This window comes from Vibrio sp. YT-17 (assembly GCF_033337375.1).
GTDB classification, from domain to species: domain Bacteria; phylum Pseudomonadota; class Gammaproteobacteria; order Enterobacterales; family Vibrionaceae; genus Vibrio; species Vibrio alginolyticus.
On record NZ_JAWOQP010000004.1, the window covers coordinates 57,672 to 173,014 of the forward strand.

Here is a 115,343-nt window from a genome sequence, read left to right on the forward strand (position 1 = left end):
TTGACCATTTGAAACGCTGTCTGGAAGAATGTAACGATCGAAAGCGAAAGTTAAGCTCCAGCTGTTTAGGTCTTGGTCGCTCAAGTTATGAAAGGTGAGGCCAAAGCGGCAGTTTTGTTTCTGCTCAGAAAGGACCACGAGATCAACACGATATTCCATATCTACTCCTACGCCGCACTGAGCGAGTAAAGGTTATGTTCTGGTTTGCCAGCAAACATAATTGCGCCTTCAATCGCGTCAAACTGTGGCTCAACAATCCATTGCTGAACTGGTGGTGAGAGCCAACGTAAAATGCGTTCAGCAATGCTACCCATTAAACAAATACGTGTTGCGCCGCGCTTGTTTAATGCCACGAGAAACATTTCTATATCCGCTGCGGTTTGCTTCAGTATTTCAATGGCCAGTGCATCGCCTTGTTCCGCATGTTGGAAAATAGCCGGAGAAAACTGCCCATAATCACGAGGAAGCGCCTGTTTTGACCACGCCACCACGTTGTCGACCTCATTTTCGAAATGCGTCATAAAGTGTTGTGCTAGGGGCGTTTTTTCTCTGATGCCATCTTCAGCTAACAAAACTTGCTGAACTAGGCGTAGCCCCATCACTGCGCCGCCACCTTGATCCGAAATAGGGAACTCACGACCACCGACAACGTGTTGCTCCAATCCTTTAAGGTAGATGCCACAAGAACCGGTTCCCGCAATCATGATTGCGCCATCTTCGCCATTGTGCGCACCAACGCACGCACCGTAAGCATCGGTATTCAGAGTTATACTGGCAAATGGATGAGGAAGAGACATGAAGGCTTGCCAAGATGCTTTGTGCTCTGCGCCAGCAAGGGCTAAGCCGACGTGCATCGACGCGAAATCTTGTTGTGTTAGACCGCCTTGCTCGGTAGCCGAAGTGATGGATTCAAGAATCGAAGCCATTGCTATTTCAGCACCTAGCATGATGTTGGCACTGCCGCTTTTGGCCTCGCCAAGAAAATTACCTTGTGAATCTTTAATCCTGGCTCGACATGACGTGCCGCCACCATCGATACCGACAAAATACATTCCCATGATTATTCTTCCTTCATATTTTTAGAGGTCGCCAACTGAGAAACATGCTGAGCTTGACTCATTATCGCGAGTAAGTACCAAGCGCCATGCGGGATCCATTGTTCGCCCCAGCGCCAGTTTTGTAACACGTCTTCTTTTTGTGCTGGTGGGTTAAATGCAATGTCTTCCTCGTCTTCAAAGCCGCCAGTGATTCCGTTACACACGCCACCTTTTGCGTTGAAGAAACCATATTGAGGGAGGTAATCAGGGTTGTTACGACCATGGCCATCTAGCATGCACATGTCGTATGGGTTTAAGCCTACAACCCAGTTCAATGCATCTTGAGCAAACACAGAAAGTTGTTGCTGTACTTCTTGCGACGCTATATGCGGTTGAGCAAGGTACGCCATGGTCGCGAGTGAGCCCAGTCGAGCATTCTCGCCTTGCCACCAATAGCCGGATTCATTGTTGTGTGCGACAAAAAATGCCTCGCGTTTTGACTCATTTACGCCTTTAACATATTGGCGAGGGTAACCGAATGGGTTGATCACTTTATTCGATATTGTGATCTCAAACTCACACGCTAGGTTGACGATACGTTTTACCGATTCCGCTCGTGCTGAGTCGTCTTCAATTGATAGATATTCGCATAGGGCAATAACTGGTAGACCAGCTTCGGCTGCGTGAAAATATGGACGGCTGCCGTCTTGGTTTGCTGACCAAAAGTGTTGAATCTGCTCGTCGCTCATTTGGCGTGCAACTAAACGTTGCGCCCACAAACGGCTCTCTTCCAAGTAGCGAGTTTCTTTGGTTGCTTTAAACAGTTCTACACAAGCCAGTAGCGCACAGTATTCGTCGATAATGTTTTCTTCCCCATCATTGAGGTACTGCGTATTGTGCTCTTTTAAGTGCCAGTAACCATTTTCGGCAGCGTTGCGGTATTTTTGTTGATCGTATTCACCGTGAACACTTAAACGCGACGCTGCCGCTAGCGCTGCAATGGCGACACCGCCACCTTGTCGAAAGCCTGCTTGATAGTCGTCAAATTTGTGACCAAGTTGAGTTTCGTACGCGCAAATCTCGCGTTGCGCAGTATCTTTGCTCCACTTGTCAAAGACCGTCATGTAGAAAAAGCCTTTTTCGTTTTGCATACGCACAAGAAAGTCTGCACCGAACAGGGCTTCTTCAATCAGACGTGTACGTGTGAAAGCTGCAATGTCTTCGCTTCCTTCAAGCAATGAAACCCCTTTTAGGATGTTCCAAACCACCATTGGGGTTTGTTGAGGATTCAAATAATTCGCGTATGAAAGGTGACTTAAATACTTGCTAACGTCTCCTGATGCGTCGTACCAGCCGCCGTGTACATCAACCTTTTTATTGGAGTTTAGTACTGGAAGTTGTCGATCTTGTTTATCGAAGATCCCGCCGCAACGTTGCGATTTGAAGTAGTGGATCACATCTGACAAAGTTTGATCCAACAGAATGTGTTCGCCAACGATGAAAGAGGAAGAGCGCGTATCTTCTACTTGCAAGAAATAGTCACCTGACGTTGTGAAAGAGGAAAAGTCGATGAGGTAGAAATAGCCCTGATGCCAGTTCGCCACTTTACCTTGTTCTTCAACCGCAAAAGTTGCCACGGTTTGCTCGCTAGTGGCACAAATCAATTGAGCAGTGTAAGAAGACAAGTGTGGTTGTTCGGTCTGGATAATGGCTTTCTTTGGGCCCAGACGTTCATAACCAATGTGGTTAGTCAGTAGCAGCATTCAATGTCTCCGGGAAACGATAAAAACAGGAATGGGTCAGGCTGAACCTGACCCTCGTTATGTTTAATCTTCAAATAAGTAACAGCGGACAAAGTGGTTGTCGGACAGTTGAGTGACGCCCGGTAGTCGTTCGCGACATTTGTCGGTAGCGTGTACACAACGTCCAGCAAATGGACAGCCGACAGATTCTGGTGTCCAAAGTGGGATTTCCCCTTTGTTGCCTTTCAGTTTCTCGTGAATAGACTTCGATGGATCTGGAACCGCAGATACCAACAGTTGCGTATATGGGTGTTGAGGATCGTGAATGATTTCTTCAGTATCGCCCCATTCAACCATGTGACCTACGTACATGACCGCGAGATCTTCAGCAATGTAACGCGCTGTTGCGATGTCGTGAGTGATGTAAAGCAGAGACATTTGTTTCTCGAACTTCATCTCTTCCATCAAGTTCAGAACACCGGCACGGATTGATACATCGAGCATCGATGTTGGCTCATCCGCCAATACCACTTCAGCACCAACTGCGATGTTACGAGCTAGGTTTACACGTTGACGCTGACCGCCAGATAGCTGGTGCGGGAACTTTTGCGCCGTTTCTTTTGGTGGAATAAGACCAACTTGTTCAAGTAGGTCGTACACACGCTCTTCCAGTTCTTTCTTGTTGCCCGGTGCTACTTTCTTATGAATCAGCAGCGGGCGCGCAATATGGTGGAAGATATTGTGCGTTGGGTTTAGCGAGCCAAACGGGTCTTGCCACACCATTTGTACACCTTCACGGTAGGTCATTAAATCGTGACGAGAGGTGATGTCTTGGATATCACGACCTTTGTATTCAATGATGCCATCGGTTGGTGCGTACATTTTTGCAATCATTTTTGCAGTAGTAGACTTACCTGAACCAGATTCACCTACCACTGACAAGCCGCGGCTCTTGTACATTTTGAAAGAGACGTCGTTGATTGCGCGCATCTTAGATTGTTTGATTGAGTTACTGTTTAAAGGGAAGTCCTTAACGACATTTTTACCCTCAATCAGCAGTTCGCCGAATTGTTTGCTCATAATTCTCTCCAGTGTAATTTTTGTTCTTAGCTAGCGTTTTTTTGTTGTTAAACCTTAGCTTGAGCAATGGTGTCGCCGTACAAATGGCAATTTGAGAGGCGACCTGGTTCAATTTGACGTAATTGGGTTGGTACACGTGTACATGCTTCATGTACGCGATCGCAACGAGCTTGGAAGCGGCAGCCCCGTGGTACTTCTAGCAAGTTCAACGGGTTACCTGGAATACCAGTCAATTTGGTCTTTGGTCCAGTTAGTGGAGGGAAAGAGCTACCCAAACCTTTGGTGTAAGGGTGGTAAGGACTTTCCAGAATTTGCTTAGAAGGCGCGACTTCAATCAACTCACCTGAGTACATGATGCCGATACGATCCGAGAACTCGACCATCAATGACAAGTCATGTGTGATGAACAGAATTGAGAAACCAAACTCTTCTTTAAGCGCGTAAATTTTTTGTAGAATTTCACGTTGAACCACTACATCCAATGCGGTAGTCGGTTCGTCCATGATGATCATTTTTGGGTTCAGAGCCAAAGCGATTGCGATTACTAGACGTTGACGCATACCACCAGAGAACTGGTGCGGGTAATCACTCAATCGGCTAGGGTGGATATCAACGATTTCCAGCAGACCTTCAGCGCGTGTTTTTGCTTGAGCGCGAGTCATATTGGTATGACGCATGATGACGTCACAGAACTGCTCTTCCATGGTTAGAACAGGGTTCAAAGCGTTCATCGCACTCTGGAATACCATCGACATTTCACTCCAGCGGAACGCTTGCATGCGATCATCGCTGTACTGAAGGATATCTTCACCGTTGAAGATCACCTCACCACCTGTGATAAACGCTGGTGGCTTATGAAGGCGCATTAGTGAGAAGGCAACAGTGGACTTACCACAGCCAGATTCACCAGCCAGACCGAATACTTCACCGGGTGCAATGTCGAAGCTCACGTTGTTACAGGCGCGGACATCGCCCGCGTCTGTGATGTAGTCTACGCATAGGTTACGGATGGAAATTAGTGGTGCAGTCATGATTATTTATCTCCGCTCCATAGTGCATTTTGTGGTGCCAGTTCAGGCTCACGCTCTTTCTTGTCTTTTGCTGCTAGTTTTTTCCAGCGTTTCATGCCTTTGTGAGAACGAAGTTGAGGGTTCGCAATTTCGTCAACGGCAAAGTTCAACAGAGCAAGACCAGTAACCAGTAATGTTAGGGCAATACAAGGTGCTAGTACTTCCCACCATGCGCCAATCAGCATGGCTGATGAGGTTTGCACGTTGTAAAGCATGATGCCCCAACTGATCGTGTTGGCATCACCCAAACCTAGGAACGAAATGACCGCTTCAGTGTTGATCGCCAGCATTACTGAGCCAATGAAGCTCGCACCGACAATTGGGATAAGGTTTGGTAAAATCTCAACAAAGATGATGCGGAATGAAGACTCTCCCAATACTTCGGCGGCTTTAACGAACTCTTTCTCGCGTAGTGCCATAGTTTGAGAGCGGACAACACGTGCACCCCATGCCCAAGAAGTACCAGCGATAATCAAGGCAATAGTGAGTGGGCCTGCTTCACCGATAAAGGCCGCCAACACGAATAGCAATGGATACTGCGGAATTACTAACATGATGTTCATCGCGGCACTCAATACGTCATCCACTTTGCCGCCGAAGTAACCTGCCGATATACCAATGACTGTTGCTAAGAAGCACACGATGATGCCAGCGCCAAAGCCTACACCCAGTGATACTCGTGCACCGTAAGCCACTTGCGACCAGATATCGCGACCCATTCGGCTAGTACCTAATACGTGGTCGGCCTTTTTAGACATAATCAGTGTACGACGATCGTCTGCTAGGTTTTTAGCAACCCAACCATCAGGGTTGTTTTGTGCCTGTTTTACAACAAAGCTTGGGTATTCGTGTGGGTTACCGGTTCGCTTGTCTGGCGCATGCTTTGTAAGTAAAGGAGCGGCAATCGCAACGAACACGAACAGCGTAACAATGCCAAGACCAATGCGAGCAAATGCGTTACCTAAAATAAGTTTGAATAGTTCTTTCATGATTATTTGCCTCCCGTACGTAGGCGAGGGTCTAGAATCATGTACAGCATGTCAGCCATTAAGTTGAAGCACAGCATGAACATCGTCATGATAATTAACTGACCTTGAAGTACTTGGTAGTCACGAGCGTGAATTGCGTTCAATAGAACAGTACCTAGGCCTGGGTAGTTGAAAATCATCTCGATGATTAATTGACCACCGATGGCCATACCTAAAGACATAGACAGTGCGGTAACACTTGGAAGTAGTGCGTTACGTGCGGCGTAATTAAAGACGACGCGGTTTTCACTCAGCCCTTTACCTTTAGCCATCGTGATATAGTCTTCGGCGAGAAGGTTGATCATGTTGTTACGCATGTTAACTAGGAAGCCACCAATTTGAACGATGGTTGCACAGAATAGAGGTAGTACAGCGTGGTAACCCACGTTCTTGATGAACTCCCAGCTTGTCCAATCAGGAATAGTACCTGGCGTGTAAGCATAGCCAGATGGGAACCATTTCAGGCCAATCGCAAAGGTAAACAGTGCTAACATTGCGATAACCATTTGTGGAATCGCTTGAATGATCAATGTGCCAGGCGTTACGAATGCATCGTACTTACTACCGCGCTTCCAGGCGGCAAAAATACCAAGGACAGAAGCGATGGAGAAAGAAAGTACAACCGCAGTACCAGCTAGAAATAGTGACCAGCCAAATGCACTACCTAGTAAAGAATTAACTGAAAGAGGGTAGAACTGGATTGATGTACCTAGCTCCCAACTTAGAATGTTTTTAATGTACGAGAAGTACTGAATGTAAATTGGCCCATCAACGAAACCGAGCAGTTCTTTCATTGCTGCGATTCGTTCTGGAGTCACCTGTACTGAAGCATTAGCAAACATCATGGTAACTGGGTCACCAGGCATTGCTCGCGGAATAATAAAGTTTAACGTCGCTGCAACTAAGAGCGCGACAAGATAGAACGACAAACGTCTTAAAAAATAACCCATAACTCACACCTTACTCACCCAGATTTTTTCCCTGTTTCTGGTTTCAGGTCGCTCCTAGCGAAATTTAGAGCGAAAAATCCCCTGACGACGAGCGCCACATATTGGTTTCGTTAACAAGGGATTTTTATAGGCGGCACACGGGATGCATGCCGCTTGAAATGAACTTCTACTTATTTAACTGGTTTTAGGTCCAGTACGTGAAGTAGACGCTCTGGGATACCTGCCCAAATGTTTGGACGGCCCTTAGGGTTTTCTTCGTTCCACCAACCAGTGAAGCGAGTTGTGTTGTATTGGTACATGTACGCGCCAGATAGCACAGGAATAGTTACTTGGTCCTGAGCAATGATCTTCTGAATGCCATGAGCGATCTCTAGCTGTTCTTGCTTATCTGCTGTCTTGTAGAAGCTGTTAAGAAGACCGTCTAGCTTATCGTTCTTGTAGAAGTGCATTGCAAAGCGAGGCATGCCGTCACCAGCTTGTAGCTTCGAGTTGTAGCCACTATCCCAGTACAAGTGTGGATCTGCACCGTGGAAGTAGTTGGTGTAAGCAACGTCGTAAGTACCTTCTAGCATAGCTTGGTTGTATACCGAGAAGTCCGGTGTACGAGCACGAGCTTTAATGCCCACTTCTGCTAGTTGCTCAACGGCTAGTTGTACCGTGTTGTTGAAGTCAGTCCAACCGTTTGGTGATTGAATTAGAAGCTCGAAAGACTTGCCAGATGGTGTATCCACAAAGCCATCTTTGTTTACATCTTTGAAGCCAGCTTTAGCTAGAAGCTTTTTCGCACCTTCCGCGTTGTATGTGTTGTAGCCTTTGTACTTGTTGTGCGTCTCTTCATCAGACCAAGCTTCGAATGCGTAGCCAAGGCCAGATGCGAAGTCGTTCACTGTACCGCCGCCGTAGAAAGCGATATCAATGATAGTTTGACGGTCTAGCGCCATAGAGAACGCACGACGGAAGTCAACGTTAGTTAGTGCTTCGTTTTTCGCAGCGTCTGGGTTTTTGAAGTTCACTACAAATGCTTGAGTACCCGCTGGTGGGTACCAGTAGTGGTGATTCGGACTTGCTGCAGCGTACGTACGGTCGATGTCTGGTACGAATGAAGACGTCCAGTCCATTTCGCCGTTAACGATTTTGCCCAAGAATTGGTCGTTGTTCGCGATTTGTGGCACACGCAGACAATCTACATCTAGGTTGTCAGCATCCCAATAATTCGGGTTCTCACACTGGATATATAGCTGCGGTGTGAAAGTGTCGATTTCAGTAAATGGACCACTGCCTACTGGATTTTCGTTTGTGAATGTTGCTGGATCTTTTACTTTGCTCCATACGTGCTTAGGTACGACTGGTACTTTCGCAATTTCGTAAGGAACGTTTGAGTTTGCTTCGCTTAGACGGAATTTAACTTGGTAGTCGTTAACTTTTTCTACGCCAGTCACCCAAGAGTTGATACCAGATTGGTCTAGCTCTGGCTTCTCTTTAACTAGGTTGAAAGAATAAACAACATCATCAGCGGTAAACGCTTTGCCATCAGACCATTTTACGCCCTTACGGATATCGAAGGTTACGCTCATCAGGTCATCAGCCATGGTAAAGTTTTCTGCTAGACGAAATACAGGCGTGTTACCGTGCATTTCGTTAAAAACAACGAGCGGCTCGTAAATAAAGTCGGTTGTTGTGTGCAGGTTAGTTGCACCCAAGAAAGGGTTAAAGTTACGAACGAAAGTTGTAAACTCTTTAGGGTGGATAGTCAGTTCACTGCGTTCAGCCGCAGTAGCTACCGATGCAAAACCTGTAGTAGCCGTTGCAATAATTGCTGTTGCTAGTGCTGTTTTTTTAATATTGGCAAGCATAGCTGTTCCTTACTATTTGCTTTCATTTCACTAAATGGAATTGAATGTCATCAATTGATAAACACTCTCTAAGACCTACCTCTTGTACATGCCTTACTCATTACAACATTGAGTTTCGCCAAGAGTGGCCTGTAGGCCTTAGGCAGGAGTAAGAAAACACCTTATCCATAAAATAATCAAACTTGATTCCCGTTAAAAACGTTAAAATCTCTGAGCTCTCCGTTATAAACGTTATTTTGGCTAATTTTAACCAGCATTGGGCCAAAAAATAAACGTTGATATGCGTCGCAGTTTATATCCTTGTTAATAATAAGTGTTGGTGATTACTAACCTGCTGGTCCTTTTTAAATATACGTTTCCTGCTTGTTTTCTAGGTTCGGAGATCTCGCTCACATGCAGAAATGGTGTTAATTAATCAGCTAAAAATTAATCTGCCGTTCTGTTGTGATTAAGTTCGCAATCTCTATCAATAGTTCGTCAAAATCCGCTTGTTATCTGAAAAATGGCCTTTTTTATCGACAGTTTTCTTCCGTTTGTTGTCCTTTTTTTATTGTATGAATGAAGTTTTTTCGGTTGCTCGAACTTACCTAGTTAAGACAAGTTAAATGGATAAGGTCGTACGTTTTGAAGACCAACAATAGATAGCGTTGTCTAACCGAATGTTCGTTATTGGAAATATGTTAATGGGGTAGGAAGAGGCGGTCTCTTTTATCTCAAGGAAGGGAATACTCGAATAACAAAAAAGCCCAGCATGCACGCTGGGCTAGTTTTTTTGATAAATATTAGCTGGTCAATAGTCGCTGTAGTTTATCTCGTTGTGCTTCTATGTATGCTCTCTCGGGGCTCTGTTCTTTGCAGTGTTCGAGAATGAACTCTATCGAGCTTAGCACCGTTCTCCAACGTGGTGTTTTGGGTAATGTTTCTATACGCATGTATTTATCTAAGGTGCGTGTTTGTAAAGTACTTCGGTCTAGATAAACGCGCCACAAGCCACTTTGCTCTGCAAATGCGAATTTACTTTCACCCGTTACAGATTCCCAATACTCTAAAGCATGTGTCATTGCGTCGACTAGAACTTCCCGCATAAGTTCTTGCTTGTCCTTTTTATTACCGAGTGCTTTGTCTGCAAGGCGCGTAAATTCTCCGCCAAGCTCTTTTAGCTTTTGCAATTGGTCTTTGTCACCATCAAATGCATAACTTGAAAGCACTTCTACGGCGGTTTCTAGATTATGTATGCGAGCGGCACTGGCTCCACCGCCGACATTAAAGATGTACATGATATCTAACCCTGAACCTTCAGGGAGCTTAAGAATGTCTGCTTCGATGTTCTGACGAATATCTTCAATATAGATATCAATCTTGCCACAGTAATGAGGTTGTTTGACGGTTAGATATTTAGGGGCAATCAGCTCATCAGCAGATGAGCGCTTTAGCTGTTCTAAGCTGCGCTTGAATAGCTTACAAGCAGCTTCGTTAGCAAAGCGAATACGCTTGTCTTCACGTAGACAGATGATAGCTTCAGGAGCCGATTCTAGCTGTTCCAACAAACGACCTTGAGTCTCAAGTAAGCTTGCTTCAACGACTGCTCGCTGTCTAAGTTCAGACTCTAGCACTTTGTTTTCCATATGGCGCATTTCTGCTTTACTTGCCGTTAAATGCGCTTGGATACGTGCCGCCAACTCTTGTTTATTAAATGGTTTCGATAAATAGTCGTTGGCTCCTGCTTCAAAACCTCTTACACGATCTTCTGTTTGACTGAGTGCGGTGAGCATAATGATTGGCAACTCGGCATGATCATAGGTTTCACGTAGTTCACTACAAACTTGGTAGCCGCTCATGCCTGGCATCATGATATCCAATAACAGAAGTTCCGGCTTCTCTTGCTCGACGAGCGCTAACGTTTCTGGCCCATCGGAGACGGTACGCACACGATAGCCCTCTAAACGTAAAAAGCTTTCAAGCACGCGTAAGTTTACTGGTTCATCGTCAGCAACATACAGTAACGGGCCGTCTGGGTTCTCTGGAAGTGATAAGTCTTCGCTGTTCTCTACATTAACTTCAGGAATTTGGAAGTGCCCGTGCGCAGCTAGAGTCTGGGTTGCTTGGATTTCTTCTTCACTGGCGAGCGGTAAAGTGAAACTGAAGGTAGTTCCGACCATTGGTTGGCTACTGACGTATAACGAGCCTCCCATTAATTCGATCAATTGCCGGCTAATGGAGAGCCCAAGCCCTGCACCTTGACGATAACGGCTCGCGTCTTGCCCTGCTTGGATAAGTGGTTCAAAAATATGCTCAAGTTGTTCTGCGGGAATTCCTTGTCCAGTATCCACGACTTGTACGCGTACATGATCATCTACCACATTAGCGGAGATAACAATTTTACCTTCTGAGGTGTATTTAATCGCATTGCCAATCAGGTTATATAGCACTTGTTCAAGGCGTTGCGGGTCAGCTGATACTGCTTTTAAATCCGCTGGGACTTGGTTGATGATGCGGATGGTTTTACTTCCGAGTAAATGGCTAGAAAGCTCTAAAACCAATCGTGTTGCACTGCCCAAACTCACTGCTGATTTCTGGATATCCATGCTTCCATAACGCATTTTATGATAATCCAACAAGTCATCGACTAGATTAGCGAGACGCTGACCACTTTTAATGATGATATCAAGCTGATATTTCTGGCTAGCGGGGATCGTACCATTGGCGCCGGACGCTAAGGTTTCAGCAATCCCGACCATGCCGTGTAACGGTGTACGAAGTTCATGAGAAGTCGTGGCTAAGAATTCATCTTTTAATTTATCGGCCAATTGCAGTTCTTCATTCTGTTTTTGAATGATCTGTATGTTGCTTTCTAGTTCTTCATTTTGCTTCTTAATGGTTTGAATCTTCTCTCGAATAGAGCGTTGCATTCGTTCAAAGCTTAACGCAAGCCGACCAATTTCATCTTTACGAACCGTATTAAAAGACGTGTCATCAAGATCCCCTGCAGAGACCTTTTCGGCAACCCAAGTCAATTTCAGCAACGGAGAAGTGATAAAGTTTGATAAATAGTGAGAAGCGATCACCACAAGGATAATGGCGATCAACATAGCGATAACGAATAGTTTTTCGAGTTGATGGATACGAGCGAAAGCTTCGTTTTCTGGTAACTGTACGACGAGCGCCCAAATCACACCACGAGTTTCAATCGGTGCATAAGCCGCGATGATTTCTTCACCTAAGCCGTTCGTGTAAGTGCCGACACCAAACGCACCAGAGAGTGCTTTATCGATCACTTCTAAACTGTTCTTAATGTCGTCTTGTTTCGTGTTAATTGTGCGAGGTTGGTGATCATTTCCAACCAGCAGGGTGTTAATGGATGACTCTCGATTAGCGTCTGCGGCTAACTTAGTGATGCCATTATTTGGCAAGCGGAACATGGCATAGCTGTGTAGATAACCTTGCTGAACAATTGGTGCACCTAGCCAAGCGACTGATTTCCCCCCTTCCAGCTCGAAGTCAGACACAATCACAGGAGTGTAGTCTTCGTTTACTTTTCGACGTTCAGTCACATCATCGGCGAGACGCTTGAAAGTTTTGCCAAGTGCCGAGTCTTTGTAGGGGCCTGATAACAAGTTCGTTCCGTAGTTATCGTCTTTGTTGATCGAGTAGGTGACGTTACCATTGATGTCGACCAGCAAAATGTCATTAAAATCAGAGCGCTTGAGGAGCTCCAAGTAGGCCCAATGATAGCGTTTATGCAAAAGCCGGTAACGTTCACTTCCTACATAGTTGGATGACTCGGGTAACGTTGAGGTTTTGATTTGGTCTCCGCTGCCCTTGATGTAGCGCTGTTGGGCGTTTTTACGAGACTCTTCAATATCATTGCCTAAACGACTAAAAGCATTGACGAGACCGTAGAATCGGCCACCACTGGCGTAAGCCAACTCTGAGCGCACAAAGCCCATGACTTCGGTTTCTCGTGCCTCAAAGTAGTCGATGATTTGCTGCTGTTTTGTATCTCGAACAGACAGTAAGTGCGAGGTGCTTTGTTCTTGCAGATCTTTACTGTGGGACTGCAAGAAAAAGATCGCAGTAATGGTAAGAGGTGTGATACTGAGCACCAGAAATGCGGTCATCAGTGTACTCTGAAGGCGCTTAAATTTCTGTTTTTTGTAGAATTTAAACATGGATAAGATTACAACTCATAATGGGCAGTTCTAAAACATACTTCGCTGCCGAGGTTCTCGTTAAAAACGGATAAGATGTTCAACTAGATAGAATTAACAAAATTAACGAGTTTTTTTTCTTTGACAAGAAAGTTAGTTGTAAAGCGTGCAGGGTGACGCAGTTTTTCTTATGAGTGTTGAATTTATGAGAAAAAATCGCGCAGGTTTGTGCCTGCGCGGGGGAAGTTATGATTTTTTCGCGTAGTAGATAGAAAATTTATTGGTCTTATTTAGCGTCTCGCAATTATTAAACGCCCGCTCGATAATTGGTGGGTATTTTAAGAAGCTATTCGCGACAATCACCATTTCACCGTCTTTGGTTAGATATTGTGGTGCCTGGCCCAACAAGGTTTCCGCTGCGTTGTAATTTGTGTCTAAACCACTGTGGAATGGCGGGTTGCTGACGATAAAGCGGTAGTCTTTTGCGGTATCCGAGTATATATCTGATGCAAATACGCGTCCGGATAAACCATTCGCTTCTAATGTGGCTTGGCTAGAAGTGATCGCATAAGCATTAATGTCACACATCTCAATCGCGATCTCTGGATTCGCTTTCGCCATAAACGCACCGAGCACACCTGCACCACAACCAAAGTCGAGCACTTTGCCCGACAGCTTAGGTAAGGTTTCAAGCAGCAATCGGCTACCTAAGTCGAACTCGCCATGGCTGAATACGCCAGGTAGGCTCTTAACCGCTAGCGACTGCTCACCGAGTGTAACAGTGTAAGACTTAAACCAATCTGCTTGGTTGAAAGGTTTTGGTTCATTGAGGCAATTACCCCAGTAAAATGAGCAGCGACGAGCAGAGTCGTACTTGTTCACAGGGCCGTATTCTTGGAACATCTTCTCGATGCTCTTGATGCCGGAGCGGTTTTCACCAACGATGACGATTTCGGTGTTAATGCCCAGTTTCGCCATCAACATCGCCAGCAAGTATTCTGCTTCGGCTTTTGCTTTTGGCCAGTATAAAAGGACCATGTCTGCTTTTGTTTCAACATCAAACACAGAGCCAAAATGACTTTTCACTTTGTCAGAGGTTTGAATTTGGCGGTAGTAGCTATAGTTGGAAGTAAACACTTCAACAGACTCACAATGAGCTACTAACTCAAGAGGAAATAGGTCTTCAACTTCACCAGCGACTAAAACGTGTTTTCCGTTGAAGTATTCAAGTTGGCGCTGAGCTATTTGGCTAGGAGCGATATAAGCAGACATAAATTTGGTTCATCAGAAATAATTTGGGGCAGATTTTCGCACAATCTGCCCCAAGCTTGAAGTGATTAAGCGGTGACTAGCTGTTGTCTTGTTGGTTAAGGAAGTCTTTGAATTCTTCCTCGTAGATATTAAACAGTACCATGGTCACGGCAAAAATAAGTGGGCCGTAGATAAGACCAATCAAACCAAACAGATGCAGACCACCCAGTAATGAGAAGAAAATCATAAGGGTATTCATGCCAGCGCTGCCTTGCATTAGCAACGGGCGCAATAGGTTATCTATAGAGCCAACGACAACTACACTCCACACCGTCAAAAAGATAGCCCAAGTCATATCGCCTGTTAAGAACAAGTACGCTGCTGCAGGAATCCAGATTAGCGCGGTTCCTACCACTGGAATGAATGATGCAAAGCCCATCATCGTTCCCCAAAATAGCCCAGGGAAGCCGGCGAGCCACATACCGATGCCGCCAGCCAAACCTTGAGCAATCGCCGTCATGAATGAGCCCATTACGGCTGATTTAGAAACTTGCTCTATCTCTGTCAATATTCGGTCTTCTTGGCTACGTGAAAGTGGCAGAATATGACGAATCGCAGAGATAATTTTGTCGTGGTCACGAAGCAGAAAAAACAACACAAACAGCATTAGGAAGAAGTTCATTAGGAAGTTGGTTGCGTCTCCTAAAATCTTTGCGCTAATAGCAACTAAGTTAGAGCCAAACGATGTGGCAAATTGCCCAATTTTCTCAGCGATGGCTTTGGGCTCGATTTTATCAAAAGGTAAGTACTCATTAACAATCGCTAAGCCTTTGATAACGAAAGGATGTTGGAATATATCTTGGATACCACCATTGGTAACCCAATTATATGTATTTTGTGAGAAAACAGAGCCTTGCTGAACAATGGCGGCAAACACAAATAAAAGCGGGATAACAATAATAAACGTCAAAACGACACATGACAGCAGTGCCGCCATATTGGGGTGCTTGGGAATTTTCTGCTCAAACCATTCGTGTATCGGAAACATGAGCAAAGAAATGATAAAAGCCATCACAATTGAGTTGATATATGGCTCAACCAATAAGTAGCAAGCAAAAGCAGCGGCGAGTAAAGCAACCATTAGTACTCGGTGACTCGACGTTATTTTTACATTATTTGGCATGGTATTAGTCCAACTTACAGGTGACGTTTACGGTTTATGCCTTCAATGATGGCGTGTAACCTTTATTACTTTGCACTCTTAACTCTTTCAAGCTTATGACAATGCCGAATTAGAGCAGGGCGATGTACCTTGCTATAATGACTACAAATCAGTCGGTTATCAATCAAGAGATGAGCTATGGGTTGTTGCAACGGTGATAAAAAGTGTCAAACCGAGAAAAAAGCTAAGCGAATACCGTGGTTTGGCATTGTCGTTGGGGTATTAGCGATATTGGTTATTTTGAATTGGCAATAAAAAAGGACCGTTACGGTCCTTTTCTAAATGCGTTATCGCCGTTTTTAGCGATTACTTCGCTTCTTCTGCAAGAACAGCAAAACAGCGGTCAGCAGCTTCTAGTGTGGCATCAATCTCTTTTGAACCATGAGCGAGTGAAGTAAAGCTCGCTTCAAACGCAGATGGCGCAAGGTAGACACCGTGTTTTAGCATTAAGTGGAAGAAACGCTTGAAGCGTTCTATATCGCACTTCGTTACGTCTTCGTAGCAAGTTACTTTTTCTTGGTCAGTGAAGAAGAAGCCGAACATACCGCCCACTTGGTTAACAACTAGCGGAATACCGTGTTTTTCTGCTAGAGACTTAAAACCTTCAGCAAGTTGTTTCGTTTTAGAAGCTAGGCGCTTTTCGTTGCCTTCTTCTTTTAGAAGGTTCAAACATGCGTAGCCTGCTGCCATTGCGACAGGGTTACCGGAAAGGGTACCAGCTTGGTAAACTGGGCCTGTAGGTGCAACGTATTGCATCACTTCTTTACGGCCACCGAAAGCACCTACTGGCATACCGCCACCAATCACTTTACCCAGTGTCGTTAGGTCGGGTTTGATGTTGTAGTGTGCTTGCGCGCCGCCTAGAGCAACACGGAAGCCTGTCATTACTTCATCAAAAATTAGTAGCGCGCCTTCTTGATCACAGATGTCACGTAGCCCTTCGTGGAAGCCTTCCACTGGTGGAATACAGTTCATGTTGCCTGCTACTGGCTCAACGATGATACAAGCAATTTCGCCTTTGTTAGCAGCAAATAGCTCGCGTACAGAATCTAGGTCGTTGAATGTTGCTGTTAGCGTGTGCTTAGCAAAATCTGCAGGAACGCCAGGAGAGCTTGGTTGGCCTAGAGTTAGTGCACCAGAACCTGCTTTTACTAGCAAGCTGTCAGCATGGCCGTGGTAACAACCTTCAAATTTCATGATCTTGTCGCGACCGGTGAAGCCACGTGCAAGGCGAATCGCGCTCATCGTAGCTTCAGTACCAGAACTTACCATGCGGATTTGCTCCATTGATGGAACAAGCTCAGAAACTAATTCTGCCATCGCGATTTCAAGTTCTGTTGGCGCACCGAAGCTAAGACCGCGTTGCGCTGCATCAATTACTGCTTCGCGGATAACTGCGTGGTTGTGGCCAAGAATCATTGGACCCCAAGAGCCAACGTAATCAATATACGCTTTACCATCGGCATCAAAAATCAGTGGACCGTCTGCTCGTTCGATAAATAGCGGAGAACCGCCAACGCCGTTGAATGCACGAACTGGTGAATTGACACCGCCAGGGATGGTTTGCTGAGCTTTTTGATACAGCTCTGATGATTTGGTCATGGGGTTATCCTCTTTTGATTGCTCGGACCAAGTGGAGCGCATTGTACCTAGCTATAATCAAGTTAGAAACGTTTTGCTTAATTTATGTGTTGTTTCGCAGTGTAATCTTATATATCCGCATCTGTTATAAAGAATCGGCGGCGAATACTTGAACGAGTTTGTCAGGTATTGGATAATCGTCTTAATTAGCACAAATTTGACGTCTTGCTTCAGGCTTGACGCATTACACGAGTGAGAGAGGTCTTCGTGAGCGAAGTAAACGTACCATTATCTTTTTCTGACGCAGCAGCATCTCGCGTTAAAGCATTGATTGCTGAAGAAGAAAACCCAGCATTGAAACTGCGCGTATACATTACTGGCGGCGGCTGCAGCGGCTTCCAATACGGCTTTACTTTTGATGAAAATGTAAACGAAGGCGATACGACAATCGTAAACAGTGGTGTAACACTGGTTGTAGACCCTATGAGTCTGCAATATCTCGTAGGCGGTATTGTTGACTACACAGAAGGGTTGGAAGGAGCGCGCTTCTTCGTAAATAACCCCAATGCAACGACAACATGTGGTTGTGGTGCATCGTTCAGTGTGTAATTAACACCTAACAGGCAGCTAATGGCTGCCTGTGCTTTATGTAGAAGGATGTCACGTAAAGCGCACGCTCGCAGATATGCAGAGAAATAATAAAAAGGACTTTATATGTCTGGACTTTCTTTTGGACGCCGAATTGTCGAGCGCCCTTGGCTAGTATCTCTTATCCTCGTCTTACTTCTTATTGCATGGCTAACCATCGGCCAACTCAAAGCACAAGATGATCATCCTAACTCTTCAACATCCACGAACACGACACCACTTGCAAAGGTGATGTTTGATACTTTTCTTGCCGAACCTACCAGTAAAACCATTGAATTGTATGGACGAACAGCGCCCAATCGTCAAGCGCGTCTTGGCGCCGAAGTTGCCGGTAAAATAGTCAGTCTTAACATAAAGAAAGGCCAAGCGGTCAAACAGGGACAAGTGATCGCAAACATCGATAAGCGCGACCTTGGCATTCAACTTAAACGGGCCCAGGCGATGCTGTTGGTTAAAGAAAAAGAGTTTAATGCAGCTAAATCGCTAAAAAGTCGAGGACTGCAAGGTGAGGTTGCGTTTGCGACAGCGCAAGCAGCGTTGGTAGATGCACGTGCGAATTTGAGTAACGTGCAAACGGCTTTAAGAAATACTGAGGTTAAAGCGCCATTTGATGGCATCGTAGATCACCACTTTGTTGAGTTAGGTGATTTTGTCGGGATTGGCGATCCTATTGCGACGGTCATTGATTTGGATACTTTAGTGATTGAAGCCGATGTCAGTGAACGGCATATACAATACCTTAAGGAAGGCCTAGAAGCCGACGTAAGAACCATTAACCAACAGCATCATCAAGGTCGTGTACGCTACATTGGACGTGTTTCTTCTGCTTCTACTAATACGTTTCCAATTGAAATCGAAATTGATAATCAAGACGCAAGAATTCCTGCTGGTATGAGCGCAGAAGTACAGCTGCCTTTGAGTGAAGTGTTGGCAGTAAAGATTACGGCTGCCATGTTAGCACTCGATGAAGAAGGTAACTTAGGTGTCAAGACACTGCGTAATGAGCATGTTGAGTTTGTTCCAATTCAACTCGTTAAGGCCGAGGATGATGGTGTGTGGCTCTCTGGGTTAGGAGAGCGTGTAGACATTATCGTGCTGGGACAAGGTTTTGTGCGAGATGGTGATCAAGTACTGGCCAATAAAGTTGATGACGTAGTTATTGAAGCGGCTAATGAGCAGTAAGGAGCACCTATGTACACTCTGATTGATGCTGCGTTATCTCGCGCTCGCACTATGCTGACATTGTTGGTGATGATATTAATTGCAGGTGTCATTACTTACGTCACAATCCCCAAGGAATCGAGCCCTGATATTACCATTCCGATCATTTATGTTTCTGTTGGACATCAAGGCATTTCTCCTGTCGATGCCGAGCGTTTATTGGTTCGTCCAATAGAGCAAGAGCTGCGCTCTATTGAAGGCGTAAAAGAGATGACCTCTGTGGCATCAGAAGGTCATGCTTCGGTGACGCTGGAGTTTAGTGTCGGAGTGGATCTTGATAAAGCGATGGCAGATGTGCGTGATGCGGTTGATCTTGCAAAGCCAAAATTACCAGAGGACAGTGATGAGCCGACGGTAAACGAAGTCACGTTTGCATCTGAAGAGCCTGTTTTGACTGTTGTTCTATATGGCACCGTACCAGAGCGGACCATTGTACAGATTGCCAGAACGCTACGTGATCGTTTGGAGAGTTTCCGTCAGGTTCTTGAAGTTGAAATCGCAGGGGATCGCGAAGACATCGTGGAGATAGTTGTCGATCCGCTATTGATGGAAAGCTACGGTCTCGATCAAGCGGACATCTATAATTTAATTGCCTTGAATAACCGAGTTGTGGCTGCGGGGTTTGTCGATACTGGGTATGGACGCTTTTCGGTAAAAGTCCCATCGGTTTTTGATTCACTGAAAGATGTGCTTGAACTACCGATCAAGGTGAATGGCAAAGAGGTGATCACTTTTGGCGATGTGGCGACAGTACGACGTGCATTTCGCGATCCTGAAAGTTTTGCTCGTTTAGATGGCGAATCTGCCATCGTTTTGGACGTAAAAAAACGGGCAGGGGAAAACATCATTGAAACGGTTGAGCTGGTAAAAGAAGTACTGGCTCTGGGACAGAAGCGCGCCGAGTGGCCCGACAATTTGCAAGTTAAATATACTTGGGATCAATCCGACGATGTCAAATTGATGCTCAGTGATCTACAAAACAATATCTTATCCGCAATTATCCTCGTAGTTATCGTCATTATTGCCATATTGGGGGTTAGGACCGCGCTTCTCGTGGGGATTTCTATTCCAGGATCGTTCTTGACTGGGTTGTTGGTGTTATCGGTATTTGGGCTGACGGTCAATATCGTCGTACTGTTTGCTTTAATTATGGCGGTAGGCATGTTGGTGGATGGTGCCATTGTGGTGACAGAGTTTGCAGATCGGCGCATGCAAGAAGGAACGCCACGTAAAGAAGCCTATCGAGATGCAGCAAAGCGAATGGCCTGGCCTATTACCGCATCCACAGCAACCACATTGGCTGCGTTTGCTCCGTTACTTTTCTGGCCAGACATCACTGGTGAGTTCATGAAGTACTTACCACTTACTTTAATTGCTACCTTGGCCGCTTCGCTGATGATGGCTTTATTGTTCGTTCCTGTCATCGGTGGGATCATTGGCAAGCCTCAAGTAGTCAATCAGAAAGCTCAGCGAGAAATGGTGGAGCTGCATAACGGCAACTTTGAAAAAGCGACTGGCATTACCAAGCTTTATTACCAGACTCTGTCGGTAGCGATTCGTCATCCATGGAAAGTCTTACTCAGCGCGATACTGCTAGCGGCAGGTGTCGGCTTCACTTACAACAAAGCTGGCTTGGGTGCAGAGTTTTTCCCTGAGGTGGACCCTGCCTTTTTTACCGTTAAAGTTCGTTCTTATGGTGACCTGTCTATTCACGAAAAAGATGTTGTTATGCGCGAAATCGAGAAGGTGATGCTCGGTCATGACGAGTTTGAAAGTGTCTACACGCGCACAGGATCGAGCGATAATGGGGACGAGATTGGCCAGATTCAAATAACGCCTGTGGATTGGCAGTATCGACGCAAAGTGAAAACCATTATTGAGGAACTAAAAGAGACGACAGACCGCTTTTATGGTGTTGAACTTGAGTATAAATTCCCGGACGCAGGGCCGCCTGTCGAGCATGATCTCGTGATTGAAGTGTCATCACGAAATTTGAGTGTTAGTGCGTTAGATGAAGCAGCCAAAAAAGTACGACATTGGGCTGATGGTAATCCTGCACTGACCAACTTGAGTGATACCACTAATAAGGAAGGGATTGATTGGCAAATTGATATCCAGCGAGATGACGCCTCTCGCTTTGCAGCGGATGCTACTTTAGTCGGGAATACCGTCCAGTTTGTTACGAACGGCTTGAAAATAGGCGATTATTTGCCCGATGATGCGGATGAAGAAGTCGATATTTTGGTGCGCTATCCGCAAGATAAGCGCGACATAGGTCGATTTGATCAGCTGAGAGTGAAAACGGCAGCTGGTCTAGTACCGATTACGAATTTTGCTCAAATCAAACCAGATCATAAGCAAGACACTATTCGTCGGGTCGACGGTCATCGAGTTATCAATATTAAAGCGGATATGGTGGAAGGTTACAATTTGGCGCTTGAGTTACCTAAGATTGCCGCTGGAATGGAACAGCTCGACTTACCAGAAGGCATTGAATATAAGATTCGGGGTCAAAATGAAGAGCAGGAAAACTCATCAGCATTCTTGCAAAATGCTTTTATTGTCGCGCTTGGTGTGATGGCTTTGATTTTAATTACGCAGTTTAATAGCTTTTATCAAGCTTTCTTAATCCTTAGTGCAGTGCTGTTTTCTACCGTTGGTGTCTTCGCTGGGTTACTTATTTTCCAAAAGCCATTTGGCATCATTATGTCGGGAATTGGAGTGATTGCGTTGGCTGGTATCGTGGTAAACAACAATATTGTTTTAATCGATACTTATAATCAGATGCGTAAACGTGGCTTAGAAAAATCTGAGGCTATTTTGCGTACGGGTGTGCAGCGTTTAAGACCCGTTTTACTTACGACGGTGACCACCATATTAGGCTTATTGCCAATGGTGTTAGAAATGAACATCGACTTAGTTAATCAGAAAGTGGAGTTTGGCGCACCAAGCACTCAATGGTGGTCTCAGCTTGCGACCGCTGTCGCGGGTGGTTTGGCGTTTGCGACTTTGCTAACGTTAGTTCTGACACCGTGTTTGCTTATGCTCGGGAGAGAGCATCACTTCGAACAGTAAGCTTTATCGTGATGATATCGACAAAACAAAAAGGGCAGCGAAGCTGCCCTTTTCAATACCTTGCCTTACTTCATTGCTAACAGTTTGCTGTAGCGTTCAAGCTTGTCCATGCTAACTTTCGCGTTTGCCATGAAAGTTTGTCTCGCTTTTCCTGTCAGGGATTTAGATTGTGGCAAATTCACCGTGCGCGGGTTTTTATGGACACCATTCACAAGGAACTCATAGTGCAGGTGAGGGCCAGTTACACGGCCAGTTCCGCCAAGCGTACCGATGGTTTGGCCTTGCTTAACGCGTTGACCAGCTCGTACAGTACGTTTGGTTAAGTGCAGGTACTTGGTAATGTAAGTATTACTATGTTTAATGAAAACGTAGTTACCATTAAATTTGTTGTAAGACGATTTTTGAACGACGCCATCACCAGCTGCCCAAATCGGGGTACCCACCGGTGCCGCATAGTCCGTGCCTCTATGAGGACGAACGCGTCCCGTCACTGGATGTAAGCGGCGTGGGTTGAAATTAGACGAAACTCGACGGAAATCCAACGGCGCGCGTAAGAATGCTTTTTTCATTGCACGCCCATTTTCGTCGTAATACTTGCCACTTTTCTGATCCAATATTGCGGTAAAGGTATCGCCTTGGTTTTTAAAGATCGCAGCAATGATTTTTCCACGGCCGATTACTTCACCTTCTACCACTTCCTCTTGGTAAAGTACTCGGAAGCTGTCGTTTTTACGAATATCTAAAGCAAAGTCGATGTCCCAACCAAATATGCCAGCCAGTTCCATGATTTGGTTACCATTTAATCCAGAAGATATTCCTGCATTCCAAAAGTTTGATTTGATGGTGGCTTCAGCGTAGTTGTACTGGAAGTCGACTTCTTTTTTATCAACTTCAGAAACGTACTTGCCGTCTTTTAATGTGATACGAAAAGTCTCGAACGCGCTTAGTGTTCTTCTTAGCTGCACCAAGTCGCTATTTTCGTCAAAACCAAATTGCAATCGGTCACCAGGTCGAAGCCGAGTTAACTGTTTTTCCACTTCTTTGTCTGATGACACCAGTTCATGTAATAGACGAGCAGAAAGCCCTACGCGACTAAATAAGATGGCAGCACTCTCGCCATTTTTTACCTTGTATGTCTCCCAGCGCAGCACGGCGGGAACCGCAGGCGATGAACTATTTAGTGCACTGAGTTCGAGGGAAACTGGCACAGGATAATGTTGACCAACTTTTAATCGGCTCTGCTGCGGGTCTAGGTCTTGCGGATCAGGTAAAAAGAAGAGCGCGAAGATAATCAGCGCACTAAAAAAACCGATCAATACTTTGTGCAAGAGTGGAAGTCGGACAAAAATCGAATGCATGAGGTACTTGATTGCTAAATTAAACGGAAAAAGTGACAACTACCTAGTCTAACGTGTTTCAAAATGCATCGCTATTCAAGTAATATGTTCAGCTATTATATTTTTGCCAAATCTGTGGGAGTGAACAAGAATGGCGAGCATTGAAGCTGCACTAGCCGAGATTAAGCGCGGTGTTGAAGAGCTGATTCCAGAAGAAGAGCTAATCGCAAAACTAAAAGAAGACCGTCCTCTACGTATTAAATTGGGCGCTGATCCAACAGCACCTGACATTCACCTAGGTCATACGGTTATTTTCAATAAGCTTCGCTTGTTCCAAGAACTAGGTCATGAAGTGACGTTCCTAATCGGTGACTTCACTGCAATGGTTGGTGACCCGACAGGTAAAAACACAACTCGTCCACCGCTAAGTCGCGAAGACGTATTGCGTAACGCTGAAACGTACAAAGAGCAAGTGTTCAAAATTCTCGATCCTGCAAAGACTAAAATTCAGTTTAACTCTGAGTGGCTGTCTGAATTGGGCGCAGAAGGTATGATTCGCCTTGCGGCAAACCAAACCGTTGCTCGTATGCTAGAGCGTGACGACTTTAAAAAGCGTTACGCGGGTGGTCAGCCAATTGCTATTCATGAGTTCATGTACCCACTTCTACAAGGTTGGGACTCAGTAGCAATGGAAACGGATGTTGAATTAGGTGGTACAGACCAGAAGTTCAACCTTCTAATGGGTCGTGAACTGCAAAAGTCTCACGGTCAAAAACCTCAGGTTGTACTGATGATGCCGCTTCTAGTGGGCCTTGATGGCGAGAAGAAGATGTCTAAGTCAGCAAACAACTACATCGGTATCAGCGAAGCGCCAAGCGAAATGTTTGGTAAAATCATGTCTATTTCTGATGACTTAATGTGGAGCTACTACGAGCTGCTCTCTTTCCGTCCTCTGGAAGAGATTGCTCAATTCAAAGCTGATGTAGAAGCGGGCAAAAACCCTCGTGACATCAAAGTATTGCTAGCAAAAGAAATTATTGCTCGTTTCCACAGTGAAGCCGATGCCGATGCAGCAGAGCAAGAATTCGTAAACCGTTTTGCGAAGAACCAAATTCCTGATGAAATGCCAGAGTTTGACTTTGACGCAGGTCGCCCAGTGAGTAATCTGTTGAAAGAAGCAGGTTTATGTCCATCATCGTCAGATGCGATGCGCATGGTTAAGCAGGGCGCTGTGAAGATTGATGGTGAAAAAATTGCGGACAGCAAATTTGCTCCAGAAGCGGGTACTTACGTGTTCCAAGTAGGCAAACGTAAATTTGCTCGTATTACTATTCAGTAATCCATAATGACTGCAAATGAAAGCGTCCGAAGGGCGCTTTTTTTGTATGAAAATTTAGCAAAAACGGCAAAGTAAAACTTCCATACCTGATGAACTTTGCTACTATACTTGCGCTGCCAATAATGGCAGCGCTATCGGAGATTTACATGAACAATACCGACCATCCTCCCAGTCGTTGGGTGAGTAAGATTAAGGGAGCGAAATAACCCGCTTCGGTATTGGCGATCTCCGCCTTACCTAAGTGGTGAGGCATCTTTTCTAATTTTTTTCTCGTTATTTCCTTCATACATTCTGAATAGACAGTGCATTCGCATTGGTTTTCTCTGTGCATCTTATTTGTTGTCTGACTTTTAGCGTGCAAGAGTGGCTTTTCATGCTTTGTCGATGGTCGTTACCAATGCCAATCGGGAGATTCGCCATGACGGTAATGAACAACACTTTTATTGAAACAACACCAAACTTTTCTGAAGTAGAAATTGGTGCAGCTCGCAATGCATTCTTGCAGTACGAGCAAGAGCAACAAGTCCATTTGCTTACGGTTATGCCGATTGATGAGGCTGTAGGTATTTTACAGCATTGCTCTGTCGGCTATGTGAATAGTCTTATTGCTCAACTTGAGCAAGCAGGCCATGACAAACGCGCACGTCATTATGCTCACCAATTAGGTCTGCATATGTCTGAAGTTGATACACCTGATGGTTATTTATCGACTAGTGTTTTGGGGCACGTGAAGCAGCGTATTGGGTGGATCATTGCACTGGCTCTTTTAGGGATAGTGTCAGGCTTGATCATTGCTCAGTATGAGGACACCCTTAGTCAGCTTGTTTTACTTGCAGTGTACATGCCAGTGATTGCAGCTGCTGGTGGTAACACAGGAACACAAGCAGCAACTTTAGTGATTCGTGCTCTTGCTACTGGAGAGTTAAAAAAACGCCAATGGTTAGAAGTTTTGTGGAAAGAGAGCCGAGTCGCTCTATTTATTGCGCTAGCGATCGCTATCGTGATGATTGGACGCATTATGTTATTTAGTGCAGGACAATCAACAGGAGGCTTTGAACTGACCGATATCGCACTGGCAATAGCAGTTGCGCTGTTCATTCAAGTCACCATTTCTACAACATTGGGCGGGCTGTTGCCAATTATTGCACGAGCTTGCAAGTTGGACCCAGCCGTATTGGTGAGTCCAGTTCTTGCGTCTATCGTCGATATTTCAGGAATGTGGATTTACTTTAACGTGGTGAACTATTTCTTAGGTATTGCCTGACTAAAGTTCACAATGTCATTGTAAAAAAGCTGCTCAAAATGTGTAATCGGGGCGATGACAGGTGTGTTGTCGTCCCGTTTTTCTGGGAAGTAGTCTGAAACAAACTGAACAAAAATGGTGTTAGGTTGACCATTTTTATCCAAGCCATATCCAGCCATATTGTAAGTCCCGTAGATAGAGCCACTTTTCGCTATCAGCTGTCCTTTAATTGGAAGTTTTCGCATACTTTGTCGGTACTTTAATGTGCCGGATTCACCTGATTTCGGCATGATGGCAATCAATTTGAGTTCGTTTTCATGCTTCCAAATATAGCGCAGCATTTCAGCCATCTTGGTCGCGGAGATCCGGTTATTTCGCGAAAGTCCTGAGCCGTCTTCTAGGCGCGCATTACGAATATCAATACCAGTGTTGGCGAAAATGATCTGCTTGATCGCTTCTGTACCGTTAGTAAAACTGCCTGGCTGAACGAAAAATTTAGCACCAAGTGTTTTGGTTAATGTGTCGGCAATCAAGTTGTCAGAGTTTTTGAGCATATCTTCAAGAATGTCTGGTAAGGCCTTTGATTGATGCATTGCGATGAGCTTTCGCTGCTTTTCTGGCGCCGTACCGACCCTAATCTTTCCTGATACCCCAATGTTGAGCTCCTTGAGCAAAGTCGCCAACCTTTGACTGGTGTAACGCTCAGGGTCTTGAACCGCAAATTTCAGTGGCAATGGTTTGTCTCTTTCAACCAAGCACCCTGTTAGCTTGTAGTTGTTATCGGGATTTGCAACTAAACCTAAGTCACAATGACGACTTTTCTTAATGGTTTTAGAAACTGTTTCTACGGTACTTGTGACACGAATAGGTTGATGCTCTGGTACGTAGACCCGCGTTCCACCATCTTTTTGTGTATAGATAGAGGCTTGTACACAGTTGTTATTGAGTGTGATGGTCGATGCCGGAGCGCTGTAGCAAACTCCCAAGATATCCCACGGCCAGCCCACCGCACGGTTATAACCAGTGAATGCGCTGTTATCGAGCCATAGGTCACCGTTAATCCGTTTTAAGCCATTTTTCTTAGCTAGAGTGAGAAGTGATTTTAAGTCGTTGGTTTGGAGTGTTGGGTCGCCGACAAAGTAAATCACTGCATCTGAGTTCGACGTTTCCAGCTTGGTTCGAAACCGGAAATTATCACCCAGTTCTAGCTTTGCGGCTAATGCGGTGACGATTTTTAATGTACTCGCTGGTGGGAACAGTTGTTCGGTAGGATGAACACCGTCAAGCTCAGCATTTTCACTGAGTTTTTCCGCAACTAAACTGATGCGGGCGCCTTCAGGCAGCACTTCTTGATGAGGGTACGCTTGTGAAAAAGCAGAAAGTAATGAAGAGAATATGAGCAAGGGCCAACGTAAACGCATAATGATACTTTCTAAGGTGAGTTATGTGATTGAGTATACGCAAGTCCTTTCAATATGCTAGGTAACTAAAGAAATGCTTCAAATGTCTTCATGAATGAGACACGAGAGAAAGGCGCGCTGCTTAAAATTAAGTATAAAAAATGCCCGCTTAAAGCGGGCATTCGATATTCTAGTCAAAGACCGGAATTAGAAGTCGTAACGTAGACCTAGAGCTAGCTCGTCTTCAGCATCGATCTTAGTTGCAACTGTTTTGCTCGTGTCAGTTGAACCAAACTTGTCACCTGCATCAATCAGGTTGAAGTTGTAAGAAATGTAACCACGGAAGTTAGGCTTGAAGTAGTAAGAAGCATCAACAGCGAAGTTGTTTGCAGAAGTTTCGTTGTTAGTTTCTGCATTGTTGTATGATGTTGTAAATACTGTTTGGCCTAGAGTGTAAGCACCCGCTAGCTCGTAACCAGTGTAATCAACTGTGTTACTGTTGTTTGAATCTTCCATTTTCTCGCCGTCAGTGAATACACCAGCGAAGTAAAGATCAGACATTGTGTAAGATGCAGCTAGCATGTACTCGTTAGCTTTGTCTTGATCTGCGTAACCAGCACCTAGCTCAAGACCAGTGTCAGCTAGAGCGTAGATTGCAGATAGAGAGTAACCGTCTTGTTTGTTGTCGTAGTACTCACCAGTGTTTTTGTTTTCCATACGATCAGCGAAGCGGTAGCTTGCTTTTACGCTTAGGTTTTCAAACTGGCCTTTGTAAGCCATCATGTTGTCTGTACGGTCTGATACAGCTAGTTTGTCTGCTGCAGAGTTACCGTGGTAAGCCATGATATCTGTGAAGTCAGTGATAACGCCTAGTGCACCTTCAGTTTTACCGTATGCGAACTCACCGTAAGCACCGCCAAGACCAGCGTAAGCAAGACGAGTTTCTAGATCGCTCTTGTCGTCGCCGTCTACAGTACCGTTTTGAGCAGTCTCAAATTCACCTTCCCAGAAACCAACACCGTATAGGTTGTCATTGATTTCTTGTTTACCAAGGAAGTTTAGACGGATGCGAGATTTGTCTTGAGCGTCGCCATCTTTCATAGATAGACGTGCTTCAGCACGGCCGCCCATTTCTAGAGAAGTACCGTCTTGGTTGTAAAGTTCAGCTGCGTTTACGCCAGTTGCCATAGCTGCTGCAGATACAGAAAGAGCAATTAGAGTCTTTTTCATCTTATTTGTCCTAGTTAGCTGTCCATAATCATTGTTGTATGGGGGAGAGGTGATCTCTCACAAGTTGTTGGTCCAAAATTGGCTAATTGAGCGATATAGTTCGCACTTGTAAGCCATTGATCTAACAACTCGCTGGACATGTTTTACTGCTAAAGTTTCCGTATGAGTTAGTAAAATGATATAAATCCCACTGATGAACACTGTTCAATTGTGCGTTGTTTTTATTTAAATTACTGTTTTTGATTGAAATTATTGGCAATGACATTGGCCTGACATTGATTAGTTTTTATCTTTTTTGAGGTTTTTGGTGTAATGAACAGTGTTGTTTTTCAATAAATTGAGAAGGTGATTCGCCCTAGAACCGCTCTAAAAGTGAGTTATATCATTATGCCGAAAAGGCATAGTCTTGCTGTCTTTCGAATTAAGATGATTTCGTCCGGGAGTTTGTTTACACTAAACGAAATACATCTTTAAGCGCACTACCCAGTCCTATGACAGGGTGGGCTTTTTTTGTCCAAAGACCCATTTGGGCTTGAGGTTATAAAATGGAAAAAGTTCCAATGACACTACGTGGCGAGCAAAAGCTACGTGCAGAACTCGATCGTCTACTTAAACTACGTCCTCAGATCTCAGAGGCAATTGCTGAAGCTCGTGAGCTAGGTGATTTAAAAGAGAATGCTGAATATCACGCCGCTCGTGAAGAGCAGGGCATTTGTGAAGCACAAATCCGTGACATTGAATACAAACTGTCAGTTGCTCAAGTTATTGATGTAACGAAGATGGAGAACACGGGTAAAGTTATTTTTGGTTCAACCGTAACCTTGATTGATATCGACACCGAAGAAGAAAAAACGTACCAAATCGTTGGTGATGACGAAGCCGATATCAAAGCAGGTCGCATTTCAGTGAGCTCACCTATTGCTCGTGGCCTGATTGGTAAGATGGAAGGCGATGAAGTTGCTATTCAAACTCCAGGTGGCGCGAAAGACTTCGAAATTGACCGAGTAGAATATATCTAAGTCGTTTGGAGTAGCATTACTACTCTGATAAAACGCAAAAAGGTCGCCTCAGGCGACCTTTTTTCTTCAGCAACGTAAGTAGAGTTACTTACGAGGGATTTCGATTTTACGCTCTTCAGACTGGCGATATAGCACAAGCACTTTACCAATAGTCTGAACTTTTTCAGCGCCCGTCTCACGTACGATAGCGTCGATGATTAGCTGTTTTGTTTCACGATCTTCCGAAGCAACTTTTACTTTGATAAGTTCGTGATGGTTAAGAGCGATTTCAATTTCTGCTAGCACGGCTTCTGTAAGTCCATTTGCGCCCATTAGCACAACAGGTTTTAAACTGTGAGCTAGGCCTTTAAGGTGCTGCTTTTGTTTGGTGCTTAGGTTCATTACGCGGCCAATTTTCTTTAAAATAAGGGTTGAAAAAAGCTATTTTAACGCCATCTATTGCTGAAGACTATAATTTATTGAGTAATAGGTAGCGCCTATTAAAACAATAGCTCCAATTTGTGCCTTGTTGGGATTAAAATGAGTAAACAAAAACATTCGGCTAGTTCTGGTCGTTGGTTGAAAGAACACTTTGATGATAAATACGCGAATGAAGCCCGAAAAAAAGGCTACCGCTCACGTGCTTATTTCAAGATCGATGAGATTCAAACGAAAGATAAATTGTTAAAGCCTGGAATGACAGTCGTCGACTTGGGGGCTGCGCCGGGCGGATGGTCTCAATATGCTGCTAAGATAGTAGGGGACAGTGGTCAGATCATCGCGTGTGACTTGCTTCCTATGGACCCGATTGCTGGCGTTAGCTTTTTACAAGGCGACTTTCGTGATGATGCGGTATTGGAAGCTTTGCTAGAAAGGATCCAACCTTCCATGGTAGACGTAGTAATGTCTGATATGGCGCCTAACATCGCGGGAAACAATTCTGTTGATCAACCTCGCGCTATGTATTTAGTTGAATTAGCTTTAGATATGTGTCGACAAGTTCTAGCGCCTAATGGTAGCTTTGTCGTAAAGGTTTTCCAAGGGGAAGGCTTCGATCAGTATGTGAAAGAAGTCCGAGACATGTTTAAAGCCGTAAAAATTAGAAAACCAGACTCATCGCGAGCTCGCTCTCGAGAGGTCTTCGTCGTAGCCACTGGTTACAAAGGTTAACCATTTTGCTCTCTTGAGAGCGTGTTAACACTATAGCTACAGTTAATGAACTGTAGTACCCTACCTTTAATTACAATTAGTTATCGAGAGGCTTACACCTTGAGTGACATGGCAAAAAATTTAATTCTGTGGCTTGTTATCGCCGTCGTATTGATGTCGGTATTCCAGAGCTTTGGCCCTGGAGAAAGCAATGGCAGAACCGTGGATTACACCACGTTTGTACAGGAAGTTGGCCAAGGCCAGATTCAAGAAGCAACTTTTAAAGACGGTGAAATTAGCTTTGTTCGTCGTGGCGGCGGTGCCAAAATGGTCACTTACATGCCAGTGTATGACCAAAAGCTTCTAGATGACCTAATTAACCAAAACGTGAAAGTACAAGGCACGCCTCCAGAAGAGCAAAGCTTGCTGGGTACTATCTTCATCTCTTGGTTCCCAATGATCTTACTAATTGGTGTATGGATTTTCTTCATGCGTCAAATGCAAGGCGGCGGTGGTAAAGGCGCCATGTCTTTTGGTAAGAGCAAAGCTCGAATGATGAGCGAAGAACAAATCAAGACAACTTTTGCTGACGTTGCAGGTTGTGACGAAGCAAAAGAAGACGTGAAAGAGCTGGTGGACTACCTACGCGATCCAAGCCGCTTCCAAAAGCTGGGCGGTAAGATTCCAACGGGTGTTCTAATGGTTGGTCCTCCTGGTACGGGTAAAACGCTTCTAGCGAAAGCCATTGCCGGTGAGGCGAAAGTACCATTCTTTACTATCTCTGGTTCTGATTTCGTAGAAATGTTCGTTGGTGTTGGTGCATCTCGTGTGCGTGACATGTTTGAACAAGCAAAGAAAGCTGCACCTTGTATCATCTTTATCGATGAGATCGATGCGGTAGGTCGTCAACGTGGCGCAGGTGTTGGTGGTGGTCATGATGAACGTGAACAAACACTAAACCAAATGCTCGTTGAGATGGATGGTTTCGAAGGTAACGAAGGTATTATCGTTATAGCTGCGACTAACCGTCCGGATGTGCTGGACCCTGCGTTACTGCGTCCTGGTCGTTTTGACCGCCAAGTAGTAGTTGGTCTTCCAGATGTACGTGGCCGTGAACAGATCCTAAAAGTTCACATGCGTAAGGTCCCTCTAGCGGGTGATGTAGAGCCTTCTCTCATCGCACGTGGTACACCAGGCTTCTCTGGTGCTGACCTAGCAAACTTAGTTAACGAAGCAGCCTTGTTTGCTGCGCGAGGTAACAAGCGCAACGTTTCTATGGTTGAGTTTGAACTGGCGAAAGACAAAATCATGATGGGTGCTGAGCGCCGTTCAATGGTGATGTCTGAGGAAGTGAAAGAGTCAACCGCATACCACGAAGCGGGTCACGCGATTGTTGGTCGCTTGGTTCCTGAACACGATCCAGTGTACAAAGTGTCTATCATTCCACGTGGTCGTGCGTTGGGTGTAACAATGTACCTTCCAGAGCAGGACCGCGTGAGTATGTCTCGCCAACACCTAGAATCAATGATTTCTAGCTTGTACGGTGGTCGTTTAGCAGAAGAACTTATCTACGGTGCTGACAAAGTATCAACCGGTGCTTCTAATGATATCGAGCGCGCAACAGATATTGCTCGTAAGATGGTTACTCAATGGGGTTTCTCTGAAAAGCTTGGCCCTCTGCTGTATGCAGAAGATGAAGGCGAAGTGTTCTTAGGACGTAGTGTAACTCAGACTAAACATGTGTCTGACGATACAGCGAAGTTGATTGATGACGAAGTTCGTCAGATCATTGACCGCAACTACGATCGTGCGAAGAAGATTCTTCAAGAGAACATGGATATCATGCATGCGATGAAAGATGCGCTGATGAAGTATGAAACCATTGATGCTCGCCAGATTGATGACTTAATGGAGCGCAAAGCTGAAATTCGTGAGCCTGCGGGCTGGAGTGATAACTCAGCAAGCAAACCAGAAGACAGCGACAAGCCTCAAGCAAAGCAAGAAGTTAAAGAAGAAGCAACGGAGACTGCGAAAGATGCAGAACAGCCTAGCTCTTCTGAAACAACTTCTAACGAAGCGCCTGAAAAGAAAGACTCTGAATAAAGAGTATCGATAATATTAAACCCCGAGTTATCTCGGGGTTTTTGTGTTTATGATGATGATTACAGCAAATAACAAATCTTTGGACCTTTCGCGTCCACATGTCATGGCCATTCTAAATGTGACACCGGATTCCTTTTCGGATGGCGGTAAATACAACTCAATTGAACTTGCTCTTGCTCAAGTTGATAAAATGATAAAGGCTGGTGTAAGTATTGTTGATGTTGGTGGTGAATCAACAAGACCTGGTGCACCGGATGTGTCTTTGGAAGAAGAGCTTAGGCGTGTTGTCCCAGTAATCAAAGCCATTCGTGAAAAATATGATGTATGGATTTCCGTTGACACCAGTAAAGCAGAAGTGATGCGTCAAGCAATTGATGCTGGGGCTGATTTGATCAATGACATCCGCTCGCTGCAAGAGCCAGGTGCTCTGGAAGTCGCAGCAGAAGCAAACCTTCCAATTTGTCTGATGCATATGAAAGGTCAGCCTAGGACCATGCAAGTTGACCCTCATTATGATGATTTAATGGGGGACGTGTCGGCTTTTCTAGAAGAACGTATCGCGGCGTGTGAAGCAGCAGGGATTGATAAATCTCAACTGATTCTCGATCCTGGGTTTGGCTTTGGCAAAACAATCGAGCACAATTATCATATGCTTGCTCATCTTGAAAAGTTTCATGAATTCGGCCTGCCTATTTTGGCTGGCATGTCTCGTAAATCCATGATCTTCAAACTGTTAGACAAGCCAGCGGCAGAGTGTACGAACGCAAGTGTCGTTTGTGCTACGATTGCCGCGATGAAAGGCGCGCAGATCATTCGCGTGCATGACTTTGAAGAGACAATCGAAGCGATGAAAGTTGTTGAGATGACGAAAAACAATATTTAAAAATAATAAAGGAAAGTTTATGTCGAATGAAAGACGTTACTTTGGTACTGACGGTGTGCGCGGTAAAGTAGGACAATACCCAATCACTCCAGACTTCGTACTTAAGCTTGGCTGGGCTGCTGGTCGTGTACTAGCGAAACAAGGCACAAAGAAAGTTATCATAGGTAAAGATACACGTATTTCAGGTTATATGCTTGAATCTGCACTAGAGGCTGGCCTTGCAGCTGCGGGACTTAAAGCAACATTTACTGGTCCCATGCCAACTCCAGCTGTGGCATATTTAACTCAGACTTTCCGTGCCGAGGCTGGTATTGTGATTTCTGCATCACATAACCCATATTACGACAACGGCATTAAATTCTTTTCTTCTGAGGGTACTAAGCTACCTGACGATATCGAATTGGCGATCGAAGCTGAGTTAGATAAAGAAATTGAATGTGTGGAGTCTGCTGAGCTTGGTAAAGCAACCCGCCTAAATGATGCAGCTGGTCGTTACATCGAATTCTGTAAGAGTACTTTCCCATCTGAGTTGAGCCTTGCGAACTTTAAGATCGTAGTAGACTGTGCGCACGGTGCAACGTACCACATCGCTCCAAATGTTTTCAAAGAACTTGGGGCAGAAGTTATCGCTATGGGCGTAGAGCCTAACGGCATCAACATTAATGAAAAAGTGGGCGCAACAGACGTACGAGCTCTTCAACAGCGTGTTGTTGAAGAGCAAGCGCATCTTGGTCTCGCATTTGATGGTGATGGTGACCGCATCATTATGGTCGACCACCTAGGTAACAAAGTTGATGGTGACCAAATTGCTTATATCATCGCTCGTGATGCACTTCGTCGTGGTGAGCTAAAGGGTGGTGTTGTTGGTACACTAATGACTAACTTGGGTATGGAAAATGGTTTAAAGCAGCTAGGCATTCCGTTTGTACGTGCTGCTGTTGGTGACCGTTATGTCATGGAGCAACTGCTAGAAAAAGGTTGGAAAATTGGTGCTGAAAACTCAGGCCATGTGATCTTATTAGATAAAGTCACAACCGGCGATGCGATTGTTGCTGCACTTCAAGTACTTGCTTCTGTAATTGGCAGCGATATGTCTTTATATGAACTATCGCAAGGAATGACATTATATCCTCAGGTTTTAGAAAATGTCCGTTTCTCAGGAGAAAGTAACCCTCTTGAAGCTACAGCTGTATTAAACGCTGTCGCTGAAGTAGAGGCGACACTTGGTGATAAAGGGCGTGTACTGCTGCGTAAGTCTGGCACTGAGCCTTTGATCCGCGTTATGGTGGAAGGCGAAGATGGTGAACTAGTTCAACACTCAGCATTGAAAATCGCTGAGGCTGTTAAAGCAAGTTGTTAATCATTGCGTTAAAGCATGTCTTGAATGAAAAGGGCATCTTTTGCCCTTTTTTTGAGCGCTTAACGCATTGGCATTGATTTTTTACTAATTTTCCCTTGTCAGCGTTACTGGCTTTCGCTAGTATTGCTCCGCCTCCCGTTAGGAGGTCGCTAGCCTTGTTCATAATGATTTATTCTTTTGAACGGCGCTGGCTCAACAATTTGGAACATAGGTGGAAAAAATGTTTTCAGTTCTACTTGTGATTTACCTGTTGGCAGCGCTTGGTGTGATTGGCCTTGTGTTGATTCAACAAGGTAAAGGCGCAGATATGGGAGCCTCGTTCGGTGCTGGTGCTTCAAACACAGTGTTTGGTGCTGGCGGCTCAGGTAATTTCTTAACCCGAACAACTGCTATTTTAGCAACCGTATTCTTTATCGTTAGCTTGTTACTTGGTCGTATGTCTACGCACCAGACTGAATCACAATGGGTAGACCCAACGTTAGGTCAACCAGTTGTTGAACAAGTTAAGGATGCAGCGAGTGAAGTTCCTGCCCCAGCGAGTGAAGTTCCTGCCCCAGCGGGTGATGAAATTCCTCAATAAGCTGTAAGGTTTTGATGCCGAGATGGTGAAATTGGTAGACACGCTAGCATGAGGTGCTAGTGCCTTAGGTGTGAGGGTTCGAGTCCCTCTCTCGGCACCATGTATTTACAAACTTGTAAATCACTTGTTTGCGAGTATAATGCTCAGCAAGTCGGACGCGGGGTGGAGCAGCTTGGTAGCTCGTCGGGCTCATAACCCGAAGGTCGTCGGTTCAAATCCGGCCCCCGCAACCAATCTCTTTCTTTAAAAGGAAATCGTAGATTGGCAAGTTTGCGTAGTGCTAACCACACTACGAGTTAAGAAAAGCAATTGTTGGCTATTCTTAACGTATCAGGGTCCAGCAGCATAAAACCCCGACTATCGGGGTTTTTTGTTATCTGAGCTTTTTGAAATAGCTCAGATACTGCTTGGTTTTTTGATTGGGCTCTGAGCCCTTTTTTTGTTTCTGGAGTGGTTAAATGACTGGTTTAGAAAGACAACTTACTGAAATGCTTGACGCGCCAGTAGCGGCATCAGGTTATGAGTTAGTTGGATTAGAATTCATTCGTGCAGGCGCGCACTCAACGTTACGTATCTACATTGACCATGAAAATGGTATTAACGTAGACGACTGTGCAGAAGTTAGCCACCAAGTTAGTGCAGTTTTAGACGTTGAAGATCCAATTTCTGTTGCTTACAGCCTAGAAGTGTCTTCTCCAGGTTTAGAAAGACCACTTTTTAAAGCAGCACATTACGAGCAATTTATTGGTCACGAGGTCAGCATCGTATTGAAAATGGCTGTAGCAAACCGTCGTAAGTGGAAAGGTATTATCCACGGTGTTGATGGCGAAACAGTGACAATTACTGTAGACGGTCAGCAAGAAGAGTTTGCTCTAAGTAACATTTCCAAAGCTAACCTGATCCCTAAATTTTAGTTCCCTAAAAAAGTTTAAGCTTAGAGGCTAAATACAATGAGTAAAGAAATTTTAGCGGTAGCAGAAGCGGTATCGAACGAAAAAGCGGTACCTCGTGAGCGTATCTTTGAGGCTCTTGAGATTGCTCTAGCAACTTCTACAAAGAAAAAATACGAAATCGAAATCGACGTACGTGTTGCCATTGACCGTAAAACCGGTGAATTTGTAACTTACCGCCGTTGGTTAGTTGTTGATGACGTTGAGAACCCTACAAAAGAGATCTCACTAGAAGCAGCGCAATACGAAGATGATTCAATCGAGCTTGGCGACTACGTAGAAGACGAAATCGAATCAGTAACGTTTGACCGTATTACGACTCAAACTGCTAAGCAAGTTATCGTACAAAAAGTTCGTGAAGCTGAGCGCGCACAAATCGTTGAACAGTTCATCGACAATGAAGGTGATCTAATCACTGGTGTCGTGAAAAAAGTAAACCGTGACACAATCGTGCTTGATCTTGGTAATAACGCTGAAGCGGTAATCCTGCGTGATGACCAACTTCCTCGTGAAAACTTCCGTCCAGGCGACCGCGTACGTGGCCTTCTTTACAAAGTCGCGCCTGAAGCACGTGGTTTCCAATTGTTCATCACTCGTTCTAAGCCAGAAATGTTGGCAGAACTGTTCCGTGTTGAAGTGCCTGAAATCGCAGAAGATATTATCGAGTTGAAAGGCGCAGCACGTGATCCTGGTTCTCGCGCTAAGATCGCTGTCAAAACAAATGACAAACGTATCGACCCTGTAGGTGCGTGTGTTGGTATGCGTGGTGCACGTGTACAAGCTGTTTCTGGCGAACTTGGTGGTGAGCGTATCGATATCGTTCTTTGGGATGATAACCCAGCTCAATTCGTCATCAACGCAATGGCGCCAGCTGATGTTGCTTCTATCATCGTTGATGAGGATGCACACTCAATGGACATCGCAGTTGAAGCTGACAACCTAGCGCAAGCTATTGGTCGTAACGGTCAAAACGTGCGTCTAGCATCTCAACTAACAGGTTGGGAACTGAATGTTATGACAGTTGCTGATCTTCAGAAGAAACACGCTGAAGAATCACAAGCATCTATTGAAAACTTCATGAAGTACCTAGATATTGAAGAAGACTTCGCTCAACTTCTTGTTGAAGAAGGTTTCTCAACGCTAGAAGAAATCGCATACGTGCCAGTTAACGAGCTACTAGAAATCGATGGTTTGAATGAAGAACTAATCGAAGAGCTTCGTGGACGTGCAAAAGATGCACTAACGACGATCGCACTAGCACAAGAAGAGTCTTTTGAAGGTCTAGAACCAGCTGAGGACCTACTTGCACTTGAAGGTCTTGAGCGTGAGATGGCATTTAAATTGGCAGCGAAAGGTGTAGCGACACTGGAAGATCTTGCTGACCAAGGTATTGACGACTTAGAAGGTATCGAAGGCCTGACCGAAGAACGTGCAGGTGAGCTAATTATGGCCGCACGTAACATCTGTTGGTTCGGCGAAGAAGCATAATTTTCGGCAAGGAGGAAGCGGCATGACACAATTAACAGTTAAAGCACTGAGTGATGAGATTGGTACGCCAGTCGACCGCTTGATTGAACAACTTGCTGACGCTGGCATTAAAAAGGCGAGCTCTGACAATGTTACTGATGAAGAGAAGCAGAAGCTTCTCTCTCATTTAAAGAAAGAACACGGTGATAAATCAGGTGATTCAGAGCCGACTCGCCTTACGCTTCAGCGTAAAACTCGTAGTACACTTAGTGTGAACGCGGGTGGTGGTAAGAGTAAGAATGTTCAGGTTGAGGTGCGCAAAAAACGTACATACGTGAAGCGCAGCACAATTGAAGATGAAGCGAAACGTGAAGCTGAAGAAGCAGCACAACGTGAAGCAGAAGAAGCAGCAAAACGTGCAGCAGAAGAAGCTGCAAAACGTGAAGCTGAAGAAGCTGCAAAACGTGAAGCTGAAGAAGCTGCAAAACGTGAAGCGGAAGAAAAAGCGAAACGTGAAGCTGAAGAAAAAGCGAAGCGAGACGTAGATACGAATGCACAACGTAATGCTGAAGAAAAAGCAAAGCGTGATGCTGAAGAGAAAATTAAGCAAGAAGCAGCGCGAAAAGAGGCCGACGAGCTTAAACGTCGTCAGGAAGAAGAAGCTAAGCGTAAGGCTGAAGAGGAAAGTCAGCGCAAGCTTGAAGAAGCTCGCGAATTGGCTGAAAAGAATAAAGAGCGTTGGTCTGCTGCAGAAGAGAAAAAGGGTGATATGGAAGATACAGATTACCATGTAACGACTTCACAATACGCACGTGAAGCCGAAGATGAAGCAGATCGCAAAGTAGAAGGCGGTCGTCGTAAGAAGAAAAAAGCAGCTTCGGGTAAAGACGACCAAGCTCGCGGTGGCCGTAACAACCAACGTGGCGGTAGAGGTCGTAAGGGCAAACTTGCTAAGCCGACTTCAATGCAGCACGGGTTTGATAAGTCAGCAACGGTTGCTAAGCAAGACGTTGTAATTGGCGAAACGATCGTTCTATCAGAACTCGCTAACAAGATGTCGGTTAAAGCGACAGAAGTTATCAAAGTAATGATGAAGATGGGCGCTATGGCGACTATCAACCAAGTGATCGACCAAGAAACAGCACAACTTGTTGCTGAAGAAATGGGCCATAAAGTAGTTCTTCGTAAAGAGAACGAACTGGAAGAAGCGGTACTATCTGACCGTGACACTAACGCGGAAGCAGTTCCACGTGCTCCAGTTGTTACTATCATGGGTCACGTTGACCACGGTAAAACGTCAACACTTGACTACATCCGTCGCACACACGTTGCTTCTGGCGAAGCGGGTGGTATTACTCAGCACATTGGTGCGTACCACGTTGAAACAGACAACGGCATGATCACGTTCCTTGATACTCCTGGACACGCAGCGTTTACTGCAATGCGTGCTCGTGGTGCTCAAGCAACAGATATCGTTGTTCTTGTAGTTGCAGCAGACGATGGCGTAATGCCACAAACAGTAGAAGCGATTCAGCACGCGAAAGCGGCAGGCGTTCCTCTAATTGTTGCTGTGAACAAGATCGATAAAGAAGACGCGAACCCAGATAACGTTAAGAACGAGCTTGCTCAATACGACGTTATTCCTGAAGAGTGGGGCGGTGAGAACATGTTCGTTCACATCTCTGCTAAACAGGGTACAAACATCGATGGTCTTCTAGAAGCAATCCTTCTTCAGTCTGAAGTTCTTGAACTTACAGCTGTAGCTGAGGGCATGGCATCTGGTGTTGTTGTTGAATCTCGCCTAGATAAAGGTCGTGGTCCAGTTGCAACAGTACTTGTTCAATCAGGTACACTAAACAAAGGCGACATCGTTCTTTGTGGTCAAGAATACGGCCGTGTTCGTGCAATGCGTGATGAGCTAGGTAAAGAAATTACTTCGGCTGGCCCATCTATCCCTGTAGAGATCCTAGGTCTTTCAGGTGTACCATCTTCAGGTGATGAAGCAACAGTAGTTCGTGACGAGCGTAAAGCGCGTGAAGTAGCTAACTACCGTGCTGGTAAGTTCCGTGAAGTGAAACTTGCTCGTCAGCAGAAATCTAAACTAGAGAACATGTTCTCTAACATGACTGCTGGTGAAGTTGCTGAACTTAACGTTGTACTTAAAGCAGACGTTCAAGGTTCTGTAGAAGCAATCGCTGACTCACTAGTTAAGCTATCTACTGACGAAGTTAAAGTGAACATCGTTGGTTCTGGTGTAGGTGGTATTACGGAAACTGACGTAGTACTAGCGGAAGCTTCAAATGCAATCATCCTTGGCTTTAACGTTCGTGCAGATGCTTCTGCTCGCCGTGCTGTTGAAGCCGCAGCTGTTGACTTACGTTACTACTCAATCATTTACCAATTGATTGATGAAGTGAAACAAGCAATGGGCGGTATGCTTGCTCCAGAATTCAAGCAAGAGATCATTGGTCTTGCTGAAGTTCGTGACGTGTTTAAGTCACCGAAACTGGGCGCTATCGCTGGTTGTATGGTTACAGAAGGTGTGATCAAGCGTAACAACCCAATCCGTGTACTACGTGATAACGTTGTTATTTACGAAGGTGAACTAGAGTCACTACGTCGTTTCAAAGACGACGTTCAAGAAGTTAAGAATGGCTACGAATGTGGTATCGGCGTTAAGAACTACAATGATGTTCGCGTTGGTGACCAAATCGAAGTCTTCGAAATCGTTGAAATTAAACGTACTCTAGACTAATTGACTAAAATTACTAATATTGTCTTTGAAAGATAAGTAGTAATTGGTTGTTGAATACACCATGGGGGGCTGGCTTTGACCAACCCCCCATTCTTTCTATATAAGAGTAAAGATATGTCAAAAGAATTTAGCCGCACGCAGCGCGTTGCACAGCAGCTGCAAAAAGAACTAGCGATGATCCTTCAACGTGAAGTTCGTGACTCTCGCCTTGGCATGGTGACGATCTCAGACGTAGAAGTCTCTCGTGACCTAGCTTACGCAAAAGTATTTGTGACCTTCCTGTGTGTGGGTGAGCAAACACCTGAATCATGTCTAGCAGCGCTACGTGAGCACGAAGTGCACATTCGCATGATGTTAGGTAAGCGTATTCGTCTACGTTTAACGCCAGAAATCCGCTTCCACTATGACAATACGCTTGTTGAAGGTATGCGTATGTCTAACCTAGTGTCTGAAGTCGTTAGTTCAGACAAACAAAAGCAAAAAGATTCTGGTCGTGAGGACGAAGAATAATGGCTCGTCGTCGTAAAGGTCGTCCAATTAATGGCGTTATACTGTTGGACAAACCAACAGGTATCTCTTCCAATGATGCACTGCAAAAAGTAAAGCGAATCTACTTTGCCGAGAAAGCAGGCCACACTGGAGCCTTGGACCCATTAGCGACAGGCATGCTGCCAATTTGCTTGGGTGAAGCGACAAAATTTTCTCAGTTTCTTCTTGATTCTGATAAACGCTACCGCGTGATCGCAAAGCTGGGTGAACGTACTAATACGTCTGACTCGGATGGTGAAGTTGTAGAGACGCGTCCAGTCGATGTTACGTTAGACAAACTAAAAGCGTGCATCGATCAGTTCCGTGGCGAATCTGATCAAGTGCCTTCCATGTTCTCTGCGTTGAAGTATCAAGGTAAACCCTTGTATGAATACGCTCGTAAAGGCATCGAAGTTCCGCGTGAATCTCGTAAGATCACGGTATATGAGATTGTTCTTCACCGTTTTGAAGGCGATGAAGTAGAGATGGAAGTGCACTGCTCTAAAGGTACCTATATTCGTACTATCGTTGATGATCTGGGCGAAATGTTAGGTTGTGGTGCGCACGTAACTATGCTTCGTCGTACTGGTGTTGCTAAATACCCTTACGAGAATATGGTAACACTTGAGCAACTAAATGAGTTGCTAGAGCAAGCTCACCGCGAGGAACGAGCGCCTCGAGAACTACTGGACCCACTGCTTTTGCCAATGGATACAGCGGTAGAAGACTTACCAGAAGTCAACTTGGTGCCTGAACTGGCGGATATGGTCCAACATGGGCAGCCCGTTCAAGTATTTGGTGCTCCGACAGAGGGCTCACTTCGCCTTACTATGGGTGAAGAACGCTTGTTTATTGGCGTTGGCGAAATGAACGAAGATGGCAAAATCGCTCCTAAGCGATTGGTCGTGTTCCGAGATGACGTTGCATCCAAGTAAATGATTGAAAATACCGACCTGAGTGTCGGTATTTTTATATTGCACGAGATAGGAAATTTCCCTATAATCCGCGCTTCGCGTAGCGGCTGAATCAGAGATTGGCTGCTACAACTTTAAACCTACTCTTATTAGGAGAGAATTATGTCTCTGAATGCAGAAACTAAAGCAGCAATCGTTGCAGAATACGCACAAGGCGAAGGCGACACTGGTTCACCAGAAGTTCAAGTAGCTCTACTTACAGCTTCTATCAACCACCTACAAGGTCACTTCAAAGCGCACAAAGGCGATCACCACAGCCGTCGTGGTCTTCTACGCATGGTTTCTCGTCGTCGTAAGCTTCTAGATTACCTAAAAGGTAAAAACCTAGCTCGCTACCAAGACCTAATCAAACGTCTAGGCCTACGTCGCTAATCAGCGACTGCATAGCAGTTTGTCTAAAAAGGGGCTTTATGCCCCTTTTTTGTTGCCTAAATTTAGCCAAATTAGACTTATGCCGTTATAATACTGGCGGCTAAACCTTGTAAGAGGTTTTCTCAAAAGCTCATAGCATTACAGTCAACCACGTCGACCAAAAGGTCGCGACTATTCAAAAGGAACTTCCGAGTTTCTTTTTACTAGTCGCGATTCGTAATGCCTTGAGTGTCAATTAACACATCTAAGATTTCTTTAAGCACTAAAGGAAGATTAGAAACAAGGAATAACAATGTTCGAAAAACCAGTTGTTAAAACGTTCCAGTACGGTAACCACACAGTTACTTTAGAAACTGGCGTTATTGCACGTCAAGCTACAGCAGCAGTTATGGTCACAATGGATGATACGTCTGTATTCGTATCTGTTGTAGGTAAAAAAGAAGCCGTTGCAGGTCAAGACTTCTTCCCACTAACGGTTAACTACCAAGAGCGTACTTACGCTGCGGGTAAAATCCCAGGCGGCTTCTTCAAACGTGAAGGTCGTCCTTCTGAAGGCGAAACGCTAACAGCTCGTCTAATCGACCGTCCAATCCGTCCGCTATTCCCAGACGCGTTTAAAAACGAAGTTCAGGTTATCGCGACAGTAATGTCTGTAAACCCAGATGTTCAGCCAGATATCGTTACAATGATCGGTACTTCTGCTGCTCTTGCTATCTCTGGCATTCCATTCAACGGCCCTATCGGTGCGGCGCGTGTTGGTCATATCGATGGTCAGCTTGTACTTAACCCTAGCCAAACTGAACTAGAAACTTCTAAGCTTGACCTTGTTGTTGCAGGTACAGAGTCAGCAGTATTGATGGTTGAGTCAGAAGCGGACAACCTAACTGAAGAAGAAATGCTAGCGGCGGTTGTTTATGGTCATGACCAACAACAAGTTGCTATTAAAGCTATCAACGAATTCAAAGCAGAAGTTGCAACTCCTGCTTGGGATTGGGTTGCTCCTGAAGAGAACACAGCGCTTAAAAATAAGATTGCTGATCTAGCAGAAGCTAAACTTGTTGAAGCCTACCAAATTACTGAGAAAATGGCTCGTTACGACCGCATCCATGAGATCGCTGCGGAAGTAAATGAAGTTCTTCTTGCTGAAGATCCTGAAGCAGATACAAAAGAAATCCACACTATCTTCCATGATCTAGAGAAGACAGTAGTACGTAGCCGTATTATTGCAGGTAACCCTCGTATCGATGGCCGTGAAAAAGACATGGTTCGTGCACTAGATGTACGTACTGGTGTTCTTCCTCGTACTCACGGTAGCGCGCTATTCACTCGTGGTGAAACTCAGGCGATCGTTACGGCAACGCTAGGTACTCAGCGTGATGCTCAAATCATCGATGAGCTAACTGGTGAGCGTAAAGATCACTTCCTACTGCACTACAACTTCCCTCCATACTGTGTAGGTGAAACTGGTTTTGTAGGTTCTCCTAAGCGTCGTGAAATCGGCCACGGTAAACTGGCGAAGCGTGGTATTGCTGCAGTAATGCCTTCTGTTGATGAGTTCCCATACACAGTACGTGTTGTATCGGAAATCACTGAATCTAACGGTTCATCTTCAATGGCTTCAGTATGTGGTACTTCTCTTGCGCTTATGGACGCAGGTGTACCAATCAAAGCATCTGTTGCTGGTATTGCAATGGGTCTTGTTAAAGAAGGTGACGATTTCGTTGTACTTTCTGACATCCTTGGCGATGAAGACCACCTAGGTGACATGGACTTTAAAGTAGCAGGTACTAACACTGGTATCACTGCACTTCAAATGGACATCAAGATCGAAGGCATCACTAAAGAAATCATGCAAATTGCGCTTAACCAAGCTCAAGGCGCACGTAAGCACATCCTATCTGTAATGGATGAAGCAATCTCTGGTGCTCGTGAAGACATCTCTGAATTTGCTCCGCGTATTCACACGATGAAGATCAGCGCTGAGAAGATCAAAGACGTTATCGGTAAAGGTGGTGCAGTTATCCGTGCTCTAACTGAAGAGACTGGTACAACTATCGAAATCGAAGACGACGGTACTATCAAGATTGCGGCAACTGAAGGCACTGCTGCGAAAGAAGCTATCCGCCGTATCGAAGAGATCACTGCTGAAGTTGAAGTGGGCCGTATCTACACAGGTAAAGTTGCACGTCTAGCAGACTTCGGTGCATTCGTAACGGTTCTTCCAGGCAAAGATGGTCTTGTACACATTTCTCAAATCGCAGAAAAACGCGTAGAGAAAGTGTCTGACTACCTAGCTGAAGGTCAAGAAGTTCAAGTTAAAGTTCTTGAAATCGACCGCCAAGGCCGTGTACGTCTAAGCATGAAAGAAGCGGTAGAAAAGCCAGCTGAAGAAGCTGCTGCTGAAGCACCAGCTGCTAAAGACGAGTAAGACAAAATGAGACTTTCAGCCTTTTATTAGATTAAGGGCCTGAAAGCATGTTATAAAAGGGGAGCATTTTCGCTCCCCTTTTTTGGTTTGTTTCGATGTATTAACCTCAAACGAGGTTATCGCCTATATTGCATTAAGAGAAATAAATCTTGAGCGGTCCAAACAGGAGTATCAATTAGTGAAATGGTTTCAAACCGCAATTTTATGTGTTGCTATCGCGCTGACCGGTTGTGCAAATACTTCTCAACAATCAGCACAAAAGTGGTTATATCCACCGATGGCGGTGCCACTTCAGCCTAGTGTTCAACAAGAAGTACAAATCGCGCGTCTCTCGCAGTTGCTACAACGTCCCGACCTTAGTGATGAAGTGCGCGCTAAAATGCATTATGAGCGCGGTAGCTACTACGACAGCGTTGGTTTACGTGATCTTGCCCGTTTGGACTTTAACCAGTCTTTGCAGTTGAATCCTGCTCAGCCGGACATCTTCAATCTTTTGGGAGTATACTTTACCCAAGTAGGAGAGTTTGATGCGGCATATGAAGCGTTTGACTCGACCATAGAGTTGGCTCCTGATAATACCTATGCTGAGCGCAACCGTGCGATTGCACTGTATTATGGTGGCCGAATCGATCTCGCTTTAGAAGATATGACCAAGCATTATCAAGAAATGCCAACGGATCCTTTTCGTTCATTATGGCTGTACATCATCGAAGCTGAGCAAAATCCAGAGCAAGCAAAAGCCAATCTTCAACAGCGTTATTTACGAGATCGTAGTGAAGAGTGGGGGTGGGTTCTTGTTGCTATCATGCTGCGAGACGTCTCGGACGAAGACGCGCTTAAAGCAATTATGGATGGAACGAGAGAGAACTATCGCCTAGCTGAACGATTGACGGAAACGTATTTCTACCTTGGAAAGCGTAATCAGCTTGAAGGTGATATCGCAAGTGCCATCTCACTTTATAAGCTCGCGATTTCGTTCAACGTTTACGATTATGTTGAGCATCGCTATTCTTTCTTGGAGTTGGCGCAAATTTACGATCAATTACAGCAAGATAGATTGGCCAAGTTAAAGGCTGCCAAGAAGCTGGAAATTGAATGATTTAGAGCCGCTCGATGAGAGCGGCTTTTTTTATGATTGAACTTGATGAGTGACTCATTTAAAATAGTTAGTCTTGCTAACTAAGTGGTGGTGGCTTTTATGGCATTAGAAGAAAGCTTGATTGATTTAGAGCGTTTTTGCGCCAAAGCTTGGCGTGTCTATGCCAAAGAAGATCCATTATCACATCTAAGCTTTAATGAGTTCGATTATTTACGTGTGATTCAGGTTTACCCTGAGGGTGTGCGAATAACCGATCTTGCAGAAGAGCTGCAAGTGACTAAGCCTTCCGCATCGACAATGGTTGTGCGTTTGGAAAAAAAGGGTTTGGTGAAACGCATCGCATGTAATGAGGATGCTCGTGCTAAGCGTGTGTTGCTTACGGAAGAAGTCGCAGAAAAAATGTCTTTGGAGCAGGTAGTGTACAAAGATATCTCTGACCAAATGATGCAACAATTAAATCAGCAAGAAGCTGAACAGTTACAAGCTTTATTGAATAAAGCATTGAGTAATAAGTCATTTTAAACTGAAGCAAAGGCCTCAGCTGTATGGTTTAGTTTTTGTTGTTTCATCTTTCTTTTATTTAATTTAACCATTTAGTTAGCCTTGCTAATTAAATGGTTAGCTTTGCTAACTACTGGTGACAGTCATGCAAAACTCAATTTATAGACAGTTTTGGAAATATACGATTCCAACCGTCGCAGCAATGCTCGTAAACGGTTTGTATCAAATAGTTGATGGCATTTTTATTGGCCGTTATGTTGGCGCTGACGGATTAGCTGGGATCAATGTTGCGTGGCCTATTATCGGTTCGATCCTCGGTATAGGAATGATGATTGGGGTGGGGACTGGCGCGCTGACTTCTATCAAGCAAGGAGAGAACGATCATGAAGGCGCTAAGCGAATCCTAACGACCGGATTGACGTTGTTAGCGGCATTGATGCCGATCGTTGCTACAATATTGTTCTTGTTTTCGGATGAATTTATTCGCTGGCAAGGTGCGGAAGGGCGAGTGTTTGAACTTGCGCTGCAATATTTGCATATTCTGATTGTCGCGTGCGTATTCACGTTGGGTTCTATCGCAGTTCCGTTTTTATTACGCAATGACGACAGCCCGAACTTAGCAACGATTTTGATGGTCATCGGTGCCGTTATTAACATTGTATTAGACTACGTATTTATTGCTTGGTTGGAGTGGGAGTTAACCGGAGCCGCTATTGCCACTGCACTTGCACAATTAGTGGTCACTGTGCTCGGTATTGGTTACTTCTTTACTTCAAAAGCAACATTACGCCTTCGTATCCGCGACTTCAAAGTTCAGGTTGATGCTGCACCAAAGATTATCATGATAGGTACATCAAGTTTCTTTATGTACGCCTACGGCTCTGTGATGGTGGCACTGCACAACTCGTTATTTGCTCAATACGGAAGTGCAATGTTGATCGGAGCGTACGCCATTTTGGGGTACATCGTGACGGTTTACTATCTGATAGCAGAAGGAATTGCGAATGGTATGCAGCCTTTAGTGAGCTTCAACCACGGTGCACGTAATCAGGAGAACATCAGAAAGTTATTAAAGGTCGCGATGGGGACATCTGTGCTTGGTGGGGTGGCGTTCGTTGTTTTGATGAACCTTTTCCCGTACGAACTGGTTGCGGTGTTTAATAATGCTGACCAACAGTTGATTGATAGCACCGTGATCGGGATTCGTTTACACATGTTTGCGTTGTTCTTAGATGGTTTTTTAGTTGTGGCGGCCGCGTACTATCAATCAGTAAACAAAGGCAGCAAAGCTATGTTTGTAACACTAGGCAACATGCTGGTCCAGTTGCCATTCTTATTCATTATGCCGAAACTTTTCGGCGTGACAGGTATTTGGTTAGCTTTCCCATTGTCTAACATTGCATTGAGTTTGGTCGTGATCAGTATGTTGTGGCGAGATGTGAAAAAGCTGCTTAATGAGAGTTCTGTCGAACCAAGGGTGCAAGCCTGCTAACAAAAGCTAACAGATAAAAGCGAGGCTAGGCCTCGCTTTTATCTTTAAGGATTAAATGGTTTTTACTTCTAAGCCCGCTAGTTGATGCCAATAGCCATTGCATTGGCGGCTTTCGAGCTTTTCAGGATTATCGCCGTATTCGTTTGAGCGAAAACGCTCTAACTCTGAAAAAGTGTCGATACCAAGAGGGCTTAACCGGACCACATCAACCAGCCCTTTCATAGTAGGTAAGTCATTGATGAGGTTGTAGCAATACCCTGACTGTGTTTGAATGCCGTTAAGGTTAAAGACTTCTTGCCCTTCTTGGCTGCTGACCTGGATACCCGTAGGGTATTTGATACAGCAGGTTTCGCAATCGTCTTTCGCTCGGTTTTCAGCTCGGGCTGTGAAACAGCGAGCGGAATACGCTAAAGGCAAATAACCGTGGCTAAATACCTCAACTTCAAACTTGTTACGAATACCAAGCTCGTCACACTGAACTAAAGTATCGTTTAACCATTCGCGAGATAGCTCGACAGGCATGCACCAACGCATCATACCTTGCTTCAAAAATAAGTTGAGCGTGTGTGCGTTATAAGTATTGATTGCAGGGCCAACGACGAAAGGCACTTTATGCTCTGATGCCAATTGAACAGCAGATACGTCATTTGCTTCAATCGCGAAGTCACCGTTGTCGATGTACTTCTTCATTATGTTTACTTCACTCGGAGCTTCTAGTAGTGCCATTGTTGATAGCACCACTTGCTTGCCAGATGCAGACAGCTCTTTTGCGATTTCAAGCCAATGCGAAGGCTTCATTTCTCGACGTTTTGAACATACGGTTTCCCCAAGATAGATGATGTCCGCGGAGCTTGATTTCGCTTGTTCATAAAACGCTTCGATATCTTGTTTTGGCCAGAAGTACAACAGCGGACCAAGCGCGTATTTCATTGAATTATCCATCTTAACCTCTACTGCCATTTGCGGTGATAAGCACCAAGTGTGGTCTGCGTACCTTCAGACACGTTTGCCAATGCGGCATCCCAAGCCGCTTCGACTTGATAAGCTTCTGGGTTTGCTTGGTAACGGTCAATCGCGGCTCGCCATGTTCGAGTGACTTGTTCTACGTAAGCTGGGCTACGTTGGCGACCTTCAATTTTTACAGACGCCACATTTGCAGCAAATAGTTCTGGCAGCATAGAGAGGGTGTTCAAACTGGTTGGTTCTTCCAGTGCGTGGTAGCGTTTTTTCTCGCCTTCGATTTCTGCTTCGAAACGACCTTTACACAAGGTAGGGTAGCCCGCATTTTCACCGGAGCTGTAGCGATCGATCAAAATGTCGTTAAGGCGGGATTCCAGACCATTTTCTGTTTCTTGCCAGCGAACGTACTTAGCTGGAGAGCATGCTCCCACAGTGTTTGGAGACTCGCCTGTCATATATGACGATAGGTAGCAGCGACCTTCAGACATGATGCAAAGGCTACCAAAAGCAAAGACTTCTAACTCGACATCGCTAGTGATGTTGCGTGAAAGCTGTTTGACCTGATGAATCGATAAAACGCGAGGTAATACTACCCGTTTTACGTTGAAGTTTTGTTTGTAAAAATCAATGGCTGCGACGTTGGTCGCTGATGCTTGCACTGAAAGGTGTAGTTCTAGATCGGGATATTTGCGAGCCGCGTACTCCAGCACTGCAATGTCTGCAACAATCAGCGCGTCTACACCCAGTGCCGCTGCATTGTCTACTGCGTTCGTCCAGCGCTCGAAGCCATTGGGATGAGCGAAGGTATTCAACGCGACATGAATTTTTTTATTGCGGTCATGAACGTATTGCACCGCTTTTTCTAACTTTTTGCCGTTAAAGTTGAGGCCAGCAAAGTGACGGGCGTTGGTATCATCTTTGAAACCAATGTAGACGGCATCGGCACCGCAATCAATCGCAGTTTTTAACGCAGGCAGGTTACCCGCGGGACACAAGAGTTCCATATGCTCACAATCATTGAGAATAAAAAGGTGTCCGCATTTTATGAAGAATTATGAATAGCGAAATTGACCTAAGTTAGGTTTAGCTCAATAAAGTCGATATTTACCCCTTGCGAGTAAGGGTATCGGGTCGGGGTTAGTTCTTGTGACGACGATTCTGTACAAACAGCTCTTCAATTTCATGTTTTGGCTGCGGGCGATAAAAATGGAATCCTTGAATCGCATTACATTGAAGGTTAGAGAGCAGGGTCGCTTGCTGGTGGGTTTCCACCCCCTCGGCAACGACAGTTAAGTCGAGCGACTTACCCAGATTAATGATGTTTTCAATCACAGTGACTTGTTTCGGTAGTGTGTCGATATCATTAATAAAAGCGCGGTCGATTTTTAGCTCGTCAATAGGAAAACGCGCTAAGTAGGAAAGAGAAGAGTAGCCGGTACCAAAGTCATCGATAGAGAGAGCGAAGCCAAGCTTTTTAATCGCATTCAACATTTGCAGTGTATGTTCGCTATCACTCATCACGGCACTTTCGGTTAGCTCGAAGGTAATGCAGCTTGGATCAAGCTCGGTAGTGCGAAGCAGCTTTTCCATAAAGTCGATCAGCTGTGGGTTGCCAAATTGCTCGGGAGAGAGGTTGATGGCGACACGGCCTGGCAGTATGCCTTGTTGCTTCCAACGTTTTACCGTATTGAAAACATCACGCATCACGACACGTCCAAGGTGTTCTATTAACCCAGCGCGCTCGGCGACAGGAATGAATGAGCCAGGACTAATGTACCCTTCGACTGGATGCTTCCAACGAACGAGCGCTTCTGCGCCGTTGATACTGAAGTCTCGCGCGTTAACCTTAGGTTGATACCACACTTCCAAACCGTTCTGCTGCAATGCTTTTTGCAGTTCAATTTCAAGCCACAAACGCATACGCGCTTCTTTGTTCATTTGATCGTTAAATTTGATCAGACGATTTCTACCACGATCTTTGGCTTCATACATCGCAGTATCGGCATTTTGTAGTAGGATTCGCGCATCTTGTCCGTCTTCAGGGTATCGAACGCTACCAATTGAACACGCAAGGCGTTTACTGAAGTGGTGCAAGTCGAAAGGTTGGTTGATCAACGAGATAATGCGATCGGACAAAATTTCAGCCATGCGGGTGTTTTCTGGCTCCGGCAGAATGACGCCAAACTCATCGCCACCCAAATGACCAATAATCGCTTGGTTTGGCAGTAACCGTTTAAGACGGGCCGATACCTCTTGAATCACTTTATCGCCAATATGGTGACCAAGTGAGTCATTAATGTTTTTGAAGTTATCGATATCCAAATAGAACACCAGAAGCGGTGTTTGCTTTTTGATCAGCTGTTCCAAACGTTTGGTGAAGCCAAAGCGGTTGTAGAGTTTGGTGAGCGAGTCAATGTGTATGTCTTCATTCGATGCAGAAGACAGGTTTTTGGGCGCATCATCAGCATCTTGGATTAGGATAATTTGAGATTCGCTACCTAATATCGCCGTGGAATCCGCGTGTAGCTGAACTTTCCGTTCAAAGCCGCATCTTGCACTGGTTAAGCAGACAAAAGGTTTGTCAGAAATTAATGTACTCAATCGATGACTAAATACCTTTTTACTGTTTTCATCGATGAATAAACGACTTAGCTCTTCGCCCAACAATTCATGAGGAGAGTTAAGTCCGAGAAGGCGCGCTGATGCGGGGTTCGCAGAGATGACAATATCATCTTCGATAAGCAGTAAGCCGTCTGGTAGCAGTTGTGTTAACTTCGCAAACTTACTTTCGGACTCTTCTAAGGAGCGAACGAGTATCTGCTTTTCTGAAGTATCGACAGCGTGAAAAACAACAAAGCGAATGTCGTTACCTTCAAAAACTGGCGAAAGACTAAAGTGAAGACTGGTTTCAAGGTCGGTTTCATCGAGCGTGATTTCGGCTTCGACATGTGCCCCTTTGAACGCGCGCTGATAGTATGGTGCAAGCTTCTTATAAAACTGTTCACCCAGCACTTGGCAATCGTTTAAGCCGACGATTTCCTCATGACTTAAACCTGCGATATCGCAGTAACGGTCACTTACCATTCGATAATTGTGTTTTTTATCAAGAATGGCAAAGAAGAAAGGGCTATTTGAGGTTAGCGTGGCAAACCAATGTTTTAATTGCTGGGAAGGCATTAGGGTATTACCGATCTCCAATGAGCCAGATTATTCGTCCGTGTATAAAAAGCGACACCCTGATAAGCCTGCGGCGATCTACCACCAAGCCAAAGTGTTACTTGCCATTAAAGGGCTCGCGGTTTTAGCTGTGCAGTCGACAATCACATGGATACGCTCAGATAACTATAACTTTGAAAATACGGTTGTAAAAGTGTTTATCCACCTGTTCGCATCAATAATACACGTAAGTTCAAAAAAAGAAGCGTTAGTGAGCAATAAACCACCAATCTAAAATAAGCACTTTATTGATACATAACAGTAATCTCATCGCCACGATTGCTTAATATAAGCAACCTAATGACAAAGTAACGGATAATGAACGTGTTAAACAAGATTCGCAGTCAACTAGTAAAGAACGCAGCTAATATTTTGCGTTCTCCAGTCCAGTTATTACCACAGCCAATTCAGCAAAAAGCGTTGCTAGAAGGGCTAAAAATGGTGTTTAAAGAAGCCTTGGAAGATGGTGACTTTGAGTTCCTTGAAGACAAGTGGTTAAAAGTTGCGATTAAAGACTTGAACTTAGCATGGTACATCAGCTATCAAGACGAAAAATTGGTGGTAGCTGAAAAACCAGTTCAGGAAGATGTGAGTTTTAGTGGTAATCTAAACGACCTAGTACTGATTGCTGGTCGTAAAGAAGACCCTGACACACTGTTCTTCCAACGTCGCCTTTCAATTGAAGGTGATACTGAGCTTGGCTTAGAAGTGAAAAACTTAATGGACAGTGTCGACTTAGAGCAGTTACCGAAAGCAATGCAAGTCGCTTTGAATCAATTGGCTGATTTTGTTCAGAAAGGAGTTCAAGCGCCTGCACAACCAACCGGAGTAGCGAATGCTTATTCGAACTGAAGCCCCAGCGGACATTCTTACCATTGACCGCTTATTGAAACACGCCTTCCCGACGGAAGCTGAAGCTGAGCTTGTGATGCGTTTGCGCGAAAACAGCAAATTCACGCTTTCCTTAGTCGCGTGTACAGATGAGGGAGAGGTGATAGGCCATGCTTTATTTAGCCCTGTGACCTTAAATGGTGAAGATTTGTCATGGCAAGGGCTAGCGCCATTAGCTGTTCATGAAGATTACCGTCGCCAAGGCATCGCTGCAGAGTTGATCAAAGAAGGTTTTGATTCACTGCGTGATTTTGGCTACCCAGTGTGTGTGGTGTTGGGCGATCCTGATTATTACGCGCGCCAGGGTTTTCAATCATGCGACGAGATGGGCTTTGAATGTGCTTGGGATGTCCCTAAAGGTGCATTTCGAGTCGCAGAGTTGGTCGAAGGTCAATGTGCTGGACGCTCCGGACGCATAGACTATGCGCCAGAGTTCTCTGAACTGTAAATGAAAGAAGCCCACGACTAAGTGGGCTTCTTTCTTATTCACTGAAAACTGAGATAGGGAGGTTAGGATGACTGGTTACTTTTCTTTTTGCCCCAGACCTCTATTTTCGCTTTTTTACTTACCCCTAGCAGGCTAAGTTTTGTGCTTCCCCAGCTACTGTAAGTCATTTCAATCCGTTTTAGCTTGGCTTCTTTTGTACCTGGAAGGCTCCAGGCACGAGTCGACAATCCGCTTGTTAGTACGCCCATAGAGGAAAGCTTTTTCTCACTACCATCTGTCATGACGACTTTTAAACCATTCATGTCTACCGTTCCTTGCACACATTTTAGTTTTATTTTACTGAAGCTTCGGTTTCGGAATAGGCTATTTGGTGTCACGGTATCTGTTTCTGTATGAAAGTTAACGGTTTTCGTTGCAATCAGCTCCCACTCATCGCTGTTATTAGCAAAAACACTCACGCTGGTGGCGGCTACCAGTGTGCAAAGTAGTAGCGTATTTAAGAATTTCATAATGTACCTCATATGTCATACCCAATGTGTGGCCGTTGGCAAAACGCTATGTTCAGGAATATCCAAATCATCTCATTGTGTTCAGGTGTTCCTTGAAGTCCTTTAGGTATAATCGCGATAATTTGATAGGATTGCCCTCGTTCAAATAGGTGACGGAAAATGTCAATTAACGAGAAACAGTATTTACGTGAAATGGGGATCAGCACATGGGAGCTGGTACACCCTGAAAGACTGGAAGGCTATCAATCGCCATTATTGGATTTGCAAAGTTCATGTAAACTCCTATTGGTATCGCCAATATGTCCAGAAAACGAGACGGCATTGATGTTTGAGCGCGTATTAAAAAGCATTAAGCTCACGCTTGATGATGCGCTACACCTAGAGCCTGAGCGCTTATCCATGCTGGGTGAACATCAGCTAGAGTGGGTGTGGTTTGCAGGCTGTGAGGCTGATCAAAGCATCAAGGCAAAGCACCTGACCTCGCCACTATTACAAGATATTGATGGTAATAACGAACAGCGCCGCGCATTGTGGCAACAAATCTGTTCGTACTCTTCTTAACGGAGCTAATGCGTGACAATTGAAATTACGCCGATGCGTGCAGAGCACCTCGACCAAGTTTGGCAAATCGAGCAGCAAGCACATTCTCACCCTTGGGCCGAATCTTTGGTTCGTGACTTATCCAGTCGCGGTGCTTGCCATCATGTGATGCTGGAAGGCTCTCAAGTGGTTGGTTACTTCTATGGACAGAATATTGTTGGAGAAGTGACACTATTAAATATTGCAGTAGCGCCTTCTCAACAGGGCAGAGGGCTAGGGCAAAAATTGCTGGACGCGTTTATTGAATACTGTGAACAAGCCAAAGCAGAGAGTGCTTGGTTAGAAGTGCGTGAAAGTAATCACCCAGCTATCCATATTTATGAGCAAGCAGGTTTTAATGAAGTGGACCGTCGTTACAACTATTACCCAGCTAAATCGGGAAATGGTAAGGAAGACGCCATTATCATGAGTTACTTATTTTTGAGTTAGTTTTAGGCCGTTACTAATTACCTCATCAACACTTATGCTTTAAATGCGTATCCGGATTCGAGGCTTTTGAATATGTAATAATAATTTTTTGAATTTTTACATCTCTTTGTGTGGAGCTGGCTTTCCCTTGTTAGTTGCAGGTAAAGGCTGGTGAGCCGAGTAAATTCAGTTCATGTCTTTCCAGTTTGCTAGCACAGCGATAATAAGCGAGAATACCGCACAATATCGAATAGTAGATATGCTTGCCTATTTTGTGAGCATGAAAGTAATTTAGAAGATTAACTAATGTCAAATCCCCTTTTTTTAGGCGAAGTGTCTAAGCGCAGAACGTTCGCTATTATTTCTCACCCGGATGCGGGTAAAACCACCATTACTGAAAAAGTACTGTTATTCGGAAACGCGATCCAAAAAGCAGGTACGGTTAAAGGTCGTGGTAACGCACAGCACGCAAAATCAGACTGGATGGAAATGGAAAAGGAACGTGGTATCTCGGTTACTACTTCTGTAATGCAGTTCCCTTACAACGATTGTCTGGTAAACCTACTTGATACGCCTGGACACGAAGACTTCTCGGAAGATACTTACCGTACTCTAACGGCAGTTGACTCATGTCTGATGGTTATCGATGCAGCGAAAGGTGTTGAGGACCGTACTCGTAAACTAATGGAAGTTACACGTCTACGTGACACGCCAATCGTAACCTTCATGAACAAACTTGACCGTGACGTTCGTGATCCAATGGAAGTATTGGATGAAGTAGAAAACGAATTGGGCATGATGTGTGCGCCAATCACATGGCCAATCGGCTGTGGTAAAGAGTTTAAAGGTGTTTACCACATTCACCGTGATGAAACGATTTTATACGAATCAGGTCACGGTCATGAGATTCAAGAAGTTCGAATCATCAAAGGTCTCGATAACCCAGAGCTTGATGAAAAAGTTGGTGCAGGCCTTGCGGAAAGTGTTCGAGAAGAGCTTGAGCTTGTCATGGGGGCTTGCCCTGAGTTTGATTTGGAAATGTTCTTAACAGGTGACCTGACGCCAGTTTACTTCGGTACTGCATTAGGTAACTTTGGTGTGGATCATATGCTAGACGGTCTAACTGAATGGGCTCCAGCGCCGAAAACTCGTCAAGCGGTTGAACGTGAAGTTGAAGCGACTGAAGAGAAGTTCTCTGGTTTCGTATTTAAGATCCAAGCGAATATGGACCCAAAACACCGCGACCGTATCGCATTCATGCGTATTGTATCGGGCACTTACACGCAAGGTATGAAGATGAACCACGTTCGTCTTGGCAAGCAAGTGAGTATCTCTGATGCAGTAACCTTTATGGCTGGTGACCGTGCACGTGCAGAACACGCTTACGCCGGTGACATCATTGGTCTACACAACCACGGCACTATTCAGATTGGTGATACCTTTACGCAAGGTGAATCACTGAAGTTCTCTGGTATTCCGAACTTCGCTCCGGAACTATTCCGTCGTATTCGCCTGAAAGATCCATTAAAGCAGAAGCAGCTTCTCAAAGGTTTGGTTCAGCTATCAGAAGAAGGTGCGGTACAGGTATTCCGTCCTCTACAGAACAACGATCTGATCGTTGGTGCCGTTGGTGTACTTCAGTTCGATGTTGTTGTGGCTCGTTTGAAATCTGAGTATAACGTTGAAGCGATTTATGAAGGCATTAACGTTGCAACTGCTCGTTGGGTTGAGTGTGGTGATGCGAAGAAACTGGATGAGTTCCAACGCAAGAATCAAGCGAACTTAGCATTGGATGGTGGTGATAACCTAACGTATATCGCTCCAACAATGGTTAACTTAAACTTGGCGAAAGAGCGTTTCCCTGACGTTGATTTCCGTGCGACGCGTGAGCACTAATTTGCGCGGTTAGGGTAAGCCTTAACGCAAACTAGATTTTAAAACGCCCTTGGCTATAAACTTAGCCAAGGGCGTTTTTATATAAGGATAAGATATGAATTGGTTTAAACGTGGGCTAAAGCGTTACGACAACTGGTGTAAAGAGATGGGGTTAACTCCCGATCAGAAACGCAGTTGTGTCCCATATCGAAAAGACCCAGCCCATCAAACTGAAGAGAAGAGTGAAGCCCAACCATCCTCTGATTTTCTGCCCGCAGATACAGATAAAAAGCGTCAAGATGAAGCTCTTTGATACGCACTGCCACTTTGATTTTGATGTGTTTCAAGATGACTTTGCACATCAACTTGAGCTTGCTCAAACGCAAGGCGTCGCAAGAATTTTGATTCCTTCCGTCGGTCCGCAAAACTGGGCTCGTATTCAAACTTTGGCAGAGCAACATGCCAATTTGTATTATGCGCTCGGCTTTCATCCGTATTTTCTTGAAGATAACGTTGAGCAGCACCTTACAGAGCTAGAAGGCTATCTAAATCAAAAAGGGCAGCAGTGCGTGGCAATAGGAGAGTGTGGTTTAGATTTTGCCATTGATGTTGATCCACAGTTGCAAGAAAAGATACTTGAAGTTCAATTTGAGCTGGCTAGACGCTTCGAACTCCCAGTTATTTTACATAGCCGAAAAGCGCACAATCGCCTCATTCAAATGGTGAAAGCGGCGAATCTCCCTAGAGGTGGTGTGCTACACGCTTTTTCTGGGAGTTATCAGCAAGCCATGGAGTGGGTCAAATTAGGTTTTTTTATCGGTGTAGGAGGAACGATTACCTACCCAAGAGCCAAGAAAACACGCGACGCAATTCAAAAATTACCACTCGAAAACCTAGTAATCGAAACAGACGCACCAGATATGCCTATACTTGGATATCAAGGGGAGTCAAATCACCCAGCCAAACTCATTCACGTCTTTAATGAGCTCGTAGAGTTGCATAACGGCCGAAAGCAATCGATTGCCTCTCAACTGTGGAAAAATAGCAATTTTGCTTTCTCGATATGTGAATAAAATCTAAAGATGTGGTTTGAAATCGAAAACGTTTTCCTGCTTATTGTGAATTAACTCACAAAGCTGGTTGAATCAATCATGAATCTTATAGGAAAGTGTGAGGCTGGCATTACTTTAATTGATTCTGCATGAGTATAATTGCCCCCGCTTTATAGCTCCATTTTGTAACACGCCAATAAATAACTTATAAGGAAGTCATAAACTATGAGCCTGTTTATGAGCCTAATCGGTATGGTAGTGCTTCTTGCGATTGCAGTGGCATTTTCTAACAACCGAAAAGCTATCAACTTTAGAACTGTGGGTGGCGCATTCGCTATCCAATTCGCATTAGGTGCATTTGTTCTGTATGTACCTTGGGGCCGTGATCTACTAAACGGTTTCTCTTCAGGTGTTTCTAACGTTATCAACTACGGTAACGATGGTTCATCATTCCTGTTCGGTGGTCTTGTTTCTGACAAGATGTTCGAAGTATTCGGCGGCGGCGGTTTCATCTTCGCATTCCGTGTTCTTCCTACACTGATCTTCTTCTCTGCACTGATTTCAGTTCTTTACTACATTGGCGTTATGCAATGGGTTATCAAGATTCTTGGTGGCGCACTACAAAAAGCGCTAGGCACTTCTCGTGCGGAATCAATGTCAGCGGCAGCTAACATTTTCGTAGGTCAAACTGAGGCACCTCTAGTTGTTCGCCCATTCGTTCCAAAAATGACTCAATCAGAGCTATTCGCGGTAATGTGTGGTGGTCTAGCTTCTGTTGCTGGTGGTGTACTAGCTGGTTACGCATCTATGGGTGTTCCACTAGAGTACCTAGTTGCGGCATCATTCATGGCAGCACCAGGTGGCCTACTGTTCGCTAAAATCCTTCACCCAGAGACTGACCAGCCTCACGAAAGTATCGAAGAAGCGATGGACGGCGGTGACGACAAACCAGTTAACGTAATCGACGCAGCTGCGGGCGGTGCGGCTTCTGGTCTACAACTTGCGCTTAACGTAGGTGCAATGCTAATCGCATTCGTTGGTCTAATCGCGCTAATCAACGGTATGCTAGGTGGCATCGGTGGTTGGTTCGGCATGCCAGAACTAACACTAGAGCTAATCCTAGGTTACGCGTTCTCTCCACTAGCATTCCTAATCGGTGTTCCATGGGCAGAAGCTGTAACAGCTGGTTCATTCATCGGTCAGAAAATCGTAGTGAACGAATTCGTTGCTTACTTGAACTTCACACCATACCTAGGTGAAAACGCTCAAGTAATCGCGGCAACTGGTGAAGTAATGTCTGAGAAGACAACAGCTATCATCTCATTCGCACTATGTGGTTTCGCGAACCTTTCTTCTATCGCGATTCTACTTGGTGGTCTAGGTAGCCTTGCACCAAACCGTCGTAGTGACATCGCTCGCATGGGTGTTAAAGCAGTTCTTGCAGGTACGTTGTCTAACCTTATGGCAGCGACAATTGCAGGCTTCTGCTTAAGCCTTGCAGCACTATAATTAGAATCGGTTCTTAATATATAGACGCCGTTTTACATCATGCCCTGTAGCAAGAGATTGCTGCGGGGCATTTTTCGTTTTTCGGGCTCCAAAATTTCATCGGGTGTTTGCCTTAGTCGAGGTATTACGCAGTCAATGGAATAGGGGCTAGGAAATTTTGAGATACAAACCGTTTGCGCTCTATTTGGTGCTACAGTTTTGCGGTGAAACTCTATAATGTATTAATCACAGGATAGTGGTTAAGCTTGATTCTTAATCACGTAATGAATATTACATAATCGATGGGCAAATGAATTGCCCTGCAATATCAGATCTAATAGGCGTTTTGCTTTGTGATGTGATATTAAAGACACCGCAATCATAGATTGTTGTGCCATAGGCCAAACTGGTACTGTGCGGTGACAAGGATAGCAATTGGCATATGATAAATTTTCGCTGTATATGCCGAGTCTTCAGGGAACCAAGTCCGTTCATTAATAGACTGTTTAGCCATTTACTCACATTGTCTCGACTTGTTGATTATAGTTAAAGACGTGATGTAAGGCTGAGTAGTGAATTTTTTGAATATTGATCGGAGATAGAAATGAGCGATTTAAAAGCAGCAGCGCTACGTGCACTTAAACTTATGGACCTAACTACGTTGAATGACGATGACACTGATGCAAAAGTGATCTCACTATGTCATGATGCGAAAACAGCAGTAGGCAACACAGCTGCAATTTGTATTTACCCTCGCTTTATTCCTATTGCTAAGAAGACACTTCGTGAGCAAGGTACGCCAGAGGTTCGTATTGCAACAGTAACGAACTTCCCACATGGTAACGACGACATTGAAATCGCAGTTGCTGAAACAAAAGCGGCGGTTGCTTACGGTGCAGACGAAGTTGACGTAGTTTTTCCTTACCGCGCGCTAATGGCGGGTGATGAGAAAGTAGGCTTCGAACTAGTTAAGCAATGTAAAGAAGCTTGTGGTGACATTCTTCTTAAAGTGATCATCGAAACAGGTGAACTAAAAGAAGAAGCACTAATCAAGAAAGCATCTCAAATCTGTATTGAAGCAGGTGCTGACTTCATTAAAACTTCAACTGGTAAAGTGCCAGTAAACGCAACACCAGAATACGCTCGCATGATGCTTGAAGTTATTCGCGACATGGGTGTTGTAGAAACTGTTGGTTTCAAACCAGCAGGTGGTGTGCGCACTGCTGAAGACGCAGCAGCATACCTAGCAATGGCTGACGAAATCCTAGGTGACAACTGGGTTGATGCTCGTCACTACCGTTTTGGTGCGTCTAGCCTGCTAACCAACCTACTAAATACATTAGAAGTATCGGACGACGTCGCTGATCCAACAGCGTACTAATTCCAATAATACGTCTGAACGGTAGCACCTAAACGGGTGCTACCAAACCTCTTCTATCCTACTACAACCATGGCTCAAAAGAGCTTGGGAGGCACTAATGTATTTACCACAAGAAATCATTCGTAAAAAACGTGACGGTGAAGTACTTACCGCAGACGAAATCAACTTCTTTATTCAAGGCGTAGCGAACAACACGGTATCTGAAGGTCAGATTGCGGCGTTTGCTATGACGATTTTCTTTAATGAAATGACCATGGATGAGCGCATCGCCTTAACGTGTGCAATGCGTGATTCGGGCATGGTTATCGACTGGAGCCACATGAACTTCGGTGGTCCAATTGTCGACAAACACTCAACCGGTGGTGTGGGTGACGTAACTTCTTTAATGCTTGGCCCAATGGTGGCAGCGTGTGGCGGTTTCGTACCTATGATCTCTGGCCGCGGTCTTGGTCATACAGGCGGTACGCTGGATAAACTTGAATCTATCCCTGGTTACAACATTACGCCGAGCAACGATGTTTTTGGTCAAGTAACCAAAGACGCTGGTGTGGCGATCATCGGTCAAACTGGTGACCTTGCTCCTGCGGATAAGCGTGTTTACGCGACTCGTGATATTACCGCAACGGTAGACAATATCTCCCTGATTACGGCGTCGATCCTTTCTAAGAAACTGGCGGCGGGTCTGGAATCGCTAGTGATGGACGTAAAAGTGGGTTCAGGTGCATTTATGCCAACTTACGAAGCGTCTGAAGAGCTAGCAAAATCAATCGTTGCGGTAGCAAACGGTGCTGGCACTAAAACTACGGCAATTCTTACGGACATGAACCAAGTATTGGCGTCTTCAGCGGGTAACGCAGTGGAAGTTCGTGAAGCGGTTCGTTTCTTAACGGGTGAATACCGTAATCCTCGTCTACTTGAAGTGACCATGGCTTCATGTGCTGAAATGTTAGTACTTGGCAAGCTTGCTGAGAACACAGAAGACGCACGCGCAAAACTGATGGAAGTGCTGGATAACGGCAAAGCGGCTGAGTGCTTCGGCAAGATGGTTGCCGGTTTAGGCGGCCCTGCGGACTTCGTAGAAAACTACGACAACTACTTAGAAAAAGCAGCAATCATTAAGCCAGTTTACGCAACAGAAACGGGCATTGTCTCTGCAATGGATACACGTTCTATCGGCATGGCTGTGGTTGCTATGGGTGGTGGTCGTCGTGTTGCTACTGATGAAATCGACTACGCAGTTGGTTTCGACGAGTTCATCCGCCTAGGTGAGGTCGCAGACAGTGATAAACCTCTTGCGGTCATCCACGCTCGCACTGAAGAGCAATGGGAAGAAGCGGCAAAAGCACTGCGCAGTGCAATCAAAGTAGGTGGTGAATACACACCAACTCCAGAGGTTTACCGCCAAATTCGTGCAGAAGATATCTAATAGAACAAGTAATTACACAAGGCCTACTCAACCATAATAAAAAGCCGAGTGGGCCTAAGGAACGAGCAATGAAAAGAGCATTTATTTTAGTACTAGACTCATTCGGTATCGGTGCAACTGCCGACGCTAAAGAATTTGGTGATGTAGGTTCAGACACACTAGGTCACATCGCTGACCAATGTGAAAAAGGCTTAGCAGATAACGACAATCGCCAAGGTGCACTTCGCCTTCCAAATCTATCGAAACTTGGTTTGGCAATGGCGCATAAAGAATCGACAGGTCGCTTCGCACCTGGACTAGACGCAGACGCTGAAATCATTGGTGCATACGGTCATGCAGCAGAGCTTTCTTCAGGTAAAGACACGCCGTCTGGTCACTGGGAAATCGCAGGTGTTCCTGTTCTGTTTGACTGGGGTTACTTCACTGACAAAGCAAACAGCTTCCCGAAAGAATTGACTGACCGCATTCTGGAGCGTGCAGGTCTTGACGGTTTCCTAGGTAACTGTCACGCGTCTGGTACTCAAGTTCTTGACGATCTTGGTGAAGAGCACATGAAGACTGGCAAACCAATCTTCTACACGTCTGCTGACTCTGTATTCCAAATCGCATGTCACGAAGAGACTTTCGGTCTAGACCGTCTACTAGAGCTTTGCCAAATCGCACGTGAAGAGCTAGAAGATTACAACATTGGTCGTGTTATCGCGCGGCCATTCGTTGGTGCTGGTAAAGGTCAATTTGAGCGTACAGGTAACCGTCGTGATCTTTCTGTAGAGCCACCATCAGCAACGGTTCTTCAGAAGCTCGTTGATGAGAAGCAAGGCAACGTGGTTTCTATTGGTAAGATTGCTGATATCTACGCAAACTGCGGCATCACTAAGAAAGTGAAAGCGACAGGTATCCCTGCATTGTTCGAAGCAACGCTAGAGCAAATCAAAGAAGCGGGCGACAACACGATCGTATTCACTAACTTTGTAGACTTCGACTCAGCTTACGGTCACCGTCGTGACGTAGCGGGTTACGCAGCGGCACTTGAGTACTTCGATGATCGTATCAACGAAGTGCTAGAGATTATGGAAGAAGACGATGTGCTTATCCTAACGGCAGACCACGGCTGTGACCCAACATGGCCAGGTACTGACCATACTCGTGAGCACATCCCAGTATTGGTTTATGGTCAAAAAGTACCAGCTGGTTCTCTTGGCCGCCGCGAAACATTCGCAGATATCGGTCAAACATTGGCAAGTTACTTCGGTACTTCTCCAATGGATTACGGTAAGAACTTCCTATAATTAGTTAGGTTTTTGAAAACTAGGAGCTTGATAGCTCCTAGTTTTATGTTTGCAGTATGTAAATGCTGCTTGTCGGAAATGAGAATACTCTGGCTTATATCGCCTTAAGCGCGGAGCGCTAGAGAAAGGTTAAGGAAAAGAAAATGGCAACTCCACATATCAATGCTGAAATGGGTGCATTTGCAGACGTCGTACTGATGCCTGGTGATCCACTACGTGCAAAATACATCGCAGAGACTTTCCTTGAAGATGTCGTTCAAGTGTGTGACGTTCGTAATATGTTTGGTTACACAGGTACATACAAAGGCCGTAAGATCTCGGTAATGGGCCACGGTATGGGTATCCCATCATGCTCGATTTACGCGACTGAACTAATCAAAGACTTCGGCGTGAAGAAAATCATCCGTGTTGGCAGCTGTGGCGCAGTGAATGAAGACATCAAAGTGCGTGATGTTGTGATCGGCATGGGTGCATGTACTGACTCTAAAGTGAACCGTATCCGCTTTAAAGGTCATGACTTCGCGGCAATCGCAGACTACAACATGGTTCGTGCGGCAGAAGACGCTGCAAAAGCTCGCGGTATTGACGTTAAAGTTGGTAACCTATTCTCAGCAGAGCTTTTCTACACGCCAGATCCAGAAATGTTCGATGTAATGGACAAGTACGGCATTGTTGGTGTTGAAATGGAAGCGGCTGGTATTTACGGTGTTGCGGCAGAATACGGTGCAAAAGCTCTGACAATCTGTACGGTTTCTGATCATATCAAGACTGGCGAACAGACTACATCTGACGAGCGTCAAACGACATTCAACGACATGATGCTAATCGCACTAGATTCAGTATTGCTTGGTGACGAAGAGTAAGCGACGAAGAGTCATTCTATTTTTCGCTCTCAAGAGCTAAAAAAACAGCCCACACATTGCGGGCTGTTTTTATATGAGTTGTTAGCGCTACCTAGTTACTTGGTTAGCAGCAGGTTTGGCGCTTTTTTACGACGTATCGGTTGTCGACGTAAAATCAAGATGAACAACATACCACAGACAAAGCTCATTAAGACCATCATGTACATATAACGATCGCTCTTGCGATAGTGGTGGTCAGAAATAGCCGTCACCCGGCCCGTCTCAAAGGTCACGCGAACAAAACCGATAAGCGCACCATCTGCAAAAACTGGTTCAACCAACTGCTGGCGACCAATGGAAGCTGTTGCCAAAGGCGTATCCAGGCCAAGAACTTCGCGTACCGATAATGCCTCTTCACTAGACGCTAAACGTACACCCTGTGCATCGTAGATTGTTGCATCAAACACTAAACGGTCTTGTGCTAGCTGGTTTGTTAGCTGAAGTAATCGTTCTTGATCTTTAGTTAAAATCATCTCACTGGCAGAAAGAGACGCCTGTGAAATCAAAACTTTGGTGAGCGTTTCAAGCTGTTGTGCTTGAATTTTCTCATTACCCTTACTGATCACAACACTGTTTTTTATTGTGATAAACAACATCACACACAGTAGGATTAGTGCCAGAATTCTTAGGGCATTCCTTACTGAGAACAAAGATTCACTCATGCTCTTTACTCATCCATTTAAAATAAAACAAAGACTTGCCTTTTTAGTTTGTTGAGGTAACGTTTTAGCAAAGTCATAAGGGATTATATACATGGACGCGTCAAAAAGCTTGCCTATCAGAAAACATACGACACTTTTAAAACGATTACCCGAGACTCGATTTGCCTCCCAATTAGATAAAGCAAAAGCAAACTGGATCGTATTTGCTGAGTACCTTTCGCCAAGTCACTTCGAAGACATTGATTTCTTCACCGGCTTTTACAACCCAATACTAGAAACGTGGAAAGTTGGCCAATATGAAGTAGCCCTGATGGCCGGAGAGTTGACTCCTCAACATGAAACGATCTTACAAAGTCTCAACCTAGATTACGCCTCGCTTAATGAAGTGCCCGATCTATCAACCCAAGGGTTGATTGTATTTGATATGGATTCAACGGCGATCCAGATAGAGTGTATTGATGAAATCGCGAAACTGGCAGGAGTAGGGGATGAGGTCGCTGAAGTCACTGAACGTGCCATGCAAGGTGAGCTGGATTTTGAGCAAAGTTTACGTCAGCGAGTTGGTAAGCTCAAAGGTGCCGATGAATCAATTCTTGAACAAGTTCGTTCCCAGTTACCATTCATGCCGGACTTTGAAGCGCTAATTGCGACGTTGAAAGCCTTGGGCTGGAAAACAGCGATTGCCTCCGGTGGTTTTACTTACTTCTCTGATTACATCAAAGATAAAGTCGACCTAGATTTTGCTCGTTCCAATCAATTAGAAATTATTGACGGCAAACTCACGGGTAACGTACTTGGCGATGTGGTAACGGCGCAGATGAAGTCAGACATTCTAGTGGAATTGGCGGATGAATATGAAATTGAGCAGCACAACACGGTCGCTGTCGGTGATGGCGCTAATGATCTTGTGATGATGTCGGTGGCAGGATTAGGGATTGCGTATCACGCAAAACCAAAAGTGGAAGCTCAAGCGCAATCTGCGATTCGCTTTGCTGGGTTAGGCGGTGTGCTCTGTATTTTATCTGGCGCATTGGTGAAGCAGCAAAAGGTTAGCTGGAAAGCTAAACCTTAACCATCCATTCAAAAACACCGCCAGAAAGGCGGTGTTTTTTTTCAATTTGGTATGACTTTGAATTTACTCGGTTAACTCCAATCTAATTACAACCTCTTCAGTAATGTCTTCAAATTCACTGTAACCAACGAGCGCCGTCAACTCTTTTTCTAACTTGCTTGCTTGATGTACACCAAATTGGGTTAAGTCACTTAAATCTTGTTGCAGTAATGATGTCATCGGATCGAAAATTGGCGCAGTAGAAAGGCGAATCACGTAAAAGTCACCCATCATTCGCGCTTTCTTTATAAATTGAATCCGCTCTTTTACGCTGTTGAACTCTTGATGAAGCTTTGACTCAATGCCTGTAATTTTATTGCCTACTTTTGCGGCGCTTATGTAGATATCCTGATGTCTGGCTTGAGCACCTTCTACACGTTTTATTGGCTCTGCGATTAATGTGCTTGTCCGGCCTTTAAAGATAGGTTCAAGTGACAACAGTTGGTCATGCCCAAGACGGGCAAAAAGCTCAATGTGTTTAGGTAGCGGCAAGTTCACCCCGATAACGGGGGTTTTGATTGAAGATGACGTACTCTTACTGATAAAAATGGGCGTGCTCAGCGTACGCGAGAGCAACATGCAGTGCAGCCTTTCAAGTAGAGCATTACTTGGTAGCGTCTCTTTTTGCGGGATTAGCTTGTCTTGATTGTGCTCGATAATGCTGTTGAAAAAAGCGATTACCTTCATGGTTTGGCTGCTTTCATCAATAACTAGCTGCACGCTACAACCGTCTGGGCTTACACGAATTACTCGGTATGGCACCGACATTAACGGCAATTTTTTATCGTAGAGTTGTAATTCTCGAAAGTTGATTCTTACCTCTTGCCCAGAACGTAACATCGTAGGCTCACTTAGCCTAATTCCGAGTCCTCGTTTGGAAAGGTCAACAGTACAGCCGCCTGTTTTAGTTTGTCCTGAGTACAACTCTAAAGGTGTTTTAAAACGATAACGAGGCTCTTTTCGACGAGACTTTGCATCAAAATAAATGCCCTTTGGATTGCCGATAACTCTTCTCGGATGACGAAACGCGTTTAACGTATTAGCGGGTAAGCGCGGCTTTTCAGTTAGCAGGTAATCCTGCCCTGATTTTTCGTCAGCAATTTCTTGCAAAATACCAATATGAGTCAGTGATTGAGACGTTTCTGCTAACTCTGGAGAGAAAGCTGCTAGGTCTTCCTGTTCTTGCTCAGATAGTTCAAAGATTGAAATTCTAAAGGCGCGCCAACTCTCTCGTTTGCCACCTAAATGCCAAAATAGCTGGCGCTGTTCGCGAGTTGCTTCAGGGCGAAACATCGAATAGAAATAGGTTCGATTCTCGTGCTCGTGAGTAAATGAATAAAGGACATTGGTTGTTCCTTTCACACCAGGCTTAATGAGTGACGCGATGCGTTGCTCGTTGAATAAGGAACCAAACATTTGCTGGTTTCTCTCATCGTGCCAGTATTGCCAAAGCTTTTGATTGTTTGGCGTTAACATTGCTAATTTTAGGTCACTACCATCAAAGAATAGAGGCAAGCTGCTGGTGTGCTTTAGTGCGATGTGCTCATAACCGCGAGTTCGAGCTCGAATAATCTTGTCTTGATTGTCGTGACGAGCCCTTTTAGCAGCACTGTTGAGCGCTTCATCTATCACTCTGGTGACGACATTGGTGTCAGTTAAGCGTATGGTTCTGAGGTATCGAACTGAGTCATTTTCGTAACAGTCATCAACCGCGAGTATGCGGTATGCAAGCGGTTTCTCTATACCTGCAACGTTAGATTTGCTGGCAAATTCAGTAAACGTGACCTGAATAATTTCCCCAAGGTTATATTTAAATGCGCTAGGGACTTTGAACTTTGCGCCAGAGCTAGATAAATCAATGCTTAATCCATGAAGAAGCTGTCCTTTAGAACGGCAAATTTCAACTTGAGATTGGACTTTCAAGCGTTTTTCTTGGCGCTTTAAATCGTAGCCTAGGTGAACGGGTTCTGCTAAGAACGGGCTTTTAGGATCCGTTAACGATTGCGTTTTTTGCTGAGTAAGGCGCTTGCTCATTACGCGAAAGTTATTTCGCGTGTTGACCAATGCTTCCCACATTCCTTCCGTGTAGCAGCCAAACTTTTTGATGTTTTTATGGTAAGCGTTGAAAGCAACATCATCCAACCAATGTGGAATACCATCCAAAATATACTCGCGACATTCGCCTTGAACGCGACCTCGCAAATCAATGCTTTTTTTGCATGGAGCCATTAAGCGGTTAAGTTCCATTTTAACCAAAATTTTGGCCGAAGGCGGCTCTTCCTCGGTCAGTTGGCCAAGGACAAAGTCAAAGTCATTCGTACCGTAAACGGGAATGAGTCGTTCTGCGAGCGAGAGAATTTCAGATTGCTGCATTATTTCTGTTAGAGTATGTCGTTACTTTAAATTGTATCGGCTAAGCGAAGTAATACTTAAGTATATCAATAGTTCATTTCAGTTCAGGTCTGACTTGGCTGTGCTTAGTCACATTTGTAGAAAAAATTGAGGCATCATGGCGAAAGCAAAACGAGCGTATGTTTGTAATGATTGTGGCGCGGACTTTCCCCGTTGGCAGGGGCAGTGTAACGCATGTGGTGCATGGAATACGATAACAGAAGTACGTATCGCTGCATCGCCAACCGTTGCTCGCAATGAACGCTTAAGCGGCTACGCTGGTTCCGCAACAGAAGCTACGGTTCAAACGCTATCCGAAATTGATCTGCAAGAAGTACCTCGCTTCACCAGTGGGTTTAAAGAGCTTGACCGCGTGTTGGGTGGTGGTGTTGTGCCAGGTGCCGCAATTTTGATTGGTGGTAACCCTGGTGCAGGTAAATCAACCCTTCTGTTGCAAACCATGTGTAGTTTATCTGCGCAAATGCCAACGCTTTACGTAACCGGTGAAGAGTCGTTACAGCAGGTGGCAATGCGTGCTTCCCGATTGGGCTTGCCGAAAGATCATTTAAAAATGCTATCGGAAACGAACGTCGACAAAATTTGCCAAATCGCCGAAAAAGAGCAGCCTCGTATAATGGTAATAGACTCGATTCAGGTGATGCACGTTTCTGATGTTCAATCGTCGCCTGGCAGTGTTGCTCAGGTACGTGAATCTGCGACGGCTCTGACACGATACGCAAAACAGAATAATGTTGCGGTATTTATTGTTGGTCACGTAACAAAAGATGGTACCCTTGCGGGCCCCAAAGTTCTTGAACACATTATCGACTGTTCGGTACTACTCGATGGTGGAACGGATAGCCGATTCCGCACTTTGCGTAGTCATAAAAACCGTTTTGGTGCTGTGAATGAGCTTGGTGTATTTGCAATGACAGGCCAAGGATTGAAGGAAGTGAGTAACCCATCAGCGATCTTCCTTTCTCGTGGTGAAGAAGAAACATCAGGCTCTTCAGTCATGGTGGTTTGGGAAGGCACGCGCCCTCTACTAGTAGAGATTCAAGCGCTGGTGGATTACTCGCAGTTAGCCAACCCTCGTCGTGTTGCGGTCGGCTTGGAGCAGAACCGCCTATCACTTTTGCTCGCTGTGTTGCATAAGCATGGTGGCTTACAAATGGCAGACCAAGATGTCTTTGTTAATGTGGTTGGCGGTGTTAAGGTGACGGAGACAAGCGCTGATCTTGCTTTAGTTATGGCGCTTTTATCGAGTTTTCGTGACCGTCCACTCCCTAAAGATGTGGTGATTTTTGGTGAGGTAGGGCTTGCGGGCGAAATCCGTCCAGTGCCAAGTGGGCAAGAGCGTTTGAATGAAGCGTTCAAACATGGTTTCAAGAAAGCCATCGTGCCAGCAGCCAACATGCCGAAAGGTGGCATCCCTGGCATGCAAATTCACGGCGTTAAGAAATTGTCGGAAGCGATAGAGGCTTTTGACGAGCTGTAATGCTCATAAGAATGGTATTTGTGCAATCACAAACTGTTCTATCCGTCCTCAATAAAATGCGAATAAAGTACATAAATTGCTGTGTTTGACTATGCTTTGGGGACGGAAATTTCACGTTAAAATTTTTTTTCTTCCATCCGCACGCAAGGGTATCAGTATTGACAGAATGTGATATACTCTGCGCGCACTTTATACCTTATTAACAGAGTAAGACAATGACTGATTTATCAAAATACAGAAACATTGGTATTTTTGCTCACGTAGACGCGGGTAAAACTACCTCTACAGAGCGTATCCTAAAGCTAACTGGTAAGATCCATAAGATCGGTGACACTCACGACGGTTCAACTACTACTGACTTCATGGAGCAGGAAGCTGAGCGTGGTATCACAATCCAGTCTGCAGCAACAACTTGTTTCTGGAACGATCACCGTCTAAACATCATCGATACTCCTGGACACGTTGACTTCACTATCGAAGTTTACCGTTCTCTAAAAGTACTTGACGGTGGTATCGGTGTATTCTGTGGTTCTGGTGGTGTTGAGCCTCAGTCAGAAACTAACTGGCGTTACGCTGACGAATCACACGTATCACGTCTGATCTTCGTTAACAAACTAGACCGTATGGGCGCAGATTTCTACAAAGTTGTAGATCAAGTACAGAACGTACTAGGTGCTACACCTCTAGTTATGACTCTACCTATCGGTATCGAAGAAGATTTCGTAGGTGTTGTAGACGTACTAAGCCAACAAGCTTACGTATGGGATGAGTCTGGCCAACCAGAGAACTACGAAGTTCAAGATATTCCAGCAGACATGGTAGAGAAAGCTGCTGAATACCGTGAAATGCTAATCGAAACTGCTCTAGAGCAAGACGAAGATCTAATGATGGCTTACCTAGAAGAAGGCGAAGAGCCATCTCTAGAAGACATCAAACGTTGTATCCGTAAAGGTACTCGTGATCTAGCATTCTTCCCAACTTACTGTGGTTCAGCGTACAAGAACAAAGGTATCCAACTTATTCTTGACGCGGTAATTGATTACCTACCATCTCCAACAGAAGTTGATCCACAGCCTCTAACTGATTCAGAGACTGGTGAGCCAACTGGTGAAGTTGCGACTGTATCTGCAGACGAGCCACTACGTGCTCTTGCATTTAAGATCATGGATGACCGCTTCGGTGCTCTAACCTTTATCCGCATCTACTCTGGTAAGATGAAGAAAGGTGACACAATCCTTAACTCTGCAACTGGTAAAACAGAGCGTATCGGCCGTATGGTTGAGATGCACGCGGACGAGCGTAACGAAATCGATTCAGCACAAGCTGGTGACATCATCGCTGTAGTTGGTATGAAGAACGTTCAAACTGGTCACACTCTATGTGATCCTAAGCACGAATGTACTCTTGAGCCAATGATCTTCCCAGATCCAGTAATCTCTATCGCAGTTAAGCCTAAAGATAAAGGCGGTTCTGAGAAGATGGGTATCGCGATCGGTAAAATGGTTGCAGAAGATCCATCATTCCAAGTTGAGACTGATGAAGATTCAGGCGAAACTATCCTGAAAGGTATGGGTGAACTTCACCTAGACATCAAGGTAGATATCCTTAAGCGTACTTACGGCGTTGAGCTAGAAGTTGGTGCTCCACAGGTTGCTTACCGTGAAACTATCACTCAAGCAATCGAAGATAGCTACACGCACAAGAAACAGTCTGGTGGTTCTGGTCAGTTCGGTAAGATCGACTACCGCATCAAACCAGGTGAGCCAAACTCTGGCTTCACGTTCAAATCAACAGTTGTTGGTGGTAACGTACCTAAAGAATTCTGGCCTGCAGTTGAGAAAGGCTTTGCGTCAATGATGGAGCACGGTGTTCTAGCTGGCTTCCCTACTCTAGACGTTGAAGTTGAACTATTCGACGGTGGTTTCCACGCAGTTGACTCTTCAGCTATCGCTTACGAAATCGCAGCGAAAGGTGCATTCCGTCAGTCTATGCCTAAAGCTGGCGCGCAACTTCTTGAGCCAATCATGAAAGTTGACGTGTTCACTCCAGAAGATCACGTTGGTGACGTAATCGGTGACCTTAACCGTCGTCGTGGTATGATCAAAGACCAACAAGCAGCTTCTACTGGCGTACGTATCAAGGGTGATGTACCTCTATCAGAAATGTTTGGTTACATCGGTACTCTACGTACTATGACTTCTGGTCGTGGTCAGTTCTCTATGGAGTTCTCACACTACGCACCATGTCCAACAAACGTTGCAGAGCAAGTAATTGCTGACGTTAAAGAGCGTAATGCTAAGAAGTAATTCTTAAGTTAACTCTATAACTTGAAAGCCCCGCTTAGTGCGGGGCTTTTTGTATTTAGCAGTCTTATACGCAGAGCGTGTTTGTTTTATTCCTATTTAGCGTTTGTTTTGATGATTGTTATGATGCCGTTCTAGTGCTGTTGCCTTTTAGGTCAATGGTCTTAAAGTCTGGTACCACTGACTTTTCAAATATTTCTATTTCTTCCTTCAACCATTGCGCAAACAATTGAGCTTTAGGTCTTTTTAAGTAGCCTTTTGGCGCACACAAGTAATACGCAAAGTTGGGCTTGATAGCGATATCTCCAATTCGGACCAATTTGCCAGAACGAAAATATTGATGAGCTAAACTGTGTTTTACTAATGCCACGCCTTGAAGTGATAGTGCAGCCTCAAGCACGAGATGTGATCCACTGTATTTTAAGGTAGGCTTTGCTGCGCAGTAACCCAAGGTTGCTAACCACATATTCCAATCAAGATCAGGCCAAACATCTTCAATCAGCTCAGCTTTGCTTAAATCCTCGATGTTATAGATCCCGTGCTCTTTCTGGTACACCGGATGACAAGCTGGATAAAAAGCTTCGTCCATTAGCCATTGTGATTCTAAATTGGGGTACTTTCCTAAACCGTAACGAACACATAAATCTATCTGGCTATCTTGAAAAGACACCAAATCATTGGTTGGTTCTAATAGCAAGGCGATATCAGGGTGACGCTGACGAAAAGCCGTAATTTTCGGGACTAACCAATGATGAGCGAAAGAGGGGAGTGTTGATATCGAAAGGTGGTTCGGGTTTGGATCTTGATTGACTAATCTTACCCCTTGCTGCAAATGAGCAAACCCTCTTTCTGCCTGACTAAACAGTAGCTCTCCCTCAGGTGTGAGCACGATTTTTCTGTGCTGACGAACAAATAGGTCCGTGCCTAAGAACTCTTCTAAATGACGAATTTGCTGACTAATGGCCGCTGGCGTAACAAACAGTTCTTTTGCTGCCGTTTTAAAGCTTCCTTCCTTTGCTGCAACGAAAAAGTAATACAAGCCCTGTAAGGGAGGCATTCGATCTTTCACATTAGTTTTCCTTAACTCTATGGCAGATTCTATCGTTTGAGGATATCAGCGTAGTCGCTGATTATTAAGTGGTCAACATTGTATAGGGATCTTTGAAATGGAAAACATGACACACACTTGTGAGCGTACTATACCTACTGCCCATCAGAGCGGGTTACAGTTAATTTATTCTAAACTGGCGGCTTGGAGAAGGAACTATAAGACACGTCGTCACTTGAGAGAGTTACCAAAGCACCTTTGGGACGATATTGGGTTAGGTGAAAGGGAGATTAGTTGTGAAGTGAGTAAGCCATTCTGGAGAGAGTAGTTTATGAGTTTGATTCAAGCTCAAAGTTAAGTTGCACTCCCCAATGGTGTTGAGGAGTGCAAGCAAAATTACAAGTCTTCTTCCCACACGACCAATTCATCTTTTGGCCAATTGTGGCCTATCTCATGATACTTTTGTTCGAGCACATGACGTTTAATTTTAAGCGTTGGCGTCAGTACGCCATTTTCTATACTCCAAGGTTCTTTAATCATTAACACACCTTTGATTTGCTCATGAGAGGCGAGTTCTTGATTCATCCTGGCAATAACTTTACGTGTGGTACGTGCGTATCGCTCTCGATCAAAGTTAGGGAAGTCATGTGGCACAACCAAAAGAATCGGAGCGGGTAGCCCTAAACCGATGAGACACATCATCTCTACGCGACTGTACTCGAAAAGCTTTTTCTCGATAGGAACCGGAGAGACAAATTTACCTTTGGCGGTTTTGAAGTTATCTTTTTTACGGCCTTGAATCGTTAGATAACCATCTGAGTCGATAGCGCCGATATCGCCTGTGTGTAGCCAGCCCTCTGAATCAAAAGACTCTTGGGTGGCAATGTCATTTTTGTAGTAGCCAGAAAATAGCCCTTTGCCACGCACCATGATTTCATCATCAGCTGCGATTTTTAACTCAATGCCTGGTCCTGCATTACCGACACTACCGATTTTGTCAGCTCTAAATGGGTAGTTGAGCGTGCTGTAGGCAAATGATTCCGTCATCCCCCAAGCCTCTGTGATATCAAGGCCCACTGAGTGGTACCATTCCAACAGCGCTGGCGAGACAGGTGCAGAGCCACAGCCTAATACTCGAGCCTGATCTAAACCTAGACCATCTGCTAGCTTTTTCTTGATCAAAGAATTGACGAATGGGATTTTCAACAGAATATTGAGCTTCTTCTGTGGAAGTTTGTCTTGAATACGTTGCTGGAATAGCGTCCATAATCGTGGGACGGAGATAAACAGAGTTGGTCGGTGCATCTTCACATCTTCGATAAAAGTGTCCAGTGACTCTGGAAATGCTGTTGGCACGCCACCCATAATCGATGAACCGAAGATATAAACACGCTCTGTAATATGAGCGAGCGGTAAATAAGAGAACAATCGGTCGTTTTCTTGGATACCAATATGATTGATCAGTTGCTGAACAGACCAACTGAATGCGCCGTAAGTTAGCATCGCGCCTTTCGGTAACCCTGATGTGCCTGAGGTATACACCAACGACATTAGCTTGTCATCGTAATGCTGCGGACGCTCTTTACTTGGCACTGCATCAGCAATGAGCGCTTGGTATTCGTGCTTACACTTTGGTGCCGTGTCATAAGGTAGAGCGATGCTAATGAGTTCAGGCATAGCATCAATGACTTGCTGAGTTGCTTTGGGATCATCGAGTTTTCCGCCAATGATCGCTTTACTTTCACTATGAGTCACACAGTATTCGATGGTGTCTGCACCGGCGGTAGGAAAGATTGGCACACTGACATAGTCACCAAGCATCATAGCAAGATCGCAAATAAACCATTCTGCACAGTTTTTAGATACTAATGCGACTTTGTCGCCAGGCTTTACACCAAGTGAGCGTAGTGCGCTGACAAGTTTTAAGGCTTGATCTGCAACATCAGAGAATGTGTACTCAACAAATTGTCGGTTAATAATTTGTTTTAGGTAGACCTCATTTGGACGCTCTTGAGCCCATTTGAGGATCATTTCATTTGGTGGTGGGAGAGCGCAACCAGCAGCGCTATTTAGATTCGGCTGATTCATTTTAAGTGACTCCATGTCTTCTCATTGTATTTATAATTGTTAACGCATTGTTAACTTTAGCATGTTAAATCGCGACACGGGAATGCATTTTGATGAAATATGTGGGGAAGATAGCGTTAGTTATGGTTGAAGTCGGAGCGACTCGATCTAAAAAGCAATGTGATTGATGCTACGCAAAAGAGAACAGGCTTTTCAGCTGTTATGTCATACCGACTTCATACTAAGAGCACAGGTAAGCAATTTATTTTATTAATAATATTGCGAAAACATAGAATCTATCCTAATTATTTATTAACTAGTGGCTTAGTGTTGAAGATAAGTATAAATGTCTCCTAATTTCTTCAAAGCGCCAAACTTAAAGGTATGTCGTGGTTTTGAAGTAGCTATACTAATCTTACTTTGGAAAGTTAGGAGCTTCACCTCAAGCTATTGCCTGAGATTACTTGGGTACGATCATCAGCAAAAGGAAAGATGTGATGTTACGGAAGACTTTACTGGGTACCTATCTTTGTAGTTTATTCATTGTGGGGAATGCATATGGTGCTGAAGGAGATGATATTCCTCAGCGCGCCCAAACGGTTGGTGATGTTATTGAGCGCCCAGGCGTTCTCACACCTAAAGGTAAATGGTCATTTGATTCGTCTTTGAGCTATACACAAAACTCTTCAAACAAAGTATCTGTTGTTGGATATACAGTCTTACCAACTCTGATTGTTGGGCGAATTGAAGTGAGTGATTCGGATAGGACTACAGTAACCGTTGGATTAACTGCTCGGTACGGTTTAACAAACGCCACAGAGTTAGAAGTTAGAGTGCCGTATGTGTATCGTAATGACCAAGTTTCTACGCGCCCCATTCAAGATGGTTCAAACAGTGAAGTAGTAAACACAACGGTGGATGGCGGAGGGCTTGGTGATGTAGAGTTCGCATTGAGGCACCAGTTTAACTTTGAGTCTGCGCCATACTGGGTAGGTGGCCTTAGAGTAAAGTCGGATACAGGACGATCGCCTTATGATGTTTCTATTGAAGATGGAAGCAACTCATTTAGTGATGTCCCTACAGGTTCGGGTTTTTGGAGTTTTGAGCCTAATCTATCTCTTATTCACCCTGTTGATCCTGCGGTCTTGTTCGCTAGTCTAAGTTATATTTATAACTTAGAGGATACTGTTACAGTTGGCGACACAAAAGCTGATGTTGAACTTGGAGACACTATTTCTCTTTCAGGGGGAATGGGGTTTGCGGTGAATCCTGATCTTTCATTCTCTTTAGGACTTAGCCATAAAACTATTTTAAAAAGCAAAGTAAATGGCAGATCGGCAGATGATGCTAAGTTGCTTCAATTAGATGCATTAACTTTTGGTATAAACTATGCCTTTAGTGAACGCTCATCTATCAATGTTAGTGCTCAAGCTGGTCTTACAGAAGATACTCCCGACTTTCAATTAACAGTACGAGTACCTTTTAATTTGTAAAATGGATATTAGGCCCTTGAGTCTTGGGCCTAATTTATCGTTAGCGCCTAGTGTTCGCATTATAAATTGATTGGATTATATTGGATAAAGTAGGTATATATTCTTAAAATGATGGTGGCCTATTGATATATCTACCTTTCTTTTGGTATGTAATCATAGATATCAGTCGTTTCTAATATCAAAGAAGCTTAACGTGACAATTTTTCAGATAAAAATGGAAATGCTCATTGAAGGTGGTTCAATAAGGCGTCTTCTAATTGTTGGTTTGCTTTGATTTCCCGTATTACCCCATTTACTTGAGCATCAATGTCTACGAGCGTGCTAAGTCCAATAATACTGTTATCTTTCGTGTTTTGAATAATATTGATAATACTTGAATTTATAAAGTCTGAACTTATTATATTAGGATTTTGAGACGAAGGCATTTTGGGTGAATCTATAGAATCATCTCCAATAATATTTCCTTCACCAAATTGTATGATGTTAACAATACCCTGGTTGAAAATATCTCCACTTTGATTTTCACTATTTGCGCTAATGTTTTTTAAATTACCATTTTCAATTACTAAGTTGGCAATGTTTGTGTTCAAAATATCATCGCCATTTATAGTCGTAGTAATGCTTAATCCAATATTAATAATATACTCATCCGTAATTTGGAAGCCACCTCGATATTCTTCTAAAGATAAATTTGAAAGAGGAGTAAGTTCTTGCAGGCCAACATCTTTAGCATTCACATTAAAATGAGGTATTAGCATACAAAGCACTAACAAAAATTTATTGTAGTTCATAATGTAGGCCTTTCAGGTTGTTTAGTTCTTAAAGTTATTTAAAACAATGTTATATTAATTTTCACCGGAAACTGGGAGAGTAATGCTAAATACCCCTAAGGAATCTCTAGACACTCCTGTTTTTAATGGTGATCTTTGATATACGGTGAAATTATCATTGGTTATAAAGCTAGACCTTCCCATTTCCGCTTCGTTACGGACCAGTAACACAATTCCTTGGTAATATTTTTCAAACTCATCCAGTTTCATTATCATGGTTCCTCTAGAAGGGTCTCCTAGAATAACTGAGTGATTGTTTATACCTCTGATGACAACAAAATGCATATACCCATCGAAATTAACGAGAGTAATCCCAGGGACGCCGACTTCTTTAATTTTCTCCAATCCTACTTGAAAGCCGTCAGAACGTAACCCTATGGAATCCAAGTAAAACTTCATATCCAACAAAGAAAAACCTTTCTCTTTGATTTTTTCTTTATCACCTTTTTCAAACATGCTTTTGAAGATATCTTGTTCAGATGACTCTGTTGCATAATGAAAAGTGAGAAGAGAAGCCAGGGCGGCAGAGCCACAGCTGAAGTCATACTGTTGGCGAAAAACATCACCGAACACTATTTCTTTGTAGCTTTTAACAGGAACAGAGTAATGTGCTCGGTAAGGTAGCAGTTCTAATGAAATGGCTGATGCTGAATAAACGAGCATCAGCCAAATTACGTTATTTAATACTTTCATATTGTTTACTTGAGTGTCAGGTTAACGACGGTAGAGTTCTGGATTAAAACGTTGTTTCCGCTGTTCTGAATTACGTTGGATATACCCGAACTGTCTGCGAACGCTCCACTTGATAGTATATTGTTACCACTCACGGTGTTTGACGCGACATTATCTGACGAAATACCATTGATATCTGATTCTGCATAAACCAAGTCGAGTTCAACATTTTGTCCACCTCTTGATTCATTCATGATATCCAAGCTAACTTCTCCGCCAGATAATGCAATGTCATCAGCGAGTGCAGTGCAGGCAACTATCATACTCAAAGTACAGATTGCCAAACGCATCGCTTTCTCCTACTAGTCGGTTACTCACCCCCAGTAAACACACTTGCATTAGTTGTAACAGATTGTTGTACAAGTGAATTTGAACCAGCATTCTGACCAACGGTAGTAATACCAGCCGCACCACCAAGACCACCAAGGGTGTTCATGTTTTCAACTCGAACTCGAGTATCATCCGCGTTAGTTGCATAAATAACTGATGCACCTGTAACACCACCCATTAGGCTTGAGCTCGCAACAACCATATCTGTATCCATATGGACTTGATTGAAGCTATCAACATTTGTTGAGCTCGAGTCACTTTGATAGTTACTATTGTCGTTAAAGCTGTTCGAGTTTGTTGTGCTTGAATCAGCGTAGCTACGGTTATCACTCTGGTTACGGTTGTCGCTTTGATTACGATTATCGCTGTTATCGTTAAAGCTACTGTTGATACTAGAGTCACTGTTGTCGTTGTTGCTACGTCTTACAGTAGTACTAGAGTCGCTGTTGTCGTTGTGGCTTCTATTTGTGTTAGTACTTGAGTCACTACTATCACTATTTAGGCTCACATCAAGATCAGCACTGGTACTGTTGTCGTTAGCGTTAGACGTACTATTGTCGTTGTGGCTTTGAGCTGTGTTAGTGCTCGAGTTTGAGTTGTCGCTGTTGTTATTAAAGCTGTCATCAACACCAAGAGTTGCACTGTTGTCAGTGTCGCTGTTGTCGTTGAAGCTATGACCAATACCTAGTGACGCACTATTATCGCTGTTGTCGTTGAAGCTATCACCAACACCGAGAGATGCGCTATTGTCACTGTTATCATTGAAGCTGCCAGATAAACCGATATCGGTATTAGCGCTGTCAGTCCATTGCATGTTGTCGTCTCCATCATCGATCTCATTCGCGATTAGAGAGCCACTAAATAAAATTGCTGACATTGCTAAAGCAAGCCCTGTTTTGTTTAGAGTCATAACGATTACTCCATTTCCTGTTATTCCTGATTAAAAATGACTGCACTTAACTTCTTGCTGCTTCCTTCAAATGTTGTGGGAAGCGATGAAATTATAAGAAAGGATCAGTGAAAGCTGTTCTCATTATTGAGAATGATTCAGGCTGGAAGGGAGTATTTAGGTACGTCTATTTAAAGTATTAAAGAAAAAAATAACATAATCATAATGTTATTTTTTGTATTTACTTTAAGTACTCATCAAGTATGAAATGAAGCCAATATAAAGAAGTAATTTGTTCTATTGCACTGAGCGGAGCAGTCATCCATTTTTTATAAATGGCATTTTATCCAATTATTATCTTTATTATTTAATATTATAAATCATATCCTTATGCTAACACAGGTTGAAAAGTATGGATAAAAACACAACAGGTTCATACTTTTTAAGTCTTTTTCGGTGCTGAAAAGCAATGCGATATCATTCTGAAGTGCTATATTTTCTACTTAAAATGAAGATAAATTCTCTTTGCTGCCTCCAATTAATTTTCTAACGGGGGTTGGTGAAACAGGTAAGTTAATGTGGTGGGACTATGGAAAAGAAGCACTTGATACTGCTAGCTGAGAGTAATTTACAAAGTAACTTAATAAAAAAACAGCTGTCTTCCATTCATGATGTCGATGTAAAGATAATGCAACCAGATGAAGTGGTGTTCAGAAGTCACTCACTCAGTATCGATTTGATGTTTATTGATTACGATTTTATGCGTCAGCTTGAAGTACAAGGAAAGTTACCAGATTTTGATCTATTTGGGTGGTCCTTTATGCTTCACAACGTCCCTTGTGAAAAAGTACAAACGGACTTACTGCATTGGAAGTTGTTAAAAGGAATTTTGCTCCGAAGTGCATCAGTGACACATATATGTGATGGCGCGGAATACGTACTGAAAGGTGGGTTGTGGCTACCAAGAATGTACCTAGAGAAGTTAGTCCTCAATTATCGGCATGCAAATTTGTCCGAAGAACAGCAGCATGATGAGTTAACATGCAGAGAAAAACAGATTCTAGAGCTACTTGTGTACGGCATTTCAAATCAACAAATTGCTTCAAGACTTTTTTTATCTGAAAGTACAGTGAAAAGCCATATATACAAGTTGTACAAAAAACTCGATGTCCATTCTCGTCATGATGCAGTTAAGTTGGTAAGAATGAACAATGGCTTAACCGAGAGAAGTTAAGTCATAATTTATGATGCTCTTTTTATCGGGGTCTGTTCCGTTTTCACTATCTAATCTAAGCAAGGGCACTCGTATTTGAGTGCCCGTGGTTTATCTAGATTCAATAGTTGGCGTATCAGCAGGCTACATCATGCCCGTGACAAGGCCTGCTGCCACAAAAAACACGATCATCCATAGTACCGAAAGGTTGAGCTTTTTGTGTAGATAGAAACCCGCAATCACTAACGCCATGTCGATGGGAGCAACAACTGCGCTGCTAAATACTGGCTGGTAAAGTGCCGCGAGTAGTAACCCTACTACCGAGGCATTTACACCGTTGATGGCGCCGGAGACCAGCGGTTTGCCTGCCAGTGCTTGCCAGTTCTTAAGAACGCCAAGTAGTAAAAGAAACCCAGGGAGGAATACGCCAAGCGTTGCGATCAGAGCGCCTAAAATTGGCGTATCCGAAAGCTCATAACCGATAAAAGTAGCAAAGGTGAACATTGGCCCCGGTACAGCTTGTGCAGCGGCGTAGCCTGTTAAAAATGCATCTTGGCTGAGCTGGTCGCCAACAATGTTTTGCAGAAGCGGCAGAACCACATGACCGCCACCAAACACTAAGCTACCAGCTTGGAAAAAATCACTAAACAGCCCAAGCAAAGGTAACGTATGAGCCACTAACGGTAAGCCGAGTAAAAGCATCGCAAATAGAGCTAATGGCGCGATAGACGGTTTAAACGGCTCGGCTGATGGCGCGGAGTCTTTCTTCAGATATCGCATTCCGACAAAACCTGCTGCGATCAACACGAACATTTGCGTCATGATGCTTGGTGCCACCAGCAACGCAATCGCAGTCGCGACGCACAAACCCGCGGTCAGTTTACTTTGGCAGAAGTTTTTGTACATGCCCCAAGTCGCATCCGCCACGACGACGACTGCGAGCAGTTTTAGGCCGTGAACGATGTTTTGGAACACTGCGGTGTCGGTGATTTGGCTGCTCACCATCGCCAGCGCCAACATGATGACCACTGAAGGAAGCGTGAATCCGACAAATGCTGCGCATGCGCCACCTAAACCGCCACGTTTATAGCCTAAAGCAAAGCCAACTTGGCTTGAGCCCGGTCCCGGCAAAAACTGACTGAGCGCGACAATTTGCGCGTACTCGCTGTCATCAAGCCATTTCAGTTTCTCAACAAAGGTTTGGCGAAAATAACCAATATGAGCCGCCGGGCCGCCGAAGCTGAACCAACCCAGCCAGAAAAAAGTTTTGAATATGGTGAACATGTCGAGCCTGTTTATCTAAAAAGCATTGTTGCTAATTTATCGAATGCTCTAAAATGACTCAAATTGATGATTTTAATTTCATCTATGAATGAAATGGGATGAGGATGTTGGAGTGAAAGAGGACATTCAGTGGCGCAACATTGACTTGAACTTATTGGTGACGTTTTCCTACTTGTATCGCTATCGAAGCGTTAGCGTCGCGGCAGAGAAAAGTTACGTTAGCCAGTCGGCGATGAGTCATAGTTTGTCTCGTTTAAGGTTGTTGTTTGACGACCCGCTTTTTGAGCGAAAAGGGCACAAGATGGAGCCCACCGAGCACGCTCACCACATCGCGCCAACTGTGCATCACTTGTTGGATTCTATCGCCAAAGACTTGCTCACTAAGTCTGCCTTCCAACCTGAAAATTACGCGGGTGTATGTCGCATCGGGTTAACGGATTATGCCGAGTTTATCTTTGCTCCTCGGCTTTATGACGAAATACGCCAGCGCGCCCCAGAGGCGCAGATCAGTTTTATTAACGTCAATCGTAGCAACTACGTGGCATTAACTGAGCACGAAAAGCTCGATGTCATTATTGGCAGCATGCCGGTGTTGGATGACAACTTTGAGAGCTTGTACTTGTACACCGAAAAGCACGTGTGCATGTGTGATAAACAGGTATTGCAAGGGGAAACACAGCTGTCTCTGGAAGCGTTCGCGAACATAGAGCAAGCTCTGGTAAGTCCCGATGGGAGCTTAAAGACACAAGTAGACCAAAAGCTTGCAGAACATGGTTTGAGCCGCAAAGTCACCGTGGCGTCGCGCAACTTTCTCACTATTCGGCATCTATTGAAAAAACGCGATCTCATTGCCATCGTGCCAGAAAAAATGGCATTGGCGGAGGGCTTTTCGGACGATCTCGTTACCGTTAAGCCGCCGATCGCCGTTGCGGATTTTGATATTGCCATGCTGTGGCATTCCAGCCGAAACAATGAAGACAAAGGCATTTGGCTACGCGAGTTGGTTTCTTCGACCATCACCTCTAAATGATAAACATTTGGGGCATTCATGGTGCTTAGAGTTATTTGTTGTTGAACTTCTTACTACCCGCTGAGTTATCGGCGTTATACCGAAACAGTACTGATTGAGCAAAATGAGTGTCTTTGGTTGGGGGGGGGGATGTTCCAGATTTAATTCATAAAAGAGATTAATGGAAAAGGTATCATTGAGTTGTACCACGTAGTTTAAGCTCTGTTTGCACGTATACATGAAGAGGTTGTAAGCGTCCATCTCGGTATTTTTCCACCAGTAAGTTCACTCCCTGAGTTCCCATCAACTCAGAGTGAATACGAATTGTAGACAACGGCGGAAAGGTAAAGCGAGCAGTAGGAATATCATTCATACTAATCAACGTAATATCCTCTGGTATCTTTAAGCCAAATTCATGGATTGCACGTACTATGCCAATCGCGATGGAGTCTGAATCAATGAATACTGCTTTCGGGAAGTCACCTTTGGCTAGCATCTCTTTCGCTAAGTTATAACCGGACAAACTAGAGCAGGCACAATAGTGTATATCTTGTTCTGCGACCACGCCTTTTAGATAGCCATAGTCCAAAAACACATTTTCACGAGTGTCAGCTGCGTCGGGCTTGTTTTGACCGCCAATATAACCGATGCGGCGGTAGCCTCGTTGTACAAAGAAATCAACTACTTGCCTACTGATTCGAATAAGGTCGACATCAACGCAATCATAAGGGCAGGTTGGATCTGAAAAGTTTATGTAGCAGATGCTATCGGCTAGACGTTTAGGTAATTTATCTACTACCTTTTGGTCGACATTTCCGACTAAAAGGACACCTGTTATCTTTTTCGTTTCAACATCAATTTCACTGTTATAGCAATTGGTTAGCGTAATACCTAATTTGTCGCATTGCGTTTCAATCCCATGACGAATTGATAAGTAGTAAGGGTCATTTACCTCTGTTTCTTGTTTGTAGTTATATAAGGCTAAAAAGTGATGTTTTTGCTTAGCTTCTTTGATGCCTTTCTTCGAGCTACTGGTGCGGTACTCCAGTTTTTCTGCAATTTCCAAAATGCGGTATTTGGTTTCTTCTTTAACGCTCAACGTTGGGTCGTTGTTCAAAACCCGCGATACGGTTGCAAGTGAGACGCCCGCTTCAATGGCGATATCTTTTAGCTTTGCCATGTAAATTTCCCGTCGGCACTGCTCACTGCCCAAGTGTGAGCTCAATAATCTGACTATTTTAAACAGCTACTTAGAGATGCACAAACCTTTAGTAAGACAGTCCTAAACACTTTAAATCAGCATATCAAGCCAACTTGTTTTCATGAAATACACTCTATTGAGTAATAAATAAAGCCGTAAACGTAAGGATTATATTGCTGTAAAAATACTGAAAAACGCGACTGGTTTGGAAACTTGCTACTTGTGGTAACTCTAGTACTTAATAGGACTCGAGCTGTTTAGAGTTTAATCAAGCAAACGTTTTATTGTTCATGTTTATGTTTTGTGTCTCATTTTATAAACAAATCAATAGGAAAGTATTCAACTCTATTTATAATCTCCGCGCTTTTAAAAGCTGTCTAACAGTATGAAAAATTAGGAAATTATAATGAAAAAAGTATTGCCATTATTGGCTTTAGGTGCAGTGGTTGCTTCAGCATCAGTTCAAGCAAAAGGTAACTGGTATGTTGGTGCTGATTTGGTAAATTCAGATCTTAAAGTTAAAAGCTTGTCAAAAGATTTTTCTGCGACAGGTCTTAGCCTTGCTGTAGGTAAAGAGCTTCAATATTCAGAAAACTTCAAACTAGCTTTTGAAGGTGAGTACATATACTTTGGCGACTTTGAAGAAACATTTTCTTACATGGGGTGGCCGGTTAAATTTAGTGTTGATGCTTCTGCGTTCAATTTCAATGCGAAGCCTAAATACCAATTTGCAGGTACAGGCTTCTATGTTGGTGCGATTGCTGGCCTTGGTGTAATGAGTGTTTCTTATGAAGTGAAATCATCTAGCACTGTTACCGATGATGGTCGTGATGTAGGCTTTAACTACGGTGTTGAGGCTGGTTATGAGTTTTCTTCAGGTTTGGTTGTATCTGGTGGCTACCGTGCTTCTTCGGTAAGTATTGATGCCGAAAACGGTGGCAGCGAAGATTTTGATTTTGACAGCCTGTACGTTGGCGTTGATTACAAGTTTTAAGATCGCGTAAGCAAAACATAGATACTAAAAAGGAGCCGTTAGGCTCCTTTTTTTATTAGATTATCAATCAACTCATAATGGTGATCTTGTACGCCTGCAAGGTTGCCATATTTGGGTTGGTGGCGGTCATTTTCTTTCGCGTGTTGCCAGCCAATGGTGTGACGCACAAAATGCTCTGCAAACGCGTGGGAAACTTCCAAGCAACCTGCCAGTACGGTATCAACATAACTTTGCATGATTGGGCTCTTTTCGCATGGTGGTAGTGGCTCGTCTTTTACGTAAACCCAAATGTCATGTTCTTGGTTAAAACTCGCATCTGTTTCGATTTGATCTGGCTGAAGTTGAATACGATGATAACCTCGCTCACGGCGGTCGAATTCTGCGAGCGCTTCTTCATTTACTTCGAGTAAAACGCCATTAACCTGTCCATCGCCTTGGTTCACCACTAATGGAGAGAGGCTGTAGCTGTCGTCAATCTTCCCCCAGTAGCGAACCAACCCATGTGCTATGACGGGAATGGCTTCTCCCGTTTGTCCGGTTAACTTACGCGACGCAGAATTAATCAAACTGCCATAGCCAAATATGTACATTGTCGTTGCATCCCTTAACTGATAGTTGTGCCTCTCATGTTTATACCTAACCCGCATCTGAAGCACAACTTTACCTCTTAAGTATAATCTTAATTATAAACATGTATTTTTTATACATGTTTATGGTAGCATCAATATGTAGTTGAGTTAACCAGCATCGAGAGACGCTTGAGGGCAAGATAATGCTGAATATCACCGATAAAAAAGTAGAAGAAAAAATCCCCGCATGGCTGCGATTAGGCTTTCGGCCGTTTTTTCTGTTTGGGTCGATTTACGCCATTGTTGCGATTGCGTTATGGGTGTGGATGTTCCAAAGTGGGCCGCCAAGCGCATTGGCCGTGCCTGCATTGTGGTGGCACGTACATGAAATGTTGTTCGGTTTTTCAATGGCCATTGTAGTTGGCTTTGTACTGACCGCGGTACAAAACTGGACTGGCATTAATGGTACCAAGCATTACATGCTTCTGGCTTTATTTGGCTTGTGGTTAGTGCCCCGCATATTGCTTTGGACACCAGCACCGTTATGGTTAACCAGCAGTATCGAAGCGGTATTTTTACTGTTTGTCGCCTATGAGGTGGGCATTCGTGTGTATCGAGCCAAAGGTTGGCGTAATTTGTTTTTCGTTCCACTGTTTCTTTTGGCCATCTTTGCGAACTTTGCAAGCTACGCAACGATAAAAGGTATGCCGCCCTTTAGCTCTTCAGCGGTGTGGCAAGCAATGCTGTGGTGGTTTACCTTGCTGTTGTCAGTGATGGGCGGACGTGTGATTCCATTTTTTACTGCGCGTCGATTTAATTTCGAAAAAGCGCAACCATTGGCTTGGTTAGAGTGGCTCGCGAATTTGCCGTTGGTAATGCTATTTGTGCTGAGCTTTTTCCCTGTGACGTTTGCAGAACTAGGTAGTCCTTTGATGTTGTTTGCAGGTGTTGCTCAGTTGGTGCGTTTTGTTCGCTGGAAACCTTGGTTAACCCTGAGCGAGCCTTTAGTGTGGTCGCTGCATGCTGCGTATTTGTGTTTACCACTAAGCTTAATTTTGCGAGGCGTCTGGGGAGATGCATTTGCCAGCCATAACCTCATTCACCTGTTTGCGATAGGTGCGTTAGGCGGTTTGATTTTAGCGATGATTGCACGGGTGACGATGGGACATACTGGTCGCATGATCTACAAAGGACCAAACATGAGCCTTGCGTTTGCAGCGATTACCGCGGCAGCTTTGGTTCGCAGTTTCGCCGTGATCTTTGACCCAGCGAACATGATGCTGTGGATTGATATCAGCGGCGGATTATGGATTGTTGCGTTTGGGCTATTTGTGTGGCGCTTTGGTGTGATGCTTGTGACCCCTCGTGTGGATGGTCACCCCGGATAAGATTCTAATGTGAGTAGAGAAAAGAGGAGCCGCGTGCTCCTCTTTTGGTTTTTGTTCTTTATAGGTTTAGTGTTTATTCGTCTTCGTCGTCCGCTTTATTCGTGAGCCCCAATCGTTTAAATAGCCACCACTCTAGACCAAAAATGACAATTAAGGCGATGCAGAACCAGGTGAATGCCATGGTGGATTCCACACCTGGCATTCCACCAACATTGATGCCGAGTAAACCTGTTAAGAAGCTGGTTGGTAGAAAAATCGTTGCTACCAAAGTAAACAGATAACTGTTTTTATTGGTTTTCTCATCACGATGATGTTTGATCTCTTCTTGGAAAAGCGCCACTTCTCCAAGATAAAACTCAAGTGTTTCATTTATGCGCGTAATATTATTGTGTGCGAAGCGATATTGATGAGGTCTCAAAGCAATCAATTCTGATTCTGACTCCACAAGATCACGGATAGCGTACTGCTGAGGGCGAATAAAACGCTTGATAGAAATCAGTGCTTTTTGAGTAGCCATATGTTTGTACGTCGACTCATCATTCACATCGAACTGGTTTAGTGTTTCTTCAATCGTATCAAGGTAAATGTCTATTTTACTGTTTAATCCTTCAATGATCTGATGAAGTAAACTGGCAAGACTTTTTGGGCCTTTGTGTTCCGCTAATGCTTGGCGAATCTCCATGATCGCGCGTGATGGAATTTTACGAGTTGAAATGAGTGCGCCTTGAAAGTAGAGAATTCGAATACTAAGCATATCTTCTGGTGATGCATTGCCGTTCATATTGACGCCTCGTAAAATCAACATGAAGTTCTCGTCATCCAAAGGATGGAAAGATGGTCGGCTTTCGTCGGCTAATAGATGATCAACCGTAGCTCGAGGTACTTGGTTCTGCTCCAGCCAACCACGAATATCAGGATGCAGCCGTTCGCAATGGTACCAATGCTTAGCTTGAATTTGCTCTGCCGTGGTGGATTGTTGAGTTGCTTCTGGGGTTGAGAAGTCCCAATGTTCAATCATAAAACCCATTTTCTTTTCCTTGTTTGAGCCGATACCAAAATAACCTCAAGATACTTCTTTCGCGAGAATTGCATTGCCAAACAGAGGCAATACTCTGAGTACGGTACTCTGAAGTCATTGATGCATTATTTTTCAAATGAGTATGATTGTATTTAACGCCAAATGTCTATGAATAGTTGTTCTTATTTGCAATCGAGTGGAGCGCACCAAGGTGTTGTGCTTAAACAACAAAACAAAAAGCCTGCAACTAAGCAGGCTTTATTGTGGGGGAGGGAGGGGAGCTGTTAGCCAACTTGAGAAAGATTAACCACTTTCTGTTGTAGCTTTTTCTTTAAATAGTCCGTTAAGGCCTGTTTTTCTTCCTCGTTCATGTAAAGACCAAGCTTAGTACGGCGCCATAAAATGTCTTCATCGGTCATTGCCATTTCATGGTTCATTAAGTAATCGATCTCACGTTGGTAAACACCACCTGCTTGTGCCGAGAACGTTTGTCCTAAGTCAGCTTCACTTGTTGTACCTTCCATTAAGTTCCACGTTTGGGTACCAAACTGTGTGACATAACGAAGAATCAATGCTTCTGGCGCCCAGGTGTATTTAGCGTGAATTTGTTTAGCTAATTGTTCACGACTACAGCTGAAGTTACCACCAGGAAGGGTTTGGTTGGCAGTCCAGTCTTTACCCATTTCAGGTAGGAACGGAGCTAGCTTTTTCATTGCTGCTTCACCTAACTTACGGTAGGTCGTTAACTTACCACCAAAAACAGAAAGCAGAGGTGCATGGTCGTATTCCGCATCGAGCTCTAGCGTGTAGTCTCGTGTGATTGCTTGCGGAGAGTCAGATTCATCGTCACATAAAGGACGAACACCACTGTATGTCCAAACTACATCTTCGCGAGTCAACTGGTGGACAAAGTGTTGGTTTACGATATCAATGAGGTAATCGACTTCGTCATCTGAGATCGACACTTCGCGAGGGTCACCTTTGTATTCCACATCTGTTGTACCAATGATTGAGAACTTATCTAAGTAAGGAATCATAAATACGATGCGATTGTCTTTGTTTTGAAGGATGTAGGCTTGCGGTTCGTTGTGGATACGAGGAACAACGATGTGCGAGCCTTTGATTAAGCGAATGTTACGAGGAGAGGCTTGCTCTAATCCATCATCAAAGAACTGTTTTACCCAAGGCCCCGCTGCATTGACTAACGCTTTCGCTTTACGTTCGAAACGTTGGTCTGTCATCACATCGTGAATAGTAACGTGCCAGATACCACCTTCACGGTGTGCTTTTTCCACGCGGCAGTAGTTACGCACTTCAGCATGGTTTTCGCGAGCCGCAAGAACGTTCAGTAATACTAAACGCGCATCATCAACCCAACAGTCAGAGTATTCGAAACCCGTTTTCATTTCTGGTTTTAGCAAGCCAGATTTCGCAAGGTTGACGGTTTTACTGCCTTGCAGCGTCGTACGTTTACCCAAGTTATCGTAAAGGAAAAGGCCACAACGAATCATCCAAGCTGGGCGTAGGAATGGGCGATGCGGTAAACGGAAACGCATTGGTAGTGCGACGTGTGGTGCTTTACGAAGAATAACCTCACGCTCTGCGAGCGCTTCCGAAACTAAACGAAACTCGTAGTGTTCAAGGTAGCGTAAACCGCCGTGTATCAGTTTAGAACTTGCTGAAGAAGTCGCAGATGCGAAGTCATTTGCTTCATATAAGCCAACACTCAAACCTCGGCCTGCTGCGTCTGCCGCAATACCAGCTCCGTTAATGCCGCCACCGATTACGATCAAGTCTAAGGTAGTGGATGAGCTAGTAGTGGAAGCATTATTTTGTATACTCATAAATTTGACCTCTTGGTGAGCGAACGAGCATTTTGGAACATAATGTAATCCTAGCTCAGGTTTCGTTTGTGATCATCTATTATTTTCGTTTGTGAGCGTTTTGTGTGATTTAGACACAAAAAAACCTCTGTCTAATTAAGACAGAGGTCATTTGAGGGGGAATTATACGATTGACGTTACTCGTTTTCGGAGTTTGATTCGTTAGCTTCAACCACTTCAAGTGGGATAGAAGCTTCCTTCAAAATTGACAAGATTTCTTCTGGTGGCTGCTTATTGGTAAAGATCATGTTGAGCTGTGCAATATTGCCTAGTTTCACCATAGCATTGCGCCCGAACTTGGTGTGGTCTACGGCAAGAAATACACTACGGCTATTGTCAATGATCGCTTGTTTTACCCGGACTTCGTGGTAATCAAAGTCTAATAGCGAGCCATCGAAGTCGATACCGCTAATGCCGAGAATACCAAAGTCGAGACGGAACTGTTTAACGAAATCGAGGGTAGCCTCGCCAACAATACCGCCGTCTCTGCTGCGGACTTCTCCACCCGCTAAGATGACTTTGATTTCAGGGTTAGGGAAAAGAATGGTCGCAACATTGATGTTGTTGGTGACAACACGCAACTGTTTATGATTTTTATTGAGCGCTCGCGCAACTGCTTCTGGTGTGGTGCCGATATCGATAAATAGTGTGGCACCATCTGGAATGTGTTTGACTACCTCGTCTGCAATGACATCTTTTTCATTGAAGTTGAGCGCTTTACGCGTGTTGTAAGATGTGTTTTCAGAACTGAGAGGAATAGTGGCTCCACCGTGATAACGACGAATTTTGTTGTCATCGGCGAGTTCATTGAGATCGCGTCGGATGGTTTGTGGGCTAACATTGAATCTTTCTACCAACTCATCCGTGCTGACATAGCCTTGTTTTTTCACCAGCTCAACAATCTGCTGGTGTCGAGGTATTTGCTTCACTTACCACTCCCTTGTGCATTGGTAACGGCCAATGCTTCAAATTCGAAGCTCTATTGTGCTCGAATTTGCTCGTTGTGAGAAGTAAGCGAGTTCAGGAATCGGGGATAAAGCGCAAAAAGAGCGCACAAATGGCGCTCTTTTTTTCTTATGGAGATGAGATTAATCTTCTTCGTCGTGAAGTTCAGACCAGGTTTGTGCACATTTCACTGCACGCTTCCAACCCTTGTAACGACGATTGCGTTTTTCTTCATCATCGTGTGGCTCAAAGGTGCGATCAAGTACCGCTTTATTCTGCAACTCATCAATGCTATCCCAGTAACCAACTGCAAGGCCGGCAAGGTAGGCTGCACCAAGAGCGGTAACCTCAGTTACTTGAGGGCGGTGTACTTCTGTGTTCAATACATCGGATTGGAATTGCATGAGGAAGTTGTTCGCTACTGCACCACCATCGACGCGAAGGTTCGCAAGCTTAATGCCTGAGTCAGCTTGCATCGCATCCAGTACGTCACGAGTTTGATAAGCGATGCCTTCCAATGTTGCACGGATGATATGGTTTGAATTCACACCGCGAGTAAGGCCGACAATCGTGCCACGTGCGTAGGCATCCCAGTATGGAGCGCCTAAACCAGTAAATGCAGGCACGACATAAACGCCGTTTGATGTATCCACTTTTGTCGCGAAGTATTCAGAGTCTTCTGCACCGTTTAGGATTTTCAATTCATCGCGTAGCCATTGGATAGAAGCTCCACCCATGAATACGGCGCCTTCAAGTGCATAAGCTGGTTCGCCTGCAGGACCACAAGCCAAAGTAGTTAGAAGGCCATGTGTCGAAGTGACTTTTTCTTGGCCAGTATTCATTAGCAAGAAACAACCCGTACCGTAAGTGTTTTTCGCTTGACCCGCTTCAACACACATTTGGCCGTAAAGCGCCGCTTGTTGGTCACCTGCGATTCCAGAAATAGGAATACGAGTACCGCCTTTACCACCGATGTTGGTTTTACCGTAAATTTCCGATGAGCGCTTCACTTCTGGCATCATAGATGCTGGGATGCCAAGCTCATCTAACATTTTTTGATCCCAACATAGATCGTTGATGTTAAACAGCATGGTACGCGATGCGTTAGTGTAGTCGGTTACGTGAACGCGACCTTGAGTCATCTTCCAAACTAACCAAGTATCGACAGTACCAAACAGCAGCTTACCTGCTTCTGCGTCTTCTCGTGCGCCTTCAACATTGTCCAGAATCCATTTAACTTTGGTACCGGAGAAGTAAGGGTCAAGCACCAAACCAGTGTTGTCACGTACATAGTTTTCGAGACCGCGTGCTTTTAAATCTTCACAGATATCAGCAGTACGGCGACATTGCCATACGATCGCATTGTAAACGGGTTTACCTGTTTCTTTATTCCAGACGATGGTCGTTTCACGCTGGTTAGTAATACCGATAGCCGCTAATTGGTCGCTACGGATACCAGACTTAGCTAGAGCTTCTACTAAGGTAGAGCTTTGTGTTGCCCAGATCTCCATTGGATCATGTTCAACCCAACCAGCTTCTGGATAAATCTGAGTAAATTCGCGTTGCGCGACGCTTACGATGTTCGCATCGTGATCAAGAATCACTGCGCGAGAGCTTGTTGTACCTTGGTCTAGGGCAACAATGTATTTTTGCTCAGTCATGGTAAGAATCCTTTTGTTTCGTTATTTATATTTTAGTAAATGTTCGAGTTACGTCAGTTTTAAGCTCTAGCTTCTTCTGTTTCTTCTTCCGTCTCACATTGGTTTGGAATCGTGCAACCGTGGCCTTGTTGTGGAAGGTAAGCTGCAATCGCTTTTGGATACAACCAACCACCAAAACACGCACCTGCAATCGGAGCAAGTAAAGGCACGATAAAGTAAGGAATGTCTTTTGCACCTGTCAGAGCGTAATCCCAACCTGCGAAGTAAGCGAACAGCTTTGGTCCAAAGTCACGAGCAGGGTTCATCGCAAAGCCTGTTAGTGGGCCAAGTGAACCACCGATGACGGCAATCAAAATACCGATCAATAGAGGGTTCATTGCGCCACGTGCCGCGCCGTTATTTTCATCGCCCAGAGCCAGAATCGCAAACATCAGCACAGCAGTGATAACGAATTCCACAGCAAAAGCACCAAAGAAAGAGAGGGAGGCATGCGGATAGGTTGAGAAGATACCAGCAGTTGCTAGTGCATCTTGGCTGCTGCGAACGAAGTTATGAGCGATTTCGTAGTCGGTGAAAAGGTTGCTGTATAAGCTGTATACCAATGCAGCAGAACAGAATGCCCCAAGCATTTGAGCGATAATGTATGGCACCACTTTCGCCTTATCAAAACCATGGAACATAGCAAGTGCGATGGTAACGGCAGGGTTGATGTGTGCACCAGAGACGCCAGCCGTACAGTAAATAGCGATGGCGACACCGAAGCCCCATACAATACTGATTTCCCATTGTCCAAATGATGCGCCTGTTAGAACTAAGGCTGCAACACAGCCTACGCCGAAGAAAATAAGTAGTCCTGTACCGATAAACTCGGCCAAACATTCTCCGAGCAGAGAGGGGTGTTTGTTCGTTGTCATGTTAAAAGTCCTTTGATCATTTTTGCCTGTCTAGCACGATACTATTGTGCATATATAAACGTTTGCGAAAACAAACGAGCGTTAAAAATGAGCGTTTGAGCATAAATTTGTTAATCAAAGTCTTCGTTTTTGTTAAATGGCGCATCTTTTAACCGGAAAAGAACACAACGAAAATAAATTATTTGTCACGAGGCCAGTGTTGAGAGCGCTCAAATTACCGATGTGAAAAAGAATGCACAACTGGTAAGAGGAGTTTTGTGAAGCTGCTACGTGCTTGGAGATTTATTACACAGAACTTGTGTAGCAGTTAACCCTAAAGGAGTAGGAGGATGTCAAATGTATCAAGGGCTAGCAGTGATATAAAAAATACGCAGTCATGTTTGGACTTTTAGAAAAAATCGTCATCCCATTGATACCAATAGGATGAGTTGAGAAGAGAATAAACGCTGTTAATGTCTTGTGTTTGTGAATCATTGCTTCGGCTTGTATTCAAATAAAAATTGTTTTTTTTATTTCGTTTGATGCTAAACGTGATCGTTTTTCAGCTTTTTAGTTATTAGTTGGTTCGGAGCGAGTAGGGCAGGCGTAAATCGCCCTTTTTACGGTTAGTTTATGTTCTAATTCGAGCCTTTGTTTCAAAGGTTTCGAATTGGAATGCTCAAGTGAGAGGTTTGAATATCAGTTTCATATTAACGAATCTTGAGTAAAGTTGAACGATGATCTAATTAATGCTCATATAATTTACTGTATTTACTTATATTTAATCCATGTGCAACATTTGTCACAGAAATAAAATCCTAACTCCATACAATTCATGAACTTTCGAACGAAGATTTATTTTGTTTCGTTCGCTCCTTTTGTGTTTTTACCATCGCATACAAAATAATGAGGTTCCTATGTTTGGAATATTCAAACCTAAGGCGCACATTGATCGTCTGTCCCCTGGCAGCATCGATAGCACCTACTCTCGCCTCCGTTGGCAACTCTTTATCGGTATCTTTGTTGGCTACGCCGGTTACTATCTAGTTCGTAAAAACTTCAGTTTGGCGATGCCTTATCTTATCGAGCAAGGCTTTAGCCGCGGAGACTTAGGTGTCGCCCTGGCAGCTGTTTCCATTGCATATGGTCTCTCTAAGTTTCTAATGGGCAGCGTTTCAGACCGCTCCAACCCTCGCTATTTCCTTAGTGGCGGCCTATTGATGTCTGCATTAGTGATGTTTTGCTTTGGCTTTATGCCATGGGCGACTGGTAGCGTCACTGCGATGTTCATTTTGCTTTTCTTGAACGGTTGGTTCCAAGGGATGGGGTGGCCTGCTTGTGGCCGAACCATGGTGCACTGGTGGTCACGTAAAGAGCGTGGTGAGATCGTTTCGGTTTGGAACGTGGCGCACAACGTGGGTGGTGGCTTGATTGGTCCACTATTTATTCTTGGCCTGTGGGCATTTAACGATGATTGGCGCACTGCATTTTATGTTCCTGCATTTTTCGCCACGTTGGTTGCTGTGTTTGTTTGGATGACGGTTCGCGATACCCCTCAGTCTTGTGGTCTGCCTCCTATTGAAGAATACAAAGACGATTACCCAGATGACTATGACAAGTCCCATGAACAAGAAATGACAGCGAAGGAAATCTTCTTCAAATACGTCTTCAACAACAAACTTCTTTGGTCGATTGCAATTGCAAACGCATTTGTTTACCTAATTCGTTACGGCGTACTGGACTGGGCACCTGTTTACCTAAAAGAAGCGAAGGATTTCTCGGTAGATAAATCGTCATGGGCTTATTTCTTATACGAATGGGCTGGCATTCCAGGAACACTATTGTGTGGTTGGATCTCTGACAAATTGTTCAAAGGTCGTCGTGCACCTGCTGGTATCTTATTTATGGTGCTAGTGACAGTTGCAGTGATGGTTTATTGGTTTAACCCTGCGGGCAACCCAACAGTAGATATGATGGCGCTTATTGCAATTGGCTTCCTAATCTATGGTCCGGTTATGCTGATCGGTTTGTACGCACTTGAACTCGCTCCGAAGAAAGCCGCAGGTACTGCCGCTGGTCTTACTGGTTTGTTTGGATACCTGGGTGGGGCAGTTGCCGCAAACGCGATTTTGGGCTACACCGTAGACCACTTTGGCTGGGATGGTGGCTTTATCATCTTAGTGGGTTCTTGTATTACTTCTATCGTGTGTTTGATGTACGCCTTCTTAGGTGAACGTGCGCACCACGAGCAAAAAGAGCGCGAGAAGGAAGCGCTAGCGTAATATTTATTTAAAGAGGCAGTGGAATACTGCCTCTTCGCTTTATCAAGGAAATAACAATGAAAACAAAGTCAGTATGTCTTACTTTTTTAGCACTTAGCCTCTCTGCTGGTGCGATTGCGAAGCCGCTTGTCATTGCGCACCGTGGCGCATCGGGCTACTTGCCTGAGCACACGCTAGAAGCCAAAGCACTTGCTTACGCAATGAAACCTGACTACATAGAGCAAGATGTGGTAATGACGAAAGACGACCAGTTGGTCGTGTTGCATGACCATTATCTCGATCGCGTAACGGATGTTGCGGAGCGTTTTCCTGATCGTGCACGTAAAGATGGTCGTTATTACGCGATTGATTTCACTCTGGCGGAAATCAAATCCTTGCGAGTTACCGAAGGGTTCAACATCGATGAGAAAGGCAACAAAGTAGCGGGCTATCCAACCCGATTCCCTATGTGGAAATCTGACTTCACCGTGCCGACGTTTGCTGAAGAGATTGAGCTGATCCAAGGCTTAAACAAAACGCTGGGTTATGACATCGGTATTTACCCAGAAATTAAAGCGCCTTGGTTCCATCGTCATGAAGGTAAGGACATTTCTAAAGCAGTACTTAAAGTCTTGAAGCAGTACGGTTACGGCTCTCAAGACGACAAAGTCTACCTTCAATGTTTTGATGCGAATGAACTTCAACGCATCAACAATGAACTCATGCCTGCAATGGATATGGACTTAAAGCTCGTTCAGCTTATGGCTTACACGGACTGGAACGAAACTATGGTGTACAAAGGCGACAAGGCAACACCATACAGTTATGACTGGATGTTCGAAGCCGACGGAATGAAGAAAGTAGCGAGTTACGCGGAAGGAATTGGACCTTGGAAGCCGATGCTGGTGGATGATAAGTCAACCAAAGACAATATCATCATCAAGCCGTTGATGAAGGCTGCAAAAGACGCTGGCTTGCAAGTGCATCCATACACGTTCCGCGCCGATCCAGGACGCATTCCAGCGTACACTGACAGCTTTGAAGGCATGATGGATGTGTACTACAACCAAGTAAAAGTGGATGGTTTGTTTACTGATTTCCCAGATAAAGCGGTCAGCTTTTTAAATCAGTAATCACGCATTTTTCTTTAAGCTAAAAAATCCCCCAACAGTTTCCTGCTGGGGGATTTTTCTTAACTATTTATTAGTTGTTTTTATGCAGTTCGCTGTTCAGTTCAACCGCGCTCTTGTTTGCAAGACACTCGATTTGACCTGTTACAGAGTTACGACGGAATAGTAGGTCAGAAACACCAGCAAGATCGCGTGCTTTCACTACTTCTACTTCTTGGCCAGCAGAATCTAGCATACGTACTTTAGAACCAGCAGTTACGTATAGACCTGATTCGATAGTACAACGGTCACCCATTGGGAAACCAAGACCTGCGTTCGCGCCTAGTAGAGAGTTTTCGCCGATAGAAACCACAACTTTACCGCCGCCAGATAGCGTACCCATGATAGATGCGCCGCCGCCGATGTCAGAGCCGTTACCAACCACTACACCAGCAGAGATACGACCTTCAACCATGCTCACGCCAGTTGTACCTGCGTTGAAGTTGATGAAGCCTTCGTGCATTACCGTTGTGCCTTCGCCAACGTGTGCGCCAAGACGTACGCGAGAAGTGTCAGCGATACGAACGCCAGTTGGTACCACGTAGTCCACCATTTTAGGGAACTTGTCTACACAATCTACGCTTAGTGCACGACCCGCTAGGCGAGCTTCGATTTGACGCTCTGCTAGTTCAGGTAAGTCGATTGGGCCTTCGTTAGTCCATGCGATGTTGTGTAGTAGACCGAAGATGCCGTCTAGTACCGTGCCGTGCGGTTGAACTAGGCGGTTAGAGATAAGTTGAAGTTTTAGGAAACCTTCAGCAACGCTTTGTGGCTGCTCGTCAGTTGCAAGGATAACCAGTACAAGTGGTTGTGCTGATTCTGCTGCTTTTGCTGCGAAAGATGCGTTTGCCGCATCGCCGTTTGCTTCAAATGCTGCTGCCAGTTCTGCGCTTTGTGCTGCAGAGATCTCGATAGCTTGGTTGCCTTGCTCGTAACCTGCTACTGCTGCTAGTGCGTTAACAAGCGCTTCGCTTGGGTTAAGAACTGGGTTTGGGAAAAACGCTTCGATGATTTTGCCGTCGCGGTTTTTAGTTGCCGTACCAAAGGCTAGAGAGAAGAAAGCCATAGTTGATCTCCATGTGTTGAGTCTTGTGTCTCGTCTGTTCACTGACAAGAAATAATTAAGTTGTCAGTCATCATAAAGAGAGTATTGGGGAGTTTAAAGAGGGGAAATGGAGAAAGTCCGTAGATGGATACCTTTTGTCTTTTTAGAGATATGTTTGTCTGATGAGAAATGTGTCGCAAAAGCCTTATCAGACCGATTTTGGGCAGAGACACAGTGAAGTGGGAGAAGGGAGCATCGCAAAAAATAAGGGGAGGACCGAAGTCACTCCCCCTACACTGGGTTTGTTGGATTTACTGGCTTTGGGTAGTAAAGCGATAAATCGACTTAGAGGCTTAGCTCACCGACCTCTACTGCAAGTGCAACCGTTGCACCTACCATTGGATTATTGCCCATACCGATGAAGCCCATCATTGCTACGTGTGCAGGTACTGAAGAGCTACCCGCGAATTGCGCATCGGCGTGCATGCGACCCATGGTATCGGTCATACCGTAGGATGCAGGACCTGCCGCCACATTATCCGGGTGTAGAGTACGACCAGTACCACCACCTGATGCAACTGAGAAGTAAGGCATGCCTTCACGGTTACGTTCCGCTTTGTAGATACCTGCTACAGGGTGTTGGAAGCGAGTCGGGTTGGTTGAGTTACCTGTGATGCTCACATCCACTTGTTCTTTATGCATGATAGCCAAGCCTTCACGCACATCGTCTGCACCGTAGCAAAGGATCTCACCACGTGGACCTTGGGAGAAACGGCGACGTTCTACTTCCACTAACTCACCAGTTTGGTAGTTGTATTGAGTACGTACGTAAGTGAAACCATTGATGCGTGAGATTAGGTAAGCGGCGTCTTTACCCAAACCGTTCAGGATCACTTTCAACGGATTTTTGCGTGATTTGTTGACGTTCAATGCGATTTTGATTGCGCCTTCTGCCGCTGCGAATGACTCATGACCGGCAAGGAAAGCGAAACAGCCACTTTCTTCATTCAGTAGACGAGCCGCCAATGCACCGTGACCGATACCCACTTGGCGTTGCTCTGCGACGCTGCCAGGTTTTGTGCAGGCTTGAAGGCCTTCACCGATGATGTTTGCAGCTTCTTCTGCTGTTTTTGCACCGCGGAAAATCGCCAAAGCAGTACCCAGTGTGTAGGCATCGGCAGCGCTTTCAAACGCGATAGGTTGAGTGTCCATCACCAGCGCTTTAGGGTCGATACCACGATCCATACAGTATTGGTAAGCCTCTTCCAGAGAAGAAAGTTGCATTTCGTCTAATGTGCGACGTACAGATTCAGTAATTGGAGTGTTCATAATCTCTTTCCTCTTGGTGGCAATTATTTTTGGCGTGGGTTGATGGTAGATACGGCTTCGTCAAAACGACCGTAAGTCCCCGTTGCTTTGTCTGCGGCTTCTGCTGCAGATACGCCTTCGTTGATGGCTTTCATCATCTTGCCTAGGTTGAGATATTGGTAACCAATCACTTCTTTGTTTTCGTCTAGTGCGAGTTTTGTTACGTAGCCTTCAGCCAATTCCATGTAACGCACGCCTTTTGCTTTGGTTGAGTAGCTAGTACCCACTTGGCTGCGTTGAGTTTGACCGAGGTCTTCCAGTGCCGCACCAATTTCCAAGCCACCTTCAGAGAAAGCAGATTGAGTACGACCGTAAACAAATTGAAGGAAGATTTCGCGCATCGCGACGTTGATAGCATCACATACCAAGTCGGTATTCAGTGCTTCCAGAATGGTTTTGCCTGTTAGAATTTCTGCGGCCATCGCGGCTGATTGAGTCATGCCTGAACAGCCGATCGTTTCGATCAAAGCTTCTTCGATGATGCCGTTTTTGATGTTAAGAGTCAGTTTTGCTGCACCTTGTTGAGGAGCACAAGCGCCAACGCCGTGGCTAAGACCAGAAATCGCGATAACGTCTTTTGGATTGATCATTGCGCCTTCAACAGGGATCGGTGCAGATGCATGAAGCTCGCCGCGTTGAATCGGGCACATTGATTGGATTTCGTGTGAATATTGCATAATGTTTTCCCAGTGTACGATATCCAGCCTATTTGTCAGTCTCAACGGCGTTGACTGCTCTTATTCGCTCCATCAAATAGAAAACTATGTTCAGGAGGTTCATGCGTTTGTCGCCTTGTTGAGTTAACAACTATTTTGGATATCTTTTTAATTTTTGAGAAAACAGGAGCGGGGTTGGAGAAGAGTTGAATTGCTCACTACAGAACTCTCGCTTTCACAACATAAGCGAAAGCACTTCCAACAGGGCTGACCTGTTTTCGTTTCTGTAGGAGTCATTAGCTTTAACAGCGGTTCGAATCTTTCGATTCCGGTGGCACCCCATCACCGGACCCATTTAGACTAGATCTAAGTCACACTAATCCGCAACATGAAATTTAGAGCAATTTGGGATATTAAATCGGTTCTTTATATTCTCAGAGATATATGGAGATAAACGGAAGGAATAAAAAAACGCCGCATAATGCGACGTTTTTTCTAAACAAATAAGAGGCTTATGCAGCGTCTTCTTGCTCGCTATCTTCTTCAACAGCTTCAAGCTTCTTTGCTTTTTTTGGTGCAGGTTTACGTTTTGCACCAAGAGCGTAAAGCACTTCTTCTTTGTTTTGCGCAAGGAACATTGCAAGATCTTCTTGCTTACCTTCGTCTTCTAGAAGTTCACTTTTACCCAGCAGTGAGAATAACTCGTCTGCCATATCCAGCATTTTGTCGTATGCGTCAGCTTCCGCTTTAGAGGTAAAAGTCATTTTCTCTTCTCCATTGCGTTCTACCACGTACTTGACGATTACAGCCATGGTTGGTCCCCTAATTTGGTGTATTGATACTGGCTTTTTATACAGTTTTTGACCAATCAAGTCTAGCGACAAGCCTCAGAATGAGAGACACGTACAACTAACTGACTAGCATTTAAACTATCTTGGTTTCACTTTGCGGATTTGTCCGCCAAAGGAAGGTTTGTTGGTCGCTCCCAATCTTGGCAAAATTCGATAAACGTTTTGAGCAATGGGCTTTGATATTTCTCTTTATGAACCAGTAACCAGAAGCGACGTTTCATATCTAAAGGCATGTCGAGCAGTTTTACGCGGCCGTCACGAATAGCAGGTTCTGCAGACAAACGTGACAAACAGCCCAAGCCTAACCCTGCCGATACTGAGTTGATCAACGCTTCGGTGGTATTGAGCTGAAAAGCTTCATGCCAATGTTCCAAGCGCGGCGCGACAACGCGCATAAAAAATTCGCGTGAACCAGAGCCTGCCTCTCGCAATATCCATTCACTGTTTTCTAGCTCGGTTAAGTTTACTGGCCCTTCGTGCGCGGCTGGGGAATTGGGCGCGCAAATCACGCACATTTCATCTTCGCTAAACTGGGTAGACTGCAATTCAGGGTGAAGTGTTTTGCCTTCAATGAGGGCTATGTCTAACTCGTAATCGGTCAGCATGTCGCAGATTTGTGCGGAGTTAGAAATGAACAGACTTTGAGAACGATGGTTCGTTTGCTGACGAAATTCGCTAAGCAAATAGGGCGCGACTTGGTTGCCAATGGTGTCGCTGGCACCAATGCGAAGTTGGCCCGATAGCGCTTGGTCACCATCGAAAATGCTCTCGATGTCCTTGGCTCGGTTGAGTAATTCATCCGCCAGTGGCAGTAGTTTTTGACCTTCTTGGTTCAAAATCAGTCGGTTATTAACACGATCAAATAAGTGATGGCCGATCTGCTTTTCTAATTCTGAGAGTGCCATGCTCACTGCGGCTTTCGATAAAAAGAGACTATCAGAAGCCGCTGTGAGCGTTTTGTGCTGCGTGATCGTCGTAAACACTTTCAGTTGTTTAAGAGAAATGTGACTTGCCATACCCCACCGTTAAGTAATTCTGAACGTTTGTTTTAAATAATTAGATATATCGGAACGAAGTGCAAGCGTATTATACGTCTCATCAAGAGTGAGTCTGGTTGAGGTCATCATGATTCAAAGAACAAAAGCAAAAGTAATGGGAGCGCCAACTCCAATGGCGGGTTTGGCTCTTGGTATTGCAAGCTTGGGCTGGAGTTGGGAAAACTTCGCCGAATTACATGGCTACGGACAGTGGATTAGTGCGGGTATCGCGAGCATATTGTTGGCTATATTGGCAACCAAGTTTTTGCTACATAATCATCTATTGAGACAAGATCTTGCTCATCCGGTTGTGGGCAGCGTGGTTCCGACATTTGCGATGGGCACTATGGTGGTATCGAACTCTCTCGGCCATTTTTACCCATTAGCTGGCGATGCGCTTTGGCTGATTGCGGTGGTTTTGCACATCGTATTCTTGGTGAGCTTTGTTTACCATCGCGCCAAAGATTTTGAATTGCACCACATGGTTCCTAGTTGGTTTGTACCGCCTGTGGGTATCATCGTTGCGGATGTGTCTTTCTCTGGCAACCCGATGCTAGCACCAGTGGCACAAGGTGCATTGATGTTTGGTATGGTGGCGTACGCGATCATGTTGCCGATGATGATTTACCGTTTCATGTTCACCCATGAAATTCCGGATGCAGCGAAACCAACAATGGCAATCATGGCAGCGCCAGCAAGTCTATCATTGGCAGGGTACTTAACGGTCACTGCGACACCATCACCAGTGATCATCGCTATGCTATTTGGTATCGCGGTATTGATGACAGCCATCATCTACTTAGCCTTCTTTAAATTGTTAAGACTGCCATTCAGCCCTGGCTATGCAGCGTTTACCTTCCCGATGGTGATCGGTGCGACGGCGCTGTTTAAAATGGCGAATTGGATGGAGTTGCAAGGATTGGCTGCGCACTATGTTCAACAAGTGCGAGGCTTAGCTGGTCTTGAGTTGATTGTGGCAACATTTGTTGTCTCTTATGTGGCCTTACAATACATCAACAACTTGTTGATTCAGCCACGCTTGATGCACGCTCATCACGCTTAAATAACAGATAGGAAAAAGCCTCTTGGTCTTACAACCAAGAGGCTTTTTTATTTCAATCGGCGTCGATGTTGGACGCTAGCCTTTTTTGTAAAATCGCGACATCTCATCCAGAGAATGACGAATGATATCGACAGGAACTTTCTGTTCTTTCTCGACTTTTAACTGACGATTCAGTTGCTGAGAGTGCCCGCCAGGGTTGACCACAAGCATCAGTTCTTTGCCGACCAATGCATAGTTGTAGTAGCTGCCTGCAATATACCAATCGCGAGAGGCAGAGCTATCAAACAAGTTATGACCAACGCTGTATGAACTCGTTGTTCCTTGAACGTCAAACAGCGTATTCATCATGGTTGGCACGACGTCAAAATGGGTCGTGCGGTAATCAACTTGCTCTGGCTGACGATTTGGCATGTACACGTAAAGAGGCACATGTACTTGAACGTCACTGTAGTTACCCGTGTGGCCCCAATAGTTCATCTTATGGTCGTTAAACTCTTCACCATGATCTGATGAAATCACCACAATGGTATTGTCTAAGTCGACGTTTTTCAGCACATCACCAATCAAGCTATCGATGTAGTACAACGAGTTCTTGTATCGATTATGGTAAAGCGAAGCGTCAAAATCGTTGTTGAGCAAAATGTGGTCAACGCGTTCCCAGTATGGTTTGAATTTCGCAAATTCAGGTTCGGGAAATACTGTGCCGTGGGCGGCATCGTAGAACAGAAAACCAAAGTACGGCTTGTCGCTATCCTGCTTTTGGAACTCGATGAACTTGTCTGTTATCTGCTGATCGCGCTCGACAGCTGTTTCCCCAGTTTGTTTCAGGGTCAAGTCCGACACTTTTTTGAATACCGTGCGAGAAAGTGGCGGGCTGGTGAGCGGTGCCGAGCCAAAAATGCCCATGCGGTAGCCTTCTGCTTGCAGCGTATCCATAAAAATAGGAGAGCGTTGACTTGCGTAAAAGCTTTCCCAGTAGGTCGCTGGCAAGCTGTAAAACAGGCTGAAAATACCCGCTTGAGTTGAGTTGCCGCCGCTCATGTGTTGTGTGAAATTCACTGTCTTTTCAGCGAACTTACTGACATTTGGCATGACTTCCGGCGTCGCATCACTGTAGCGCCACGCGTCAACCAAGATAAACAAAACATTGGGTTGTTTCTCTTTGCTTTGCACTTGAATCGGCGCAAGCGGATAGTTGAGTGAGCTACGTTCAATGTTGGTTAACTCTACGCGGTTCTTCGATGCAATGTTCTCATCCACTAGGTTGTGTTTGTAAATAAATTTACGAGCCGTCAGCGGGTAGTAAAGTGGCCAGTTATTCGAAAACTGACTGACTTCATCGTCGTAAAGTGCGTTTTTGTACGCATGAATCATCTGCGTGCTAAGCAATACAGCAAACCAAACGCTGATCAAAACGAACTTAGCTCGGCTTTGTGCCAGTTTATTACTTACCCAAACGGTACAGGCGAGCCCGATCACCAGAACGGCAACTTCACTGACGAAGATAAGCCAACTCATCCAAGAAATATCGAAGACATCACCGCCACCTTCGAAAAACATACGGATTAATAGGGCGTTGATGTGAAGTTTGTATTGCTGAAAAACGAGGATATCGACTTTAAACATGATCAATAGACAGATCGCGATAGCGATCACGATACCTTTGAATGCTCGAGTCGGTAGAAAAGAGAGCAATAAACTCAACAACATAAATGGAAGAGCGATCAAGCCCAGCCAGCCATATTGAGTCGAAACCAAATAGTAACCTTGCAACAAGGTTAGCGGTTCATTCTGATTGTTAGACAACACAAAAGGATAACAAGCGATCGACAGGTACACTGCAAAGCAAGCAAAAAAAGCAATCAGCCAAGCGCTGTTGGAAGACAGTTTGCGAAACATACTTTTTGTTTGTTTATAAATTATGGGTAGAGGGAGTATAAAACAGTGTTTTTTATTATGGAATAGTTGCGACGAATGTCACATTTTGTATGGAAATGTCAGACTTGATTGACATGTGAAAATTCAGAAGATTCATACTCTATTTGAGTGATATATAACCTTTTGTTTTTTCCGAACGCGAGATCACTGCGGGTTTAAATGGGGCTGTGCTAAGCTAGCTAACAGTTTCAATCGGCGCTCGGTATTCCCAATTTGTTTACTGTTTATCACTCCAACCAAGTTGACGTTCTTAAATCACTCCTTGTCGAACTGATTCGAATCAGTCCGCTGGAAAACCCGTTCGAAAAAGAACAAATTCTGGTTCAAAGTCCAGGCATGTCCCAGTGGCTAAAAATGGAATTGGCCAAAGAGTTTGGTGTTGCCGCGAACATTGATTTTCCGCTCCCTGCGACTTTCATTTGGGAAATGTTTACGCAGGTATTGCCAGACGTGCCAAAACGCAGTGCGTTTAACAAAGAAGCGATGACGTGGAAGTTGATGCATTTGCTTCCGGGGCTTCTCAACCAAGAGGTGTTTTCGCCGTTAGCGCAGTACCTCAAAGATGACATTGACCACTCTAAGCTGTATCAGCTGGCTGAGAAAATTGCCGATATTTTCGATGGTTACTTGGTGTATCGTCCGGAATGGATCGCAAGTTGGGAAGCTGGGCAGAGTGTGCCAGAGCTGGAAGATGAGCATCCGTGGCAGCCGATCTTATGGCAAGCGTTGTATGATCACACTGTGTCATTAGGACAGTCTCCATATCACCGTGCCAACCTTTATGAGCACTTTATCGACACGTTAGAGAGTTTTAACGGCAATTTTGACCATTTACCCAAGCGTTTGTTTGTTTTTGGCATTTCTTCGTTGCCGCCTCGCTATATGGATGCGCTAAAAGCAATTGGTGAACACATCGACGTGCATCTGATGTTCACCAACCCGTGTCGTTATTACTGGGGTGAAGTTCGAGATCGCAAATATCTGGCTCGTTTGGCGGCGAAACATCGTCAGCACGTTGTGTGGCAGGACGATCACTCGGAAGTGCAAGGTGAAACTGAGCAACTGAAAGGATCACTGGAAGATAATGTGATCGATGAGCTGCACACCGATGTGGTCGGAAACAGTCTGTTGGCATCCATGGGTAAACTCGGGCGCGACAATATGTATCTGTTGTCTCAGCTGGAATCTCATGAAATTGAAGCCTTTGTTGATGTTGAGCGCGACAGTCTGCTCCATCAATTGCAAGCGGATATTCTCAATCTTGAAGAACATCAAGATGACCAACAGATTGAAAACAGTCATCACAAACAAGTGGTTAGCTTGGGTGATAAATCACTGAGCCTACACGCTTGTCACAGCCCGATGCGTGAAGTGGAAGTGCTGCATGATCAACTGTTGGCGATGTTCGATGCTGACCCAACGTTAAAACCGCGCGATATTATCGTGATGGTCGCGGACATCAACGCTTACAGCCCTGCGATTCAGGCGGTCTTTGGTAACGCGCCGGGTGAGCGTTTTATTCCATATTCGATTTCTGACCGAACCGCCGATCAAGAGAGCCCAATTCTGGCCGCATTTATGCAGTTGGTGAACTTACCCAATACGCGCTGTTTGGCATCAGAACTACTCGAACTTCTGGAAACTCCGGCGATATTAAAGCGTTTTGAACTCAGCGAAGGTGATTTCTTACAAGCTAAACAATGGGTTGAGGAATCGGGAATTCGCTGGGGATTGGACGCCAATACCGGACGCGAATTTGAACTGCCGGAAACCCGTCAAAACACATGGCAATTTGGTATTCAACGCATGTTGCTTGGCTACGCGATGCCAGAATCCGCAGGTTTGTTTGAAACCGAGCAAGGCAGTTTGTCTCCGTACAACGAAGTGCAAGGCATGGGCGCAGAGCTGGCGGGCAAGTTGGCACACTTTATCCAACAAATTAGCACTTATCGAAGCAAACTTTCTCATGTTCAAACTATCGATGGTTGGCGAGAGACTTTGGTTTCACTGCTGGATGACTTCTTCTCAGTTGAGTTAGAAGGCGAAATGGCGCTCAAATCCATTCGCGATACGCTCAGCCAACTCAAAGAGCAGTTAGCTGATGCCGCATTTGATGATGCGTTATCGCCGTCGATCATCAGCCAATACCTTCAAAATAAATTATCTGGCACACGAGTCAGCCAGCGCTTCCTGGCTGGTCAAGTGAACTTTTGTACCCTGATGCCGATGCGCTCTATTCCGTTTAGAACCGTTTGTCTACTGGGGATGAATGACGGCGTGTACCCACGCTCCATGCCGCCAGAAGGCTTTGACTTGATGACCGGAAGAACCAAACCGGGCGACCGTTCGCGTCGAGATGATGACCGTTACCTATTCCTCGAAGCAATGCTATCGGCACAGCAAACGCTCTACATCAGTTATGTTGGCCGTTCAATCCAAGACAATACCGAGCGAGTACCTTCGGTTCTGGTTTCTGAGCTGATGGAATACTGCCACCAAAACTATTGTTTAAGTGGTGATGAAGCGTTGCCCGTTGATGAGTCTGGCGACAACTTATTAAATGCGTTGGTGAATACCCACGCCATGGTGCCGTTTAGCCCAAGTGCGTTTCAAGGCATGCACGCCAGCTACGCGAAAGAGTGGATTCCAGCGGCATTAACTCAAAGTAGTCAATCGCAAGGCTATGTTCGTCGTGATTTTAATCGGGCATTAGACGACTATCTGTTAGGAGCGACGTTCCCACTTGAGCTCGACTTAGTCGAGTTGCAACGTTTCTGGCGCTTACCTGTGCAGTATTTTTTCAATCGTCGTTTAAAAGTAATCTTTGAACCGCCACTACCGGTGATGGAGGACGACGAACCCTTTGTTTTAGGTGGTTTGGAGAGCTATCAAATGCGTGATGAGCTGTTAGAAACCTTGCTTGAAACGACATTGATGCAGCCAGAGAAAAAAACAGAGGTACTTAAACACTTTATGAGTCAACAGCGCGCGCAAGGCAAACTGCCGGTGGGGGCGTTTGGTGATATCGAATTTGAAACTAACCGAGTTCAGGCGGAAGAGCTGGTGGATAAACTGGCGTTTTTATCTGGTGCGCCTCAAGACGATTTGGAAATCGACCTGACGTTTGATTCCTTGTTTGAGCGAAATGAAGGCGAAGAGAAAAACGTTCGCCTAACAGGTTGGCTGACTCAATGCTACCAATCCGGTTTGATTCGCTATAGAAGCGGTAAGATTCGCTCGCAGGATTACCTTGCTGCGTGGATCGATCACCTTGCCATGTCGGCGTCGGGTCATGCTAAGAAAACTCACATCATTGGTTACGATCGTAAAGAAGGCGCGCTGCATTTGATCTACCCAGAAATTGCCGATGCGCAGTATGCCAAACAGCTACTGACTGAATTAGTTCGCTTATTTTTCGAAGGCATGACTAAGCCTTTGCCTTATTTCCCGAAAACGGCGTTGGCTTGTGTTGAAGCGGGCTTTAGCCGCGGTCAGTGGGTAGATTACGAAGAGAAATCTTTGAAGAAAATGGCTGACGCATTCAATGATGGCTTCATGAGCCCGGGCGAAGGCAGTAATGCGTACATCTCTCGAATTTGGCCTGCTTGGAATGATGAGTTGGCCTCAGAAGTTCGTTTGCTGACAGCATTAGTACTGCAAGGTGCGCGCTTAGCGGTTCAAGACGCTGATGATGTAAAAGCGTAATAAAGACAGCTGGATAAAGAGAAGGAAGAGTAGGGTGGCCGCCAGAAAATCATTATTTTTTGTAGGGCGTTCGCTGTACGGCCACAAGGTCAGAGGGACCATGATACTTTTGTTTAATTCATTTGAGTTGTGCCGCCAAAAAGGTTTGGCTTATCTCGTGGGGCGCATACTAACGGTACGTCTTATGGATAACCGTGAGAAAGATCTCACAAAGCTCTAAATTATCCAACTTGTTAAACATATTAATAGAATTTTTAACTATAGATCACATTTATTAGGTGATACGTCCTAGTAAATAATCCGGAGAGATTCAGCGTTATGGATCAAATGTCAGGTGCAGAGTGTCCTCTACATACGTTAGACCGCACAGAGCAACCTCAACCAACGCCACTAGAACCGATGACGTTTCCTCTGCACGGTGCGAGGTTAATCGAGGCATCAGCAGGTACAGGTAAAACCTTCACTATTGCAGGTTTATATCTGCGTCTTTTGCTTGGTCATGGCAGCGCGGAAACTCGACATCGCGTACCGCTTACGGTCGACCAAATTCTGGTTGTAACCTTTACCGAAGCGGCAACTGCGGAATTACGCGATCGTATCAGGGCAAGAATCCATGATGCGCGAATCGCGTTTGCGCGTGGACAGAGTTCCGACCCGGTGATCCAACCTTTGCTTAATGAGTTTGACGATCACAAGCAAGCCGCAGAAATTTTATTGCAGGCAGAGCGTCAGATGGACGAGGCGGCGGTCTACACCATTCACGGTTTTTGCCAACGTATGCTAACGCAAAATGCGTTTGAATCTGGCAGCCGATTTAATAACGAGTTTGTGACCGATGAAAGTCACCTAAAAGCGCAAGTTGTAGCCGATTACTGGCGTCGCAATTTCTACCCGTTGCCATTTACGTTGGCTGGAGAAATTCGCCAGCTATGGGGCTCTCCATCTGCGTTGTTGTCTGACATCAGCAATTACTTAACTGGTGCGCCGTTAAGCCTTTCTGTTCCAGCAATGAAAGGCAGTTTGGCTGATCTTCATACTGAAAATTTGAAAAAAATTGATGAATTAAAAGCACAGTGGCGAGAAAGCCAAGATGACTTCTTAACGCTAATTTCAGATTCAGATATTAACAAACGTAGCTATACCAAAAAGTCTCTGCCGACGTGGTTGGAGGCGGTAAACGCTTGGGCGGCAACGGAAACTACAGGTTACGATTATCCAGACAAGCTGGAGAAATTCGCGCAAAACGTCTTGTTGGAAAAAACACCGAAAGGCAGTGCGCCGCAGCATGCGGTATTTGAAGTCATTGAAACATTTCTTGCCAACCCAATCAGCTTAAAAGCGCCACTGCTTGCTCATGCGATTGAACATTGTCGTGTGATGCTGGCTAACGCGAAAAATCAAAAACAGTGGCTCTCTTTCGATGATTTGTTGACACAACTTTCTGCTTCTATCGATACGGACGAAAGCGAGCTTTTAGCTGCGCGTATTCGTACTTTGTATCCTGTCGCAATGATTGACGAGTTCCAAGATACCGACCCGCTTCAATACAGTATTTTCAGCCGTATTTATCTGAACAACCCGGAATGTGGTTTGTTTATGATCGGGGACCCCAAGCAGGCGATTTATGGCTTTCGTGGCGCAGACATTTTCACTTATATCAAAGCGCGTAACCAAGTAAGTGCCCACTACACGTTAGGAACCAACTGGCGTTCTAGCGCAGATATGGTGCAGGCGGTAAACCAAGTATTTGCTTTGCCAGACAGTCCATTTATCTATGATTCGGATATTCCGTTTTTACCCGTTAAGTACAGTCCCAATGCCGAAAAACGCATTTGGACTATGGGTGGCCAAAAGCAACCAGCGCTGACTTATTGGTTGCAAGAAGCGGACGATAAACCGCTACCAAAAGGCGAGTATTTGACTCGAATGGCAGAGGCGACCGCAAGCCAAATCCAAACCATTTTGACGCAGGCTCAACAGGGGCAAGCGTGTCTGGTGAATGGCGAAAAACAGAAAGCGGTTCAAGCGGGCGATATCGCGGTGTTGGTTCGAACAGGTAGTGAAGGTCGAATGGTCAAACAAGCGCTGGCAGACCAAGGCATTGCCAGCGTGTATCTGTCTAACCGAGACAGTGTGTTTACCAGTTCGGTGGCGCAGGATTTACAGCGTTTGCTGCAAGCGGTGCTGACTCCAGAAAATGACCGTGCGCTGCGTGCAAGTCTTGCTTCTGAGCTGTTTGCCCTCGACGCAGCAAGTTTGGATGCACTTAATAACGATGAAGTGGTGTGGGAAAACGCCGTAAACGAATTCAAAGAATATCGCAAACTTTGGGTTCAACGTGGTGTGCTGCCGATGTTGCGCGCGGTGATCAGCAAACGCCATATTGCCGAGCGATTACTAGAAGAAGGTGCTAGTTCACAGGGTGAGAATGGTGAGCGAGTACTTACCGATTTAATGCACATCGGTGAACTGCTTCAACAAGCCAGTAATGAACTGGATAGCGACCACGGTCTGCTGCGTTGGCTCGCTCAGTCTATCAGTGATGCGGAAAACGGTTTGGGTGGCAGTGATGACCAAATCCAACGTTTAGAATCGGAACGTAACTTAGTGCAGATCGTAACTATTCACAAATCAAAAGGCTTGGAGTATGACCTCGTGTTTCTGCCGTTTGTATTCAGCTATCGAGAAGCCAGTGAAGCCAAATATTACGATGCAGCCAATGACCGCACGGTACTGGATATCACTGGCAACGATGCGTCCATGAAGCAAGCGGATAAAGAGCGTTTGGCGGAAGACTTACGCTTGATATACGTGGCACTAACGCGTGCTGTGTATGCGTGTTTTATTGGAGCCTCGCCTTTGCGCAATGGTCGTTCGACCAAAGAGCCAACTGGCGTACACCGCAGTGCGATTGGCTATTTGATTCAGAATGGTCAAGAAGGTGGCATTAACGATTTGCACCAAGGTTTAACAAAGCAACAAGACGAGCTTGATTGTGTCGTCGTGGCCGATCCGCCGCAGAAACTCGAAGAGAAGTACGTAGCGCCACAAGAAGAAGTACACGATCTTAGTGCGAAAGAACTGCAAAACCCTATCGACAGAAACTGGCGCATCACCAGTTACTCTGGCTTGGTCAAGCAAGGCTCTCATCACGCCGAGCATGATGCCACGATTGAGATTACAGGTTTCGATATCGACTCATCTGAAGAACAAGACGAAGCGGATTTGGTGGAGCCAGAGCGTTCGATTTTTACCTTCCCTCGTGGTGCGCGTCCGGGTACGTTCCTGCACAGCCTGTTTGAGGAAATTGAATTTACTCAGCCAGCCACGACGGAAGAGAATACACAAATCATCCTTGGCTTGATGGAAAGCGAACAGCTCGATGAAGAGTGGTTGCCCATTTTACAGCAATTGATTGATACCGTACTCGCAACGCCGTTGGATGGTAAGTCTTTGCTGCTGAATCAAAAAGCACCGTCGCAACGTTTGGTGGAGATGGAGTTTTTGCTGCCGATTGAAGTTTTGTCTGCACCGGCGTTAAACCGAGTCATTCAACGTCACGATCCGTTGTCGGCGAAAGCGGGGGATTTAGGTTTCCAAACCGTGCAAGGCATGCTCAAAGGTTTTATCGACTTGGTGTTTGAACATCAAGGTAAATACTACGTGCTTGACTGGAAATCGAATCATCTTGGCGACGATGTGACGAGATACCATGGTGAGGCTCTGAAATCGGCGATGGCGGATCACCGCTACGATTTGCAGTACCAGATTTATGCGTTAGCACTGCATCGTTTCCTACGCAGCCGATTGGCGAATTATCAATATGAGCAGCACTTCGGTGGCGTGTATTACTTGTTCTTGCGCGGCATGGATGGGCAGAGTGACCACGGCATTTTTGCCGCGAAACCAACTTTCGAGTTCTTACAAGAGATGGATCGTTTGATTGATGGTCAAGCACTCGAAACGCGCTCAACTCAAGCCGGGCAGATGGAGCTACTTTAATGACGACAAATCACAATCTTCATTCTGACCAAGATAGCCTATTGGTAGTGTTGGAACGCTTGGCGCACAAAGGTGCTATTCGTCAGCTCGACTACCAATTCGCCTGTTTTATTGATTCTCAAACGCATGATGAACAGTCGGATAGTCAAGCATTGGCGTTTATCGCTGGTGTTGTCAGTAGTGAGCTCGGCAAAGGACATATCTGTCTGTCTCTGTTCGATGCACAAGGGCAATCTGCGGATTTAGCCAGTAAGTTAGGGCTGTTTGGTGAGTCGGCATTGGCGCTCAACACACAGTTGCAAGACATAGACTGGATTCAAGTATTAAAAAATTCCACCGTGGTCGGCGCGCAAGGAGAAGCCTTGCCGCTGATGTTCGATGGCGAGCGTCTGTATCTGCACCGCTATTGGCATTATGAAGTGACACTGGCGGAAAAGCTCAATCAGTTGGGCGCCCCAGTTAACTTGCAACCACAAGAGTTTGTGCGATTATCCGAGTTGCTCAACCATCTGTTCGCACGCCAATACCATTTTCTGTTTAACGTGTTGGGCAAAGCAGTAGAATCGGGAAGCAGCAACCAAGTGTTACGTCAACAATTGGTGTGTGATCACCTTGATGTGGTCGCAAGCGAATCGTTGGATTGGCACGCCATTGATTCCGTGCTTAGCAATGCGCGCAAGGTTCAGGATTTGCATCAACTGGATGAGCTGGTGCCACTTTCAGCTTGTGTGAACTGGCAAAAAGTCGCGGCGGCGGTTGCGTTAACTCGTCGATTTGCTGTGATTTCTGGTGGCCCTGGTACGGGTAAAACGACGACAGTAACCAAATTGCTTGCTGCTTTGATTGAACAGGCGACACACGAGAAAAATCTGACCATTAAGCTGGTGGCCCCGACGGGGAAAGCGGCGGCGCGATTAACCGAGTCCATTGGTAAAGCAGTGCAAGAACTGCCAGTTTCTCCGGAGCTAAAAGCCAAAATTCCGACTGAATCGAGTACCTTACATAGGTTGCTGGGCGCGATTCCTAATAGCGCAGAATTTCGTCACAACAAGCAAAATCCACTGCATTTGGATATTTTGGTTATCGATGAAGCGTCGATGGTCGATTTACCGATGATGTACAAAGTGGTCGATGCCTTACCGAAACATGCGCGGCTGATTTTGTTAGGTGATAAAGACCAACTTGCCTCAGTTGAAGCTGGGGCAGTGTTGGGTGATATCTGTTCGTTCCATGCATTGGGTTATGGCAAAGAGCAGGCGTCAGCCATCGCAAAACTGACGGGTTTCGATACTTTAGCCCATACAGGTACCAGTGCATCTAGCATTGCTGATAGTTTATGTATGCTGCAAAAGAGCTACCGATTTGACGCTCGCTCAGGCATTGGTCAGTTGGCAAAAGCGGTTAACTCAGGTTCTGCTGCGAGCGTAGATAACGTCTGGGCGCGTGACTTTTCTGACATCGAACATTTCGCGCTAAGTAGTCAACATTACAACCAAATGATGCAGACGTTGGTGCAGGAATACGGTCGTTACCTCAAACGCATTGGACAACAGGAAACTGATCCTAAAACCGGAGAGCTAGAGTCGCTAACGCACAAAGTCAAAGCGGTGTTAGATACCTTCAACCAATGCCGATTGCTGTGCGCGATCCGTGAAGGTGACTTCGGTGTGGCTGGGCTAAACCAACGCATCGAGAAAGCGCTCGCGGCGCGCAAGTTCATTCAAGTTCAGGATGAAATTTGGTATCACGGCAGACCCGTCATGGTTACGCGTAATGATCACGGTTTAGGTTTGTATAACGGTGATATTGGTATTTGCATGCGAGATGACAGTGAAGAAGAACCGCGTTTGAAAGTCTTTTTTGAGTTACCTGACGGCAGTGTGAAATCGGTCTTGCCAAGCCGAGTACCTGAACATGAAACGGCTTACGCTATGACCATCCATAAATCGCAAGGCAGTGAATTTGATTACACCCTGATGATTTTGCCACCAGACTTTAGCCCGATATTAACCCGTGAGTTGATTTACACAGGCATTACCCGCGCGAAAAAGCGTTTAGCTCTTTACGCCGAACTTAATGTTCTGAAGCGAGGCATTAAGGTGAAAACCACTCGTGCGAGTGGGTTAGTACAGCGGCTTACTAACTAAAACAAGAAGACCGAGCTTATGGCTCGGTCTTCTTTTATGCATGTTTTGCAAACGCATTGGTAAAAGACACGCTGCGTATTTTGTATTGCTGTTGATAAGCAAGAATAAAATCTCGGATAGCGTCATTTACGGGGAAAACACAGTGGACGT

General features: G+C 44.9%; 92 protein-coding genes, 2 tRNA genes and 1 riboswitch (2 of these 95 cut by a window edge). Of the genes, 50 read left to right on the forward strand and 44 right to left on the reverse strand.

Features of this window, described 5'->3' with window-relative positions:
* From R7F67_RS05415 to hemL, 12 genes are all read right to left on the reverse strand, one after another.
* On the reverse strand, positions 1–159 hold the beginning of the coding sequence (locus R7F67_RS05415; protein ID WP_005380048.1) for a beta-N-acetylhexosaminidase. Its footprint begins 1,761 nt before the window's first position; 159 of the gene's 1,920 nt are visible here — the first part of the coding sequence; its start codon is at positions 157–159; its stop codon lies off the left edge, out of view.
* 8 nt (positions 160–167) lie between these two features.
* Positions 168–1,058 carry an N-acetylglucosamine kinase gene (locus R7F67_RS05420; RefSeq protein ID WP_017635903.1) on the reverse strand — a complete coding sequence of 297 codons (891 nt, stop codon included), beginning with the start codon at positions 1,056–1,058 and terminating at the stop codon, positions 168–170.
* A 2-nt stretch (positions 1,059–1,060) separates the two neighbouring features.
* Positions 1,061–2,800, reverse strand: a complete 1,740-nt coding sequence (locus tag R7F67_RS05425) for a glycoside hydrolase family 9 protein (protein ID WP_017635902.1) — start codon at positions 2,798–2,800, stop codon at positions 1,061–1,063.
* A gap of 63 nt (positions 2,801–2,863) precedes the next feature.
* A complete protein-coding gene (locus R7F67_RS05430) occupies positions 2,864–3,859 on the reverse strand; it encodes an ABC transporter ATP-binding protein (protein ID WP_005380041.1) in 996 nt (331 codons plus the stop codon).
* 47 nt (positions 3,860–3,906) lie between these two features.
* Entirely contained in the window at positions 3,907–4,890 is a 984-nt protein-coding gene (locus R7F67_RS05435) for an ABC transporter ATP-binding protein (RefSeq protein ID WP_005380040.1), read from the reverse strand.
* A 2-nt stretch (positions 4,891–4,892) separates the two neighbouring features.
* Positions 4,893–5,918, reverse strand: coding sequence for an ABC transporter permease (locus R7F67_RS05440; RefSeq protein WP_025768199.1), 1,026 nt, complete (start codon positions 5,916–5,918; stop codon positions 4,893–4,895).
* Positions 5,919–5,920: 2 nt separating this feature from the next.
* Positions 5,921–6,907: an ABC transporter permease gene (locus R7F67_RS05445; RefSeq protein WP_005380038.1), complete on the reverse strand. Its 987-nt coding sequence runs from the start codon at positions 6,905–6,907 to the stop codon at positions 5,921–5,923.
* A gap of 170 nt (positions 6,908–7,077) precedes the next feature.
* A complete protein-coding gene (locus tag R7F67_RS05450) occupies positions 7,078–8,760 on the reverse strand; it encodes an ABC transporter substrate-binding protein (protein ID WP_005380037.1) in 1,683 nt (560 codons plus the stop codon).
* A gap of 782 nt (positions 8,761–9,542) precedes the next feature.
* Positions 9,543–12,929 (reverse strand): response regulator, encoded by a 3,387-nt coding sequence (locus R7F67_RS05455; RefSeq protein ID WP_169628517.1) that lies wholly within the window; start codon positions 12,927–12,929, stop codon positions 9,543–9,545.
* A 225-nt stretch (positions 12,930–13,154) separates the two neighbouring features.
* Positions 13,155–14,180, reverse strand: coding sequence for a 16S rRNA (guanine(1207)-N(2))-methyltransferase RsmC (gene rsmC, locus R7F67_RS05460; protein ID WP_017820412.1), 1,026 nt, complete (start codon positions 14,178–14,180; stop codon positions 13,155–13,157).
* 76 nt (positions 14,181–14,256) lie between these two features.
* Positions 14,257–15,342, reverse strand: coding sequence for an AI-2E family transporter (locus tag R7F67_RS05465; RefSeq protein WP_005386541.1), 1,086 nt, complete (start codon positions 15,340–15,342; stop codon positions 14,257–14,259).
* Positions 15,343–15,687: 345 nt separating this feature from the next.
* Positions 15,688–16,983, reverse strand: a complete 1,296-nt coding sequence (gene hemL, locus R7F67_RS05470) for a glutamate-1-semialdehyde 2,1-aminomutase (protein WP_053304106.1) — start codon at positions 16,981–16,983, stop codon at positions 15,688–15,690.
* Positions 16,984–17,229: 246 nt separating this feature from the next.
* On the opposite strand from hemL, the gene erpA reads away from it, so the two are divergent.
* The 3 genes from erpA to vmeK all read left to right on the forward strand — a co-directional run bounded on the left by erpA (position 17,230) and on the right by vmeK (position 21,906).
* Positions 17,230–17,571, forward strand: a complete 342-nt coding sequence (gene erpA, locus R7F67_RS05475; RefSeq protein WP_005380031.1) for an iron-sulfur cluster insertion protein ErpA — start codon at positions 17,230–17,232, stop codon at positions 17,569–17,571.
* A gap of 105 nt (positions 17,572–17,676) precedes the next feature.
* The gene (locus R7F67_RS05480) at positions 17,677–18,792 is read left to right on the forward strand and encodes an efflux RND transporter periplasmic adaptor subunit (RefSeq protein WP_104979666.1); all 1,116 of its coding nucleotides are present in this window, start codon (positions 17,677–17,679) and stop codon (positions 18,790–18,792) included.
* 9 nt (positions 18,793–18,801) lie between these two features.
* Complete coding sequence (gene vmeK, locus R7F67_RS05485; protein ID WP_318057095.1) at positions 18,802–21,906, forward strand: multidrug efflux RND transporter permease subunit VmeK; 3,105 nt, start codon at positions 18,802–18,804, stop codon at positions 21,904–21,906.
* A 65-nt stretch (positions 21,907–21,971) separates the two neighbouring features.
* Here the strand turns inward: vmeK and R7F67_RS05490 are convergent, their stop codons facing one another.
* Positions 21,972–23,264: a peptidoglycan DD-metalloendopeptidase family protein gene (locus R7F67_RS05490; protein WP_021707738.1), complete on the reverse strand. Its 1,293-nt coding sequence runs from the start codon at positions 23,262–23,264 to the stop codon at positions 21,972–21,974.
* 130 nt (positions 23,265–23,394) lie between these two features.
* Between R7F67_RS05490 and tyrS the strand changes: the two genes are divergently transcribed.
* Together tyrS and R7F67_RS05500 are read left to right on the forward strand one after the other, a co-directional pair.
* Entirely contained in the window at positions 23,395–24,582 is a 1,188-nt protein-coding gene (gene tyrS, locus R7F67_RS05495) for a tyrosine--tRNA ligase (RefSeq protein WP_017820416.1), read from the forward strand.
* A gap of 418 nt (positions 24,583–25,000) precedes the next feature.
* Complete coding sequence (locus R7F67_RS05500) at positions 25,001–25,846, forward strand: magnesium transporter (RefSeq protein WP_005380062.1); 846 nt, start codon at positions 25,001–25,003, stop codon at positions 25,844–25,846.
* On the opposite strand, the gene dacB is transcribed toward R7F67_RS05500, so the two are convergent.
* Entirely contained in the window at positions 25,825–27,246 is a 1,422-nt protein-coding gene (gene dacB, locus R7F67_RS05505; RefSeq protein ID WP_017820417.1) for a serine-type D-Ala-D-Ala carboxypeptidase, read from the reverse strand. The two genes, R7F67_RS05500 and dacB, sit on opposite strands and share 22 nt — an antisense overlap.
* Positions 27,247–27,432: 186 nt before the next feature.
* Positions 27,433–28,455 (reverse strand): porin, encoded by a 1,023-nt coding sequence (locus tag R7F67_RS05510; protein WP_005380064.1) that lies wholly within the window; start codon positions 28,453–28,455, stop codon positions 27,433–27,435.
* A 545-nt stretch (positions 28,456–29,000) separates the two neighbouring features.
* On the opposite strand from R7F67_RS05510, the gene greA reads away from it, so the two are divergent.
* The gene (greA, locus tag R7F67_RS05515) at positions 29,001–29,474 is read left to right on the forward strand and encodes a transcription elongation factor GreA (RefSeq protein WP_005380065.1); all 474 of its coding nucleotides are present in this window, start codon (positions 29,001–29,003) and stop codon (positions 29,472–29,474) included.
* A gap of 84 nt (positions 29,475–29,558) precedes the next feature.
* Here the strand turns inward: greA and yhbY are convergent, their stop codons facing one another.
* Positions 29,559–29,855 (reverse strand): ribosome assembly RNA-binding protein YhbY, encoded by a 297-nt coding sequence (gene yhbY, locus R7F67_RS05520; RefSeq protein WP_005380066.1) that lies wholly within the window; start codon positions 29,853–29,855, stop codon positions 29,559–29,561.
* A gap of 138 nt (positions 29,856–29,993) precedes the next feature.
* Here yhbY and rlmE point away from each other — a divergent pair, with 138 nt between their 5' ends.
* From rlmE to R7F67_RS05605, 17 genes are all read left to right on the forward strand, one after another.
* Positions 29,994–30,623 carry a 23S rRNA (uridine(2552)-2'-O)-methyltransferase RlmE gene (gene rlmE, locus R7F67_RS05525; RefSeq protein WP_005388985.1) on the forward strand — a complete coding sequence of 210 codons (630 nt, stop codon included), beginning with the start codon at positions 29,994–29,996 and terminating at the stop codon, positions 30,621–30,623.
* Between the two features lie 108 nt (positions 30,624–30,731).
* Positions 30,732–32,705: an ATP-dependent zinc metalloprotease FtsH gene (gene ftsH / locus R7F67_RS05530; protein ID WP_017635895.1), complete on the forward strand. Its 1,974-nt coding sequence runs from the start codon at positions 30,732–30,734 to the stop codon at positions 32,703–32,705.
* Positions 32,706–32,757: 52 nt separating this feature from the next.
* The gene (gene folP / locus R7F67_RS05535) at positions 32,758–33,588 is read left to right on the forward strand and encodes a dihydropteroate synthase (RefSeq protein WP_017820419.1); all 831 of its coding nucleotides are present in this window, start codon (positions 32,758–32,760) and stop codon (positions 33,586–33,588) included.
* Between the two features lie 19 nt (positions 33,589–33,607).
* A complete protein-coding gene (gene glmM / locus R7F67_RS05540; RefSeq protein WP_005388992.1) occupies positions 33,608–34,948 on the forward strand; it encodes a phosphoglucosamine mutase in 1,341 nt (446 codons plus the stop codon).
* 220 nt (positions 34,949–35,168) lie between these two features.
* On the forward strand, positions 35,169–35,528 hold the full coding sequence (gene secG, locus R7F67_RS05545; RefSeq protein ID WP_258475977.1) for a preprotein translocase subunit SecG: 360 nt from the start codon (positions 35,169–35,171) through the stop codon (positions 35,526–35,528).
* A 16-nt stretch (positions 35,529–35,544) separates the two neighbouring features.
* Positions 35,545–35,628, forward strand: a tRNA-Leu gene (locus R7F67_RS05550).
* Positions 35,629–35,684: 56 nt separating this feature from the next.
* A tRNA-Met gene (locus R7F67_RS05555) sits at positions 35,685–35,761 on the forward strand.
* A gap of 225 nt (positions 35,762–35,986) precedes the next feature.
* Positions 35,987–36,442 carry a ribosome maturation factor RimP gene (gene rimP / locus R7F67_RS05560; RefSeq protein ID WP_005386424.1) on the forward strand — a complete coding sequence of 152 codons (456 nt, stop codon included), beginning with the start codon at positions 35,987–35,989 and terminating at the stop codon, positions 36,440–36,442.
* A gap of 36 nt (positions 36,443–36,478) precedes the next feature.
* Positions 36,479–37,966 (forward strand): transcription termination factor NusA, encoded by a 1,488-nt coding sequence (gene nusA / locus R7F67_RS05565; protein ID WP_005380084.1) that lies wholly within the window; start codon positions 36,479–36,481, stop codon positions 37,964–37,966.
* Positions 37,967–37,988: 22 nt separating this feature from the next.
* Positions 37,989–40,700: a translation initiation factor IF-2 gene (gene infB / locus R7F67_RS05570; RefSeq protein ID WP_005380086.1), complete on the forward strand. Its 2,712-nt coding sequence runs from the start codon at positions 37,989–37,991 to the stop codon at positions 40,698–40,700.
* A gap of 114 nt (positions 40,701–40,814) precedes the next feature.
* Positions 40,815–41,210 carry a 30S ribosome-binding factor RbfA gene (gene rbfA, locus R7F67_RS05575; protein ID WP_005380087.1) on the forward strand — a complete coding sequence of 132 codons (396 nt, stop codon included), beginning with the start codon at positions 40,815–40,817 and terminating at the stop codon, positions 41,208–41,210.
* Positions 41,210–42,163, forward strand: a complete 954-nt coding sequence (gene truB, locus R7F67_RS05580; RefSeq protein WP_025768208.1) for a tRNA pseudouridine(55) synthase TruB — start codon at positions 41,210–41,212, stop codon at positions 42,161–42,163. The genes rbfA and truB overlap by 1 nt, the downstream gene beginning before the upstream one ends.
* 141 nt (positions 42,164–42,304) lie before the next feature.
* Complete coding sequence (gene rpsO / locus R7F67_RS05585; protein WP_005380094.1) at positions 42,305–42,574, forward strand: 30S ribosomal protein S15; 270 nt, start codon at positions 42,305–42,307, stop codon at positions 42,572–42,574.
* A gap of 292 nt (positions 42,575–42,866) precedes the next feature.
* Complete coding sequence (gene pnp / locus R7F67_RS05590) at positions 42,867–45,002, forward strand: polyribonucleotide nucleotidyltransferase (protein ID WP_054574827.1); 2,136 nt, start codon at positions 42,867–42,869, stop codon at positions 45,000–45,002.
* Between the two features lie 178 nt (positions 45,003–45,180).
* A complete protein-coding gene (gene nlpI, locus R7F67_RS05595) occupies positions 45,181–46,101 on the forward strand; it encodes a lipoprotein NlpI (RefSeq protein ID WP_005380101.1) in 921 nt (306 codons plus the stop codon).
* Between the two features lie 99 nt (positions 46,102–46,200).
* Positions 46,201–46,623, forward strand: coding sequence for a MarR family winged helix-turn-helix transcriptional regulator (locus R7F67_RS05600; protein ID WP_005380103.1), 423 nt, complete (start codon positions 46,201–46,203; stop codon positions 46,621–46,623).
* A gap of 124 nt (positions 46,624–46,747) precedes the next feature.
* The gene (locus tag R7F67_RS05605; protein WP_033905574.1) at positions 46,748–48,094 is read left to right on the forward strand and encodes an MATE family efflux transporter; all 1,347 of its coding nucleotides are present in this window, start codon (positions 46,748–46,750) and stop codon (positions 48,092–48,094) included.
* A gap of 51 nt (positions 48,095–48,145) precedes the next feature.
* Here the strand turns inward: R7F67_RS05605 and R7F67_RS05610 are convergent, their stop codons facing one another.
* The 3 genes from R7F67_RS05610 to R7F67_RS05620 form a co-directional block, all read right to left on the reverse strand.
* Positions 48,146–49,024 carry a U32 family peptidase gene (locus R7F67_RS05610; RefSeq protein ID WP_021034024.1) on the reverse strand — a complete coding sequence of 293 codons (879 nt, stop codon included), beginning with the start codon at positions 49,022–49,024 and terminating at the stop codon, positions 48,146–48,148.
* A gap of 20 nt (positions 49,025–49,044) precedes the next feature.
* Positions 49,045–50,058 carry a peptidase U32 family protein gene (locus R7F67_RS05615; RefSeq protein ID WP_225491533.1) on the reverse strand — a complete coding sequence of 338 codons (1,014 nt, stop codon included), beginning with the start codon at positions 50,056–50,058 and terminating at the stop codon, positions 49,045–49,047.
* A gap of 133 nt (positions 50,059–50,191) precedes the next feature.
* Positions 50,192–52,231: a bifunctional diguanylate cyclase/phosphodiesterase gene (locus R7F67_RS05620; RefSeq protein ID WP_005380112.1), complete on the reverse strand. Its 2,040-nt coding sequence runs from the start codon at positions 52,229–52,231 to the stop codon at positions 50,192–50,194.
* A gap of 363 nt (positions 52,232–52,594) precedes the next feature.
* Between R7F67_RS05620 and R7F67_RS05625 the strand changes: the two genes are divergently transcribed.
* Both R7F67_RS05625 and R7F67_RS05630 read left to right on the forward strand, forming a co-directional pair.
* On the forward strand, positions 52,595–53,122 hold the full coding sequence (locus tag R7F67_RS05625) for an SCP2 domain-containing protein (RefSeq protein ID WP_005394645.1): 528 nt from the start codon (positions 52,595–52,597) through the stop codon (positions 53,120–53,122).
* Positions 53,106–53,609 carry a GNAT family N-acetyltransferase gene (locus R7F67_RS05630; protein WP_005380119.1) on the forward strand — a complete coding sequence of 168 codons (504 nt, stop codon included), beginning with the start codon at positions 53,106–53,108 and terminating at the stop codon, positions 53,607–53,609. The genes R7F67_RS05625 and R7F67_RS05630 overlap by 17 nt, the downstream gene beginning before the upstream one ends.
* 62 nt (positions 53,610–53,671) lie before the next feature.
* Here the strand turns inward: R7F67_RS05630 and R7F67_RS05635 are convergent, their stop codons facing one another.
* Positions 53,672–54,118, reverse strand: coding sequence for a hypothetical protein (locus R7F67_RS05635; RefSeq protein ID WP_005380120.1), 447 nt, complete (start codon positions 54,116–54,118; stop codon positions 53,672–53,674).
* Positions 54,119–54,277: 159 nt separating this feature from the next.
* Between R7F67_RS05635 and R7F67_RS05640 the strand changes: the two genes are divergently transcribed.
* The 6 genes from R7F67_RS05640 to R7F67_RS05665 all read left to right on the forward strand — a co-directional run bounded on the left by R7F67_RS05640 (position 54,278) and on the right by R7F67_RS05665 (position 59,562).
* Positions 54,278–54,679: a DNA polymerase III subunit psi gene (locus tag R7F67_RS05640; protein WP_005380121.1), complete on the forward strand. Its 402-nt coding sequence runs from the start codon at positions 54,278–54,280 to the stop codon at positions 54,677–54,679.
* A gap of 12 nt (positions 54,680–54,691) precedes the next feature.
* Positions 54,692–55,147, forward strand: coding sequence for a ribosomal protein S18-alanine N-acetyltransferase (rimI, locus tag R7F67_RS05645; protein WP_005380122.1), 456 nt, complete (start codon positions 54,692–54,694; stop codon positions 55,145–55,147).
* Between the two features lie 285 nt (positions 55,148–55,432).
* The gene (gene prfC, locus R7F67_RS05650; RefSeq protein ID WP_005380123.1) at positions 55,433–57,022 is read left to right on the forward strand and encodes a peptide chain release factor 3; all 1,590 of its coding nucleotides are present in this window, start codon (positions 55,433–55,435) and stop codon (positions 57,020–57,022) included.
* A 94-nt stretch (positions 57,023–57,116) separates the two neighbouring features.
* The gene (locus R7F67_RS05655; protein WP_005380125.1) at positions 57,117–57,314 is read left to right on the forward strand and encodes a DUF5363 family protein; all 198 of its coding nucleotides are present in this window, start codon (positions 57,117–57,119) and stop codon (positions 57,312–57,314) included.
* The gene (locus R7F67_RS05660; protein WP_005380129.1) at positions 57,301–58,074 is read left to right on the forward strand and encodes a TatD family hydrolase; all 774 of its coding nucleotides are present in this window, start codon (positions 57,301–57,303) and stop codon (positions 58,072–58,074) included. Before R7F67_RS05655 ends, R7F67_RS05660 begins: the two co-directional genes overlap by 14 nt.
* Before the next feature lie 204 nt (positions 58,075–58,278).
* The gene (locus tag R7F67_RS05665; RefSeq protein WP_005380131.1) at positions 58,279–59,562 is read left to right on the forward strand and encodes a NupC/NupG family nucleoside CNT transporter; all 1,284 of its coding nucleotides are present in this window, start codon (positions 58,279–58,281) and stop codon (positions 59,560–59,562) included.
* A 358-nt stretch (positions 59,563–59,920) separates the two neighbouring features.
* Here R7F67_RS05665 and R7F67_RS05670 read toward each other — a convergent pair whose 3' ends face one another.
* Positions 59,921–60,055: a hypothetical protein gene (locus R7F67_RS05670; RefSeq protein WP_005391675.1), complete on the reverse strand. Its 135-nt coding sequence runs from the start codon at positions 60,053–60,055 to the stop codon at positions 59,921–59,923.
* A gap of 90 nt (positions 60,056–60,145) precedes the next feature.
* Between R7F67_RS05670 and deoC the strand changes: the two genes are divergently transcribed.
* The 4 genes from deoC (at position 60,146) to deoD (ending at position 64,500) form a co-directional block, all read left to right on the forward strand.
* Positions 60,146–60,922 carry a deoxyribose-phosphate aldolase gene (gene deoC, locus R7F67_RS05675; RefSeq protein ID WP_318057096.1) on the forward strand — a complete coding sequence of 259 codons (777 nt, stop codon included), beginning with the start codon at positions 60,146–60,148 and terminating at the stop codon, positions 60,920–60,922.
* 97 nt (positions 60,923–61,019) lie between these two features.
* A complete protein-coding gene (deoA, locus tag R7F67_RS05680) occupies positions 61,020–62,348 on the forward strand; it encodes a thymidine phosphorylase (RefSeq protein WP_213907997.1) in 1,329 nt (442 codons plus the stop codon).
* Between the two features lie 68 nt (positions 62,349–62,416).
* A complete protein-coding gene (locus R7F67_RS05685; protein WP_085569826.1) occupies positions 62,417–63,637 on the forward strand; it encodes a phosphopentomutase in 1,221 nt (406 codons plus the stop codon).
* Between the two features lie 143 nt (positions 63,638–63,780).
* A complete protein-coding gene (gene deoD, locus R7F67_RS05690) occupies positions 63,781–64,500 on the forward strand; it encodes a purine-nucleoside phosphorylase (protein WP_005380140.1) in 720 nt (239 codons plus the stop codon).
* 95 nt (positions 64,501–64,595) lie between these two features.
* On the opposite strand, the gene R7F67_RS05695 is transcribed toward deoD, so the two are convergent.
* Positions 64,596–65,201, reverse strand: a complete 606-nt coding sequence (locus R7F67_RS05695) for a YtjB family periplasmic protein (protein ID WP_005391677.1) — start codon at positions 65,199–65,201, stop codon at positions 64,596–64,598.
* Positions 65,202–65,292: 91 nt separating this feature from the next.
* On the opposite strand from R7F67_RS05695, the gene serB reads away from it, so the two are divergent.
* The gene (serB, locus tag R7F67_RS05700) at positions 65,293–66,273 is read left to right on the forward strand and encodes a phosphoserine phosphatase (RefSeq protein ID WP_005386439.1); all 981 of its coding nucleotides are present in this window, start codon (positions 65,293–65,295) and stop codon (positions 66,271–66,273) included.
* 63 nt (positions 66,274–66,336) lie between these two features.
* Here the strand turns inward: serB and R7F67_RS05705 are convergent, their stop codons facing one another.
* Positions 66,337–68,685, reverse strand: coding sequence for a PilZ domain-containing protein (locus tag R7F67_RS05705; RefSeq protein ID WP_005380143.1), 2,349 nt, complete (start codon positions 68,683–68,685; stop codon positions 66,337–66,339).
* Positions 68,686–68,821: 136 nt separating this feature from the next.
* Between R7F67_RS05705 and radA the strand changes: the two genes are divergently transcribed.
* Both radA and fusA read left to right on the forward strand, forming a co-directional pair.
* Complete coding sequence (gene radA / locus R7F67_RS05710) at positions 68,822–70,201, forward strand: DNA repair protein RadA (RefSeq protein ID WP_005386443.1); 1,380 nt, start codon at positions 68,822–68,824, stop codon at positions 70,199–70,201.
* Between the two features lie 215 nt (positions 70,202–70,416).
* Entirely contained in the window at positions 70,417–72,507 is a 2,091-nt protein-coding gene (gene fusA, locus R7F67_RS05715; RefSeq protein WP_005386444.1) for an elongation factor G, read from the forward strand.
* A 118-nt stretch (positions 72,508–72,625) separates the two neighbouring features.
* Here fusA and R7F67_RS05720 read toward each other — a convergent pair whose 3' ends face one another.
* Entirely contained in the window at positions 72,626–73,573 is a 948-nt protein-coding gene (locus R7F67_RS05720; protein WP_318057097.1) for a LysR substrate-binding domain-containing protein, read from the reverse strand.
* Positions 73,574–73,679: 106 nt separating this feature from the next.
* Between R7F67_RS05720 and R7F67_RS05725 the strand changes: the two genes are divergently transcribed.
* A complete protein-coding gene (locus R7F67_RS05725) occupies positions 73,680–73,880 on the forward strand; it encodes a DUF1127 domain-containing protein (RefSeq protein WP_224721253.1) in 201 nt (66 codons plus the stop codon).
* A 68-nt stretch (positions 73,881–73,948) separates the two neighbouring features.
* On the opposite strand, the gene R7F67_RS05730 is transcribed toward R7F67_RS05725, so the two are convergent.
* Positions 73,949–75,640 (reverse strand): AMP-binding protein, encoded by a 1,692-nt coding sequence (locus R7F67_RS05730; protein WP_025768211.1) that lies wholly within the window; start codon positions 75,638–75,640, stop codon positions 73,949–73,951.
* 476 nt (positions 75,641–76,116) lie between these two features.
* On the opposite strand from R7F67_RS05730, the gene R7F67_RS05735 reads away from it, so the two are divergent.
* The gene (locus tag R7F67_RS05735) at positions 76,117–77,112 is read left to right on the forward strand and encodes a transporter (protein WP_258660310.1); all 996 of its coding nucleotides are present in this window, start codon (positions 76,117–76,119) and stop codon (positions 77,110–77,112) included.
* Between the two features lie 224 nt (positions 77,113–77,336).
* Here R7F67_RS05735 and R7F67_RS05740 read toward each other — a convergent pair whose 3' ends face one another.
* The 4 genes from R7F67_RS05740 to R7F67_RS05755 are packed head-to-tail and all read right to left on the reverse strand — an operon-like array spanning position 77,337 to position 79,914.
* Positions 77,337–77,903 carry a hypothetical protein gene (locus R7F67_RS05740; protein ID WP_005380163.1) on the reverse strand — a complete coding sequence of 189 codons (567 nt, stop codon included), beginning with the start codon at positions 77,901–77,903 and terminating at the stop codon, positions 77,337–77,339.
* A gap of 54 nt (positions 77,904–77,957) precedes the next feature.
* Positions 77,958–78,635, reverse strand: coding sequence for a C39 family peptidase (locus R7F67_RS05745; RefSeq protein WP_033905563.1), 678 nt, complete (start codon positions 78,633–78,635; stop codon positions 77,958–77,960).
* A 5-nt stretch (positions 78,636–78,640) separates the two neighbouring features.
* Positions 78,641–78,964, reverse strand: coding sequence for a hypothetical protein (locus R7F67_RS05750; RefSeq protein ID WP_005380167.1), 324 nt, complete (start codon positions 78,962–78,964; stop codon positions 78,641–78,643).
* A gap of 20 nt (positions 78,965–78,984) precedes the next feature.
* Positions 78,985–79,914, reverse strand: coding sequence for a hypothetical protein (locus tag R7F67_RS05755; RefSeq protein ID WP_005391691.1), 930 nt, complete (start codon positions 79,912–79,914; stop codon positions 78,985–78,987).
* Between the two features lie 568 nt (positions 79,915–80,482).
* Here R7F67_RS05755 and R7F67_RS05760 point away from each other — a divergent pair.
* Positions 80,483–81,127 (forward strand): helix-turn-helix transcriptional regulator, encoded by a 645-nt coding sequence (locus R7F67_RS05760; RefSeq protein ID WP_005380169.1) that lies wholly within the window; start codon positions 80,483–80,485, stop codon positions 81,125–81,127.
* A gap of 123 nt (positions 81,128–81,250) precedes the next feature.
* Here the strand turns inward: R7F67_RS05760 and chrA are convergent, their stop codons facing one another.
* On the reverse strand, positions 81,251–82,390 hold the full coding sequence (chrA, locus tag R7F67_RS05765) for a chromate efflux transporter (RefSeq protein WP_213872698.1): 1,140 nt from the start codon (positions 82,388–82,390) through the stop codon (positions 81,251–81,253).
* A 112-nt stretch (positions 82,391–82,502) separates the two neighbouring features.
* Here chrA and R7F67_RS05770 point away from each other — a divergent pair, with 112 nt between their 5' ends.
* A complete protein-coding gene (locus tag R7F67_RS05770) occupies positions 82,503–83,420 on the forward strand; it encodes a LysR family transcriptional regulator (RefSeq protein WP_005380171.1) in 918 nt (305 codons plus the stop codon).
* 172 nt (positions 83,421–83,592) lie between these two features.
* Here the strand turns inward: R7F67_RS05770 and ebgR are convergent, their stop codons facing one another.
* Positions 83,593–84,579 (reverse strand): transcriptional regulator EbgR, encoded by a 987-nt coding sequence (ebgR, locus tag R7F67_RS05775; protein WP_213891860.1) that lies wholly within the window; start codon positions 84,577–84,579, stop codon positions 83,593–83,595.
* 427 nt (positions 84,580–85,006) lie between these two features.
* On the opposite strand from ebgR, the gene R7F67_RS05780 reads away from it, so the two are divergent.
* Entirely contained in the window at positions 85,007–85,594 is a 588-nt protein-coding gene (locus tag R7F67_RS05780) for an outer membrane beta-barrel protein (protein WP_213901502.1), read from the forward strand.
* Positions 85,595–85,632: 38 nt separating this feature from the next.
* Here the strand turns inward: R7F67_RS05780 and R7F67_RS05785 are convergent, their stop codons facing one another.
* The gene (locus R7F67_RS05785) at positions 85,633–86,184 is read right to left on the reverse strand and encodes a gamma-glutamylcyclotransferase family protein (RefSeq protein ID WP_025768214.1); all 552 of its coding nucleotides are present in this window, start codon (positions 86,182–86,184) and stop codon (positions 85,633–85,635) included.
* Positions 86,185–86,366: 182 nt separating this feature from the next.
* Between R7F67_RS05785 and R7F67_RS05790 the strand changes: the two genes are divergently transcribed.
* Positions 86,367–87,551: an NnrS family protein gene (locus tag R7F67_RS05790; protein WP_017820437.1), complete on the forward strand. Its 1,185-nt coding sequence runs from the start codon at positions 86,367–86,369 to the stop codon at positions 87,549–87,551.
* Between the two features lie 73 nt (positions 87,552–87,624).
* Here the strand turns inward: R7F67_RS05790 and R7F67_RS05795 are convergent, their stop codons facing one another.
* From R7F67_RS05795 to R7F67_RS05815, 5 genes are all read right to left on the reverse strand, one after another.
* Positions 87,625–88,578, reverse strand: coding sequence for a CorA family divalent cation transporter (locus tag R7F67_RS05795; protein WP_005391702.1), 954 nt, complete (start codon positions 88,576–88,578; stop codon positions 87,625–87,627).
* Positions 88,579–88,853: 275 nt separating this feature from the next.
* Positions 88,854–90,413: a glycerol-3-phosphate dehydrogenase gene (gene glpD, locus R7F67_RS05800; protein ID WP_017636005.1), complete on the reverse strand. Its 1,560-nt coding sequence runs from the start codon at positions 90,411–90,413 to the stop codon at positions 88,854–88,856.
* Positions 90,414–90,589: 176 nt separating this feature from the next.
* On the reverse strand, positions 90,590–91,381 hold the full coding sequence (locus tag R7F67_RS05805; RefSeq protein WP_005380192.1) for a DeoR/GlpR family transcriptional regulator: 792 nt from the start codon (positions 91,379–91,381) through the stop codon (positions 90,590–90,592).
* Between the two features lie 159 nt (positions 91,382–91,540).
* On the reverse strand, positions 91,541–93,058 hold the full coding sequence (glpK, locus tag R7F67_RS05810; RefSeq protein ID WP_005380193.1) for a glycerol kinase GlpK: 1,518 nt from the start codon (positions 93,056–93,058) through the stop codon (positions 91,541–91,543).
* A gap of 59 nt (positions 93,059–93,117) precedes the next feature.
* The gene (locus R7F67_RS05815) at positions 93,118–93,972 is read right to left on the reverse strand and encodes an MIP/aquaporin family protein (RefSeq protein WP_005380195.1); all 855 of its coding nucleotides are present in this window, start codon (positions 93,970–93,972) and stop codon (positions 93,118–93,120) included.
* An 896-nt stretch (positions 93,973–94,868) separates the two neighbouring features.
* Between R7F67_RS05815 and glpT the strand changes: the two genes are divergently transcribed.
* Positions 94,869–96,233: a glycerol-3-phosphate transporter gene (gene glpT, locus R7F67_RS05820; RefSeq protein WP_005380199.1), complete on the forward strand. Its 1,365-nt coding sequence runs from the start codon at positions 94,869–94,871 to the stop codon at positions 96,231–96,233.
* 56 nt (positions 96,234–96,289) lie between these two features.
* A complete protein-coding gene (glpQ, locus tag R7F67_RS05825; protein ID WP_318057098.1) occupies positions 96,290–97,345 on the forward strand; it encodes a glycerophosphodiester phosphodiesterase in 1,056 nt (351 codons plus the stop codon).
* A 70-nt stretch (positions 97,346–97,415) separates the two neighbouring features.
* Here the strand turns inward: glpQ and dapD are convergent, their stop codons facing one another.
* The 5 genes from dapD to R7F67_RS05850 all read right to left on the reverse strand — a co-directional run bounded on the left by dapD (position 97,416) and on the right by R7F67_RS05850 (position 102,317).
* The gene (gene dapD, locus R7F67_RS05830; protein ID WP_005391708.1) at positions 97,416–98,447 is read right to left on the reverse strand and encodes a 2,3,4,5-tetrahydropyridine-2,6-dicarboxylate N-succinyltransferase; all 1,032 of its coding nucleotides are present in this window, start codon (positions 98,445–98,447) and stop codon (positions 97,416–97,418) included.
* A 324-nt stretch (positions 98,448–98,771) separates the two neighbouring features.
* On the reverse strand, positions 98,772–99,755 hold the full coding sequence (locus R7F67_RS05835; RefSeq protein ID WP_053349836.1) for a GGGtGRT protein: 984 nt from the start codon (positions 99,753–99,755) through the stop codon (positions 98,772–98,774).
* Positions 99,756–99,778: 23 nt separating this feature from the next.
* Positions 99,779–100,471, reverse strand: a complete 693-nt coding sequence (locus R7F67_RS05840; protein WP_258475970.1) for an iron-sulfur cluster assembly scaffold protein — start codon at positions 100,469–100,471, stop codon at positions 99,779–99,781.
* Positions 100,472–100,730: 259 nt separating this feature from the next.
* Positions 100,731–100,806: riboswitch (Fluoride riboswitch) on the reverse strand.
* Positions 100,807–100,962: 156 nt separating this feature from the next.
* Entirely contained in the window at positions 100,963–101,262 is a 300-nt protein-coding gene (locus R7F67_RS05845; RefSeq protein WP_005380208.1) for a YebG family protein, read from the reverse strand.
* A gap of 128 nt (positions 101,263–101,390) precedes the next feature.
* Positions 101,391–102,317 carry a LysR substrate-binding domain-containing protein gene (locus R7F67_RS05850; RefSeq protein WP_017636009.1) on the reverse strand — a complete coding sequence of 309 codons (927 nt, stop codon included), beginning with the start codon at positions 102,315–102,317 and terminating at the stop codon, positions 101,391–101,393.
* A 109-nt stretch (positions 102,318–102,426) separates the two neighbouring features.
* On the opposite strand from R7F67_RS05850, the gene R7F67_RS05855 reads away from it, so the two are divergent.
* Complete coding sequence (locus R7F67_RS05855) at positions 102,427–103,401, forward strand: TDT family transporter (protein ID WP_017636010.1); 975 nt, start codon at positions 102,427–102,429, stop codon at positions 103,399–103,401.
* A 75-nt stretch (positions 103,402–103,476) separates the two neighbouring features.
* Here the strand turns inward: R7F67_RS05855 and R7F67_RS05860 are convergent, their stop codons facing one another.
* Positions 103,477–105,300, reverse strand: a complete 1,824-nt coding sequence (locus tag R7F67_RS05860; RefSeq protein ID WP_158174138.1) for a DUF3413 domain-containing protein — start codon at positions 105,298–105,300, stop codon at positions 103,477–103,479.
* Between the two features lie 252 nt (positions 105,301–105,552).
* On the opposite strand from R7F67_RS05860, the gene recC reads away from it, so the two are divergent.
* From recC to recD, 3 genes are all read left to right on the forward strand, one after another.
* Positions 105,553–109,044: an exodeoxyribonuclease V subunit gamma gene (recC, locus tag R7F67_RS05865; protein ID WP_258475969.1), complete on the forward strand. Its 3,492-nt coding sequence runs from the start codon at positions 105,553–105,555 to the stop codon at positions 109,042–109,044.
* 327 nt (positions 109,045–109,371) lie between these two features.
* Positions 109,372–113,046, forward strand: coding sequence for an exodeoxyribonuclease V subunit beta (gene recB, locus R7F67_RS05870; protein WP_172840025.1), 3,675 nt, complete (start codon positions 109,372–109,374; stop codon positions 113,044–113,046).
* Complete coding sequence (recD, locus tag R7F67_RS05875) at positions 113,046–115,193, forward strand: exodeoxyribonuclease V subunit alpha (protein WP_318057099.1); 2,148 nt, start codon at positions 113,046–113,048, stop codon at positions 115,191–115,193. Before recB ends, recD begins: the two co-directional genes overlap by 1 nt.
* A 34-nt stretch (positions 115,194–115,227) precedes the next feature.
* On the opposite strand, the gene R7F67_RS05880 is transcribed toward recD, so the two are convergent.
* Positions 115,228–115,343, reverse strand: the 3' portion of a protein-coding gene (locus R7F67_RS05880) for a hypothetical protein (protein ID WP_005380230.1). It continues 73 nt past the right edge of the window; the window shows 116 of its 189 coding nt (coding positions 74–189); the start codon falls outside the window, past its right edge; it ends in the stop codon at positions 115,228–115,230.

Coding starts and splice junctions, on each gene's coding strand:
- R7F67_RS05420 (WP_017635903.1), bottom strand. CDS start 1,058: ATGGGAATGTATTTTGTCGGTATCGATGGTGGCGGCACGTCATGTCGA.
- R7F67_RS05425 (WP_017635902.1), bottom strand. CDS start 2,800: ATGCTGCTACTGACTAACCACATTGGTTATGAACGTCTGGGCCCAAAG.
- R7F67_RS05430 (WP_005380041.1), bottom strand. CDS start 3,859: ATGAGCAAACAATTCGGCGAACTGCTGATTGAGGGTAAAAATGTCGTT.
- R7F67_RS05435 (WP_005380040.1), bottom strand. CDS start 4,890: ATGACTGCACCACTAATTTCCATCCGTAACCTATGCGTAGACTACATC.
- R7F67_RS05440 (WP_025768199.1), bottom strand. CDS start 5,918: ATGAAAGAACTATTCAAACTTATTTTAGGTAACGCATTTGCTCGCATT.
- R7F67_RS05445 (WP_005380038.1), bottom strand. CDS start 6,907: ATGGGTTATTTTTTAAGACGTTTGTCGTTCTATCTTGTCGCGCTCTTA.
- R7F67_RS05450 (WP_005380037.1), bottom strand. CDS start 8,760: ATGCTTGCCAATATTAAAAAAACAGCACTAGCAACAGCAATTATTGCA.
- R7F67_RS05455 (WP_169628517.1), bottom strand. CDS start 12,929: ATGTTTAAATTCTACAAAAAACAGAAATTTAAGCGCCTTCAGAGTACA.
- rsmC (WP_017820412.1), bottom strand. CDS start 14,180: ATGTCTGCTTATATCGCTCCTAGCCAAATAGCTCAGCGCCAACTTGAA.
- R7F67_RS05465 (WP_005386541.1), bottom strand. CDS start 15,342: ATGCCAAATAATGTAAAAATAACGTCGAGTCACCGAGTACTAATGGTT.
- hemL (WP_053304106.1), bottom strand. CDS start 16,983: ATGACCAAATCATCAGAGCTGTATCAAAAAGCTCAGCAAACCATCCCT.
- R7F67_RS05480 (WP_104979666.1), top strand. CDS start 17,677: ATGTCTGGACTTTCTTTTGGACGCCGAATTGTCGAGCGCCCTTGGCTA.
- vmeK (WP_318057095.1), top strand. CDS start 18,802: ATGTACACTCTGATTGATGCTGCGTTATCTCGCGCTCGCACTATGCTG.
- R7F67_RS05490 (WP_021707738.1), bottom strand. CDS start 23,264: ATGCATTCGATTTTTGTCCGACTTCCACTCTTGCACAAAGTATTGATC.
- tyrS (WP_017820416.1), top strand. CDS start 23,395: ATGGCGAGCATTGAAGCTGCACTAGCCGAGATTAAGCGCGGTGTTGAA.
- R7F67_RS05500 (WP_005380062.1), top strand. CDS start 25,001: ATGACGGTAATGAACAACACTTTTATTGAAACAACACCAAACTTTTCT.
- dacB (WP_017820417.1), bottom strand. CDS start 27,246: ATGCGTTTACGTTGGCCCTTGCTCATATTCTCTTCATTACTTTCTGCT.
- R7F67_RS05510 (WP_005380064.1), bottom strand. CDS start 28,455: ATGAAAAAGACTCTAATTGCTCTTTCTGTATCTGCAGCAGCTATGGCA.
- greA (WP_005380065.1), top strand. CDS start 29,001: ATGGAAAAAGTTCCAATGACACTACGTGGCGAGCAAAAGCTACGTGCA.
- yhbY (WP_005380066.1), bottom strand. CDS start 29,855: ATGAACCTAAGCACCAAACAAAAGCAGCACCTTAAAGGCCTAGCTCAC.
- rlmE (WP_005388985.1), top strand. CDS start 29,994: ATGAGTAAACAAAAACATTCGGCTAGTTCTGGTCGTTGGTTGAAAGAA.
- ftsH (WP_017635895.1), top strand. CDS start 30,732: ATGGCAAAAAATTTAATTCTGTGGCTTGTTATCGCCGTCGTATTGATG.
- folP (WP_017820419.1), top strand. CDS start 32,758: ATGATGATTACAGCAAATAACAAATCTTTGGACCTTTCGCGTCCACAT.
- glmM (WP_005388992.1), top strand. CDS start 33,608: ATGTCGAATGAAAGACGTTACTTTGGTACTGACGGTGTGCGCGGTAAA.
- secG (WP_258475977.1), top strand. CDS start 35,169: ATGTTTTCAGTTCTACTTGTGATTTACCTGTTGGCAGCGCTTGGTGTG.
- rimP (WP_005386424.1), top strand. CDS start 35,987: ATGACTGGTTTAGAAAGACAACTTACTGAAATGCTTGACGCGCCAGTA.
- nusA (WP_005380084.1), top strand. CDS start 36,479: ATGAGTAAAGAAATTTTAGCGGTAGCAGAAGCGGTATCGAACGAAAAA.
- infB (WP_005380086.1), top strand. CDS start 37,989: ATGACACAATTAACAGTTAAAGCACTGAGTGATGAGATTGGTACGCCA.
- rbfA (WP_005380087.1), top strand. CDS start 40,815: ATGTCAAAAGAATTTAGCCGCACGCAGCGCGTTGCACAGCAGCTGCAA.
- truB (WP_025768208.1), top strand. CDS start 41,210: ATGGCTCGTCGTCGTAAAGGTCGTCCAATTAATGGCGTTATACTGTTG.
- rpsO (WP_005380094.1), top strand. CDS start 42,305: ATGTCTCTGAATGCAGAAACTAAAGCAGCAATCGTTGCAGAATACGCA.
- pnp (WP_054574827.1), top strand. CDS start 42,867: ATGTTCGAAAAACCAGTTGTTAAAACGTTCCAGTACGGTAACCACACA.
- R7F67_RS05600 (WP_005380103.1), top strand. CDS start 46,201: ATGGCATTAGAAGAAAGCTTGATTGATTTAGAGCGTTTTTGCGCCAAA.
- R7F67_RS05605 (WP_033905574.1), top strand. CDS start 46,748: ATGCAAAACTCAATTTATAGACAGTTTTGGAAATATACGATTCCAACC.
- R7F67_RS05610 (WP_021034024.1), bottom strand. CDS start 49,024: ATGAAATACGCGCTTGGTCCGCTGTTGTACTTCTGGCCAAAACAAGAT.
- R7F67_RS05615 (WP_225491533.1), bottom strand. CDS start 50,058: ATGGAACTCTTGTGTCCCGCGGGTAACCTGCCTGCGTTAAAAACTGCG.
- R7F67_RS05620 (WP_005380112.1), bottom strand. CDS start 52,231: ATGCCTTCCCAGCAATTAAAACATTGGTTTGCCACGCTAACCTCAAAT.
- R7F67_RS05630 (WP_005380119.1), top strand. CDS start 53,106: ATGCTTATTCGAACTGAAGCCCCAGCGGACATTCTTACCATTGACCGC.
- R7F67_RS05635 (WP_005380120.1), bottom strand. CDS start 54,118: ATGAAATTCTTAAATACGCTACTACTTTGCACACTGGTAGCCGCCACC.
- R7F67_RS05640 (WP_005380121.1), top strand. CDS start 54,278: ATGTCAATTAACGAGAAACAGTATTTACGTGAAATGGGGATCAGCACA.
- prfC (WP_005380123.1), top strand. CDS start 55,433: ATGTCAAATCCCCTTTTTTTAGGCGAAGTGTCTAAGCGCAGAACGTTC.
- R7F67_RS05655 (WP_005380125.1), top strand. CDS start 57,117: ATGAATTGGTTTAAACGTGGGCTAAAGCGTTACGACAACTGGTGTAAA.
- R7F67_RS05660 (WP_005380129.1), top strand. CDS start 57,301: ATGAAGCTCTTTGATACGCACTGCCACTTTGATTTTGATGTGTTTCAA.
- R7F67_RS05665 (WP_005380131.1), top strand. CDS start 58,279: ATGAGCCTGTTTATGAGCCTAATCGGTATGGTAGTGCTTCTTGCGATT.
- R7F67_RS05670 (WP_005391675.1), bottom strand. CDS start 60,055: ATGGCTAAACAGTCTATTAATGAACGGACTTGGTTCCCTGAAGACTCG.
- deoC (WP_318057096.1), top strand. CDS start 60,146: ATGAGCGATTTAAAAGCAGCAGCGCTACGTGCACTTAAACTTATGGAC.
- deoA (WP_213907997.1), top strand. CDS start 61,020: ATGTATTTACCACAAGAAATCATTCGTAAAAAACGTGACGGTGAAGTA.
- R7F67_RS05685 (WP_085569826.1), top strand. CDS start 62,417: ATGAAAAGAGCATTTATTTTAGTACTAGACTCATTCGGTATCGGTGCA.
- deoD (WP_005380140.1), top strand. CDS start 63,781: ATGGCAACTCCACATATCAATGCTGAAATGGGTGCATTTGCAGACGTC.
- R7F67_RS05695 (WP_005391677.1), bottom strand. CDS start 65,201: ATGAGTGAATCTTTGTTCTCAGTAAGGAATGCCCTAAGAATTCTGGCA.
- serB (WP_005386439.1), top strand. CDS start 65,293: ATGGACGCGTCAAAAAGCTTGCCTATCAGAAAACATACGACACTTTTA.
- R7F67_RS05705 (WP_005380143.1), bottom strand. CDS start 68,685: ATGCAGCAATCTGAAATTCTCTCGCTCGCAGAACGACTCATTCCCGTT.
- radA (WP_005386443.1), top strand. CDS start 68,822: ATGGCGAAAGCAAAACGAGCGTATGTTTGTAATGATTGTGGCGCGGAC.
- fusA (WP_005386444.1), top strand. CDS start 70,417: ATGACTGATTTATCAAAATACAGAAACATTGGTATTTTTGCTCACGTA.
- R7F67_RS05725 (WP_224721253.1), top strand. CDS start 73,680: ATGACACACACTTGTGAGCGTACTATACCTACTGCCCATCAGAGCGGG.
- R7F67_RS05730 (WP_025768211.1), bottom strand. CDS start 75,640: ATGAATCAGCCGAATCTAAATAGCGCTGCTGGTTGCGCTCTCCCACCA.
- R7F67_RS05735 (WP_258660310.1), top strand. CDS start 76,117: ATGTTACGGAAGACTTTACTGGGTACCTATCTTTGTAGTTTATTCATT.
- R7F67_RS05740 (WP_005380163.1), bottom strand. CDS start 77,903: ATGAACTACAATAAATTTTTGTTAGTGCTTTGTATGCTAATACCTCAT.
- R7F67_RS05745 (WP_033905563.1), bottom strand. CDS start 78,635: ATGAAAGTATTAAATAACGTAATTTGGCTGATGCTCGTTTATTCAGCA.
- R7F67_RS05750 (WP_005380167.1), bottom strand. CDS start 78,964: ATGCGTTTGGCAATCTGTACTTTGAGTATGATAGTTGCCTGCACTGCA.
- R7F67_RS05755 (WP_005391691.1), bottom strand. CDS start 79,914: ATGACTCTAAACAAAACAGGGCTTGCTTTAGCAATGTCAGCAATTTTA.
- R7F67_RS05760 (WP_005380169.1), top strand. CDS start 80,483: ATGGAAAAGAAGCACTTGATACTGCTAGCTGAGAGTAATTTACAAAGT.
- chrA (WP_213872698.1), bottom strand. CDS start 82,390: ATGTTCACCATATTCAAAACTTTTTTCTGGCTGGGTTGGTTCAGCTTC.
- ebgR (WP_213891860.1), bottom strand. CDS start 84,579: ATGGCAAAGCTAAAAGATATCGCCATTGAAGCGGGCGTCTCACTTGCA.
- R7F67_RS05780 (WP_213901502.1), top strand. CDS start 85,007: ATGAAAAAAGTATTGCCATTATTGGCTTTAGGTGCAGTGGTTGCTTCA.
- R7F67_RS05785 (WP_025768214.1), bottom strand. CDS start 86,184: ATGTACATATTTGGCTATGGCAGTTTGATTAATTCTGCGTCGCGTAAG.
- R7F67_RS05790 (WP_017820437.1), top strand. CDS start 86,367: ATGCTGAATATCACCGATAAAAAAGTAGAAGAAAAAATCCCCGCATGG.
- R7F67_RS05795 (WP_005391702.1), bottom strand. CDS start 88,578: ATGGGTTTTATGATTGAACATTGGGACTTCTCAACCCCAGAAGCAACT.
- glpD (WP_017636005.1), bottom strand. CDS start 90,413: ATGAGTATACAAAATAATGCTTCCACTACTAGCTCATCCACTACCTTA.
- glpK (WP_005380193.1), bottom strand. CDS start 93,058: ATGACTGAGCAAAAATACATTGTTGCCCTAGACCAAGGTACAACAAGC.
- R7F67_RS05815 (WP_005380195.1), bottom strand. CDS start 93,972: ATGACAACGAACAAACACCCCTCTCTGCTCGGAGAATGTTTGGCCGAG.
- glpT (WP_005380199.1), top strand. CDS start 94,869: ATGTTTGGAATATTCAAACCTAAGGCGCACATTGATCGTCTGTCCCCT.
- glpQ (WP_318057098.1), top strand. CDS start 96,290: ATGAAAACAAAGTCAGTATGTCTTACTTTTTTAGCACTTAGCCTCTCT.
- dapD (WP_005391708.1), bottom strand. CDS start 98,447: ATGGCTTTCTTCTCTCTAGCCTTTGGTACGGCAACTAAAAACCGCGAC.
- R7F67_RS05835 (WP_053349836.1), bottom strand. CDS start 99,755: ATGAACACTCCAATTACTGAATCTGTACGTCGCACATTAGACGAAATG.
- R7F67_RS05840 (WP_258475970.1), bottom strand. CDS start 100,471: ATGCAATATTCACACGAAATCCAATCAATGTGCCCGATTCAACGCGGC.
- R7F67_RS05845 (WP_005380208.1), bottom strand. CDS start 101,262: ATGGCTGTAATCGTCAAGTACGTGGTAGAACGCAATGGAGAAGAGAAA.
- R7F67_RS05850 (WP_017636009.1), bottom strand. CDS start 102,317: ATGGCAAGTCACATTTCTCTTAAACAACTGAAAGTGTTTACGACGATC.
- R7F67_RS05855 (WP_017636010.1), top strand. CDS start 102,427: ATGATTCAAAGAACAAAAGCAAAAGTAATGGGAGCGCCAACTCCAATG.
- R7F67_RS05860 (WP_158174138.1), bottom strand. CDS start 105,300: ATGTTTCGCAAACTGTCTTCCAACAGCGCTTGGCTGATTGCTTTTTTT.
- recB (WP_172840025.1), top strand. CDS start 109,372: ATGTCAGGTGCAGAGTGTCCTCTACATACGTTAGACCGCACAGAGCAA.
- recD (WP_318057099.1), top strand. CDS start 113,046: ATGACGACAAATCACAATCTTCATTCTGACCAAGATAGCCTATTGGTA.